At 68.3% G+C, this 113,494-nt stretch carries 109 protein-coding genes and 3 tRNA genes (2 of these 112 running past the window's edge); 42 read left to right on the top strand and 70 right to left on the bottom strand.

The features are described from left to right. Together AMYAL_RS0118130 and AMYAL_RS0118125 are read left to right on the top strand one after the other, a co-directional pair. On the top strand, positions 1-814 hold the 3' portion of the coding sequence (locus tag AMYAL_RS0118130) for an HpcH/HpaI aldolase/citrate lyase family protein (RefSeq protein WP_020632724.1). It extends 248 nt beyond the left edge of the window; the window shows 814 of its 1,062 coding nt (coding positions 249-1,062); its start codon lies beyond the left edge, outside the window; it ends in the stop codon at positions 812-814. Positions 815-952: 138 nt separating this feature from the next. Then, positions 953-1,807: an HpcH/HpaI aldolase/citrate lyase family protein gene (locus AMYAL_RS0118125; protein WP_020632723.1), complete on the top strand. Its 855-nt coding sequence runs from the start codon at positions 953-955 to the stop codon at positions 1,805-1,807. A 212-nt stretch (positions 1,808-2,019) separates the two neighbouring features. Here the strand turns inward: AMYAL_RS0118125 and AMYAL_RS0118120 are convergent, their stop codons facing one another. From AMYAL_RS0118120 to AMYAL_RS0118085, 8 genes are read right to left on the bottom strand one after another with little or no spacing between them, the layout of a single operon-like run. Further along, the gene (locus tag AMYAL_RS0118120) at positions 2,020-3,402 is read right to left on the bottom strand and encodes an amidase (RefSeq protein ID WP_020632722.1); all 1,383 of its coding nucleotides are present in this window, start codon (positions 3,400-3,402) and stop codon (positions 2,020-2,022) included. 11 nt (positions 3,403-3,413) lie between these two features. Further along, entirely contained in the window at positions 3,414-4,172 is a 759-nt protein-coding gene (locus tag AMYAL_RS0118115) for an SDR family NAD(P)-dependent oxidoreductase (RefSeq protein ID WP_020632721.1), read from the bottom strand. Next, positions 4,169-5,590: an aldehyde dehydrogenase family protein gene (locus AMYAL_RS0118110; RefSeq protein ID WP_020632720.1), complete on the bottom strand. Its 1,422-nt coding sequence runs from the start codon at positions 5,588-5,590 to the stop codon at positions 4,169-4,171. The genes AMYAL_RS0118115 and AMYAL_RS0118110 overlap by 4 nt, the downstream gene beginning before the upstream one ends. Next, complete coding sequence (locus AMYAL_RS0118105) at positions 5,583-6,353, bottom strand: ABC transporter ATP-binding protein (protein ID WP_020632719.1); 771 nt, start codon at positions 6,351-6,353, stop codon at positions 5,583-5,585. Before AMYAL_RS0118105 ends, AMYAL_RS0118110 begins: the two co-directional genes overlap by 8 nt. Beyond that, positions 6,350-7,096, bottom strand: a complete 747-nt coding sequence (locus tag AMYAL_RS0118100) for an ABC transporter ATP-binding protein (RefSeq protein WP_020632718.1) — start codon at positions 7,094-7,096, stop codon at positions 6,350-6,352. Before AMYAL_RS0118100 ends, AMYAL_RS0118105 begins: the two co-directional genes overlap by 4 nt. Then, positions 7,093-7,905, bottom strand: coding sequence for an ABC transporter permease (locus tag AMYAL_RS0118095; RefSeq protein WP_020632717.1), 813 nt, complete (start codon positions 7,903-7,905; stop codon positions 7,093-7,095). The genes AMYAL_RS0118100 and AMYAL_RS0118095 overlap by 4 nt, the downstream gene beginning before the upstream one ends. Further along, positions 7,905-8,849, bottom strand: a complete 945-nt coding sequence (locus tag AMYAL_RS0118090) for an ABC transporter permease (RefSeq protein ID WP_020632716.1) — start codon at positions 8,847-8,849, stop codon at positions 7,905-7,907. The genes AMYAL_RS0118095 and AMYAL_RS0118090 overlap by 1 nt, the downstream gene beginning before the upstream one ends. Next, positions 8,846-10,336: an ABC transporter substrate-binding protein gene (locus AMYAL_RS0118085; protein WP_020632715.1), complete on the bottom strand. Its 1,491-nt coding sequence runs from the start codon at positions 10,334-10,336 to the stop codon at positions 8,846-8,848. Before AMYAL_RS0118085 ends, AMYAL_RS0118090 begins: the two co-directional genes overlap by 4 nt. Before the next feature lie 60 nt (positions 10,337-10,396). On the opposite strand from AMYAL_RS0118085, the gene AMYAL_RS0118080 reads away from it, so the two are divergent. Next, positions 10,397-11,140 (top strand): FadR/GntR family transcriptional regulator, encoded by a 744-nt coding sequence (locus tag AMYAL_RS0118080; protein ID WP_020632714.1) that lies wholly within the window; start codon positions 10,397-10,399, stop codon positions 11,138-11,140. A 56-nt stretch (positions 11,141-11,196) separates the two neighbouring features. Then, positions 11,197-12,240, top strand: a complete 1,044-nt coding sequence (locus tag AMYAL_RS0118075) for a patatin-like phospholipase family protein (RefSeq protein ID WP_020632713.1) — start codon at positions 11,197-11,199, stop codon at positions 12,238-12,240. Positions 12,241-12,301: 61 nt separating this feature from the next. Here the strand turns inward: AMYAL_RS0118075 and AMYAL_RS0118070 are convergent, their stop codons facing one another. The 6 genes from AMYAL_RS0118070 to AMYAL_RS0118045 form a co-directional block, all read right to left on the bottom strand. Next, positions 12,302-12,901, bottom strand: coding sequence for a class F sortase (locus AMYAL_RS0118070; protein ID WP_020632712.1), 600 nt, complete (start codon positions 12,899-12,901; stop codon positions 12,302-12,304). A 4-nt stretch (positions 12,902-12,905) separates the two neighbouring features. Next, positions 12,906-13,592 (bottom strand): hypothetical protein, encoded by a 687-nt coding sequence (locus tag AMYAL_RS0118065; protein WP_026467196.1) that lies wholly within the window; start codon positions 13,590-13,592, stop codon positions 12,906-12,908. Between the two features lie 452 nt (positions 13,593-14,044). Next, complete coding sequence (locus AMYAL_RS0118060) at positions 14,045-14,377, bottom strand: hypothetical protein (RefSeq protein WP_020632709.1); 333 nt, start codon at positions 14,375-14,377, stop codon at positions 14,045-14,047. 18 nt (positions 14,378-14,395) lie between these two features. Further along, the gene (locus AMYAL_RS0118055) at positions 14,396-15,436 is read right to left on the bottom strand and encodes a trans-sulfuration enzyme family protein (RefSeq protein WP_020632708.1); all 1,041 of its coding nucleotides are present in this window, start codon (positions 15,434-15,436) and stop codon (positions 14,396-14,398) included. Between the two features lie 25 nt (positions 15,437-15,461). Continuing rightward, positions 15,462-16,052: a hypothetical protein gene (locus AMYAL_RS0118050; RefSeq protein ID WP_143267697.1), complete on the bottom strand. Its 591-nt coding sequence runs from the start codon at positions 16,050-16,052 to the stop codon at positions 15,462-15,464. 235 nt (positions 16,053-16,287) lie between these two features. Beyond that, complete coding sequence (locus AMYAL_RS0118045; protein ID WP_245192941.1) at positions 16,288-19,524, bottom strand: penicillin acylase family protein; 3,237 nt, start codon at positions 19,522-19,524, stop codon at positions 16,288-16,290. 195 nt (positions 19,525-19,719) lie between these two features. Here AMYAL_RS0118045 and AMYAL_RS0118040 point away from each other — a divergent pair, with 195 nt between their 5' ends. After that, positions 19,720-20,094: an FKBP-type peptidyl-prolyl cis-trans isomerase gene (locus AMYAL_RS0118040; protein WP_020632705.1), complete on the top strand. Its 375-nt coding sequence runs from the start codon at positions 19,720-19,722 to the stop codon at positions 20,092-20,094. 68 nt (positions 20,095-20,162) lie between these two features. Here the strand turns inward: AMYAL_RS0118040 and AMYAL_RS0118035 are convergent, their stop codons facing one another. The 3 genes from AMYAL_RS0118035 to AMYAL_RS0118025 form a co-directional block, all read right to left on the bottom strand. Then, complete coding sequence (locus AMYAL_RS0118035) at positions 20,163-21,206, bottom strand: helix-turn-helix domain-containing protein (protein WP_020632704.1); 1,044 nt, start codon at positions 21,204-21,206, stop codon at positions 20,163-20,165. After that, positions 21,203-21,799, bottom strand: coding sequence for a hypothetical protein (locus AMYAL_RS45955; RefSeq protein WP_020632703.1), 597 nt, complete (start codon positions 21,797-21,799; stop codon positions 21,203-21,205). The genes AMYAL_RS0118035 and AMYAL_RS45955 overlap by 4 nt, the downstream gene beginning before the upstream one ends. A gap of 243 nt (positions 21,800-22,042) precedes the next feature. Continuing rightward, positions 22,043-22,125, bottom strand: a tRNA-Leu gene (locus tag AMYAL_RS0118025). A gap of 129 nt (positions 22,126-22,254) precedes the next feature. Between AMYAL_RS0118025 and AMYAL_RS0118020 the strand changes: the two genes are divergently transcribed. The 7 genes from AMYAL_RS0118020 (at position 22,255) to pknB (ending at position 31,746) form a co-directional block, all read left to right on the top strand. Next, positions 22,255-23,523: an FHA domain-containing protein gene (locus AMYAL_RS0118020; RefSeq protein WP_026467195.1), complete on the top strand. Its 1,269-nt coding sequence runs from the start codon at positions 22,255-22,257 to the stop codon at positions 23,521-23,523. A gap of 160 nt (positions 23,524-23,683) precedes the next feature. Next, the gene (locus AMYAL_RS0118015; protein WP_007030429.1) at positions 23,684-24,151 is read left to right on the top strand and encodes an FHA domain-containing protein FhaB/FipA; all 468 of its coding nucleotides are present in this window, start codon (positions 23,684-23,686) and stop codon (positions 24,149-24,151) included. After that, positions 24,148-25,530 (top strand): PP2C family protein-serine/threonine phosphatase, encoded by a 1,383-nt coding sequence (locus tag AMYAL_RS0118010; protein ID WP_020632701.1) that lies wholly within the window; start codon positions 24,148-24,150, stop codon positions 25,528-25,530. Before AMYAL_RS0118015 ends, AMYAL_RS0118010 begins: the two co-directional genes overlap by 4 nt. Beyond that, positions 25,530-27,008, top strand: coding sequence for an FtsW/RodA/SpoVE family cell cycle protein (locus tag AMYAL_RS0118005; RefSeq protein WP_020632700.1), 1,479 nt, complete (start codon positions 25,530-25,532; stop codon positions 27,006-27,008). Before AMYAL_RS0118010 ends, AMYAL_RS0118005 begins: the two co-directional genes overlap by 1 nt. Next, entirely contained in the window at positions 27,005-28,468 is a 1,464-nt protein-coding gene (locus tag AMYAL_RS0118000; protein WP_020632699.1) for a peptidoglycan D,D-transpeptidase FtsI family protein, read from the top strand. The genes AMYAL_RS0118005 and AMYAL_RS0118000 overlap by 4 nt, the downstream gene beginning before the upstream one ends. Positions 28,469-28,471: 3 nt before the next feature. After that, positions 28,472-29,779: a protein kinase domain-containing protein gene (locus AMYAL_RS0117995; RefSeq protein ID WP_020632698.1), complete on the top strand. Its 1,308-nt coding sequence runs from the start codon at positions 28,472-28,474 to the stop codon at positions 29,777-29,779. Beyond that, positions 29,776-31,746: a Stk1 family PASTA domain-containing Ser/Thr kinase gene (pknB, locus tag AMYAL_RS0117990; RefSeq protein ID WP_039795563.1), complete on the top strand. Its 1,971-nt coding sequence runs from the start codon at positions 29,776-29,778 to the stop codon at positions 31,744-31,746. Before AMYAL_RS0117995 ends, pknB begins: the two co-directional genes overlap by 4 nt. A 45-nt stretch (positions 31,747-31,791) precedes the next feature. On the opposite strand, the gene AMYAL_RS0117985 is transcribed toward pknB, so the two are convergent. From AMYAL_RS0117985 to AMYAL_RS0117970, 4 genes are read right to left on the bottom strand one after another with little or no spacing between them, the layout of a single operon-like run. Continuing rightward, positions 31,792-32,331 (bottom strand): AAA family ATPase, encoded by a 540-nt coding sequence (locus tag AMYAL_RS0117985; protein ID WP_020632696.1) that lies wholly within the window; start codon positions 32,329-32,331, stop codon positions 31,792-31,794. Then, entirely contained in the window at positions 32,331-32,975 is a 645-nt protein-coding gene (locus AMYAL_RS0117980) for a hypothetical protein (protein ID WP_020632695.1), read from the bottom strand. The genes AMYAL_RS0117985 and AMYAL_RS0117980 overlap by 1 nt, the downstream gene beginning before the upstream one ends. Next, the gene (locus AMYAL_RS0117975; protein WP_020632694.1) at positions 32,963-33,775 is read right to left on the bottom strand and encodes an ABC transporter ATP-binding protein; all 813 of its coding nucleotides are present in this window, start codon (positions 33,773-33,775) and stop codon (positions 32,963-32,965) included. The genes AMYAL_RS0117980 and AMYAL_RS0117975 overlap by 13 nt, the downstream gene beginning before the upstream one ends. After that, on the bottom strand, positions 33,772-34,416 hold the full coding sequence (locus AMYAL_RS0117970; protein WP_020632693.1) for an aminodeoxychorismate/anthranilate synthase component II: 645 nt from the start codon (positions 34,414-34,416) through the stop codon (positions 33,772-33,774). The genes AMYAL_RS0117975 and AMYAL_RS0117970 overlap by 4 nt, the downstream gene beginning before the upstream one ends. Before the next feature lie 111 nt (positions 34,417-34,527). Between AMYAL_RS0117970 and AMYAL_RS0117965 the strand changes: the two genes are divergently transcribed. Beyond that, on the top strand, positions 34,528-35,847 hold the full coding sequence (locus AMYAL_RS0117965) for an FAD-dependent oxidoreductase (RefSeq protein WP_020632692.1): 1,320 nt from the start codon (positions 34,528-34,530) through the stop codon (positions 35,845-35,847). Positions 35,848-36,150: 303 nt separating this feature from the next. On the opposite strand, the gene AMYAL_RS0117960 is transcribed toward AMYAL_RS0117965, so the two are convergent. Next, entirely contained in the window at positions 36,151-36,804 is a 654-nt protein-coding gene (locus AMYAL_RS0117960; RefSeq protein WP_026467193.1) for a response regulator, read from the bottom strand. Beyond that, on the bottom strand, positions 36,744-38,576 hold the full coding sequence (locus tag AMYAL_RS0117955) for a sensor histidine kinase (RefSeq protein ID WP_020632690.1): 1,833 nt from the start codon (positions 38,574-38,576) through the stop codon (positions 36,744-36,746). Before AMYAL_RS0117955 ends, AMYAL_RS0117960 begins: the two co-directional genes overlap by 61 nt. A 132-nt stretch (positions 38,577-38,708) precedes the next feature. Here AMYAL_RS0117955 and AMYAL_RS0117950 point away from each other — a divergent pair, with 132 nt between their 5' ends. From AMYAL_RS0117950 to AMYAL_RS0117940, 3 genes are all read left to right on the top strand, one after another. Further along, positions 38,709-39,419 carry an ABC transporter ATP-binding protein gene (locus AMYAL_RS0117950; protein WP_020632689.1) on the top strand — a complete coding sequence of 237 codons (711 nt, stop codon included), beginning with the start codon at positions 38,709-38,711 and terminating at the stop codon, positions 39,417-39,419. A 15-nt stretch (positions 39,420-39,434) separates the two neighbouring features. Beyond that, the gene (locus AMYAL_RS0117945) at positions 39,435-40,169 is read left to right on the top strand and encodes an ABC transporter permease (protein WP_020632688.1); all 735 of its coding nucleotides are present in this window, start codon (positions 39,435-39,437) and stop codon (positions 40,167-40,169) included. Between the two features lie 110 nt (positions 40,170-40,279). Next, on the top strand, positions 40,280-40,672 hold the full coding sequence (locus AMYAL_RS0117940) for an SCO5389 family protein (RefSeq protein ID WP_020632687.1): 393 nt from the start codon (positions 40,280-40,282) through the stop codon (positions 40,670-40,672). A gap of 41 nt (positions 40,673-40,713) precedes the next feature. Here the strand turns inward: AMYAL_RS0117940 and AMYAL_RS0117935 are convergent, their stop codons facing one another. The 3 genes from AMYAL_RS0117935 to AMYAL_RS0117925 all read right to left on the bottom strand — a co-directional run bounded on the left by AMYAL_RS0117935 (position 40,714) and on the right by AMYAL_RS0117925 (position 43,154). Beyond that, complete coding sequence (locus tag AMYAL_RS0117935; RefSeq protein ID WP_020632686.1) at positions 40,714-41,715, bottom strand: LLM class flavin-dependent oxidoreductase; 1,002 nt, start codon at positions 41,713-41,715, stop codon at positions 40,714-40,716. 165 nt (positions 41,716-41,880) lie between these two features. Beyond that, positions 41,881-42,036, bottom strand: coding sequence for a hypothetical protein (locus AMYAL_RS49255; RefSeq protein ID WP_005161850.1), 156 nt, complete (start codon positions 42,034-42,036; stop codon positions 41,881-41,883). Then, on the bottom strand, positions 42,036-43,154 hold the full coding sequence (locus AMYAL_RS0117925) for a class E sortase (protein ID WP_084702127.1): 1,119 nt from the start codon (positions 43,152-43,154) through the stop codon (positions 42,036-42,038). The genes AMYAL_RS49255 and AMYAL_RS0117925 overlap by 1 nt, the downstream gene beginning before the upstream one ends. Before the next feature lie 193 nt (positions 43,155-43,347). Between AMYAL_RS0117925 and crgA the strand changes: the two genes are divergently transcribed. Both crgA and AMYAL_RS0117915 read left to right on the top strand, forming a co-directional pair. Continuing rightward, positions 43,348-43,614 (top strand): cell division protein CrgA, encoded by a 267-nt coding sequence (gene crgA, locus AMYAL_RS0117920; RefSeq protein WP_005161856.1) that lies wholly within the window; start codon positions 43,348-43,350, stop codon positions 43,612-43,614. Between the two features lie 118 nt (positions 43,615-43,732). Then, complete coding sequence (locus AMYAL_RS0117915; RefSeq protein WP_020632683.1) at positions 43,733-44,110, top strand: PH domain-containing protein; 378 nt, start codon at positions 43,733-43,735, stop codon at positions 44,108-44,110. Here the strand turns inward: AMYAL_RS0117915 and AMYAL_RS0117910 are convergent. The 3 genes from AMYAL_RS0117910 to AMYAL_RS0117900 form a co-directional block, all read right to left on the bottom strand. Further along, entirely contained in the window at positions 44,095-44,583 is a 489-nt protein-coding gene (locus tag AMYAL_RS0117910) for a hypothetical protein (RefSeq protein ID WP_020632682.1), read from the bottom strand. The genes AMYAL_RS0117915 and AMYAL_RS0117910 overlap by 16 nt on opposite strands. A gap of 101 nt (positions 44,584-44,684) precedes the next feature. After that, positions 44,685-45,647 carry a rhomboid family intramembrane serine protease gene (locus AMYAL_RS0117905; protein ID WP_026467191.1) on the bottom strand — a complete coding sequence of 321 codons (963 nt, stop codon included), beginning with the start codon at positions 45,645-45,647 and terminating at the stop codon, positions 44,685-44,687. A gap of 43 nt (positions 45,648-45,690) precedes the next feature. Next, positions 45,691-46,245, bottom strand: a complete 555-nt coding sequence (locus AMYAL_RS0117900; protein WP_020632680.1) for a peptidylprolyl isomerase — start codon at positions 46,243-46,245, stop codon at positions 45,691-45,693. 89 nt (positions 46,246-46,334) lie between these two features. Between AMYAL_RS0117900 and AMYAL_RS0117895 the strand changes: the two genes are divergently transcribed. Then, positions 46,335-47,048, top strand: coding sequence for a hypothetical protein (locus AMYAL_RS0117895; protein WP_020632679.1), 714 nt, complete (start codon positions 46,335-46,337; stop codon positions 47,046-47,048). Between the two features lie 66 nt (positions 47,049-47,114). On the opposite strand, the gene AMYAL_RS0117890 is transcribed toward AMYAL_RS0117895, so the two are convergent. Further along, the gene (locus AMYAL_RS0117890; RefSeq protein ID WP_020632678.1) at positions 47,115-47,327 is read right to left on the bottom strand and encodes a heavy-metal-associated domain-containing protein; all 213 of its coding nucleotides are present in this window, start codon (positions 47,325-47,327) and stop codon (positions 47,115-47,117) included. Further along, a complete protein-coding gene (locus AMYAL_RS0117885) occupies positions 47,324-47,725 on the bottom strand; it encodes a nuclear transport factor 2 family protein (RefSeq protein ID WP_020632677.1) in 402 nt (133 codons plus the stop codon). The genes AMYAL_RS0117890 and AMYAL_RS0117885 overlap by 4 nt, the downstream gene beginning before the upstream one ends. A gap of 84 nt (positions 47,726-47,809) precedes the next feature. On the opposite strand from AMYAL_RS0117885, the gene AMYAL_RS0117880 reads away from it, so the two are divergent. Continuing rightward, on the top strand, positions 47,810-48,400 hold the full coding sequence (locus tag AMYAL_RS0117880) for a TetR/AcrR family transcriptional regulator (protein WP_020632676.1): 591 nt from the start codon (positions 47,810-47,812) through the stop codon (positions 48,398-48,400). A gap of 222 nt (positions 48,401-48,622) precedes the next feature. On the opposite strand, the gene AMYAL_RS0117875 is transcribed toward AMYAL_RS0117880, so the two are convergent. Both AMYAL_RS0117875 and AMYAL_RS0117870 read right to left on the bottom strand, forming a co-directional pair. Then, positions 48,623-49,075, bottom strand: coding sequence for a DUF6918 family protein (locus AMYAL_RS0117875; protein WP_020632675.1), 453 nt, complete (start codon positions 49,073-49,075; stop codon positions 48,623-48,625). A gap of 168 nt (positions 49,076-49,243) precedes the next feature. Further along, positions 49,244-49,765, bottom strand: a complete 522-nt coding sequence (locus AMYAL_RS0117870) for a DUF2020 domain-containing protein (protein WP_020632674.1) — start codon at positions 49,763-49,765, stop codon at positions 49,244-49,246. A 99-nt stretch (positions 49,766-49,864) separates the two neighbouring features. On the opposite strand from AMYAL_RS0117870, the gene AMYAL_RS0117865 reads away from it, so the two are divergent. The 3 genes from AMYAL_RS0117865 (at position 49,865) to AMYAL_RS0117855 (ending at position 52,582) form a co-directional block, all read left to right on the top strand. Continuing rightward, the gene (locus tag AMYAL_RS0117865) at positions 49,865-50,569 is read left to right on the top strand and encodes a hypothetical protein (protein ID WP_020632673.1); all 705 of its coding nucleotides are present in this window, start codon (positions 49,865-49,867) and stop codon (positions 50,567-50,569) included. Beyond that, complete coding sequence (locus AMYAL_RS0117860) at positions 50,569-51,210, top strand: pyridoxine/pyridoxamine 5'-phosphate oxidase (RefSeq protein WP_020632672.1); 642 nt, start codon at positions 50,569-50,571, stop codon at positions 51,208-51,210. Before AMYAL_RS0117865 ends, AMYAL_RS0117860 begins: the two co-directional genes overlap by 1 nt. 94 nt (positions 51,211-51,304) lie before the next feature. Beyond that, positions 51,305-52,582 carry a M14 family metallopeptidase gene (locus tag AMYAL_RS0117855; RefSeq protein ID WP_026467189.1) on the top strand — a complete coding sequence of 426 codons (1,278 nt, stop codon included), beginning with the start codon at positions 51,305-51,307 and terminating at the stop codon, positions 52,580-52,582. Here the strand turns inward: AMYAL_RS0117855 and AMYAL_RS0117850 are convergent, their stop codons facing one another. After that, entirely contained in the window at positions 52,583-53,773 is a 1,191-nt protein-coding gene (locus AMYAL_RS0117850) for a DNA glycosylase AlkZ-like family protein (protein ID WP_020632670.1), read from the bottom strand. Between the two features lie 53 nt (positions 53,774-53,826). On the opposite strand from AMYAL_RS0117850, the gene AMYAL_RS0117845 reads away from it, so the two are divergent. Genes AMYAL_RS0117845 through AMYAL_RS0117835 form a run of 3 tightly spaced genes read left to right on the top strand, consistent with a single transcriptional unit; the run spans position 53,827 to position 56,103 of the window. After that, complete coding sequence (locus AMYAL_RS0117845) at positions 53,827-54,825, top strand: helix-turn-helix transcriptional regulator (RefSeq protein WP_026467188.1); 999 nt, start codon at positions 53,827-53,829, stop codon at positions 54,823-54,825. 10 nt (positions 54,826-54,835) lie between these two features. Continuing rightward, the gene (locus AMYAL_RS0117840; RefSeq protein WP_020632668.1) at positions 54,836-55,690 is read left to right on the top strand and encodes an ADP-ribosylglycohydrolase family protein; all 855 of its coding nucleotides are present in this window, start codon (positions 54,836-54,838) and stop codon (positions 55,688-55,690) included. A gap of 14 nt (positions 55,691-55,704) precedes the next feature. After that, entirely contained in the window at positions 55,705-56,103 is a 399-nt protein-coding gene (locus AMYAL_RS0117835) for a MerR family transcriptional regulator (protein ID WP_020632667.1), read from the top strand. Here the strand turns inward: AMYAL_RS0117835 and AMYAL_RS0117830 are convergent. From AMYAL_RS0117830 to dnaA, 17 genes are all read right to left on the bottom strand, one after another. After that, complete coding sequence (locus tag AMYAL_RS0117830; protein WP_020632666.1) at positions 56,018-57,490, bottom strand: DHA2 family efflux MFS transporter permease subunit; 1,473 nt, start codon at positions 57,488-57,490, stop codon at positions 56,018-56,020. The genes AMYAL_RS0117835 and AMYAL_RS0117830 overlap by 86 nt on opposite strands. Next, positions 57,487-57,654: a hypothetical protein gene (locus AMYAL_RS49885; RefSeq protein ID WP_020632665.1), complete on the bottom strand. Its 168-nt coding sequence runs from the start codon at positions 57,652-57,654 to the stop codon at positions 57,487-57,489. Before AMYAL_RS49885 ends, AMYAL_RS0117830 begins: the two co-directional genes overlap by 4 nt. Continuing rightward, on the bottom strand, positions 57,651-58,976 hold the full coding sequence (locus AMYAL_RS0117820; RefSeq protein WP_020632664.1) for an amidase: 1,326 nt from the start codon (positions 58,974-58,976) through the stop codon (positions 57,651-57,653). Before AMYAL_RS0117820 ends, AMYAL_RS49885 begins: the two co-directional genes overlap by 4 nt. Before the next feature lie 85 nt (positions 58,977-59,061). Beyond that, positions 59,062-59,553 (bottom strand): YbaB/EbfC family nucleoid-associated protein, encoded by a 492-nt coding sequence (locus tag AMYAL_RS0117815; protein ID WP_020632663.1) that lies wholly within the window; start codon positions 59,551-59,553, stop codon positions 59,062-59,064. After that, positions 59,550-60,599: a hypothetical protein gene (locus AMYAL_RS0117810; protein ID WP_020632662.1), complete on the bottom strand. Its 1,050-nt coding sequence runs from the start codon at positions 60,597-60,599 to the stop codon at positions 59,550-59,552. Before AMYAL_RS0117810 ends, AMYAL_RS0117815 begins: the two co-directional genes overlap by 4 nt. 7 nt (positions 60,600-60,606) lie before the next feature. After that, entirely contained in the window at positions 60,607-60,981 is a 375-nt protein-coding gene (locus AMYAL_RS0117805; RefSeq protein WP_020632661.1) for a hypothetical protein, read from the bottom strand. A gap of 166 nt (positions 60,982-61,147) precedes the next feature. Further along, a tRNA-Ala gene (locus tag AMYAL_RS0117800) sits at positions 61,148-61,220 on the bottom strand. A 37-nt stretch (positions 61,221-61,257) separates the two neighbouring features. Further along, the gene (locus tag AMYAL_RS0117795) at positions 61,258-61,446 is read right to left on the bottom strand and encodes a DLW-39 family protein (RefSeq protein ID WP_020632660.1); all 189 of its coding nucleotides are present in this window, start codon (positions 61,444-61,446) and stop codon (positions 61,258-61,260) included. 303 nt (positions 61,447-61,749) lie between these two features. Beyond that, positions 61,750-61,823: transfer RNA gene (locus tag AMYAL_RS0117790), tRNA-Ile, on the bottom strand. A gap of 47 nt (positions 61,824-61,870) precedes the next feature. Beyond that, positions 61,871-62,557 (bottom strand): DUF3566 domain-containing protein, encoded by a 687-nt coding sequence (locus tag AMYAL_RS0117785; protein ID WP_020632659.1) that lies wholly within the window; start codon positions 62,555-62,557, stop codon positions 61,871-61,873. Positions 62,558-62,593: 36 nt separating this feature from the next. Then, the gene (gyrA, locus tag AMYAL_RS0117780; RefSeq protein ID WP_020632658.1) at positions 62,594-65,116 is read right to left on the bottom strand and encodes a DNA gyrase subunit A; all 2,523 of its coding nucleotides are present in this window, start codon (positions 65,114-65,116) and stop codon (positions 62,594-62,596) included. Between the two features lie 49 nt (positions 65,117-65,165). Further along, positions 65,166-67,133, bottom strand: coding sequence for a DNA topoisomerase (ATP-hydrolyzing) subunit B (gyrB, locus tag AMYAL_RS0117775; protein WP_020632657.1), 1,968 nt, complete (start codon positions 67,131-67,133; stop codon positions 65,166-65,168). A gap of 219 nt (positions 67,134-67,352) precedes the next feature. Further along, a complete protein-coding gene (locus AMYAL_RS0117770) occupies positions 67,353-67,943 on the bottom strand; it encodes a DciA family protein (RefSeq protein ID WP_425332207.1) in 591 nt (196 codons plus the stop codon). 174 nt (positions 67,944-68,117) lie between these two features. Next, entirely contained in the window at positions 68,118-69,272 is a 1,155-nt protein-coding gene (gene recF, locus AMYAL_RS0117765; protein ID WP_020632655.1) for a DNA replication/repair protein RecF, read from the bottom strand. An 8-nt stretch (positions 69,273-69,280) separates the two neighbouring features. Next, entirely contained in the window at positions 69,281-70,171 is an 891-nt protein-coding gene (gnd, locus tag AMYAL_RS0117760) for a phosphogluconate dehydrogenase (NAD(+)-dependent, decarboxylating) (RefSeq protein WP_020632654.1), read from the bottom strand. 39 nt (positions 70,172-70,210) lie between these two features. Further along, positions 70,211-71,344 carry a DNA polymerase III subunit beta gene (gene dnaN / locus AMYAL_RS0117755; RefSeq protein ID WP_020632653.1) on the bottom strand — a complete coding sequence of 378 codons (1,134 nt, stop codon included), beginning with the start codon at positions 71,342-71,344 and terminating at the stop codon, positions 70,211-70,213. Positions 71,345-72,432: 1,088 nt separating this feature from the next. Next, positions 72,433-74,064, bottom strand: coding sequence for a chromosomal replication initiator protein DnaA (gene dnaA, locus AMYAL_RS0117750; protein ID WP_020632652.1), 1,632 nt, complete (start codon positions 74,062-74,064; stop codon positions 72,433-72,435). Positions 74,065-74,666: 602 nt separating this feature from the next. On the opposite strand from dnaA, the gene rpmH reads away from it, so the two are divergent. From rpmH to AMYAL_RS0117700, 10 genes are all read left to right on the top strand, one after another. Beyond that, entirely contained in the window at positions 74,667-74,810 is a 144-nt protein-coding gene (gene rpmH / locus AMYAL_RS0117745) for a 50S ribosomal protein L34 (RefSeq protein ID WP_005154511.1), read from the top strand. Between the two features lie 23 nt (positions 74,811-74,833). After that, positions 74,834-75,244, top strand: a complete 411-nt coding sequence (gene rnpA / locus AMYAL_RS0117740; RefSeq protein ID WP_020632651.1) for a ribonuclease P protein component — start codon at positions 74,834-74,836, stop codon at positions 75,242-75,244. A gap of 4 nt (positions 75,245-75,248) precedes the next feature. Further along, entirely contained in the window at positions 75,249-75,554 is a 306-nt protein-coding gene (yidD, locus tag AMYAL_RS0117735; RefSeq protein ID WP_020632650.1) for a membrane protein insertion efficiency factor YidD, read from the top strand. A 4-nt stretch (positions 75,555-75,558) separates the two neighbouring features. Beyond that, on the top strand, positions 75,559-76,662 hold the full coding sequence (yidC, locus tag AMYAL_RS0117730) for a membrane protein insertase YidC (protein ID WP_020632649.1): 1,104 nt from the start codon (positions 75,559-75,561) through the stop codon (positions 76,660-76,662). 30 nt (positions 76,663-76,692) lie between these two features. Beyond that, positions 76,693-77,250 (top strand): Jag family protein, encoded by a 558-nt coding sequence (locus AMYAL_RS0117725; protein WP_020632648.1) that lies wholly within the window; start codon positions 76,693-76,695, stop codon positions 77,248-77,250. 214 nt (positions 77,251-77,464) lie between these two features. Beyond that, entirely contained in the window at positions 77,465-78,145 is a 681-nt protein-coding gene (gene rsmG, locus AMYAL_RS0117720; protein WP_020632647.1) for a 16S rRNA (guanine(527)-N(7))-methyltransferase RsmG, read from the top strand. Positions 78,146-78,209: 64 nt separating this feature from the next. After that, positions 78,210-79,139 carry a ParA family protein gene (locus AMYAL_RS0117715; RefSeq protein ID WP_020632646.1) on the top strand — a complete coding sequence of 310 codons (930 nt, stop codon included), beginning with the start codon at positions 78,210-78,212 and terminating at the stop codon, positions 79,137-79,139. Continuing rightward, complete coding sequence (locus AMYAL_RS0117710; RefSeq protein WP_020632645.1) at positions 79,136-80,152, top strand: ParB/RepB/Spo0J family partition protein; 1,017 nt, start codon at positions 79,136-79,138, stop codon at positions 80,150-80,152. The genes AMYAL_RS0117715 and AMYAL_RS0117710 overlap by 4 nt, the downstream gene beginning before the upstream one ends. Positions 80,153-80,216: 64 nt before the next feature. Continuing rightward, a complete protein-coding gene (locus AMYAL_RS0117705) occupies positions 80,217-80,909 on the top strand; it encodes an HAD family hydrolase (protein WP_342364861.1) in 693 nt (230 codons plus the stop codon). After that, positions 80,906-81,280: a hypothetical protein gene (locus AMYAL_RS0117700; protein WP_020632643.1), complete on the top strand. Its 375-nt coding sequence runs from the start codon at positions 80,906-80,908 to the stop codon at positions 81,278-81,280. The genes AMYAL_RS0117705 and AMYAL_RS0117700 overlap by 4 nt, the downstream gene beginning before the upstream one ends. Before the next feature lie 6 nt (positions 81,281-81,286). Here the strand turns inward: AMYAL_RS0117700 and AMYAL_RS0117695 are convergent, their stop codons facing one another. Together AMYAL_RS0117695 and AMYAL_RS0117690 are read right to left on the bottom strand one after the other, a co-directional pair. Next, the gene (locus tag AMYAL_RS0117695; RefSeq protein ID WP_020632642.1) at positions 81,287-82,237 is read right to left on the bottom strand and encodes a D-alanine--D-alanine ligase family protein; all 951 of its coding nucleotides are present in this window, start codon (positions 82,235-82,237) and stop codon (positions 81,287-81,289) included. A 31-nt stretch (positions 82,238-82,268) separates the two neighbouring features. After that, positions 82,269-83,588: an aminotransferase-like domain-containing protein gene (locus AMYAL_RS0117690; RefSeq protein WP_026467185.1), complete on the bottom strand. Its 1,320-nt coding sequence runs from the start codon at positions 83,586-83,588 to the stop codon at positions 82,269-82,271. A 194-nt stretch (positions 83,589-83,782) separates the two neighbouring features. Between AMYAL_RS0117690 and AMYAL_RS0117685 the strand changes: the two genes are divergently transcribed. After that, positions 83,783-84,427, top strand: coding sequence for a GNAT family N-acetyltransferase (locus tag AMYAL_RS0117685; protein WP_026467184.1), 645 nt, complete (start codon positions 83,783-83,785; stop codon positions 84,425-84,427). A gap of 298 nt (positions 84,428-84,725) precedes the next feature. On the opposite strand, the gene AMYAL_RS0117680 is transcribed toward AMYAL_RS0117685, so the two are convergent. The 10 genes from AMYAL_RS0117680 to AMYAL_RS0117635 all read right to left on the bottom strand — a co-directional run bounded on the left by AMYAL_RS0117680 (position 84,726) and on the right by AMYAL_RS0117635 (position 95,880). Beyond that, the gene (locus AMYAL_RS0117680; protein WP_020632639.1) at positions 84,726-85,874 is read right to left on the bottom strand and encodes an N-acetylmuramoyl-L-alanine amidase; all 1,149 of its coding nucleotides are present in this window, start codon (positions 85,872-85,874) and stop codon (positions 84,726-84,728) included. A gap of 250 nt (positions 85,875-86,124) precedes the next feature. Next, on the bottom strand, positions 86,125-86,451 hold the full coding sequence (trxA, locus tag AMYAL_RS0117675; protein WP_020632638.1) for a thioredoxin: 327 nt from the start codon (positions 86,449-86,451) through the stop codon (positions 86,125-86,127). 40 nt (positions 86,452-86,491) lie between these two features. Continuing rightward, the gene (gene trxB, locus AMYAL_RS0117670; RefSeq protein WP_020632637.1) at positions 86,492-87,487 is read right to left on the bottom strand and encodes a thioredoxin-disulfide reductase; all 996 of its coding nucleotides are present in this window, start codon (positions 87,485-87,487) and stop codon (positions 86,492-86,494) included. 175 nt (positions 87,488-87,662) lie between these two features. Continuing rightward, positions 87,663-88,448: a hypothetical protein gene (locus AMYAL_RS0117665; protein ID WP_020632636.1), complete on the bottom strand. Its 786-nt coding sequence runs from the start codon at positions 88,446-88,448 to the stop codon at positions 87,663-87,665. Beyond that, the gene (gene sigM / locus AMYAL_RS0117660; protein ID WP_026467183.1) at positions 88,445-89,104 is read right to left on the bottom strand and encodes an RNA polymerase sigma factor SigM; all 660 of its coding nucleotides are present in this window, start codon (positions 89,102-89,104) and stop codon (positions 88,445-88,447) included. The genes AMYAL_RS0117665 and sigM overlap by 4 nt, the downstream gene beginning before the upstream one ends. A 31-nt stretch (positions 89,105-89,135) precedes the next feature. Beyond that, positions 89,136-90,695 (bottom strand): protein kinase family protein, encoded by a 1,560-nt coding sequence (locus AMYAL_RS0117655; RefSeq protein WP_020632635.1) that lies wholly within the window; start codon positions 90,693-90,695, stop codon positions 89,136-89,138. 120 nt (positions 90,696-90,815) lie between these two features. Beyond that, positions 90,816-92,903, bottom strand: a complete 2,088-nt coding sequence (gene murJ / locus AMYAL_RS0117650) for a murein biosynthesis integral membrane protein MurJ (protein ID WP_020632634.1) — start codon at positions 92,901-92,903, stop codon at positions 90,816-90,818. After that, positions 92,846-93,103, bottom strand: a complete 258-nt coding sequence (locus AMYAL_RS0117645) for a hypothetical protein (protein WP_020632633.1) — start codon at positions 93,101-93,103, stop codon at positions 92,846-92,848. Before AMYAL_RS0117645 ends, murJ begins: the two co-directional genes overlap by 58 nt. A gap of 99 nt (positions 93,104-93,202) precedes the next feature. Continuing rightward, on the bottom strand, positions 93,203-95,359 hold the full coding sequence (locus tag AMYAL_RS0117640; protein ID WP_020632632.1) for a DUF6049 family protein: 2,157 nt from the start codon (positions 95,357-95,359) through the stop codon (positions 93,203-93,205). Continuing rightward, the gene (locus tag AMYAL_RS0117635) at positions 95,356-95,880 is read right to left on the bottom strand and encodes an NUDIX hydrolase (protein ID WP_020632631.1); all 525 of its coding nucleotides are present in this window, start codon (positions 95,878-95,880) and stop codon (positions 95,356-95,358) included. Before AMYAL_RS0117635 ends, AMYAL_RS0117640 begins: the two co-directional genes overlap by 4 nt. Positions 95,881-96,028: 148 nt before the next feature. Between AMYAL_RS0117635 and AMYAL_RS0117630 the strand changes: the two genes are divergently transcribed. From AMYAL_RS0117630 to AMYAL_RS0117610, 5 genes are all read left to right on the top strand, one after another. Beyond that, positions 96,029-97,450, top strand: coding sequence for a CCA tRNA nucleotidyltransferase (locus AMYAL_RS0117630; protein WP_020632630.1), 1,422 nt, complete (start codon positions 96,029-96,031; stop codon positions 97,448-97,450). A 10-nt stretch (positions 97,451-97,460) separates the two neighbouring features. Next, positions 97,461-98,261, top strand: a complete 801-nt coding sequence (locus tag AMYAL_RS45950; RefSeq protein ID WP_020632629.1) for a DUF4241 domain-containing protein — start codon at positions 97,461-97,463, stop codon at positions 98,259-98,261. Between the two features lie 79 nt (positions 98,262-98,340). After that, complete coding sequence (locus AMYAL_RS0117620; protein ID WP_020632628.1) at positions 98,341-99,648, top strand: ATP-binding protein; 1,308 nt, start codon at positions 98,341-98,343, stop codon at positions 99,646-99,648. A 16-nt stretch (positions 99,649-99,664) separates the two neighbouring features. Beyond that, positions 99,665-100,516 (top strand): class I SAM-dependent methyltransferase, encoded by an 852-nt coding sequence (locus AMYAL_RS0117615; protein ID WP_020632627.1) that lies wholly within the window; start codon positions 99,665-99,667, stop codon positions 100,514-100,516. Between the two features lie 19 nt (positions 100,517-100,535). Beyond that, positions 100,536-101,522 (top strand): LLM class flavin-dependent oxidoreductase, encoded by a 987-nt coding sequence (locus tag AMYAL_RS0117610; protein ID WP_020632626.1) that lies wholly within the window; start codon positions 100,536-100,538, stop codon positions 101,520-101,522. Here AMYAL_RS0117610 and AMYAL_RS0117605 read toward each other — a convergent pair whose 3' ends face one another. The 7 genes in view from AMYAL_RS0117605 to AMYAL_RS0117575 are tightly spaced (at most 40 nt apart) and all read right to left on the bottom strand, a layout consistent with a single transcriptional unit that may run on beyond the window. Next, the gene (locus tag AMYAL_RS0117605) at positions 101,523-103,451 is read right to left on the bottom strand and encodes a TNT domain-containing protein (RefSeq protein WP_026467182.1); all 1,929 of its coding nucleotides are present in this window, start codon (positions 103,449-103,451) and stop codon (positions 101,523-101,525) included. It lies immediately after the preceding gene. A 40-nt stretch (positions 103,452-103,491) separates the two neighbouring features. Further along, positions 103,492-104,649, bottom strand: a complete 1,158-nt coding sequence (locus AMYAL_RS0117600) for an ADP-ribosylglycohydrolase family protein (protein ID WP_020632624.1) — start codon at positions 104,647-104,649, stop codon at positions 103,492-103,494. A gap of 4 nt (positions 104,650-104,653) precedes the next feature. Then, on the bottom strand, positions 104,654-106,720 hold the full coding sequence (locus AMYAL_RS0117595) for a YrhB domain-containing protein (RefSeq protein ID WP_026467181.1): 2,067 nt from the start codon (positions 106,718-106,720) through the stop codon (positions 104,654-104,656). 16 nt (positions 106,721-106,736) lie between these two features. Further along, on the bottom strand, positions 106,737-108,983 hold the full coding sequence (locus AMYAL_RS0117590; RefSeq protein WP_020632622.1) for an ADP-ribosylglycohydrolase family protein: 2,247 nt from the start codon (positions 108,981-108,983) through the stop codon (positions 106,737-106,739). Beyond that, positions 108,984-110,453, bottom strand: coding sequence for a TNT domain-containing protein (locus AMYAL_RS0117585; RefSeq protein WP_020632621.1), 1,470 nt, complete (start codon positions 110,451-110,453; stop codon positions 108,984-108,986). It lies immediately after the preceding gene. Positions 110,454-110,490: 37 nt separating this feature from the next. Beyond that, positions 110,491-110,958 carry a hypothetical protein gene (locus AMYAL_RS0117580; RefSeq protein ID WP_020632620.1) on the bottom strand — a complete coding sequence of 156 codons (468 nt, stop codon included), beginning with the start codon at positions 110,956-110,958 and terminating at the stop codon, positions 110,491-110,493. Next, positions 110,955-113,494, bottom strand: partial view of an NAD--arginine ADP-ribosyltransferase gene (locus tag AMYAL_RS0117575; protein ID WP_039794038.1) — the end only. 4,972 nt of this gene lie beyond the right edge of the window; 2,540 of the gene's 7,512 nt are visible here — the last part of the coding sequence; the start codon falls outside the window, past its right edge; it ends in the stop codon at positions 110,955-110,957. Before AMYAL_RS0117575 ends, AMYAL_RS0117580 begins: the two co-directional genes overlap by 4 nt.

Raw genomic sequence — 113,494 nt, 5'->3', positions numbered from 1 at the left:
CGGGAAGACGCAGCTGTGGACCCGCGTCAACAGCCTCGACTCGCCGTGGGTGCTCGACGACCTGATCACGCTGGTCACCGAGATCGGCGACAAACTCGACGTGATCATGGTGCCGAAGGTCGAAGGCGCGCAGGACATCCACTACGTCGACAGGCTGCTCGCTCAGCTCGAAGCGCGAGCGGGCCTGACGAAGCCGCTGCTGGTGCACGCGATCCTGGAGACCGCCAGCGGCGTCGCGAACGTCGAGGAGATCGCCGGCGCGAGCCCCCGGATGCAGGGCATCTCACTCGGCCCGGCCGACCTCGCCGCGAGCCGTCGCATGAAGACCACCCGTGTGGGTGGCGGGCACCCCGGTTACCTGGTGCGCACCGACCCGACCGGCGAAGACCTGAACGCGGGACGCACGACGTATCAGCAGGATCTGTGGCATTACACGGTCGCGCGGATGGTCGACGCCTGCGCGGCGAACGGGATCCTGCCGTACTACGGGCCGTTCGGCGACATCCGCGACGTCGTGGCCTGCGAAGACCAGTTCCGTAACGCGTTCCTGCTCGGCTGCGTGGGTGCCTGGAGCCTGCACCCGGTGCAGATCGACATCGCCAAGAAGGTGTTCTCGCCTTCGCCGGAAGACGTGGCTTGGGCGCGGCGCGTGATCGCCGCGATGGGCGACGGCACCGGTGCCGTGATGATCGACGGCAAGATGCAGGACGACGCCTCGGTGAAGCAGTGCCGGGTGGTCGCCGAACTCGCCGACGCCCTGGCCGCCGACGACCCCGAACTCGCCGCTGCCTACGACGCGGCCACCAGTGTTTGACATCGCGCGATCGCCAACGCGTCTACAGGCCGCGACTGATCGAGCGCTCGTCACCTGCCGCCGCATGGCGGCCCGCAGCCGCGTTGGCGAGGCCTCACGGCCAAAACGCGCGACCCGAAAAGATCAGGAGGCCTCCGCATGAACCCCCGGCGTTCCGTCCTCTACATGCCCGGCGCGAACGAAAGAGCACTGGAGAAGGCCAAGACGCTCGACGCGGACGGCCTCATCCTCGATCTCGAAGACGCCGTCGCGCCCGACGCGAAGGAAGCGGCACGTGAACGCGTTTGCGCCGCCGCGTCGTCGAAGGAGTACGGCTCGCGCGAGGTGACCATCCGCGTGAACGGCCTCGACACCGAATGGCACGACGCGGATCTGCGAGCCGCCGCGCAGGCGGGCCCGGCCGCGATCGTGGTCCCGAAGGTGAACTCCGCCGCCGAGGTGCACAACATCGAACGCGCGCTGGAACTCGGCGGCGCGCCGGACCACACGAAGATCTGGGCGATGGTCGAAACCCCGGTCGCGATGCTGCACGCCGAGGAGATCGCCTCGGCGTCCGAGCGGCTGACCGTGCTGGTCATGGGCACGAACGACCTGGCGAAGGAACTGCACGCCGAGTTCGTCCCCGGCCGCGCGCCGCTGCTGGGCGGGCTTTCACTCGCGCTGCTGGCCGCGCGGGCGACCGGCAAGGTGATCCTCGACGGCGTCTACAACGACGTGAAGGACCTCGAAGGCTTCGAGGCCGAATGCCTGCAGGGGCGCCAGTTCGGCTTCGACGGCAAGACGCTGATCCACCCGGCGCAACTGGAGCCGTGCAACCGGATCTTCGCGCCTTCCGAGGAGGAGATCGCGCGGTCGCGCAAGATCATCTCGGCGTTCGAAGAGGCGCGGGCGGCCGGGCAGGGCGTCGTGACCGTGGACGGGCGGATGATCGAGAACCTGCACGTGGACAACGCGCGGCGGATCCTGGCACTGGCCGACGCGATCGCCGGCTAGCGAGGACGTGCGGCCAACAGCCGGGTACAGGAGCTGTTGGCCGCGATGTAGGCGGCGACCTGCGGAGAGATGAGCGCGGCGAGGTCCTCGGCTAAGCTGGTCGACGAATAGCCCCGGATGGCCCCTGACCTGCTGGTCATGTCACCGGGGCTTTGATCTTTTCTGTTGCCGACCGGCAAGGCAAAGTCGCCCGAGCTGACGCGTTAATGGGGCTAGTTCGGCCAGGGGCGGGGTGTGGGGCGAAGGGTTTCGTAGGCGGCAGCGACGCGAAGGACGTCGAGGTCGGCGAAGCGGCGGCCGCTGATTTGGAGGCCGACGGGCTGGTCGTCGCTCGTGTAGCCGCAGTTGATCGAGACCGCGGGCTGGCCGGACATGTTGTACGGCACGGTGAACGCGATGTGCTCGAACGGGCGGCGCGGGTCGTTGGTCGGCGAGGGCCAGTCGGCGGGTGGGGCCGAGACCGGGCAGGTCGGCGAGAGGACGACATCGAAACGTTCGGTTTCGCGCAGGGTCGCGACGGCGATGGCGTCGATCTGCGCGAAGCCGCGATAGGCATCGATGCCGCTGACGTCGGCGCCGCCGGCGGCCCAGTCGGCGATGTAAGGCAGGACCTTCGCGCGGCGTTCCTCGGGCAGGGCCGACATGTCCGACCAGGCGCGGACGCGCCAGAAGGTGTCGAGTCCGTCGAGCATTTCGCGGCGCAGGAACGGATCCACCGATTCGACGACGGCGCCCGCGGCTTCGAAGGCGCGGGCCGCTTCGGTGACCGCGGCGAGGATGTCGGGCGAGACCGGGAGCCCGACGCCAGGGTCGAGGTGCAGCCCGATCCGCAGGCCTTTGACCTCGCCGGACACCGAAGCCCAGTCGATCGACGATGGCGGCAGCGAAAGGTGGTCGCGACCGTCCGCACCGGACAGAACGCTCATCAGCAGCGCGGTGTCGGCCACGGTCCGCGTCATCGGCCCGGCGACGCGGCCGAGGAACGGCGGATCCACTGGCACCCGGCCGAAACTCGGCTTCAGCCCGACCAGTCCGCACCAGCCGGCGGGCAGCCGGATCGAGCCGCCGATGTCGGTGCCGACGTGCAGCGGGCCGTAGCCGGCGGCCGCCGCCGAACCGGCACCCGCGCTGGAGCCGCCGGGCGTGCGCGTGGTGTCCCACGGATTCCGCGACGCGGGGTGGAAACTCGACAGCCCGGACGTCAGCATCCCGTAGTCCGGCATGGTCGTCTTGCCCAGCAGGACACCGCCGGATTCGCGCACGCGAGCGGCAGCGGGCGCGTCAACCGAAGCTGGTTCCAGCGAAGAAGCGGCTGTGCCGAGCGGGACCGGCGTGCCTCGAGTCGCGATGTTCTCCTTCAGCGTCAAGGGAACGCCGTCGATCGGGCCGAGCGGTTCCCCAGCGTGCCAGCGGGTCTCGGACGCCTTCGCGTCTTCGCGCGCGCCGCTCGGGTCGTACGCGTAGAGCGCGTGCAGTTCGGGTTCACGGGCCTCGGCACGGGCGAGGACCGCTTCGGTGACCTCGACCGGCGACAGTGTCCCGGCGCGGTACTGCGCGACCAGTTCGCCAGCGGTGAGATCAGGCAATTCCGGCACAGCGGGCCTCCTTAGGTCGCGGGCGGTTCGAAGCGGCCGTCGACCGCGGTCCAGCCGCCGTCCACCGCCAGTACGGAGCCGGTCACGAACGACGACGCGTCCGAGGCCAGGTAGACGACGGCGCCCGCGAGTTCCTCCGGACGCGCCCAACGGCCGAGCGCTCCCTTGGTCGCGTAGGCGTCGTACCAGTCCGGATTCGCTTTGATCTGCGCGGTGAGCGGGGTCTCGACGACGCCGGGCGCGATCGCGTTGACCCGCACCCCGGCCGGGCCGAACTCCGCCGCGGCCGTGCGGAACAGCTGCACCAGACCGGCTTTCGTCGCCGCGTACGGGCCTTGTCCCGGTTCGACGGTGGTGCCTCGGATCGACGAGAACCCGATGATGCTCCCCCGCCCCCGCTCGACCATCCCGGCGCCGAACGCGCGGACGACCTCGAACGTCGCGCCGAGGTTCAGCGCGATCACCCGGTCGAATTCCGCGCGCGAGTACTCCAGCAGCCGTTTGCGCACGTTGGTCGCGGCGGTCAGCACCACGACGTCGACCTCGCCGAGTTCGGCGGCGGCCCGTGCGGCGGCGCCGTCTTCGAGCAGGTCGATCTCGTACGCCTCCCCGGCGCCGGTTTCCTTGGCCGCGGCGACGTCGCGGTCCGCGACGATCACTTCGGCACCATGAGCGACCAGGGCTTTCGCCGATTCGCGGCCGATTCCGCTGCCGCCGCCGAGCACGACGGCCCGCTTGCCGTCCAGCCGGAACAGGTTCTCGTAACTCACGGTCGCAGCACCGCCATCCTCGTCACGGTCAGTTCTTCGACCGCGAACCGCGGCCCTTCCCGCCCGATCCCGGAGTCCTTCACCCCGCCGTACGGCATGGTGTCCGACCGGAAACCGGGCACCTCGTTGACCACCACGCCGCCGACGTCGAGCTCGTCGAGCGCGCGGAACGCGGTCTTCAAGGACGTGCTGAACACCGAAGCGTGCAGGCCGTAGCGCGACGCGTTGACCGCGTCGAAAGCTTCGTCCACTCCCGCCACTCGGCGGACGCAGACGACCGGGCCGAAGATCTCCTCGTCCCAGCATTCGAGGCCGTCAGGCACGGCGAGCAGCACGGCGGGCCGCCACACGGTGCCGTCGACGCCGCCGCCGACCAGCCGCGCACCGGCCGAAGTCGCTTTGCCGACCCACTCCTCGACGCGCTTGGTCGACGCCGCGTCGATCAGCGCGGAAACCCGTGTCTTCTCGTCACGCGGATCACCGACGACGACTTCGCCGAGCCGCGCCAGCACCCGTTCGGTGAACTCCTCGGCGACGGCCTCGACGACCAGGACGCGCTGCACCGAAATGCAGGCCTGCCCGGACGCGTAGAACCCGCCGCGCAGGACGGCGTCCGCGGCCGCGTCGAGGTCCGCGTCCTCCGCGACCACCAAGGCGGCGTTGGACCCCAGCTCCAGCAACGTCTTCGTAGGCGCGGCGTCGCGGGCGATCCGGTGCCCGACCAGCGCGGATCCGGTGAACGACACCGCGCCGACGCGCCGGTCCGTGACCAGCGCGGAGCCGACCGTCGCGTCCCCGGTGACCAGCTGGACCATCGCGGGCACGTCGGTCAGCTCGCGGATCAAGTGCACCAGCCACAACGTCGCCAGCGGCGTCTGCGGCGCGGGCTTGACCACCACCGGACAGCCTGCCGCGATGGCGGGTGCGATCTTGTGCGACGCCAGCAGCAGCGGATAGTTGAACCCGGCGATGCCGACGACGACGCCGATCGGCTTGCGTTTCCAGAATCCGACCAGCCCGTCACCGGAGGGCAGCAGGTCCAGCGGAACGGTCTCGCCGTGCAGCCGCGAGACCTCTTCGGCGGCGGCCTGCCAGGTGACGATCGTGCGCGCGACCTCGACCCGGCAGTCGACCAGCGGCTTTCCGGTTTCGAGGATCAGAAGCTGCTCGAATTCGGAGCGGCGCGCTTCCAGCGCGGCGGCGACGTCGTTCAGAAGCGAGCGGCGAACACGCGACGGCAGGGCCGCGACCTGCTTCAACACCGCGACGGCCTCGTCGATCGCCCGCGTGGCCAGCTCCGGGGTCCCGACCGGCGCCCGGCCGATCTCGCTACCGTCGTAGGGGAAAGTCACCGGCGCGGAGTCCACAGTGGACACCCACCCGTCGCCGATCGGCAGTCCCTCGGGATAGTCAGCCATCGTCCCCTCCCCTCAACCGTGCCAGCTCGGCCCGCAGATTCGGTGCGGCCGCCAGCAGCTCCCTGGTGTACTCGTGCTCCGGCGCGTCGTAGACCTGGTCGACGTCGCCCAGTTCGACGATCTCCCCGCGCCGCATCACCGCGACCCGGTCGCAGACGTGCCGCACCACGCCGAGGTCGTGCGAGACGAAGATCAGCGTCAGCGAGTACAGCTCGACCAGCGACGTGAGCAGATCGAGGATCTGCTTGCGCACCGAGACGTCGAGCGCGCTCACCGGTTCGTCCGCGATGAGGACGCTCGGATTCGGCGCGAGCGCCCGCGCGATCGAAATCCGTTGCCGCTGCCCGCCGGAGAACTGGTGCGGATACCGCCCCGCGGCATCCGAAGGCAGGCCGACGGCTTTTAGCAGCTCCGAAACCCGTATGGGATCCCGGCGTCCCAAGGGCTCGGAGATGATGTCGCGCACCCGCATCCGCGGATCGAGCGAGCCCATCGGATCCTGGAAGACGATCTGGAGTTCCGACCGCAGGAAGCCGAGTTTCCGCTCCGGCAAAGTGTCGACGCGCTTGCCCTGGAACGAGACGCTGCCCGCCGTCGGCTTGTCCAGCGCGGCCAGCAGTCTGACCAAAGTGGACTTTCCCGAACCCGACTCGCCGACGATCCCGAAGCGCTGACCAGCCTCGACGTCGAACGAAACGCCGCGCAGGGCGTGCACATCGCGGCGGGTGTAGCGGCGTTCGAGGTCCCGCACCGAGATCATCATCGGCTCGCCTCCAGATCCGAAGCGGCCAGCAGCTTCTTCGTGTACTCGTGCTGCGGCGCGGTGAGAACTTCCCGCGTGGTTCCGGATTCGACGATCTCGCCGTCCAGCATCACCAGCACGCGCTCGCACACCGACGCGACCACGGCGAGGTCGTGCGTGATGAACAGCAGCGCGCTCTCCCGCTCACGAACCCCGTCGAGGATCAGTTCCAGGATCTGCGCCTGCACGGTGACGTCCAAAGCGGTCGTCGGTTCGTCGCAGATCAGCAGCTTGGGGTCGTTGGCCAGCGCGATCGCGAGGACGACGCGCTGCCGCTGCCCGCCGGACAGCTGATGCGGATACGCGCGGAAGGTGCCGGGTAGCCCGACGGAATTCAGCAGCGCCTCGGCCGCGGCGCGGTGTTTCCCGCCGTTGCGGTGGATCCGCATCGGTTCGGCCACCTGCGCGCCGACCCGCATCGCCGGGTTCAGCGCGGTCATCGGCTCCTGGAACACCATCGACAGGTCGTTGCCGCGCAACCGCGACAGTTCCTTCTCCGGCGCGCCGAGCAGCTCGCGGCCGTCGAGTTTCACCGAGCCGGACGCGGCGAGCTCCTCGGGCAGCAGCCCCATGATCGACAGCGCCGTCAGCGATTTGCCGGAACCGGACTCGCCGATCAGTCCGACGCGCTCACCTCGCGCGACGTCGAACGAGACGTCGCGCACCAGGCCGTCGATCCCGAGACCGTGGACTTCGAGGGTCATAGCCGCGCCGCCAATCGCGGGTCGAGACGATCGCGCAGGCCGTCACCGAGCAGGTTGAACCCGAGGACGGCGATGGCGATCGCGACGCCGGGTACGAGCGCGAGCCGCGGGTGCAGGGTCAGGAACACCTGGGATTCCTGCAGCATCCGGCCCCAAGACGGCGTCGGCGGCCGCGTGCCGAAGCCGAGGAACGACAACGCCGCTTCCGCGAGCACGGCGATCGCGAACGAGACGGACGCCTGGACGATCAGCAGCCCGGAGATGTTCGGCAGCACGTGCCGCGCCGCGATGTTCGGCCGCGAACGACCTGCCGACCGCGCGGCCAGCACGAACTCGCTGCTCATCACCTGCAACGTTCCCGAACGCGCGATCCGCGCGAAGGACGGGATGGTCGCGATGCCGATCGCCACCATCGCGGTCAGCGTGTCGGCCCCGAACACCGCGCCGAACATGATCGCCAGCAGCAGCGCGGGGAACGCGAGCACCAGGTCGTTGACCCGCATGACGAATTCGCCGAGCCACCGCGACGACATCCCGGCGAGGATGCCCAGCGGCGTCCCGATCAGCGCGGCGATCCCGACCGCGACCACGCCGACGTACAGCGTCGTCCGCGCGCCGACCATGAGCTGACTGAGCACGTCACGGCCGAAGCTGTCGGTGCCGAGCAGGTTCGAGCCGCTGAACTCGTGCAGCCGGTTGGGCGCGTCGACACGGACCGGGTCGAACGGCGTCCACACGAACGAAAGCACCGCGGCGAGCACGATCAGCGCGACCAGCACACCGCCGATGACGAGACTGCGGTTACGCATCAGGAACCCCGCAATCTCGGGTCGAGCACCGTGTAGAGGACGTCGACCACGAAGTTCACCAGCAGCACGCCGACCACCAAGACCAGCACGATCCCCTGCACGGACAACAGATCCCGCGACGCCACCGAGTCGAGCAGCATGCTGCCGAGCCCCGGCAGCACGAACACGCGCTCGACGACCACGGCGCCGATCAGCAGCGTCGCCAGTTGCAGGCCGAGCACCGTCACCACCGGGACGGCGGCGTTGCGCAGCCCGTGGCGGAAGAGCGCTCGGAACGGCCGGAGCCCCTTGGACCGGGCCGTGCGCAGGTAGTCCTGCCCGAGTGTGTCGAGCACCGCGGACCGCACGTAGCGGGTGAGCACCGCGCCCTGGACGAGCCCCAGTGACAAAGCCGGCAGGACGAGGCCGCGCAGGAATTCGCCGGGGTCCTGCACCGGCGGCGTCCAGCCACCGGAGGGCAGCCAGCGCAGCTGCACCGCGAAGATCTGCACCAGGATGATGCCGGCGAGAAACGCGGGGATGGCGACGCCGATCTGCGACAGCCCGGAAACCGCGGTGCCGTCGGCCTTCCGGCGCCGCACCGCGGCGAACGTCCCGGCCGGGACGGCGATCAGCAGCGCCACCAGCATCCCGGCCCCGACCAGCCACAACGTCACGCCGAGCCGGTCGGTCAGCGCGGGCCCGATCTCCTCGCGGGTGACGTACGAGCGGCCGAAGTCGCCGTGCAGGACACCACCGATCCAGTCGAAGTACTGCGTGACCAGCGGCCTGTCGATACCGAATTCGGCGCGGGTCTTCGCGACCAGCTCCGGTGTCGCGTTGACGCCGAGCGCGACCTGCGCCGGATCGCCCGGCAGCACGGCCATGAACAGGAACACCACGATGGACGCGACCAGCACACTGGCCACCAGGATCGCCACCCGTCGCACGATCTTGACCGTCATCGCGGCGCCAATCCCGTGAGATCGAAGGACTCGCTGACCTGGTTGCGGACGAACCCGGTCACCTTGTTCTTCGCCACGATCACATTGGGGAACAGGAAAAGCCAGTCCGCGGCCGCGTCCTCGGACAGCCGCCGCGCGACCTGGCGCATCGCGTCGATCTGCTCCTGGGGTGTCCCGGCGTCGGCCTTCGCCAGCTCCTGCTGGACGTCCTTGCCGTCGTAACCCCAGTAGTACTTCGGCTTACCGAAGGTGACGATGTCGCGCGCCTCGACGTGCTGGATGATCGAGAGGTCGTAGTCGTGATCGGTGAAGACCTGTTTGAGCCACACCGCCGGGAAGTCCAGCGGCTCGATCGTCACGGTCACCCCGACGTCGGCCAGCTGCGACGCCACCACCTGCGCGGCCGAGACGGCGTACGGCAGGTTCGGGATACGCAGCCGCAGCGAGGGATTCGGCTGCCCTGCTTCCGCGAGCAGCGCTTTCGCCTTCGCGGGATCGAACGAGTACGCGTTCGAGAGGTCTTCGTACCAAGGATCCGTCGGCGGGACCATGCTGCCGATGAGCGTGCCGCGCCCCGCCCAGGCCGTGTCCAGCAAGGCCTTCCGGTCGATCGCGTACGACAGCGCACGCCGCACGCGCACGTCGTTCAGCGGCGGGCGGGTGTTGTTGAACGCGAGCGTGACCTCGCTGTTCGTCGTGCCTTCGACGACGGTGAACCGGTCGTCGCTCTGGAACTGCGGGATCGAATCCGGCACGGTGATCGCAGAGATGACGTCGATCCCGTTGCTGAGCAAGGCGTTGTTGAGCGCCGTCGGATCCTTGATGTACTTGAGGACGACGGTCGAGTACGCCGGTTTTGTGCCCCAGTAGTCGGGATTCCTTTTGAGCACGATGGAATCGCCGCGCCGGCGGGAGGACACCGTGTACGGTCCGGTGCCGACCGGTTTGTTCGCCAGATCCGCGACGCCGGCAGGGCTGAACATCGCGCCGAGCCTGCTGGTGAGGCTGAACAGCCAGCCGTTGCTCGGTTTCGTGAGCACGACCCGCGCGTGGTCCGGCGCGACGACGTCGACCCGGTCGACAACGTCCATTGTGGACTTGATCGACACCGTCCAGTCGGTTTTGACCCGCATCAGCGAGAACTTGACGTCCTCGGCGGTGAACGGCGCGCCGTTGCCGAACTTCGCGTTCTTGCGGAGCTTGAAGTCGTAGGTCTTGCCGTCCGGGGAAACGGTCCAGGATTCGGCCAGCAGCGGCACGATCTTCGCGTCCGCGTCGAGTTTCACCAGGCCCTCGTAGACGTTGTAGAGCAAGGCCTGCGGGATGGCGGCGCCGTCGGTGCGGGTGAAGTCGAAGTTCGCGGGTTCGGCGGTGTACCCGATGGCGAGCGTGCCGGGATCCTTGGCGACCGTGGCACTCGACCCGGCGGAGCAGGCGGACGTCACCAGCAGCAACACGAGGGCCGCCGCGTGGATCCGGGCTTTCATCCTGCCCCCTGACCGGTAGACTGGTCTGACCAGTAAACCAGACGGGACGGCAGGGTCAAGATGGAATTCGAGCCGGTCGCCCCTGTCCGCGCGTACCAGCGCGTCGTCGAACAGATCGAGGAAGCCGTGTTCAGCGGCCGGATCAAACCCGGCGACCGGCTGCCGAGCGAACGCGAGCTGATGGTGCAGTTCGACGTCGGCCGCTCGACCGTGCGCGAGGCGTTGCGGGTACTGCAGGCGGCGGAAATGATCCGCTCGCGGCCAGGCGACCCGCGCGGCCCCGAGGTCCTGGCCGCCTCGCCCGCCGCGTTGCACCGGTCCATGCAGCGGCTGGCGCGGGCCGAGAACCTCGGCCTGTCCGAACTCCTGCAGTTCCGCATGGTGCTCGACGGTTCCGCACATCTGCTCGCCGCGCAGCTCAGGACCGAAGACCATCTCGCCGAACTGGACGCGGCTCTGGCGGCGATGCGCGCGGGCGTCGCGAAGGGTTTCGCCGAGTTCTCCCACGCGGACGTCGCGTTCCACGAGGCCATCGCCCGCGCGACGGGAAATCCGCTGCTGGTGACCAGCGGCGAGGTCGTGCGCGGCGTCGTACTGGAACTCATCGAGGACAAATTGGAGCACGCCGACGACCGGACCGCGTTGATGCGCAACTGGCTCGTCCATCACGAAGAGGTGCTGGAAGCGATCCGGGATTCGGACGGCGAGCGCGCGTCGCGGCTGGCGAAACAGGCGCTGTACGACAACTACGCGGAATACGTGCCGGAGGACCAGCGCCGCCTGCTGTTACCGCTCCTGTCGTAACGGTTCGTGGCGTTCGGGCGACTCACCCCCCTAAACTCGCTCACATGGGGGATGAAATGGAGCCTTCGAACCCCCGCCAAGGCGTCGGCCTGGCGCTGTCCGGCGGTGGCTATCGCGCGATGCTGTTCCACACCGGAGCCCTGTGGCGGCTCAACGAACTCGGCTGGCTGTCGAAGATCTCGACGTTCTCCAGCGTTTCGGGCGGCTCGATCGCGGCGGGCGTGCTCGCGCACGCGTGGTCGGACCTGAAGTTCGAAAACGGTGTCGCGGACAACTTCGACGACAAGGTCGTCGCGCCGGTCCGGAACCTGGCGCGCACCCGGCTCGACATCCCGGTCACCTTGCGCGCCATGGCCATTCCGTGGCGGAGCGCCGGCGAGGAACTCGCGCGGGTGTACGCGAAACACCTGTTCGGCGACTGCTGCCTCAAGGATCTGGACCCCGACGGCCCGCAGTTCGTCTTCACCGCGACGAACCTCCAGGACGGCGCGCTGTGGTGGTTCTTCCGGCAGAACGGGGCGCACGGGAACATCCCGCTCGCGACAGCGGTGGCCGCGTCCTCGGCGTTCCCGCCGATGCTGTCGCCGGTGGTGCTCCGCGATCCGCTGTCGGAGGAGACCGGCCGCAAGATCGTGCTGAGCGACGCCGGCGTCTACGACAACCTCGGCCTGGACCCGGTCGAGGGGCACTCGACGGTGCTGGTCAGCGACGCGGGCAAGCGGATGAAGGTCACGCCGAAGGTCAAACGCGACTGGGGACGGCAGCTGCTGCGCGTCCTCGACGTCATCGACAACCAGGTCCGTGAGCTGCGGCGGGGCGCGCTGCTGAAGTCCTACGTGGAGAAGGATTTCGCGGGCGCCTATTGGGGTTCCTACGTGAACCTTTCGAACTTCGAGCTGGAGACTTCCCTGAAGGCTCCAGTCAAGCTCACACACGGGCTGGCGGAGACCCCGACGCGGCTGACGAAGCTGCCGGAAGTGCTGCAGGAGCGATTGATCAACTGGGGTTACGCGGCCTGTGACGCGGGAATGCGGAAGTGGGTCGATCCCGAGGCCGCGGCTCCGGACGGGTTCCCGTTCCCGGCCGCCGGCGTGGGCTGAGCTGACGTGAAAGGCCCCTTCATCGCGAAATCCGCGGTGAAGGGGCCTTTCGTATCAAGCGTCAGGCGACCAGGTTCGCGTAGACGATGATGTTGTCCTTGTAGCTGTGTTCTTCCTTGTCGAAGACACCGCCACAGGTGATCAGCCGCAGCTGCGCCTTGTCCGTGTTGCCGTAGACCGCGTCCTCGGGGAACTGGTCCTTGGGCACCTGGTCCTTCTTCTCGACCACGAACTTCAGGCTCTTGCCGTCGCTGCGGTCGACGAGCACCTCGTCGCCGGGGTTGACGTCCTTGAGCTTGTAGAAGATGCCCGGCTGCTTGTTGCCGTCGACGTGTCCGAGCACGATCGCCGGACCGACGTCACCGGGAACCGGCGAGAGCCGGTACCAGGCGGCCTGCATCGGGTTCTTCGCCGACGGGACGGACATCTTGCCGTCCTTGCCGACCGCGACCGTGACCAGGCTCGATTCCGCGCCGATCTTGGGGATCTTCACGTTCGTCGGGCGAGTCCCGTTGAACGGTTTGACGACCGGCGGAGCCGATTCCGCCGGTGCCTCCTGCGAGGCGGCCGGGGCGGGTTCGTCGGTGCCGCAGCCCGTCAGCGCGAGGGAAAGGACAAGGGCGGCCGCGACCAGGCGGCCGCCCTGCGTCAGGAGCTTCATCGGATCAGGCCGCGGTGGCGCCGAAACCGGTCTCGATGCCGCCCTTGGGCTTCAGCTTGACCTGCTTCTTCGGCGTCTCCGGCTTGGCGCCCGGCGCGGTCCCGCCGCCGACCGTGCCCTCGATCTCGATGTCACCCTTGCCCGGCTTGCCGTCGCAGGTCCAGGTGAAGGTGCTCGAGGTGCCCTTGAAGCCGGGCTTGGCCTCGATGATGTAGATCCACAGGTAGGCGTCGCCACCGTCCTGGAACGAGTCGACGACGGTGAAGTCCGGCGCGGTGACGCCGGTGGGCTCCGAACCGCAGAGGATGGCCAGCGCGCCCTCGTTGCCCTCGACGTATCCGGCGCCGACGTTCAGCACCGGCTTCGGCGGGGTGGTGGTGGTCGGCTTCTCCGAGGTGGAGGTCTGCGTCGGCTTGCTGGAAGTCGGCGTGCCGCTGGTCGAGGTCGGCGTGCCGGTCTCGGTCGTCTCCGGCGGAGCGGTCGTCGCCTTGCCGCCCGACCACTCGGGACCGGAGCTGGCCTTGCCACCCGACCAGGACGGCTCCGCCGGAGCGGAGGACGAGGTCTCGGTCGGCGCCGCGGGGGGCGTCGTCGTCGCTTCGTCCTGCGCCGACGCGGCAGGCGTCACGGCCAGCGAGATGACGGCGCCGGCCAGCACCGCGCCCGCGAGGCGGCCCAACGTCTTCTTCAAAGTGATCTCCCAGTGAAAAGCATCGCAACGCACGGTGACCCCCACCATGCGACCACCCGAGGGGAATACCCACGTTCGGGTGACAGCGCGATCTTGCCGGAAAAGCGCGGCTTGTCAGTAGCGAATGGACGGTGACAAGAACCACTGGGAAAACCGGTAACACCAGGGTGATCCGGCCCGATACAAGGGCCCGGAAGTCGCTCTGCGGCGGGAAGAACTCGCGGCGACGGAGGAATGTTAACACCCGAACGACCGAAGCGGTCGCGTTGCGGAAGCATTTTTTCCTCTTCCGCGGAACGTCCCGGAAATGCCGGTTTTCCTGGCCCGATCGACCTCTTTCCGTGACTCTCCGACCCTTTGTTACTCACTGGTTCACACGTTCGGAGTACCCATCGGTGAAGAATTGACCGTTCGGACACGAAAGCCGGTTCCCGGCAACCCGAAGGCCACGATCAGAACTCCAGGAACAGGGCCACCCCGAGGGAAAGCGCGCCGAGGAGTCCCGCCCCGAGCAACCAGGGCTTCGGCGACGTCCGCTTCCGTACCGCCCGGCCACCGCCCACGGCAGCGATCAGCAGCCCGAGACCGAACCCGATCGCGGGGATGAAGGTGGCCAGGGTCCGGTTCTCCGCGTCACAGGCCCAGATCTTGTCGCTCGGGCAGGGCATCGCCGCGAATTCGGCCAGTACGCCCGCCACGACGATCGCGAGGAATCCGAGCACCAGGAGCCAGAACAGGCCCCACAGCCATTGACCGAGCCGCCGAGGCGGTTTCGTCTCCTCCACGCGCTCCAGGTTAAGGCGCTAGGCGAGCGCCGTGGCCAGGTCCGTCCAGAGATCTTCCGGATCTTCGAGACCGACGCTGAACCGGACCAGTCCGGCGGGCACGTGCGCGTCGCCCGCCAGCCAAGCCCGCCGCTCGACCAGGCTCTCCACCCCGCCGAGGCTGGTGGCGGCCCGGATCAGCCGCAGCGATCCGATGACCTTGTCCGCGGTTTCCGCGTCCGGGAGTTCGAACGCGATCATCGTGCCGGAGCCGGGATAGCGGACACGGGTGATCGCGGGGTGATCGAGCAGGCGCGCCGCGAGGAGCGCGGCCGTGCGGGTCTGCTCGGCCAGACGGACCGGCAGCGTCCGCAGCCCGCGCAGGGCCAGCCACGCTTCGAGCGCTCCCGGCGTCGCCCCCATCCGGGTGCGCGCGTCGCGCAGATCCTTCGCGACGCCTTCGTCGGCCGCGATCGTCAGGCCGAGCAGCAGGTCGCTGTGCCCGCCGATGAGTTTCGTCGCGCTGTGCACGACGATGTCGGCGCCCAGCTCCAGCGGCCGTTGCCCGAGCGGGGTGGCGAACGTGTTGTCCACGGCGACCAGGCCGTTCGCGGCGGCGGCGATCGTCTCGATGTCGATGACGTCGAGCGTCGGGTTGGTCGGCGATTCGAGCCAGAGCAGGTCGGCGTCCGCGGCCGCGACCCAGGCGGCCGTGTCGTCCGGCGCGATCTCGGTCACCACCAGGCGACCGGTGCGGTGCGCGTGCGCGAGCAGGCCGCGGGACCCGGCGTAAGAGAACGTCGGGACGCAGACCTTCGCGCCGACCTGCAGGGTGTCGACGACGGCGCTCAGCGTCGCGATCCCCGAGGCGAACGCGGTGGCGTGCCCGCCTTCGAGCGCGCCGATCGCGGCTTCGAGGGCTTCCCAGGTCGGGGTGCCGTTCTCCCGTGAATACGCGCGGTCGGCGCCGGCGTCGAAGGTGCTCGCCGCGACGATCGGCACGTTCAGCGGTTCGCCGGGGCCCTCGGGGCGTCCGGCGGCGACGGCGAGGGTGCGGGGTGACCAGTCGTTCGTGTCCACCCCGCCACCGTAAACCGTGCCCTCGCTAGTGGGCCCTCGGCTCGGGGACCGGCGAGCTGGTCTCGTCGGTCCCGTAAACGCCGGGTGGCAAGGCGGGCCGTCGCGCGTCCTGCCGGTACGCGACGAAGGCCGCGGCGACCGCGAGCGCGGCGTAGCCCACCATCCACCAGGTGAAGCCCGGCGGCGACCGATGGCTGAACAACGGGTCGATCAGGCTCGCGACCGGGAAGAACACGGGCGGCAGGAAGCGGCTGTCCTGGAGGCGTAACTCATTGTCGACGGCGATGGACGCGGCGTCGTCGCCGCGAACCCGGCGGGTCACGGCCCAGATGAGGATCGCCGTGGAGCAAAGCGCCGCCCATCCGAGGAGTGCCAGCCATGTCCAGGCGAAGGTGCGTGACTCGGTGGAGAAGTACATGGTCACGGCCAGCGTCGCGCCACCGCCGAAGGCGATCAGGAACGAGGCCAGGTACCAGCCGCCGAGGACCCTGACGGCGGACGTGCGCCGGTTCCGCGCCGGAAGGTCGCCCAGCTGCCGTTCCCGGTGGAGGATCGACGCCCAATACCCGAGGGCGAGCGAGGCGATCATGAAGTAGGCATACCGGCTTTCGGGCATTTCCACGCCTCGCACACCGGGGAGCTTCTGCAGAAAGCCGAACGCCACCGTGAGCGCGAAGGCGACGAATCCGGCGCCGATCAGCCACAGGATCCTGGTCGTGGTCCCCCTCGACTGCCGCGCGGCGATCCTGACCGTAAGCGGTCTGGACGGCAGGCCGACAAGGTTGCCTCAAGCTTGGCTGTGATGGGCCCCTTCCGCACATCCGGGCAGGGACCCATCACACACCACGGAGCTAGTGGGCGTACACCTCGAACTCGTAGAGGGAGTAGCCGTACTTCGTCCCTCGCTGAACCCCGGCCATCCGGACATAGCGGCCGTCGGTGGCCTCGAAGGCGACGTTGTCCTGCCCGCCATCTCCGTCCACTATGGACGCCACGTCGCGCCAGTTCGTCCCGTCGGACGAGACCTGCACCTTGTACGCCTTCCCGTACGCGGATTCCCAGTGCAGGACGGCGCGGGAGACACGCTGCACCGAGCCGAGGTCGACGGTGATCGACTGGTTGTCGCTCCAGTCGCTCGCCCAGCGCGTCGACAGATCGACGTCGATCGCGTTGGACGGCGGCGAGTTGTACCAGCCGGTCTCGTGGCTGCTCGCGCTCACCGACCGGCCGGTGGCGAGGTTGGCGATGTTGTCGCCGCGCTTCGCCGGGAACTCCACGACCTGCTGGAAGGTCGGCCGGTTCTGGGTGCTCATCTTGTCCTGCGTGATCCCGCCGAGCGCGCGGTGGATGATCGTGTCGGCGCACCACTGGTCGCCCGCGCCGCAGTCGCCGTCACCGGGATACACGGTGTTGGCGGGCTGCGCGGCCGCCTGGGTCAGCGAGTCGAGCAGCACCTGACGGCAGGCGTCGACGTCGCCGCCACCGCAGTACTTCACGGGCAGCGGACCGGCGACGTTCTGCCCGAGGACCGACCGGATGTCCTTGTGCACATAGCCCCACCAGCCCGCCTGGTACGACGAACCCGCGTGCGGCTGGCCGACGTGCTTGCCGGGAACCTCGTTCTGCCAGCCCGAAGGCGACTCGTTGATCTTCAGCACACCCACCATTGCGGCATACGCGGCGTCGCCCATACCGGGTTTGAACTGGGCGTTGACCAGCAGCGGCCACCAGGCGTCCATGATCCGGATCGCGTCGGCGTTCGCGTAGGCCTTGCTGCCCGGCGACGTCTCCGAACGCAGGGCGCCCGCGGAGAGCCAGGTTTTCAGCTTCGTCACCGCGTCCGCGGCGGGACCGGTCACGGGCGCCTTGTCGAGCACCTTGAGCAGCTCGGGCAGCACCTTCTCCGCGCGGAGGTCGGCCAGTGCTGCTTCCTCCATGGCCTGCGTGAGGTTCACCCGCGTCACCTTGGTGCCGCTGGAGACCATCTTCTTGACCCGCGCGTCGATCAGATCGCCGCGGTGCACGGAACTCTTGTCCGCGCCGCTGGCCGCGTAGCCGTTGCTCTGCGCGTTGTTCCAGCTGATGTAGTAGTCCTGGTTGATCGACTGCGGATGCTGCGAGGACGGTGTGTAGTTCGCGAGGTTGCCGTCGGGATTCCAGCCCTGCCAGTCGAATCCGGCGTCGCCCCGCACCGGCATCGCCGGGTCGACGTTCGGATTGCGGACCGGGTTCGAGCCGGAGTTGAAGTACGCGATGTCGCGGGAGTCGGCGTAGAACCAGTTGTAGGTCTGGTTGACGTCGGCCGCCGCGACCTGGAAGTCCTTCGCCGACTTGATCGCGTCCGGATCGTTGAACTTCTGGAAGCCGATGATCGTGTCGATCTCGTGCTGGAAGGTCGACCGCAGCGACGCGTACGCGACCGGTTTGCCGCCGACCAGCGCCCGGCTCGACACCGGCCCGTACTTGGTGCGGAAGCTGCGCAGGGTGTACGAACCTTCGGCCGTCCCGTCGGCGATGGTGGGCTTCCAGGCGTTCTTGCGCTCGACGATCTCGAACGGCAGGCACTGACCGCGGAAGCGGTAGAAGTTGGAGTTCTTCGTCGGCGCGGAACCGTTCTGCTCGCACAGTTCGACGGCGTAGGTGTCGGTGATGTCCTGCGACGCCGAGGTCGCGCTCCACGAGTAGTCCTTGCCGCGGCCGAGCAGCACGTACATGCTGATGCCCGCGAAGGAGGCGCCGCGGGCACTGATGCCAGGGCCCTGGAGTTCCTGCAGCATCAGCAATTGCGGCGCGAAGTAGCCGGCCTGCGGGCCGAAGACGGCGACCGGGTGACCGCTCGCGGTCTTGGCGCCGGAGACGACCAGCGCGTTGGACATGCCGTGCTTCTCCGACAGCATGTTGCCGGGCAGGACACCGTCGTCGAAGATGCCGCGGACGGCCTTCTGGTCCTCGGGCGCGGGAACGTCCACCTTGGCGGGTGTCGCCGTCCCGGCGGATCCGGTCGGGTCGAAGACCAGCTGCTGCCCGGAGACCGTTCCCTTGTCCGGGATGGCCGCGCCCTGCGGGTTCGCGGGCGCCTTGCCGTAGTCGAAGTTCTGTCCACTGTGGAGGGTCTTGACGGTCTCGGGGTCGTCTTCGGACCGGAAGCTCTTCCAGACCTTGTCGCCCTGTTCGAGACCGTACTTCTCCTGCATCGCCATCTTCGCGATGGCGTTCTGTACCTCACCGCCACCACCGGCGCCGAACTGCGCTCCGACGACGGCCGCGAGGACGACGAGGTCGGTCAGCTTGAACGGCTCGATGGTCCCGGCGTTCGTGATCGCGTCGACGTGTCCGGTCAGGACGTACTCGCCGGGGAAGTAGCGGCCGCTGTGCGAGTCGGAGATGTACTTGTTGACGCCCTGGACGTAAGCCTCGGCGTCGGCCTTGCCCTGCGCGCCGCGCGGACCGCTGGCCACGGCGTTGTCGATCTGCTTCTGCAGTTCCTGTTCGGTGTAAGGCGCCGAAGCGAAGAAGCTCTGCTCGAGTTCGCGGTTTCCCTGTGCTCCTCCGGCGTACGACGTCAGCTGGCCGCGACCGACCCGGCGCATGATGTCCATCAGCCACAGCCGGTCCTGCCCGGCGGCGTATCCGGCGCCGTACATCGTGCCCGGCCGCGTCGTGCCGACGATCCGGGGGACGCCCGTCGCCTTGTCGCGCGTGATCGTCACGTCCGAACGCGGTTTGATCGTGCTCTCGACCTGCCCGGACTGGACGCCGTACGAGGCGTCGTTGAAGAACTGGTTGATCTTGTCCGTGGTCAGCGTCTTGTAGCCGTCGGCGAGCGAGGCGTACCGGCCGAGCTGATCGGCGGAATGCGCGGGCCGGGTGCCGAGCGCCTTGTGCGCCAGGATCTCGGCGAGGGTGGCGTTCCCCTTGGTGCCGGGCGGCAGGATGTCGCCGCATTGACCGCCGCAGTAGTCGTCGAGCGCGGCCGCCACCACTGAGCTCCGTGGGGCTTCCGCCGCGTTCGCCTGGAGTGCCGGAACGGTTCCCGCCACCAGCGTCAACCCCGCCAGCGTCGTCAAGACCCGTATGCCTCGTCGCATGAAAGACCTCCGTCGTCGGAGAGTGACGAGGCGCACACTACCCACGAGTATCCAAATTTGTGAAGACTATTCGCGTTCTTGCCTCCGTTCGGCGGAACACTCGTCCTGCGAACCCCGGACCTGCACAGGTAGCTCCTCCTTCCTCCCCACCGCCGCCCTCAGCGGAGAAGCTTCGCTTCACGTATCTTCCTCAGCATGCCTTTGGAAAAGCCCCAGATCGACCGCCCGGACGGCCCCGCGCCCACCGAGCTGGAGAAGAACGACATCTCCGTCGGCGACGGCCAGGAGGCGAAGGCCGGCGACACCGTCTCGGTGCACTACGTCGGTGTCTCGCACTCGACCGGCGACCAGTTCGACGCGTCGTGGGACCGCGGTGAGCCGCTGCGCTTCGGCCTCGGCGCGGGACAGGTCATCCCCGGCTGGGACCAGGGTGTCGCGGGCATGAAGGTGGGCGGCCGCCGCAAGCTGGTCATCCCGCCGCATCTGGCCTACGGCGAACGCGGCGCCGGCGGCGTCATCAAGCCGAACGAGACGCTGATCTTCGTGGTCGACCTGATCGGCGTGAACTGACCCATTTCCATCGCGCGATGGGCCCCCGGCGGACTCGATTCCACGGGGGCTCGTTGCGCCGTTCAGCGCTATACCGCCTGCAGTCGCCGCATCGGTCGCGTGAACGGGTTGTCCACAGCGCCGTCCGAGAAGCCCGCCAGCTCGGCGATCTCCTCGTCGGTGAGACCTTTGGCTCGCAGCGTGTCCCCGATCGCCGTGACGAGTCGCGGAGTCTCCGGAGCCAGGTGATCACCATCCGGTTCGGTCGTTTTCCAGCCGCGAGCGTTCATGGACTTGTAGAAGCTCGTACGGTCCGCCGCCGAAACCTGCCTGAGTGAGTAGGCCCGCTCGAACAGCGCTTGCATCGAGACTCCCCAAACCCGCTTCATGTCCCGTAGATGACCAAGGGTCACAGGACGCAGGTCCGGCTTGATCACGTGTGACGGCATCAAGAACTCGGCGGCGAACTCATTCGCTTCCCGCTCCGGATCTTCGGTCGCGATCCCGTTGTGGAGTACGAGATGACCGAGTTCGTGAGCCAGGGTCAGCCGTTTGCGGTCGACCGGGGCGGCCGCGTTGATCAGCAGCACCGGGTGATCGCCGATCCACTGGGAAAGCCCGTCGATCCGGGATGTGCCGAAGTCCTCTTCCAGGATCACGCAACCAGCTGATTCGAGCCATCGAGCCAGATGCCGCACCGGCCCGACCGGCAGCCGCCATTGCGCGCGCACCATCAGAGCCGCCTGCTCAGGGGTCGTATCGATCGGGTCAAACGTCGGGACGGACTGCTCCGCCCGCATCGACACCTCCTCGAACAACACGGAAACGTGCAGCCGATAGGCATTCAATCGCGCTTCCAGCTTCCGCCACGCGGAAGCTTTCGTCGTTCGCTGACGTCTCATGTGCGCATCCACGGCGAGCGCGCCCCGGACAGCGTGATCCCGAGTCAGAAAACGTGCCGATACGCCCAGTGACTCCGCGAGCCGGTTCACCACGTCGTCGTCAGGCATGCGTTGATCGTTCTCGTAACGGGACAACGCGGCCTGAGTGATCTCAGCCTTGGCACACAGGTCAGCCTGCGTCAGGCCGCGGGCGCGGCGAAGTGTTTCCAGCACATCGCCGATTCCACTCACGTCGCTTCGTCCTCCTCGTCTCGGGCCAAGGCCTCGTACAGGTCGATCTGGGGCAGCGACGGATCGACAGGTGTCCAGGTGATTTCCGTACCCGCGGCTCCGGACGCCTCAGCATCTACCTCCACGGCCCAGATCGCATCTTTGTCCAACCCGTCGCGCAGGGAGACGATGGTGCTGCCGATCACTCGCTCTTCGGGGTCCCAGCGGTAACCGAAGCCCAGGCGAACCTCCTCCAATCCTTCCAGAGCTTCGGACTGCGCCCAGAAGGCGAGGGCGGATTTCGTGGCGTACGACCTGATGCGATCCCGGACCGTGTGCCGCTTCACACGAGCGCGGTACCGGAGCCCCACTGTGACTTCGCGGGTGACGCCCTGATCCACCAGCTCGACCGAGTCGATGTCGCTGAGCCCACGGCGCAGGTGCGCCCAAAGACGGTCGTGAATCCAGTTCGAGAGCCCCCGGTCGCTGCTGTCCGCGACCCAGCTCGGGAAGGCGTCGCGATACTCAGCCAGGTCCGCCCTGGCCGCACTCGTGGCGTCGACCAGCGCGCCGACGACCTTGTCTCCGAGGTCGTGCAGCACATCCTCGGCCATGGGGTATGAAAACATGCCAGAAAATATACCGGCTGCAAACCCGCAACTACCAGCACAAACGTGTACACAAGACCCACGAAGACCCAAAATCAGGCCAGGGCCGCCAGGCCCTAGGCCGCCCCAAGACCAACCGCCGCCCTCACGCACCGTGGGGTTCCGGGGGCTCGGCCCCCGGAAACTGACGAGCGACGACTCACACGAAAGAGGCCCCCGTCGCGGAGCGACGGGGGCCTCGAACAAGAGTGGGCGAGGAGGGAGTTGAACCCTCACGTCCTTTCGGACACACGGACCTGAACCGTGCGCGTCTGCCATTCCGCCACTCGCCCGAGTGCTTCATTCTCTGACAGCTCGCAAAGCGTAGCAGGCGGTTTTGGCGGGTTTCACCGGGGGCCGTGTCCGACTGGCCGTACCCGGATAGGATCGACGGGGAAGCACACGTGTGAGGAGGTTGCCCGGTGGGCCGCGTTGAGCGCTTTGATAGGCGGCTCGAGAACCTCGTGGGCAATACCTTCGCGCGCATGTTCGGTGGCAACGTCGTCACGCAGGAAGTGGCGGTGGCGCTTGAGCGCGAGAGCGAGGAGAACGTTCGTGAGCTGGCCGGTGGTCGACAGCTCGCTCCCAACCACTACATCGTGTCGTTGGGGCAGGCTGATCACGAGCGCATGGCCGGAGACGAACGTCGGGTCACGTCGGTGTTGGCGGAGGCGGTCAAGGAACACCTCGCCGAGCACGGTTGGGACACCTATGGTGACGTCGTAGTTTCGCTCGAGCGCAACGAGGCGCTGCATACTGGACAGTTCAAGACCCGTTCGTCCGTCGATCCCGACGTCAAGCCCCACGGCGTCGAAGGTTCGCCACGGGCGGCACGACCCAGCAACGCAGGAGACCCAGCAATGAGCCAGCCCCCCGGCTACGGCCAATACGACCAGGGTGACCCGTACGGCCAGCAGCAGGGCCAGTACGGCTACGGACAGCAGGCTGGCCAGCAGCAGCCCGGGTACGACCAGGGTTACGGCGGTCAGCAGCAGGGCGGCTACGACCAGGGCTATGGCGGCGGCGCCCAGCAGCCCGGCTACGACCAGTACGGCGGCCAGCAGCAGCAAGGCGGCTACGACCAAGGCTACGGCGGCGGCGCCCAGCAGCCCGGCTACGACCAGTACGGCGGCCAGCAGCAGCAAGGCGGCTACGACCAAGGCTACGGCGGCGGCGCCCAGCAGCCCGGCTACGACCAGTACGGCGGCCAGCAGCAGCAAGGCGGCTACGACCAAGGCTACGGCGGCGGCGCCCAGCAGCCCGGCTACGACCAGTACGGCGGCCAGCAGCAACAGGGCGGCTACGACCAGTACGGCGGTGGCCAGCAGCAGTACGGGCAGCCCGCCGCGGACCCGTACGCGCAGGGTGGCGGCTACGGCGGCCAGCCCGCGGCCGGCCGTCAGCTCGCCGCGAGCCTCCAGCTGGACGACGGTTCGAACCGTTCGTACTCGCTGAAGCAGGGCGGGAACGTCGTGGGCCGTGGCCAGGACGCCGACTTCCGGCTCCCGGACACCGGTGTCTCGCGCCGTCATCTGGAGATCACCTGGGACGGCCAGAGCGCGACGCTCGCGGACATCGGTTCGACGAACGGCACCACCGTCAACGGCACCCCGGTGCAGACCTGGCAGCTGGCCGACGGCGACGTGATCCGCGTGGGCCACTCGTCTCTCGTGTTCCGTACGCAGGGCTGACCGGCGGCGTCCGGAGGGGGTATCGCAGAATTGCGGTGCGGGACCTGTGGTGGATCGGCACCGCAGGTCGTATGCGGAGAGCAAGGCTGTTCGGAGCCGACCATCCCGGACGGCACGGGCTCTCCGCGGCGTACAGGAGAAACGGGAGCGGACACAACAAGTGCCAGAGCTGGTCGTTCAACTCACCAGGGTGGGCTTTCTCGTGCTGCTCTGGCTCTTCGTGTTCGCCGCGTTGCGTGTCGTCCGTTCGGATCTGTACGCGGCCTCAGGGCTGCGAGTCGCCGTCCCGACGTTCGGACGCAAGAAGAAGGAAAACAAGAAACCGCGCGGCGGGAAGTCGCCGCAGCAGCTGCTCGTGACCCATGGTGCGCTGGCAGGCACCAGGATCGCCTTGGACGGCAGGCCGATCCTGATCGGCCGCGCCGACGACTCGACCCTGGTGCTGGACGACGACTACGCGTCGACCCGGCATGCCCGGATCGCCCTGCGCGGGGAGGATTGGTACGTGGAAGATCTGGGCTCGACGAACGGGACGTACCTGGACCGGGCTAAGGTCACGGCACCCCTCCGGGTCCCGCTCGGAGTCCCCATCCGGATCGGCAAAACGGTGATCGAGCTTCGCCCATGACTCTCGTCCTCCGCTACGCGGCTCGCAGCGACCGGGGCCTGGTGCGTTCCAGCAACCAGGACTCCGTGTACGCCGGCCCCCGCCTGCTCGCCCTCGCCGACGGCATGGGCGGTCACGCCGCGGGTGAGGTGGCCAGCAAGGTCGTCATCGCCTCCCTCGCCCCACTCGACGACGACGACCCCAGTGACGACCTGCTCGCTCAGCTGCGTGAGGCCGTCCAGAACGGCAACGCCGCCATCGCCGAGCTCGTCCAGCAGGACCCGGATCTCGACGGGATGGGCACGACCCTGACCGCCGTGCTGTTCGCCGGTTCGCGGATGGGTGTGGTGCATGTCGGTGACTCGCGCGCGTATCTGATGCGCGGCGGGCAGTTCTCGCAGATCACGCGGGACGACAGCTTCGTCAACGAACTCCTCGAACAGGGCCGGATCACGCCGGAAGAGGCCGCGGTGCACCCGCAGCGGTCCCTGCTGCTGAAGGCGCTCACCGGGCACGAGGTCGAGCCGAGTCTGACCGTGCGCGAGGCCCGCGCCGGCGACCGGTACCTGATCTGCTCGGACGGTCTGTCCGGCATGGTCAGCGACGAGACGCTGTCCGAGGCGATCCAGATCCCGGATCCGCAGGCCTGCGCCGACCGGATGATCGAGCTGGCACTCAAGGGCGGCGGCACGGACAACGTCACGGTGATCATCGCCGACGTCGTCGACGTCGACTTCGGTGAGGACGCGCCCATCGTGGGCGGCGCCGCCGGTGACGGCAGTGACGAGTTCCACCAGGGCGACTCCCCCGCCGCCCGAGCCCGCGCGCTGACCCAGCCCGCGCCGCAGCCGCGGCCCGAGGTCCAGCCCCAACAGGAGGACCCGAAGGTCAAGCGCCGGAGGCGATTTCGCTGGCTGGCGGGAGCAGTGGTCGTCCTGATCGTGCTGGCCGCGGCGGCGATCGCCACGCGGTATTTCGTGCTGAGCCAGTACTACGTCGGCGAGGGTCCCGGCGAGGAGGTCGTGGTCTACCGCGGCGTCCCCGGCAGCATCCTCGGCATCGACCTGCACGCCTACGAGCAGGGCTCGTGCCCGCCGGGCGGGCTGTGCACCGACAAGCTGCTGGTGCCCGCGTTGCAGGAGGACGCGCGTATCGCGGTGAAGAACGGCGTCAAGAAGGACAACCTCGACGACGCCCGCAAGTACATCGACGACTTCCTGCGGCCGCACAAGCAGCTGGCCGACTGCAAGCCGTCCACCGGCTCGACTTCCATTCCGCCTTCCGCGCCGTCCTCGGTGGCGGCTCCCCCTTCGACCCCCGCCTCGCCGAGTTCGGCGAACCAGCCAGCGGGGAGGGACTGCTCGACGCCGGAACCGGCAGCACCGGGAGGCGGTAACTGATGAGCACGCCGCTCGCCGATCCGGCTTCGGCCCAGTTCGCCACGAACCCTCCGCGCGAGCTGCCCAAGCGGCGCGGGACCGAGCTCGTTCTCCTGGCGTTCGCGACGTTCATCGTCACCATCGCGCTCGTGCTGGTGGAGGCGAACCAGGAGCAGGAGCTGACCAGCTCGATCATCTGGCTGGGGCTGTCCTACCTCGGGGTGCTGACGGCGGCGCATCTGGCGGTCCGCCGCTGGGCGCCGTACGCGGACCCGGTGATCCTGCCGTGTGTCGCGCTGCTGAACGGGCTCGGCCTGGTGATGATCCACCGGATCGACCTGGCGCTCGCGGAACGCGCGATCCAGCAGGGCAAGGAGTACACGCCGGACGTCACCAAACAGGTGCTGTTCACCGCGATCTCGCTGGTCCTGTTCGTGGTGGTGCTGATCATGATCAGCGACCACCGCACGCTGACCCGCTACGGCTACATCTGCGGTCTGGTCGGCATCGTGGCGCTCGCGCTGCCCGCGGTGCTGCCGTCGAGCCTTTCCGAGGTCAACGGCGCGAAGGTCTGGATCAAGCTGCCGTTCTTCTCGATCCAGCCCGGCGAGTTCGCGAAGATCCTGCTGATGATCTTCTTCGCTTCGTTCCTGGTGACGAAACGGGACCTGTTCATGGTCGCGGGCAAGAAGATCGCCGGCGTCGAGCTGCCGCGCGCCCGTGACCTCGGCCCGATCCTGATCGCGGCGGCCGCCTGCCTCGGCGTGCTGGTGTTCGAGAAGGACCTCGGGACGTCGCTGCTGTTCTTCGGCGTCACGCTGGTGATGCTGTACGTCGCCACCGAACGGATCATCTGGGTGGTGCTCGGGGTCGGTTTCTTCGCCGCGGGCGCGATCATCGCCTACAACCTGTTCACGCACGTCCAGCAGCGTGTACGGAACTGGATCGACCCGCTCGCCACCTACGACGACGCGGGCGGCGGTTACCAGGTCGCGCAGGGCCTGTTCGGGCTCGGGACCGGCGGGGTCGGCGGCACCGGCCTCGGCGCCGGACGGCCGGACATGGTCCCCGAGGCCAAGACGGACTTCATCACCACCGCGATCGGCGAGGAACTCGGCTTCATCGGCCTCGCCGCGATGCTGATGCTGTACCTGATCCTGGCGATGCGCGGGATGCGCAGCGCCCTCGCGGTCCGCGACACCTTCGGCAAACTCCTCGGCGGCGGCCTGTCGTTCGCCCTGGTCATGCAGATCTTCGTCGTCGTCGGCGGCGTCACGAACCTGATCCCGAACACCGGGATCACCGCCCCGTTCCTCTCCCGCGGTGGTTCTTCACTGCTCGCGAACTACATCCTGGTGGCCCTCCTGCTCCGAATCTCCGACGCCGCCCGCAAACCCGCCGCGCGGCCGAAGCCGCAGCAGCCGCAGGCGCCGCTCGCCGAAGCGCACACGGTGATGGTCCAGCGGCCGTCCGCGAACGGTGAGGGGAGCGCTTCGTGAACACCCCGCTCCGCAAGGTCGGCGTCGCCATGCTCGTCATGGTGGTGCTCCTGCTGGCGAACGCCACCTACATCCAGGTGGTCAAGGCCGACGACTACCGCACGGATTCGCGCAACCTCCGGGTGCTCTACGAGGAGTACTCGCGTCAGCGAGGTCTGATCGTCGCGCCCGATGGCACCGCGCTCGCGAAGGTCGACCCGTCGAACGACAAGTACAAGTTCATCCGGACCTACGCCGACGGCCCGATGTACGCGCCGGTCACCGGCTACTACTCGATCAACTACGGCTCGGGTGGCCTGGAGCGGTCCGAGGACGACGTCCTCAACGGTTCCGACCCGCGGCTGTTCGTGCGGCGCCTGTCGGACATGGTCACCGGCCGTGACCCGCGCGGCGGGAACGTGCGGCTGACGATCAACCCGGCCGTGCAGAAGGCCGCGTACGACCTGATGACGCAGAAGGGCTACACCGGTTCGGTGGTCGCGATCGAGCCGAAGACCGGGCGCATCCTGGCCATGGTCTCGACGCCGTCGTACGACCCGAACAGGCTCGCCTCGCACGTCGGCAAGGAGCAGATCGCGGCGTGGGGGCAGTGGCGCGACGACCCGAAGAAGCCGATGCTGAACCGCGCGATCTCGGAGAGCTACCCGCCGGGTTCGACGGCCAAGCTGCTGGTGACCGCGGCCGCGCTCGAGAACGGCAAGACGGCGGACATGCCCGTCGACACCGCGCCCAACGTCAAGCTCCCCGGTACGCAGACGACGCTGGAGAACTACGGCGGCGCGGCCTGCAAGGGCAATACGCTGAAGGAAGCTCTGCGGTACTCCTGCAACGTGCCCTTCGCCCAGCTCGCGGGTGAACTCGGCAAGGACAAGCTGAACGCGACCGCGAAGAACTTCGGTGTCGGCGAGGATCTGACCGTGCCGATGCGGGTCGCCGCGTCCACTCTCGGCCCGCTGGACTCGCAGGCGGCCCTGTTCCAGAGCGCGATCGGGCAGCGCGACGTGCGCCTGACCCCGATACAGGACGCCCTGCTTTCCGCGACCATCGCGAACAACGGGATGGCGATGAAGCCGCAGCTCGTGCAGTCGCTGCTGGCGCCGAACCTGTCGACCATCGAGGACTACAAACCGAGCGAACTGACCGGCGACGCCGCCATGTCCAGCGCGAACGCCGCGATCCTGCGCGACATGATGCTCGCGTCGGAGGAGAACACGAAGGGCGCCGGCAAACGCGGCGACATCCAGATCGCCTCCAAGACCGGCACCGCCGAGCACGGCACCGACCCGAAGAACACCCCGCCGCACGCCTGGTACACCGGGTTCGCGCCGGCGATGGACCCGAAGATCGCCGTCTCGGTGGTCGTCGAGTCCGGTGGCAACCGCGGGCTCGAAGCGACCGGTGGCACCGTGGCCGCGGAGATCGGCCGCGCCGCGATCAACGCCATGCTCGGGGGTGGATAGCGGATGCTGTCCTCGGGTCAGCTGCTGGCCGACCGGTACAAGCTGACGAACCGGATCGCCGTCGGCGGGATGGGCGAGGTCTGGCAGGCCAGTGACACGCGGCTGGACCGGACGGTCGCGGTCAAGATCCTCAAGGCGGAACTGTCCGGCGACGCCGAGTTCCTGCACCGCTTCCGGACCGAAGCGCGCATGACGGCGTCGCTGAACCATCCGGGCATCGCCGCCGTGCACGACTACGGCGAGACGGTCGCGGACGAGCTGTCGATCGCGTATCTGGTGATGGAACTGGTCGAAGGCGATCCGCTGGCCGCGATCATCACCCGCGAGGGGCGACTGAACGCCGAGCGCACCCTGGACATCCTCGAACAGGCCGGGAACGCGCTGCAGGCCGCGCACGAAACCGGTCTGGTGCACCGCGACGTCAAACCGGGCAACATCATGGTCACCCCGGCCGGGAGCGTGAAGATCACCGACTTCGGGGTCGCGAAGGCCGCCGACGCCGCCCCGGTGACCAGGTCCGGCATGGTCATGGGCACCGCCCACTACATCGCCCCCGAGCAGGCGCTCGGGCACAACGCCGAACCGGCGAGCGACGTCTACTCGCTGGCCGTGTGCGGCTACGAATGCCTCACCGGGCACCGGCCGTTCCTTTCGGAGAACGCGGTGACGGTCGCGATGATGCACATCCGCGATCTCCCGCCACCGCTGCCGCCGGACGTGCCGCCGGGTACCCGCGCGGTCATCGAAGCCACCCTGATCAAGGATCCGAGACAGCGGTACAACAGCGGCGGCGAATTCGCGGCCGCGGTGGCCGCGGTCCGCGCCGGTCTGCCACTCCCGACGCCGTCGGGGCTGGTCAACGTGGCCTACTCCGCAGGCCAGCCCGTACTGCCGCAGCAGATGCCGCCCGGCCCGCACTCGCCGCCGAACCCGATGGCGGCGGTCGGACCGGCGTCGCATCCGGCGATGCACCCGGTCACCGGCCCGCCTCCGATGGCGGTCCGCCGCCTGCCCGGCAGACGGCCGCACTGGGGCTGGTGGGTGCTGCTCGCGGTGATCCTGATCGCAGTACTGGTGGCAGGAGCCTTCCTCATCGTGAGACTGGTCGGTTCGGGCAACGGACAGCAGTCGGGCGGCGTGGAAATGAGTGAACAGGCACCGGCTCCGGGTAAGAAGCCTGTAGGTCCTTCGCAGACGTCCGCGTACCCCGCGGCGCCGACGGAGGGCAGCAACGAGGAGTCGGCCGGGCAGGCGAATCCAGGAATGATGAGCAGCAAACCTTGGACGGAATGGAACGGCACGCAGAGATGAGCACACCAAGACTGCTCAGCAACCGCTACGAGCTGGGCGACACGCTCGGCTACGGAGGCATGTCCGAGGTCCATCACGGCCACGACGTGCGCCTGGGCCGGGAGGTGGCGATCAAGATCCTGCGAGCCGACCTGGCGCGGGATCCCCAGTTCCAAGAACGTTTCCGTCGCGAGGCACAGAACGCGGCGGCACTGAACCACCCGGCGATCGTCGCCGTCTACGACACCGGCGAGACGAACACCGAGTTCGGCCCGCTGCCCTACATCGTCATGGAGTACGTCGAAGGACGGACTCTGCGGGACATCGTGAAGACCGAAGGCCCGATGTCGCAGAAGCGGGCGATGGAGGTCATGGCCGACGTCTGCGCGGCGCTGGACTTCTCGCACCGGCACGGCATCGTGCACCGCGACGTCAAGCCGGCGAACGTGATGATCACGAAGAACGGCGCCGTCAAGGTGATGGACTTCGGCATCGCGCGCGCCATGCACGACGGGCAGTCCGCGATGACGCAGACCGCCGCGGTGATCGGCACGGCGCAGTACCTCTCGCCGGAGCAGGCCCGCGGTGAGTCCGTCGACGCGCGTTCCGACGTCTACGCCGCGGGCTGTGTGCTGTACGAACTCATCACCGGCGAGCCGCCCTTCACTGGCGATTCCCCGGTCGCGGTGGCGTACCAGCACGTCCGGGAGGACCCGAACCCGCCGTCGTCGGTGAACCCGGCCGTGGCGCCCGAGCTCGACGCCGTCGTGCTCAAGGCGCTCGCGAAGGGCCCGGCGAACCGGTACCAGTCGTCGGCGGAGATGCGTTCGGACCTGGTCCGCACGCTGTCCGGCCAGCGGCCGTCCGCGCCGATGGTGATGTCGGAGGACGAGCGCACCCAGGTCATGGACTCCGACCGCCGGGTGCCGCAGCGCTACGACCAGTACGAAGAGGACGAGGAAGATCCGGCCGCGAAGAAGAAGCGCCGGGCCTGGCTGATCGCCGGTCTCGTGGTTTCGCTGGCGGCCATCGTGCTGCTGATCATGTGGCTGTCGAACGCCTTCAGCAGCACGGGTACCGAGAGCAAGGCGATCCCGAGCGTCCTCAACCAGAGCGAGGCCTCGGCGAAGGACACGCTCCGGGGCGCGGGGTTCAACTCGTTCGAGCCCACCAAGAAGGTGCCGTGCACCGGGGAGGCCGTCAGCGGCATGCCCGCCTGCGACGAGAACGACATCGACAAGGTCATCGCGATCAACCCGAACGTGGGTCAGGTCACGCCGACCTCGGAGAAGATCACGCTGACCGTCGGCTCCAAGCCGGGCAAGGTCAAGGCTCCGGATCTCAAGGGCAAGTCCCAGGCCGATGCCCTGACCGCGCTGACCGAAGCCGGCCTGAAGCTCGGGGCGACCACAGAGGAAGAGAACGACGACCCGAACAACGCGGGCAAGGTCCTGTCTCAGAACCCGGCCGCGCAGGCCGAGGTCGACCAGGGCTCGAAGGTCGACATCACGGTCGCCAAGTCCAAGGAACTGAAGACGGTCCAGAACTACAAGGGCAAGACGCGTGCCGAAGCGGAAGCCGGGCTGAAGGGGGCCGGGTTCACCCCGTCGGTCACCACCGCGGCTTCCGACCAGCCCAAGGACACGGTCATCGAGCAGACCCCGAACGGTGGCAAGGTCCCCGTCGGCAGTGTGGTCAAGCTGACCGTGTCGGACGGCAGCCAGGAGACCTTCGACATGCCGAACCTGAAGGGCATGACCGATGATCAGGCGGTCCAGAAGCTGCAGTCGCTGGGCTGGACCGGTGCGGTGAACACGCAGGCCGACAAGAACGGCGACCGGGATCTGGCAGGCAAGGTCAGCAAGACCAACCCGCAGGCCGGGACGAAGATCTCGAAGAGCACGCCGGTCACGCTGTTCGTCGTCGAAGGCGATGAGACGACGACATCACCGACCAAGTCGGGGATCTTCCCTGGCGGCGGACAGTAGGACAGCTCGACGAAGGGCCCCGCACGGCTACGTGCGGGGCCCTTTTTATGTCAGTTTCCCCAGAAGTCCCTGGTACGCGTCCTGGATCTTCCCGGCGTGCGTCCGGACGATTTTCGCTCTCGGCCTCGTCTCGATGAGTGCCACGAGGCGGTCGTACATCGCCGCCGGCTGTCCGCGGCCGTCCAGCATCTCGTGTGCTTCGACGTGCTCGGGCTCGGCCGCCGCGCGGGTGCGTTCGGCGAACCGCCGGAGCGCGTTGTCCTTCGTGTCGAGGAGGACGATCTCGTGAAACTCCGCGGCCGTCTCCTCGGCGAGCGCTTCGAGCCGCTCGAGGAGATCGGCGCGGCCGAGGAACTGCGGCACGATCACGCCGTGGCCCGCGAGCAGGTGGGTTCGCGCGGCGCTCATCGCGAGATCCCTGGCGAGCATGCCCGCTTTCGCGGCGTCGTCGCGCCAGGCGCCGAGCAGGCCTCGGATCCGGTCGATGTCGAGGTTCAGCGTCAGCGGATGTTCTTCGGCGTAGAGCCGGGCGAGTGTCGACTTCCCGCAGGCGGGTGGTCCGTTGAGCGCGATGAGGCGCGGCATCAGGCGTTGCGGCGGAGCAGGAATCCGACGGCCGTCGCGCTCAGGAGCAAGGCTGCGACCGCCGCCACCACGGCCACCGTGAACGGGACGGCCACCGGTTGTTGCGAGGTCAGGGCACGCAGCAGCGGGTTGGCCAGCGGCAGCCATTTCACCAGGAGCACGGCCGCGAGGGCGAAGATCGCGGCCAGCACGGACCAGCCGACGCGCGGGATCAGCAGCCGCGAGCAGGGCAGGCCGATCGCGATCCCGAACAGCGCGCACAACGCGTGCGCCGCCGAGCCCAGCGCGAAGGTGCCGATCGTGAAGCCGCCGGTGCGGAGGCCGGACCACAGCACCGTCACGAGGATCAGCGCGACCGCGCAGCCGAAGACGGCCAGCGTGGCGCCGCCGAGGATCGATCGCCAGCGCCGGGCGTGGCTGAAGGTCACCAGCCGCTGCATCGGGTCCTCGACGTCGAGCATCGCGATCGTCAGCCAGCACGAGACCACCAGGAGCGAGCCCGCGCTGATGCCGTACTGCGGCAGCAGCGGCGACTTCGGATCCGTGTAGAGCACGGTGTTGACCGCGATGTAGGCGAGGATCGCGGGGAGGTAGCGCTGGGAGTGGCCGAGCAGCGCGAGGTAGTAGCGGGTCATGGCGAGCACGGCGTCACCTCCCGGACCGAGAAGCCGCGGTTGAGCGCGCGCAGCAGGACGGCGTCCGTGTGCCCTGCCTCGACCGTCAGGGTGACTTTTCCGCCATCGGCCACGGCCTGGCTGACGCCGGGTTCCGCCGTCCAGTCGCCGCCGGGCCCGTCGAGGACGATTCTTGTCGCGTTTTCGGTTTTCGTGCTCGTCTCGACGCGGGTCAGGAGGCCGGCGTCCATCCGGTGGACGTCGTCGGCGTGGGCGTGCACGGCGGCCGCCCTGTGGTCGGTGAAGACCACGCTCGCGCCGCGTTCCCTGGTCTCGGCGACGAGTTCGCCGAGCACCGTATGGGCTTCGACGTCGAGGCCGGACCAGGGTTCGTCGAGGATCAGCAGTTCCGGCTCGGCCAGGACGGCTTGGGCGAGGCCGACCTTCTGGGCGTTGCCCTTCGACAGGGTCCGCAGGGGTGCGTCCGGGCCGCCGACCAGCGCCAACCGCTCCAGCAAAGGGTCGATGGCCGCCAAATCGACAAATCCGTCGACGCGGGCCATGTGCCGCAGGTACGCCCTGGCACTCATCCGCTGGCCCGCCGGGAAACGATCCGGCAGGTAGCCGACCCGCGGGTTGCCCACGACGGTTCCCGAGGTTTCACGGGAAAGTGCCGCGAGGATCCTGAGCAGCGTCGACTTCCCCGAGCCGTTCGAGCCGAGGATGCCGATCACACGGCCCGCCGGGACGTCGAGGTCGACGTCGACGAGCACGGGCTCGCCGCGGCCGTAGCGCTTACCGACTCCTTCGAGCCGGATCAGCGAAGTCACGCAGCAGCGGCCTTCTGCAGCGCGCGGGTCGCCTGTTCGAGTTCTTCGACCGTGGCGTCGGGGACCGGATGCCCGGCCGAGGCCATCCAGTTCGCCAGCATCCGATGCCCGCCCTGGGTGAGCACGGACTCGGGGTGGAACTGGACGCCTTCGAGCGGCAGCTCGCGGTGCCGCATGCCCATCACGACACCGGACTCGGTGCGGCCTGTGATCTCGAACACGGCGTCATCGATGGTTTCCGGCAAAACGGTCAGCGAGTGGTACCGCGTGGCGGTGAATTCGGCAGGGAGTCCGGCGAGGACCCCGTCGCCCGAATGGTGGACTTGACTGGTCTTGCCGTGCAGCAGTTCCGGGGCGCGGTCGACGGTGGCGCCGAAGACGACGCCCAGGGCCTGATGGCCGAGGCAGACGCCGAGCATCGGGATCCGCTCGTCGGCGCATTTGCGGACGACGTCCATGCTCTGACCAGCACGTTCCGGGGTTCCGGGGCCGGGAGAGACGAGTACCGCGTCGAACTCGCCGAGCTTGTCGATGTCCACCACGTCGTTGCGCCAGACGGTGCAGTCGGCGCCGAGCTGGGCCAGGTACTGGACCAGGTTGTAGACAAAACTGTCGTAGTTGTCGACGACGAGCACGCGCATGGATCCAGCTTAGCGGCTCCCACCAGGTGGACCGTACGCCAGATCACAATGATTGTTAGGGCAACCTAACTTACCGTGGTAGGGGTGAGCCGTTCTCTTCGTGTAGCCATCGTGGGTGCCGGTCCGGCCGGTATCTATGCCGCCGACATCCTCGACAAGTCCGACGCAGACGTGACGATCGACCTGTTCGAGCGCATGCCGGCGCCGTTCGGGCTGATCCGATACGGCGTCGCGCCCGACCACCCCCGGATCAAGGGCATCGTGACCGCCCTGCACAAGGTCCTCGACAAGCCGAACATCCGGCTGCTGGGCAACGTCGACTACGGGACCGACCTGAAGCTCGACGACCTGCGCCAGTTCTACGACGCGGTCATCTTCTCGACCGGCGCCATGGCCGACCGGCAACTGGACATCCCAGGGATCGACCTCGACGGCTGCTACGGCGCCGCGGACTTCGTCTCCTGGTACGACGGGCACCCGGACGTGCCGCGCACCTGGCCGCTGAACGCGACCTCGGTCGCGGTCCTCGGTGTCGGGAACGTCGCGCTCGACGTGGCCCGTGTTCTCGCGAAGACCGCGGACGAGCTGCTCAGCACCGACATCCCGGACAACGTCTACCAGGGCTTGAAGGCCAGCCCGGTCACCGACGTGCACGTGTTCGGGCGCCGCGGCCCGGCCCAGGCGAAGTTCACCCCGCTGGAACTGCGGGAGCTGGACCACTCGCCGAACGTCGAAGTCATCGTGTACCCCGAGGACATCGAGTTCGACGAAGGCAGCATCACCGCGCTGCGGGCGTCGAAGCAGATCGACATGGTCGTGAAGACGCTGCAGGAATGGGCGATCCGCGACCAGGGCGACCGGCCGAAGCGGCTGCACCTGCACTTCCTGCACTCGCCCTGCGAGGTCGTCGGCGAGGACGGCAAGGTGACCGGCCTGCGGACCGAGCGCACCGAACTGACCGGTGACGGCAACGTGCGCGGCACCGGCGAGTTCCACGACTGGGACGTCCAGGCCGTCTACCGCGCTGTCGGCTACCTGTCTTCGCACCTTCCGGAGATCCCGTTCGACCACACCACCGGGACCGTGCCGAACCAGGCAGGCCGGGTGCTGGACATCGACGAGGACCAGGTGCCGGGCGTCTACGTGACCGGCTGGATCAAACGCGGCCCGGTCGGCCTCATCGGCCACACCAAGGGCGACGCGGCCGAAACCATCGCGAGCCTGCTCGCCGACGCCGACAACCTGACCGCCCCGGCGGCGGACGACCCCGACGCGATCCTCGGATTCCTCACCGAACGCGGCGTCCCCTTCACCACCTGGGACGGCTGGGGCAAACTCGACGCCCACGAAAAATCCCTCGGCGCCCCGCACGGCCGGGAACGCGTCAAGGTCGTGGAACGCGACGAAATGACCCGCATCTCCCGCTCTTGACTCACCTACCCAGCCCCCCACCCGTCCCAGGGGGCGGCCCCGAACCCAGTCTACCGGCCAGGAGCGGGGAAAGGGCTGGTCAGCGAGGGTTGTCCACAGTCGGGAAGGGTTGTGGACAACCCGGCCGGAAGGTCACGGAGGGCCCCACGATGTGGGGTCCTTCTTGGCGTTCGGGGGATGAGAGGTGAGCTCCGCAGGCATGTCGCGAAAGCCACTTTCGGGACGTCAGGTGTCGCGAAAGTGGCTTTCGCGACACCCCCGGCCCAGCGAGCAAGCGGGCACGGAGGGGAAAGGGAGCGGAAGTCACGACCCCAGGTAGGCCAAGACCGCGAGAACGCGGCGGTTCGTGTCGTCCGAAGCGACGATGCCGAGTTTCGCGAAGATGTTCGCGGTGTGCTTCCCCACCGCCCCCTCACTGAAGTGCAGCCGCCCCGCGATGGCCGCGTTGGAACAGCCCTCGGCCATCAAACCGAGCACCTCGCGTTCGCGCGGGGTCAGCGCGGCGAGCGGGTCGGAAGCGTTGCCCGCCAACAGTTTCGCGATCACCTCGGGATCCATCGCGGTCCCGCCGCCCGCCACGCGCCGCACCGCGTCGATGAACTGATCCGCGTTGAAGACCCGGTCCTTCAACAGATATCCGATCGCGCCGGTGCCGTCGGCCAGCAGCTCCCGCGCGTAGAGCTGCTCGACATGTTGCGACAGCACGAGAATCGGCAACCCTGGGATGTCTCGCCGCACCGCCAACGAGACCTGAAGACCCTCGTCGGTGAGCGTCGGTGGCATCCGGACGTCGACGACCGAGACGTCGGGCCGATGCGTCCGCAGCGCCCGTTCCAGCTCCGGCCCGGTCCCGACCGCCTCGACGACGTCGAAACCGTGCGCGGTCAACAGATGCGTCAAGCCGTCTCGGAGGAGGTACTGGTCCTCGGCGACGACGCATCGGGGTCGAGCAGGCACGGGATCTCCATGGTCACCTTCGTCGGCCCGCCGAGCGGGCTGGTCAGAGCAAAAGTACCGTCGAACGTGGCCAGCCTGCGTTCGATCCCGCGAATCCCGCTGCCCCGCGCCGCGTTCGCGCCGCCCTTCCCGTCGTCGGTCACCTCGATCCGCAGCAGACCGTCGTCGTAACCCAGCTCGATCGACACTTTTCGTGCCTCACCGTGCTTCGCCGCGTTGCCCAGCAACTCGCTGACAGCGAAGTACGCGCACGCTTCCGCGGGCTGCTCCAGTCGCGGCAGGTCGCCGTTCACCGAAGCCCGCATCGGACTGTCCAGCGCCATCGCCCGCACGGCGTCACCGAGTCCGCGTTCGGACAACACCGGCGGGTGAATCCCGCGCACCAGCAGGCGTAGCTCGGTCAGCGTCTCGGACGACGTCTGCCGCAGCTCCGCGGCCAGCCGTTTCGCCGCGGCCGGATCGCTGTCGATCAGTGCTTCGACGGCGCCCAGCTTCATCCCCATCGCGACCAGCCGCGACTGGACCCCGTCGTGCAGGTCCCGTTCGATCCGCCGCAGCTCGGCGGCCTGCGCGACCGACGCGTCCGTCCGCGTCTGCTTCAGCCGTTCGACGCGTTGCTCCAGCCGCGAAGCCTCCGTCGGTCCCAGAAGCAGCTTCGCGAACTGAGCACCCTTAAGAGCCAGCCACGGCGCCGGGAGCAGCCCGGCAACAAAGGCCGCCACGACCACCGGGGTCATCGCGAGTGCTTGCCAGTGCGTGGTCGCCTCAGACAGTCCGGCCATCGACCACGAGGTGTCCGTCCACCGCGAGATCGGCCGCCAGACCCACAGCGCCAGGAAGCCCCAGAAACCGGAGAACACCAGCGCCGCCGTCGGCACGGCCATCAGTGCCAGCACCACCGAGTTGACCACCGCGGCCGCCATGTCGCGCCAGGTCGCGCGGTCACGGATCGCCCAGCGACAGCGACCGAGCCGCGCCGGCCACCAAGGCGTGTCGTACAGCTGCCTCCCGTACTGGTACATCCCGTCCGGCCGCGGGACGGGGAACGACGGCTCCGGCAGGTAGGGCCGGTCGATCCGGACGCCGGTCCAGTTCTTGGCCTCGCGGCGCAAGGTGTCGGTCACCGACCTGCCCGCGACGACCATCGTCGGGAACAGCGGCCCCGCGACGGGCAGTATGAGCAACGTCGGGATCGCCATCCCGAGCTGCGCGGCCGAGAGCCCGACCAGGCTCAGCTGATAGCCCAACGCCTTCAACCGCGTCTTGACCCAGCCGTCCCCGGAGCGAGCCGGGCGAGGTCCGAGCCACCAGCGCGTCCAGCGCCCGTAGACGCGCAGCGCGACAGGTCCGGTCAGCAGCACGGCGGGCACGAGCACCAAACCGGCGAAGGGGTTCCACAGCTGCCAGCCCAGGTCGCGGCCGGTCGCCGGGTCGTCGGAGATCCACTCGAACCGCTTGGTCCATTTGATGAACCAGGACCGCTTGAACAGGTTGTTCCCCTCGCGGTACCAGCCGTCGCGCTCGCGTTCCGGCTCCGGCGGAGCGGGCCGGTACGGCGGCTCGACTTCGATACCGCACCAGCTTCCGACCAGCCGCCGGGTGAGCGCGGCGCGCGGACGCGTCCCTTCCAGGGCCAGCGTGTACGCGAAGACCAGGCCGACACAGAGCAGGCAGAAACCCACCAGTTCGAGCAGGAGGTCGAGCCAGCTCACCAGGGCGAGGGCCGCGAGCACGAAGCCGCGGCGCACCGAGGTGAGGTACTTCCGAATCATGCGAGAAGTCTCGCGCACCGAACGGCCGGAACGCAGTGACCGCAGCCCCACGAAGGGGGTGGGTCCAGCCCCACCCCGGTTGGGGTTCCAGCGCCATTCTGGCCGAACCCGTTGCGTCATAACGTTTTTCGCATGCCACTCATCGAAGTCACCAACCTCCGCAAGACGTACGGGGAGCACGTCGCGGTCGACGACGTTTCGTTCCACGTGGAACAAGGCGAGATCTTCGGGATCCTCGGGACCAACGGCGCGGGCAAGACCACCACCGTCGAATGCCTCCAGGGTCTGCGCACGCCGGACTCCGGCAGCGTCTCGGTCCTCGGCCTGGACCCGAAAACGGATCACGCGGCACTCAAGCAGCGTCTCGGCTCCCAGCTCCAGGAGAGCCGCCTGCCGGAAAAGCTCAAGGTCCAGGAGGCCCTCGAGCTCTACGCCTCCTTCTACGCCAACCCCGCCGAACCCGGTGACCTGCTCGCGAAACTGGGTCTCACCGAGCAGCGGAACAAGTACTTCGGCAAGCTTTCCGGCGGCCAGAAGCAGCGCGTCTCGATCGCGCTCGCCCTGATCGGCCGCCCCGAGGTCGCCGTCCTCGACGAGCTGACCACCGGACTGGACCCGCACGCCCGCCGCGACACCTGGAAGCTCGTCGAGGGTGTGCGCGACACCGGCGTCACCGTCCTGCTGGTCACGCACTTCATGGACGAGGCCGAACGCCTCTGCGACCGCCTCGCGATCTTCGACGCCGGGCACGTGGTCGCCACCGGCAGCCCGCTCGAACTTCGCGATCGCACCGGAAAGACCTCTTTGGACGACGCCTTCGTGACCCTGACCGGCCGCGACTGAAACGGGAGACAGACCGTGAACACCCTCGCCAAGATCACCTTCACCGAAACGAAACTCGCGCTGCGCTCGCCGACCTGGGTCATCTCGGGGCTGGTGCTGCCGACCGGGTTGCTGCTCGGCCTCGGCGCCATCCCGGCCCTGCGGACGGAGAGCGAGAACACCCCCGGCATGCGGTTCATCGACGCCTGGGTGCCGTCGCTGGTGGTGCTCGCCATCGCGATGATGGGCCTCCAGGCGATCCCCGCCGTGATCGCGGCCTACCGCGAACAAGGAATCCTCCGCCGCTTCGCCACCACACCGGTGCATCCGGCGAAACTGCTGGTGGCACAGCTGATCATCAACGTCACCGTCACGATTGCCGGTGTCGGCCTGCTGATCGTGCTCGGCTCCGCCGTCTTCGACATCCCCGGACCACGGCATCCGCTCGGCTTCCTGCTCGCGTTCGTGCTCGGCACGACGGCGATCTTCGGTTTCGGGCTGATCGCCGCGTCGGTCGCCAAGACCGGCCGCGCGGCGGGCGGGATCGCGATGATCGCCTACCTCCCGATCATGTTCCTCGGCGGCGTCTACCTGCCGCGCCCGTTGCTGCCGTCCGCCATCCAGGACATCGGCGCGTACGTCCCGCCGGGCGTGAAGGCCATGGAAGACGCCTGGACCGGCGCCGGCGCCCAGCCACTGCAACTCGCCGTTCTGGCGGCTTTCGCGGCGGGCAGTTGTGTCGTGGCGGCGAAGCTTTTTCGCTGGGAGTGACGACCGCTTCCGCCAAAGTGGTGATGATGATCGTTTTCTCTTGTGGGCCGAGCCGCGGGTGAGTAGTCAGGAAGACGGCCCACGTTCACTGCGTCTCTCTCGGAGGTCCGATGTCTCTGGATGTATCGCCCGCGCTGCTGGAGAAGGCCGAGCGCGGGGAGGTCTCCGACGCCGAATTCGTCGCCTGTGTCCGGGAATCCCTGCCCTATGCCTGGACCGTGATCACCGGTGTCATCGCGGAGGCCGAGGGCGCATCCGACGGGTTCGCCGACAACGAAACACCGCCGCCGAGCGAAGCCGAACGCGGTCAGCTGCTGCGGGCGCTGGCCTCGGACGCCATCCGCGGCGGGCTCGAACGGCACTTCGGCGTGAAGCTGGCGTTCCAGAACTGTCACCGCGTCGCCGTGTTCAAACGGTCCCAAGTGGACAGTGACCGCTACCGCGCCTTCGTTTCGGTGCGCGGCCAGCTGCTGAACCAGAGCCCGGAACTCCGCGACTGCTAGCCGTTCCGCAGCCCGAAGCACGCTTTCCCGCTGAGGGCTCATCAGCGCAGCGCGGGTAGTACCTCTTCCCCGATCCGCGCGATGTTCTCGAGCGTTCCCTCCGGCGTACCGGACGCTTCCACCATCATGATCACGTGGGAGACCCCGGTGCGCCGGAGGCTTGTTCCCAGCCTGTCGACGCAGTACTGCACGCCGCCGATCGGATGCATCTCGCAGAGCCGATCGGTGTAGGACACCGGATCTTTTTCGAGCCCGCGCCTGCCGTCGAGGTACACGTGCCCGGCGAACCCTTCCTTGAGGGAGCCCGGCAACGCGGACCGCACGACGTCCAGCGCGTCGTCTCCCACCTGGCACATCACCGTCGAGACATGTCCAGCGGCGGAATCCCCGTACGCGGCAAGGGTTTCGATCTTGCCGTCGTCGTCGGTGTGCAGGCCGAGCAGCATCGGCAGCCCGCGCTCGGCGGCGAGCCGGACCGAACTCGATCCGGCGTCCCCGCAGGCCACGACCAGGCGCGGGGCGCGTTCCGGCCGCGGCACCATCGGCACTTCACGGAACGCGAAGTGGGCACCGTCGGCCGAGACGGTCTCCGACGTCATCGCCGCGAGCAACAGATCGAGACTCTCCTCGAACCCCGTCCCGTAGCGGGCCGCCCCGGTGCCGAACACCTCGAGGTCCTGCCATGGCCCGCCGCGGCCGACGCCGATCCGCAGCCGTCCGCCGGAAACCGCGTCGAGCAGCGCCCACTGCTCGGCGAGCGCCACCGGATGCGCGACCGACAGCACGCTCACCGCCGTGCCGACCGTGATCCGCTCGGTGCGGCCGAGCACGTGCGCGGCGAGGGTGATCGCGGACGGGCAGACGCCATAGGGCATGAAGTGGTGCTCGGCGAACCAGACGTCGTCGAATCCGGCCCGTTCGGCGGCGATCGCGGCGTCGACCGACCGGCGCAGGACATCGGCGTCCTCCTGGCCGGGAAACCGCCCGGAGACCAGGAAGACGCCGAACCGCGGGATTACTGGGCGCAACTCGAACTCAGCCACAAGGTCTCCCAAAGGGCGCTCAGCGCCCGACGGAGACTTCACCGTCGAGCGCCCTCTTTCGGCCGAAGGCCACGGAAACTCGATGAAGGGGCGTCTCCGCGCGCAACGCGAGTTGCAAGCGACCCGGCGCCCCTTCGGCGAGTTTCCGTCAGCGCTCGACAGACATCACTGGACGCTCACTTCGTTGAACCACAGCCGCGGCTCCAGCCACGGGAAGACGACGAACATCAGCAGGGCGACGATCCCGAGCGCCAGCACGACCGCCGTCGCCAGCTTCACCGCGAAGGGGCCTGGCAGCTTGCGCCAGATCCAGCCGTACATCAGCGTGCCTCCGAGATCTTGGGCAGCAGTTCGGCGTAGGAGCCGACCTGGTTCTTCGGCACCTGCTGGGTCAGCACCGAGTGGATGATGAGCCGTTCCTTCGCCGAGAACTGCGGGTGACAAGTGGTCAGCGTGAGCAGCGAGACCTGCTCGGCCTTGGGGAGGATCTCCGGATCCTTGTACGGCACCGGGTTCACCGTGTCGCCCTTGGTCGGGAACACGATGCGGCGGCCGTTGGTCTCCCCGTAGGCGCCACCGTCGGCGGCGTTCGGGTCGCGCAGTGTCCCGACGTTCTTGCACTTCGGCTCGGCGCCCTTGCCGGTGGCCCAGCCCTCGACCTCGTCCTTGTACGGCAGCACCTTGTAGATGTAGAAGTCGGTCTGCGTCTCGATGACGATCTGGTCGCAGGAGGCGAGGTTGTCCAGGTCGTTGAACGGCGCGCCCTTGCCGACGCGGTGACCGGCGACCGCGAAGTTGCCCGGTTCGCCCGGCAGCGCGGTGCCCTTGTAGTGGCCGGGGCCGACTTCGAGGGCGGCCTCGGTGGTGCCTTCCTGGATGGTGAAGTTGAAGTCGGCGCCGAACACCGGGATGTGGATCCTGGCGAACGCCTTCCCGTCGACCAGTTCCGGATGCAGCGTCCGGTCCTTGCCCCATTCGCCGTCCAGCTCGGTGCTGGCCTCGGACTGCTTGCCCGCGGAGAAGAGGTCGGTCACGTAGACCTCGTAGACCATGAACAGCAGCACCACCAGGCCGGCGGTGATGAGCAGTTCGCCGACGGTCCGGATGGCGGCGCCGCCCTTGCCCAGCTCCCGAGGCGGCGGGCGTTCCTCGGTCGCGACGTCAGCGGCGACCGGCTCGAAGATGACGGTCTCCTCGGTCGACCCCGGCGGCGCGGGACGACGACGAGGCGGGGGCGCATCGCTCCGGCGGCGCGGTGGCGGACCGTCGAACGACCTGCCCTCCGGCGGCCTCCGGCGAGGCGTCGGCGCCTCTCCGGGTGCGCGACGTGGCACGGCCGCGTCCTCTTGCGGCCTCCGGCGCTGCGCCGGACGGCCCTCACCGGGTGGGCGTCCGGAGTACCGGCGTCGGTCCCCACCCGGCTCTTCCCGCTCAGCCACGCAAAGCTCCTCTATCTCGAACCAAGCCACTGCCGAACCGTGTGTGACACCATTGTCACAGTGCGGGAAATCGACCGGTCCCGGACGGTGCCCAGCGGCGCTCGTTTACGTTAACGTGTGCACGTGGCGCTGGTTGCGCACCCGAAAGCGGGTCATCGCCACCAGGGAAGCCGAACAGTACGCGAGGAACACGATGCCGAAGTCCAAGGTCCGCAAGAAGACGGCGTACACCCCGCCGACCGATCGGCGCACGCCGGTCAAGGTCAAGGCGGCAGGTCCGTCGAACCTTTTCTACAAGATCGTGATGTTCGGCCTCATGTTGATCGGCCTGTTGTGGCTGGTCGTGAACTACATCGCGGGCGACAAGATCCCCTTCATGGCGGATCTGGGCAACACGAACTTCGCCATCGGCTTCGTGCTGATGATCGCCGGGCTGCTCATGACGATGCGCTGGCGGTGAGTATTACTCCGGATGGCGGCTTGACGCCGAATTACACCGGTGTGACTCATCCCCAGTGTGGATAACCCCTGTGGATAACTACCCCACCTCCTGGGCGCCGCAGCAGAACGTTGTGGTAGTGGCCTGGGCGATCACCCTGTTCTTGCTGGCGGGAGTGGCGTGGCTGGCCATCGGCGGCGACGTCGGCGGCACGGTCCTGACGGGGGTCGCGATGGTCTCCGTCGGCGCGCTCGCGCTGCACGGCACCCTGCTCCGTCCCCGGCTGGCCGCCGGTCCAGACGGAATCCAGGCCAGGACCGTGGGCGGCGCGCACCGCTACTCCTGGTCCGAGGCCCGGCTCCGGCTGCGCACGACGCGACGGCTCGGCCGGGACAGCGTGACCCTCGAGGTCGAATCCGGCGACCACCTGCTGGTGTTCGGCCGGATCGACCTCGGCGAGGACCCCAGGGACGTCCTGGACGTCCTCACCGCCCTCAAGGGTCAGGCGTTGTCGTAGTAGTGGACGTCGCCGTTCGGGCCGTGTGACCAGCCCGGAACGGCCGGGCCGACCGCCGGCGGCGCGTACTCCCCGAAGATCTCGTACGGCGAGGCCGGCGAGCAGATCGGGTTGATCTTGACGACGCAGGTCCGCAGCGATCCGCTGAACTTCGCCTTGACGTGCCGGGGCCGCTGGTCCTGGACCACCGCCTGGCCTGCCGTGATCTCCCAGCCGGTGGCCGCGCCCGGCCCCGTCGTGCCGACGGTCTGCGTCGCCACCGAGGAAGTGACGCCGGGATCCCCGAAGCAGATTTTCAACGCCGCATCGACGTAGGCGACACGCAGCGTGATCGCGCTTCCCGAGCCGAGGAAATAGCGTTTGGTGTAGGTCTGGCAGGTTTCCGCGGCCTCGCTGGCCTGCGCGACCGAAGGTGCCAGTGCCGCGGCCATCGCGGCGACGGCCGTGAGCAGGACTGCCTCGCGAATCTTCATCGTGAACCCCCACGTTGTCGATGTTGCCGATCAACATGGAAGTACCCAGCCGTGTTGCTTCCCCACCGGGTCTTCGTATGACCCACTCGGGGGAAGCGGAACTACTCCGGGTAGCAGACGTAGCTGGGCACGCCACGGCTGGTGGTGAGCTCACAGGACGCGGAAATCGTCTGTGAGTCCTTCCAGGCGATGAGCCCGATCATCGCCACGACGACGATCGCGATCCCGCCGATCTGCCATTTGAGCCTGTTCTTTTCCGGCGCGTACAGCAGCGCGAAGGTCGCCAGGAGCCCGGCGACGAAACCGCCCGCGTGCCCGAGGATGGAGATGCCGGGCACCTGGAACGTGATGAAGACGTTCAGGCCCAGGATCACCAGCAGCCAGGTCGGATTGAGCCTCAGCTTGATGACGATGACCGTGTACGCGCCGATGAGCCCGAAGATGGCGCCGGACGCGCCGACCACCGGGACGGCGTCGAGGCCGCTGAACACCAGGTTCGCGGCCGAGCCGCCGATCATCGAAACGAAGTAGAGCACCGTGAACGGGACGCGGCCGAGCGCGGTCTCCAGCGGGCGGCCGACGAACCACAGCGAGAAGGCGTTGCTCGCGATGTGCAGCAAGCCGAACTGCAGGAAGCCCGAGGTGAAGATCCGCCACCACTCGTTGCCTGCCAGCGTCGCCGGGTTCCACAGTTCACCGAACTGGAAGAGGTCCGAGAAGTTGTTGTTCGAGATGCTGCCGGACTGGGCGACCGTGATGAAGAAGATGACGACGTTGAGCGCCAGGAGGACCGGCGTCACGACAGCCGTCCGGGGCGGCTGGGCGCCGGCGAGGGTGCGCGCGCCGTAACCGGCGTCGCGATACTGCTTCTGCTGGGCGCGGTCCTGCTGGCGGCCCATCTGGACGCAGTCGGTGCACTGGAAGCCCACGGCTGCTTCACGCAGGCAATCCGGGCAGGCCGGACGCTCGCAGCGCGAACAGCTCAGCCCTGTCTGCCGGTTCGGGTGCCACCAGCAGCCGGGCATGGCGGCCTGCTGGTACTGGGGATTCGGTGGTTGGCTCACGATGCCACCAACCTACCGAAATCCCCCGTAACCGGCTTCGTGATCAGCGGGTGATGCTGACCTTCTCGATGACGACGTCCTGCAGCGGGCGGTCGGCCGGACCGGTCGCGGTGCGGCCGATCGCGTCGACGACGTCGCGGGAAGGCTGGTCCGCGACCTCTCCGAAGATGGTGTGCTTGAAGTTCAGGTGCGTCGTCGGCGCGACGGTGATGAAGAACTGCGAGCCGTTGGTGCCGGGTCCGGCGTTGGCCATGGCCAGCAGGTACGGCTTGGAGAACTGGAGCTCCGGGTGGAACTCGTCGCCGAATTTGTAGCCGGGTCCGCCGCGACCGGTGCCCGTCGGGTCGCCGCCCTGGAGCATGAAGCCGTCGATGACGCGGTGGAAGATCGACCCGTTGTAGAACGGGCCCGAGTTCTCGCCCTGCGCGTTGGGCTGCGTGTACTCCTTGCTGCCCTCGGCGAGCCCGACGAAGTTCGCGACCGTCTTCGGCGCGTGATCGGGGAACAGGTTCAGGTTGATGTCACCCTGGTTGGTGTGCAGAGTGGCCTTCAGCGCGCCACCAATGAGGGATCCCTTGCTTTCAGTCACGAGCTTCATCGTGCCATCTGCGGCAAGATCTGGGGAAAAGGGGCACGATAGGTTACAAGCAACGAAGCAGAATCAAAACGATTGATGAGGTGAAGGCCATGACCCGGGCCGCAGATTCGGTGAGCGAGTCGGCGAAGGCCGGCGCGCTCGGCCTGCGCAAACGTGCTGTCGAGGCGGGTAAGGAAGCCACCGCCCACGCCGTAGAGGTAGCCGAGCAGAAGCTCTCCGAGAGCGCCGGTGAGATCGCTAAGACCAGCCGTCGTGCGCGCAAGAAGCTCGCGAAGAAGACGGAACTGACCCGCAAGGAGCTCAAGCGCAGCTCGAAGGCGGCTCGCAAGGAGGCGCTGGCCAGGCTTTCCGAGATGCGGAAGCCGGGCAGGAAGGCACGCAAGGCCGCCATCCTGGCCGCGAAGTCCGCCGGTGAGTCCAAGCGCCGGGGCAAGAAGGACTTCAAGGCGGCGAAGAAGGACTTCCGGGCCGCGCTCGTGGAGGCGAAGACCGCTGCCAAGGGGACGCGCAAGCGTCGTCGCTGGCCGTGGGTCATCGGTATCGCGGTCATCGGTGCCGGTGCCGCCTACACGCTGCGTTCGAAGCAGGAGCCGCCGGTCGCGCCCGCGCCGCCGAAGGCTCCGCCCGCTCCTCCGGCCAAGCCCGCCGCTCCGGCCGCGGCCGCTCCGAAGCCCGCCGCCGCGAAGCCCGCCGCTTCCGGTCCGGCTGGGGGTTCGGGTGAAGCCAAGCCCGCGACCCCGAAGCCCGCCGCCCCCAAGAACGGGCACCAGGCCTCGACCAGCTCCGCCGACAAGAAGAACTGACGCCGGATCCTCTTCTGCTTGTCGCCAGGGCCGTCCAGTGACCCACAAGGTCGCTGGACGGCCCTTTCACGCTCCGGACGTCAGTTCGTAGCCCGCTTCTTCGACGGCGGCACGGATGTCATCGATGTCGAGGGCCTTGTCGCCGGTCACCGTGACCGTGCCCTGCTCGACGTCCACCGCCACGGCGGTGACTCCCGCGATGTGCTCGATCTCTTCGGTGACGAAGCCCGCGCAGTGCCCGCAGACCATTCCGCTCACGCCATAGGTGGTCGTGCTCATGCCGTCACCGTTTCGGCGGGGACGGTGCGGGTGAGGGTGTGTCCTCGCCGCATCCGGCCGTCGGGCGTGAACTCCCCGAAGAAGTACACCTCCATGGTGAGGTCCCGCTTGCGATTGGTCACGTACAGAGTGCTCCGGGCGGCGATCCGGTCCCCGTTCACCACTGCTTCGTGCACCTCCATCCGCCCGGTCGGCCGGTTCTTGCGTACCGGGCGGGTGTGCGCGATGAGCTTGTCCCGGTCCATCCGGTGCCCGTCGGCGAACTGCACGATGTCCGGCGTGTGGTAGCGGTCGACGATCACGCCCGCGTCTTCGTCGCTGTTCACCAGTTCGTCGTGGAAGGACCGGTGGAAATCCGCGATGAACGTCTTCGGGTCGGCGTCGGTGAAGGGCTTCATGGTGCTCCTGCTCCAAGCCATGCGAAAGATCTCTTACACGATGTAAGATATCCACGACCCGTCAACTTTGACAAGGTGTAAGAGATGACTCGATCCCGTCGTTCGGACGCCCAGCGCAGCAGGACCTCGATCCTGGATGCCGCGCTCAAGAAGCTCGGCACTGATCCCGACGCCGGCGTCGAAGCCATCGCCACGGCCGCAGGCGTGACCCGGCAAACGGTCTACGCCCACTTCCCTTCGCGCGGGGAACTGCTGTCGGCGGTGCTCGACCGGATCACCGAGGAGGCTGTCGCCGCGATGGACGCCGCGGACCTCGATGACGGCCCCGCCGCGGACGCGCTGGTGCGTTTGCTCGAAGCCGCCCGCAGGACGTCCGGGCGTTATCCCGCGCTACTCGGGAAGATCAATTCCCTGCCCGCGCCCCCACCCGACGACCGGCGACGCCACGAACCGGTCGCCGACCGGCTGGCGCGCATCATCGAGCGAGGCAAGGCGACGGGCGAATTCGACGCCCGGCTGCCGACCGGCTGGCTGGTGGCAGTCATCGTCAAACTCGGTCATGCCGCCGCCGAAGAAACCGACTCCGGCCGCATCCCCCACACCGAAGCCACCGACGCCCTGCACACCACCCTCCACCGAATCCTCACCGCCACGAAGATCCCGACGACCAACTAAGTACCGAGGTCGTTCGTTGCCGAAGATCAACGCGCCCAACAACAGCACCGGCGGACTGTCTCGCCGAAAGCGCGCCAGCGCGACGGCGAGACTTCACCGATCGCGCCCTCTTTTGGGCCGAAGGCCCACGTAAACGCGATGAAGGGGCGCCTCCCCGCCCACGTGAGTGGAAAGCGGGTCGACGCCCCTTCGGCGCGCTTTACGTCAGCGCGATCAAAAAAATCAGACAGACGCAGCGTGCTTGTCGATCAGCTGGCCGAGGCGGGGAAGGGCCTCCTCGACGTTCTTCTTGCCGTTCGGGCGCAGCTTGCCGTAGACCTTCTTGATGCTGTCGCGGCTGCTCTTGTCGGCGCGCGCGTCGGTGACCGACAGGAGCGCGTCGGCGGCCTCGTCGCCGCGGCCGACCAGGTAGGCGCCGAAGTCGTTGCCGCCCTTGGCCTTGTAGTCGCCGTAGAACGGCTCGAGGGCACCGGTGAAGTCGTCGAGCAGGGCGTCGACGGCGGAGGGGATGATGCCCGGCTTGATCTTCTTGACGGCGGCGAAGCCGGTCTTCACGACGGCACCCGAAACGCCGCCCTTGTCGGAGACCTCGGCGTCGACGAGACCTTCGAAGTCGCTCACGACCGCCGGGCGACGGCTGGAGTCGAGCAAGATTTCCTTGAGGGTGTCAGCCACGAAACCTGTCCTTTTGTCTTATGGGGAGAAATGATCTTTTGTGCCGCCGAGCCACACCGCGAGGCGGCCGCCGCCGGATCTGGCGTTGCGCTGGTCCCCGCGAACCGTCGCGCGTGCGGCACAGGGTAGTACAAGATCAACTTCACTCTGACGTGTGGATACCACTACCTAGAGCTGCAGCTCACCGATAGCCTCCTTAGCCACCGTACGTGCTTTGATGCTTTGCTTCTGGTTGGTGGTCACGACTACCGCGTTCCCGCCCTTCGAAACGGCGTAAACGGCGCCTTCTCCGGAGGGTTGGTAGCCGCCCTTCCAGCCCGCCGGTTCGTCGGCCGGGTTGGAGGTGTCGATGGGTGCCGCTTGATCGACCAGTGCCTTGGCCACGGCGGGTTCTCCGTTGTACACGCGCACTGTGAGCTGCAGTTTCCCGCTGAGCGCGTAGAAGAAGCAGGTCGGATGCGGCTGGTCGGCGGAGGTCTTGACCTTGGAGACCTTCTGCCCGTTGGCGTCCGAGACGAACTCGGTGCTCAGGTACGGGCACGGGCCTTTGCCGGTGGGTTCCGGCGCGGGCGGGATGTTGGGCGCCGCGGTCTTCGACGGCGCGGGTGAGCTCGCCGCTGGCGGCTGTTCCGTCGGCCCGCAGGCCGCCAGGAGCGGCACGACGAGCGGCAAGATCAGAAGACGTCGCATAGTGGGGCCCAGTGAAGCAGATCGGATATCCGCGTCGGTGCGACCGTCCGCCCTGTTCATGCGACGATGGCGGTGCGTAGCGGTCTTCAGGAGGCATCAGTGCTCACCAAGGAGCAGTACCTGGGTGCGGTGGCGGAACGTATCCAGCGCAGCGGGGGCAGGCTGAACACCGTTCAGATCGGTCCGAGCGCGGCCGTCGTGGGCCTGTTCACCGAATCCGTGATGCTGTCGACGATGAACTACTGCGTGGTCGCGGCGGCGATCCCGGAGGTGACCGCGCCGGCGTTGTACGACTTCACCGGGCTGGCGACGCAGCACGCGCGCGCGAACGTGATGGGCACTGTCGGCTGGACGGCGGCTTCGGTGGTGATCGCCGGGTTGATCGGTGACCGGGTGTATCCGGATGCCGCGCAGGCCGCGTCGGCGAAGTCCGGCAACCAGTTCGGCGGCGAGACGCGCATGGTGGCGGTCGATGTCTCGGCGGCGCAGATGTACGCGTTCGTCGGCGGGAAGTTGTGGGGCGCGGCGGTCCAGGGTTCGGTCAACGCGAAGCTGACGTTCTGTTTCCCGCAGCCGGCCGAGGTCTATCAGCAGGTGCAGTGGCAGCAGTCGCAGGGCCAGCCGCCGCCGATGCCGCCCGGTCAGCCGATGCCGCCTCCCGGCTGGCAGCCGCAGCAGCCTCCGCCGCCGCAGTACCCGGTCGGCCCGCCGCCCGCGCAGGGTCCGCCGCCGGGTCAGCATCCGCCGCACTATCCGCCGCCCGCGCCCGGCTATCCGCCACATCAGCGTCCGCCGGGGTACTGATGGGTCGCACGTTGCGCGGCTGGCCGTCGTTTCCCGCGGAACTTCCGGAGTTCGACACCGAGTCCTCGCCTGCCTCTCCTCGCGAGCTGTTCCTGAAATGGCTCGACGAGGCGGGCGAACACGTCCTCGCGCCGCACGCCGTCACACTGTCCACAGTGGACTCCGATGGGGTGCCGGACGCGCGGGTCGTGATCCTCAAGGACGTCGACGGCGACACCTGGGCGGTCGCGACGAGTTCCGAAAGCCCGAAAGGTGTTCAGCTGGCGAAGAATCCCTACGCCGCGCTGACGTTCTTCTGGCCGGGGCGGGGCCGCCAGGTCCGGTTGCGCGGCCCGGTGGCACTCGCCGCACCCGAGGTGTCCGCGGCCGATTTCACCGCGCGTCCGCCCGCGTCGCAGGTGGAGGCGTTCATCGGCAGGCAGTCCCAGGTGCTCGAAGATCCGGCCGATCTCGACAGCGCGGCCGAGGAAGCACGCCGCTGGGTCGAAGAGAATCCGGGCGTGGCGCCGGAAACCTGGACCCGCTATCTGGTGACGCCGTCCGAAGTGGAGTTCTGGCAGGCGAGCCACGACCGGCGGCACAAGCGGCTCCGCTATCGGCGCGAGAACGGGACCTGGCGCAAAGAGCGTCTCTGGCCGTAAACGGTAACTGGGAACGACGATCGTCGGGTTGTCGTGGATGATTCACTTCCGCGACGGTGAACGCCCACCTTGTCCCAGATCGTTCGGAGGCGAAATGTCCACACGCCGTCGCATTTGGGGCGCTTTGGCCGCCACAGGGCTCGCCCTGCTGGCCGTCACGACGCCCGTCGCGAACGCTCAGACCGGTGACCCGGCGAGAGGGCTGTATTCGGTCGAGGGCGCGAACGACTCCGCGAAACGCACCGCCGTCGCCCGTACCGGTGTCGACGTCGCGGGCTCCCGCGGTGGCGCGCTGACCGTCGTCGCCACGCCCGATCAGGCCGCGAGCCTGCGCGCGAACGGGTTCAGCCTGAAGTCGCTCGGCGACTTCGACAGCATGCTCAAGCAGCGCAGTGTCCGGGCGGGCACCTCGGCCGTCGCCGGTGACTTCCCGCCGGGCGACGAGGCGTACCACACGTACGCCGAAACGACCGCTGAGCTGCAGAAAGCCGCGAAGGACCACGGTGACATCGCGACGCTGTCCAGCGTCGGGAAGTCCTACGAGGGTCGCGAGCTGAACGTGCTGAAGATCAGTGACAACGCGGCCAAGGACGAGGACGAGCCCGAGGTCCTGTTCACCTGCAACCAGCACGCGCGCGAGCACCTCACCACCGAGATGTGCCTGCGGATCGTGGACCGGTTCACCACCGGGTACGCGACCGACCCCGCCATCAAGAAGATGGTCGACGAGCACGAGATCTACGTGATCCCGAACGTCAATCCGGACGGCTCCGAGTACGACATCACCGGCGGCGAGTACCAGGGCTGGCGCAAGACGCGGAAGCCCGTGCCGGGCAGCAGCGCGGTCGGCACCGACCCGAACCGCAACTGGGACTACAAGTGGAACTGCTGCGGCGGGTCGAGCAACAGCCCGTCCGCCGAGGACTACCACGGTCCGTCGGCGTTCTCCGAGCCCGAGACCAAGGCTGTCGCGGAGTTCATGAACTCCCGCGTGGTCGGTGGCGCGCAGCAGATCAAGGCGCACATCGACTTCCACACCTTCTCGGAACTGGTGCTCTGGCCGTACGGCTACACGAAGGAAGCGACCGACACGGGCCTGAACGAGGAGGAAGCGAAGCGCTTCGCCGACGTCGGCAAGCAGATGGCGGGCACCAACGGCTACACGCCTGAGCAGTCCAGCGATCTGTACACCACCGACGGCGACATCAACGACTGGGCGTGGGGCAAGCACAAGATCCTCAGCTACACCTTCGAGATGTACCCGAAGGACGGCGGGCTCGACGGCTTCTACCCGCCCGCTTCGGTGATCCCGGAGCAGACCGCCCGCAACGACAAGGCCGTCGACATCCTGATCAACGAGGCGAAAGCCTGATCACGGTCCGTTCCTGAGATCGGCCACCCGCGACGCCCGGCTCTTCGGCGAATCCAAGCTGAAGCTCCGGGCGTCGCCCAGTTGGTCACGGACGAATTCCAGGGTCTCCGCGACCGTCTCGCGCAGCGCGGCGTCCTCGTCCCCGAAGAACCGGTAGACGATCTTGTTCGTCTCGGTGTCGAACTCCCACAGGCCGGCGAAACGGCCTCGGTCGACGATCAGATGGCTCGGCGGATCCGCCTGCCCGCCCAGCGTCTCCCCCGCGCGGCCGCCCGGTATGGGGCGTTCGACGTCGGCGTCGTCGAGCAGCCGCGACATCTCGCGGTGCAGAAGGTGGATGCCGTCGACCCCGGCGAGCAGCGCGTACGACGGCTTCGACGGCGCCGCGAATCCGGCGAACTCGTCCGCGAGTTCCTTGGGCATCAGCAGCTCGGTGCCTTCGAGCGGAACGAGATCCAGCGGTGCCACGGCCTTCTTGGCGTTCGCCGCGGTGAACCCGGAGAACCAGCGGAAATGCTTGAGCGACGCCGGGGCCGCCCACGAGAAGTACCGCCTGGCGAGTTCGGTCTGCGCGGTGTCCATATCGGACAGACCGCCGCGCGGGGACGGCGTCCAGCGCACGTAGCCGTACCGCTGCTGGTCCAGCCGTCCGTTGACCGGGACCCGGCGGATGTCGCCGCGGACCTGGAGCAGGCCGAGCGCGAGCGGCAACGTCGTGGTGGTGCCGCGTTTGCGGCCCGCCTCCCCGAGGTTGCGCACCGCGGTCCCGGCGGCGTCCTTGATCGCGGCCGGGTCGAGCGGTTCGGTGGAAGCGTCGAGCAGGTCGGCGACGGTGACGCACAACTGCTCGATCTCGGCCTGCGTGACACCGAGGTATTTCTCCGCGGCCGCGAGTTCACCGGCGGGCGCTCCGGCGCCGACGGTCAGGCCGAGTTCGAAATCCGCCGACGGCAGGACGTAGGTGCAGCCGCGGGCCGAAGGCAGTTCGTGGATGGCGAGCCGGGCGACGTCCGCGTCGACCGTCTCGCGATCGAGGCGGGCTCTGGCGAACAGCCCGAGATAAGGCGCCGAACCGCCGATCGAACGCATCCAGCCGGTTCGCTCCAGTACGTCGGCCGCCGACGCCCCGTGCAGCGATCCGTCGAGACCTTGCCGATGTGCCCACCACGCGCGCAGCTTGTCGGTCGCCATGACTCCACGGTATTGGCATTCGGTGACACCCCGCAGCCTGGCAGGATCGACAGGTGCGCAGAAGGTTCTCGGAAGGGTCCCCGATCGCGTCGACGGTGGTCACCGGCGACGACTTCGACGAGCTCGAGCACACTTTCCAGGCGTTTCTCGCGCCGGACACGGTCAAGCTGCACACCCCCGCGCCCACCGGTTCCTTCGACATCTCCCAGCTCAGCGGCCTCCGGATCCCTGGGATCGACCCCAACGGCCTCTCGGTCTACGAGCTGACGCTGGACTCCGATGTCATCCTGCAGGGCGAAGAGACGCCGGACGCGTACACCGTGGTCGTGACCCTCAACGGTCACAGCCAGGCCAAGATCGACGGCGAGATCGTCCCGTCACGCCATGTCGTGACCGGTCCGGACACGCGCTTCCAGACCAGGTACGACCATCCCGACATCCTGCTGCTCCGCATGGGCAGGCAGCTGGTGGCGGACACGATGCGCGAACGGCTCGGCGAGGCGCCGACGTCGCCCCTGCGGTTCGATCCGCTGATCACTTCGGGCATGGACCAGTGGATAACCCTGCTGCAGACCTTCAGCGACACGGCCGTGTCCGGCCTGTTCGACCGGTCGCCGCTGGCCGCCTCGCATTTCGAGAAGCTGCTGCTGCACGGGCTGCTCGACACCCAGCCCCATTCGCTGTCCGGTGAACTCGCCGAGGATCGGCCGAGGTCGAGATCGGCGGCGGTGCGCCGCGCGATGACCTATTGCGAGGAGCACGCCGCCGAACCGGTGTCGATCGGTGAGCTGGCGATGGCCACCCGGATCAGCGTGCGCGCGCTGCAGCTGGCGTTCCGGACCGAACTCGGGCTGACGCCGCTGGAGTACCTGCGCCGGATCCGGCTCGACCACGTGCACCAGGACCTGCTCGCGATCGCCCGAGGGCGAGCCGAAGGCACCGTCACCGACGTCGCGCTGCGATGGGGCTTCACGCATCTCGGCCGGTTTTCCGGTCTTTACCGCAGCACGTACGGCAAACTCCCTTCGGAAACGGCACGACTCACCGCCTGAAGGGGACCGGATGCTGGTCGAACTGGCCATCGGCGACGCGTACGGAGGCTCCTTCGAGCACGCGTACCCGAGCTTCGTCGCCGAACACAACACGCTGGCGGGTTACGTGCCGCATCCCGGCTATCTCGGCGTACCGGCCGGTCGCTACACCGACGACACGCAGATGACGATCGCGATCGCCGAACTGCTCGTGTCCGGCCGCCGGTGGACGCCGCTGCTGCTCGCCGAACAGTTCGTCCGGGGGTATCACCGCGATCCGCACGACGGCTACGCGCCGCGTTTCCATCAGCTGCTGAGCGAGGTCCGGGACGGTGAAGAGCTGCTGCGACGGCTTCAGCCGCAAAGCGACAAGAGCGGGGCGGCCATGCGCGCCGGGCCGATCGGGCTCCTGCCGACCGTCGACGACGTCCTGTACCACGCGAAACTGCAGGCCAGGATCACGCACGACACCCCGGCCGGGATCGCCGCAGCACAGGCGGCCGCGCTCGCCGTCCACTACTTCCACCACCGGCTCGGTCCGGCGGCCGACGTCGCGCGATGGATCGAAGGGATCCTTCCCGAGGACGTCGGGCACGGCGGCTGGGCGCGGCCGTGGTCGGGCAAGATCGGCCCGCAGGGCTGGATGAGCGTCCGCGCCGCGCTGACCGTGCTCACCGATGGCGGCGGGCTCGCCAGGATGCTCCACACCTGCGTCGCGTTCACCGGCGACGTCGACACCGCGGCGACCATCGCGCTGGCCGCCGCGTCACGCTCGCCCGAGGTGGCGCAGGATCTGCCGCCGGTGCTGTGGCGCGATCTGGAGAACGGCGAGTTCGGCCGCGACTACCTGGCAGGGCTCGACGAGCAGCTTCTTAGGGTTACCTAACCTAGACTGAGCACATGACTTCCTTGACGCCGGTTCGCGAGGCCGCCGACCATTTCGGGCTGGCGATCTCGACCCTGCACTACTGGGAACGCCGCGGGCTGATCACCGCCACCCGCCGCTCGGGACAGCGGTACTACGACGACGACCAGCTGTATCGCATCGCGCTGATCAAGCACTGGCGGCGGATCGGCGGGCTCGGCCTGTCCAAGATCACCGAACTGCTCGCCGAACAGCACCGCTGGCGTGAAGTGGTGGCCGGTCAGCTCGCCGAGATCGAACGGGAGCGTGCGCGGCTCGACACCGCGCACGACTACCTGGTCGAACTCCTCACCTGTCGCCGGGAGGGGAGCCTTGAAGACTGCCAGTGGTTCCGGGACCGGGTCGACCTGCCCGCGCACGCGGCGGCGAGCTGAGCCCCGGCATCGTCACCGCCGCGACCACAGCAGCGGCCGCGAGACAGACGGCGGAGGCGAGGAACGCGGCGGTGTAGCCGTGCACCTGCGCTTCTCCCGTCGGACCGCCGGTCTGCCAGGTCGCGGTCACCGCCGCCGCGAGCGCGGTCAACGCGGCCAGGCCGATCGCGCCGCTGGTCTGCCGGACCGTGTTCAGCACACCGGCGGCCAGGCCGTTCTGCCGTTCCGGCACCCCGCTGGTGGCGGCCACGGTGATCGGGGTGAAGGCCGCGGCGGTCCCGAATCCGAAGACCATCCCCGGCAGCAGCACGGAACCGACGTACGAGGCGTGCGGACCGGTCAGCGCGGCGAGGACGGCGAGACCCACCGCGCCGATCGCGCAGCACAGCGCCGTCGCGCGCCGGGGTCCCAGCCGCACCGACAACCCGCCAGCCAGCCGCGCGCCGGCGAACATCGCCACGCCCACCGGCAAGTACGCCAGCCCGGCCCGCAGCGGCGAATACCCGTGGACGTCCTGCAAGTACAGCGAGAGCAGGATCGGGCTGGCGAGGAAACCCAGCCCCAGCAGGAAGATCACCACGTTGCCACTGAGCACCGACCGCAGCCGGAAGATCCCGAGCGCGACCAGCGGTTCCTCCGCCCACCGATGCTGGTGCACCAGGAAGACACCGAGCAGGACGAGCCCGCCGAGCAGCGGCAGCAGGACGGACCCGCTTCCCCAGCCGTCGGCCGGGGAACGCATCACCGCGTAGACCACTCCGACGAGTCCCGCCGTCGACAGCACCGCGCCGAGCACGTCCAGCCTGCCGCGAGGACGGCTTCGATCCCTCGGCGGCAGCACCGTGGCCGCGAGGACGGCCGCCACCCCGATCGGGACACTGACGAAGAACACCCAGCGCCAGCCCGCCCACTGGGTCAGCAGCCCGCCGATCACCGGCCCCGCCGCGGCACCGGCCGCGCCCACCGCGCTCCAGCTGCCCAGGGCCCGCGCGCGGCGGGCGGGTTCGGTGAACGTCGTGGTCAGCAGGGACAACGTCACCGGCATCAGCAACGCGCCACCGAACCCTTGCACCGTCCGGGCGACCAGCAGCGTTTCCGGCGAGGCGGCCAGCCCGGCGGCGAGCCGCGCGACGGTGAACAGGCTCATCCCGAGCACGAACATCCGCCGTACCTCGAATTCGTCGCACAACCGGCCGCCCAGCAACAGGAACCCGGCGAACGCGAGCGTGTACGCGTTCACCACCCAGGTCAGCGCGCCGGACGAGAAGCCGAGGCCGAACCGGATCGCGGGCAGGGCGACGGAAACGATCGTCGCGTCGAGGATGACCACGAACGATCCCGCGCAGGCCAGCGCGAGCACGGCGCCTTCACCGGGACGGCGCGTCACGCCGGTTCCCCGTTCGGCACCGGTGCGACACCGCGGTCCATCGGCACCGCGTACAGGGATTCCACTGTGGACAGCCAGCGCAAGCGCGCCAACGCTCGCTTGTCGGACTCGTCGGCCGGGAGTTTCGCCTTGGCCAGCAAGAGATCGATCAGTTCCGGAGTCATCGCGCCCCCTGGAGTGCGTCGCCGACACGAAGGACGGTCGCCTCGTCGAAGAGGCGGCCCGCCAGCTGCAGTGACAGCGGCAAACCGTCGCCGGTCTGCCCCATCGGCACGGCGAGGACCGGATTCCCGACGCCGTTCCAGTACGGCGTCGTGACCTTCTCGAAGACTTCCGCGTTCTGCTGCCCGGCTTCGTCGGCGACGTCGTCGAGCAGTGGAGCGCCGATCGACGCGACGGGACTCGCGATCACGTCGACGCCGTCGAACAGGCGCGCCAGTTCCTGCCGCACCACCTGTCGTACCCGTTGTGCCTGCACGTAATCCGCGCCGGACACCAGCGCCCCGGCCGCGAAGATCCCCCGCGTCGAGACACCGAAGTCCGGCCACCTCGTGACCAGATCGGCTCGATGGTGGGCAAGGGCTTCGCAGCTCGCGGTGAGCAGTACCGCGGTGGTCAGCTCGCTCCAGTACGGCAGCGAAGTCTCGACAAGCGTGGCCCCCAGGTCTTCCGCGAGGGACAGCGTTTCGTCGAAAACACGCTCCAGCGCGGGATCGGCGTCTTCGGGGAAGTGGTGCTCGCGGACGACACCGATCCGCAGACCCGTGAGATCACCGGTGAACTCCGGTGCCACGAAAGGAACTTCGGCGATGACCTCCAGCAAGGTCGCGCAGTCTCGCGCGGTGCGGGCGAGCGGGCCGATGCGGTCGAGGGTGTGGGCCAGCGGCACACAACCCGCTCCCGAAACCCGCCCGTAGGTCGGCATCAGCCCGGTGACACCGCAGAACGCGGCAGGCATCCGGATACTGCCGGCGGTGTCCGAGCCGAGCCCGGCGAAGAACATCCCGGCGGCGATCCCGCTCGCCGTCCCCGAACTGGATCCGCCCGCCCAACGCTCGGTGTCCCAAGGATTTCGCGGGATCGGGAACGGCTTGGCGCGATCCGGGACCCCGCAGCCGAACTCCATCGTCGAGGTCTTCCCGACGATGACCCCGCCCGCTTCCTTCACCCGCGTCGTCACCGCCGCGTCGATGCCCGACCCCCAGCCGAGCACGACACTCTGCGCGGTCGTCGCCCCCTCCGCGACGGCGATGAGATCCTTGACGCCCAGCGGGATTCCCTGCAACGGCCCGCGATCCACCCCGGCCGCGAACTCACGGTCCGCCCGCCGCGCCGACGCCAGCGCGTGCTCGGGGAACCGGGTGACGTACACGCCGAGTTCGTCGGCGACGGACAGCGCGCGTTCCGCCAATTCGACGCTGGTCACTTCCCCGCGACGCAACGCCTGCCCGGCTTCGAGCACCGAGCCCTCGTGTTCTCTCCGCACCGCAACCCTTCCGGTCCCGGCCGCGCCGGAGTGGCGCCGCCGGAACCAGGGTGCAAACTGAAGCGCGGTTGAGCGCAAGGCCGTATTACCAGGACGGGTTGTACCGCAGGCCTTGCTCGTAGTACTGGTCGTCGGATTCCGCCGGCGCGGGCTGCTCGTCCTGGTCCGGACCGGCGGGTTCTTCCGAGCGGTCCTTGAGCACGACGTTCTCCGTGTCCGCCGGTGTCCGGGGCGACACGGGGGAAGGTTTTTCGCCCGTGTCCTGGTACGACGGCGTGAACCCGAGCCGCCAGCGGAGCCTGTCGGTGATGTACCCGGCGTTGCCGAGCGGCGCCATCAGTTCCGCGCTGCGTTTCGCGGATCCTTGCTGCGCTTCCTGGTAGGTCCGCATGACGGCGTCCGCGATCTCGGCGGGCGACATCCGCGACGCGGAGTCACTGACTCTGAGCCGCGTCATCACGCCGTCGGTGTTGACCGAAACGGAAACGGCACCGTCCGGTGACGTCGCCTCGATCGACAACGCCGCGAGCGCCTCGACCATCGCCTGCCGGTCCGCCGGTGGTTTCGGCTGACTCATTCGAGCGGGGAGAGTTCCCGTGGCGGTTCCTGGAACTCACCCTCTTCCGAGATGTCGATGTTCCTGTCCCTGACCCGCTTCTCGGTCCCCTTGTCCGTCTTGTCGGTCTCGAAGTTCTCCGGGTCGAAGGTCTCGCCGGGGCTGACGTCCGGCGGTTCGGGGATGACCGGGAGATCGTTGATCTCGGTCCGGATCCTCGACACGAGCGTGTCAGCCGTGCGGAACATGCCTTCCCTGATGAGATCCACGTTGTCCATGAAGCTCTTGTAGATCGAACGAGGGTTGTCGCCGGTGAGTTGCCCCTGCCCCTCGATGCCCACGGCGAGCGCCGCACCCGCGGTCTGCCCGGCGATGAGCGCGCCTTGCGCGGCCGTCCACACCGCCGCGCCCGCCGGTGCCGCGATACCCGCGGTGGCCACCGCGAGCAGACCGGTGACCGCGGCGGCGAACCCGGCCGCGAGGACCTTGTAGAAGAGGGCCTCGTTCAGGTTTTCCTTTTCCCTCAGATACTTCTCCGTGGCGACCTTGAATTCGAAGGAGAGTTTCGTCAGGTCGAACCGTGCGGTCGCGACAGCCTCCCTCGCCGCGACCAGGTCGCTTTCCAGCACCGTGAGCTTCGTGCCGACACGGCCGTAGACGTTCACGAGTTCGGTGATGTAGGTCTTCGCGGCCTCAGCCCCTTCACCTCGCCACAGACGCAGGAGGAGGAGCGAACGATCCAGCGGTACCTTCGACTTGTCCGCGAAGTCGTGCCAGATTTTTTCGTAGCCCTCGATCATCCGCTGCAGACTGGAGTTCGAGTTGTAGTCGATGTCGGCGTCGGCGAATTCACGGAACAGGCCGGCGACTTCCTTCTTCGCGCTTTCGCCGTCGTAGTCCGCCCCGATCCCGATGCCCAGCTGCGACATCTGCAGCATCTCGACCGCGTCGAGCGCGTTGTTGGCTCCCTTGCGGAGGTCGTTGGAGATTCCTTCGAGAAGTTCTTCTCGGCCTTCCCCGAAAGCAAAGGTGCTCTGGGTGTTCAGTGCGCCGAAGTACTCGTCCATGTTCGCGCTACCCCTGAGTCCCGTGCGCGGCGCGGTTGACGCGCTGCCTGTTGTCCTCGTCGACCGATTCGTACAGCTCGGCGACGCGCTCCAGCGCACGGCTGGCCTGCTGGGTGCTCTCGTGGAGCTTCGCGAGCATCTTTTGCACGGCCGCACGGTGTTCTTCGTATGCGTTCGCGACTTCCCGCATCCCCAAGGTCCCGCCGAAAGGGGTGTCCGGCTGGAACATGCCTGGCAGGAGCCTGCCGACGGGCGAGGTGTCCGAGACCGCCACGTCCTGTTTGCTCACGGCCGCATGGGCGGCACCTGCCCCATCGGCGGCCTTCTGAAGTTCCTGACTCGACGCCCTGAGATCGTCGAGGTCGGTTTCGAAACCGATCATGATTCCACCTCGCTGTCCGGAATTCCACCCCCATGTAAGCAGCGTTGACTTGGCTGAGAGTCCGACTTGGTGATCCGCATCCGGTGACGAACGTCACCGGGCCGTCGCGCGAACACGAAAGAGCCCTGCTCGCGTTTCACCCGAGCAGGGCTCTTTCGATGACGAGTGGAGCTGAGGGGAATCGAACCCCTGACCCCCGCCTTGCAAAGGCGGTGCTCTACCAATTGAGCTACAGCCCCCGGTCGCAGGCGATCATGATAACCGCCCGCGCCGAAATCAGTTGTTGCGGGACGCGTCCGCGGCCTTGGTCGGGGCGCTTCCGTTGGTGGAAACGGAGCCGAGCGGGCGCTCGGTCGGCGCGGTGGCCTCACGCCAGAGGTCGGCCTCGGCCTTGGCGGCCTTGTTGCGCTTGATCACGAACAGCACGCCGCCCGCGATGACCGCGAGTGCCAACAGCTTCTTCATCAGAAGCCCCCTCTTCCTGCCGAGTTGCTCCGCTTACCCACCGATGCTACTGCACGAGGTTCCACGTGGAACCAAAGACCCTGCCGGGAAGAGAAGTCCGGCAGGGCCCTACTCCACAACACCCCCACCCCCAACTCTCTTCCCAAGCAACACCCACACACCCACAACGGCCACGCGCCCAACGCCTGGGGGGTCCAGGGGGGCGAAGCCCTCCCTGGCGGGGGTCTGGGGGTTCGACCCCCAGAAACGAAAAACACCCGATCGAGGTTTGCGTTGTCCGCAAACACGACCGGGCGAATCGGGTGGGCCCACCAGGACTTGAACCTGGGACCTCTTCGTTATCAGCGAAGCGCTCTAACCGCCTGAGCTATGGGCCCGAACGAGGAGAAGATTACAGGACGCCTTTCGGCGTCCTGTAACCGGGTCACTCTCGTTCGGAAAGGGTCACTTCCAGGCCTCCGGCGAGGTCGGCGGAGACGTTGTAGATGAACGCGCTGACGGTGGCGAGGGCCGAGATCAGCACGATGTTGATGGCGCCGAGGATGGCCGCGATCCCGAAGACGCGACCGGCGCTGATCAACGGGTCGGCCGGCGCGTCGGCCCCTTCTCCGCCGACGAGCGACGAGTAGGTCCCGTTGAGTTTGTCCCAGACGCCCATGCCGTCGAGGACGGTGTACAGGACGCCGACCGCGACGAGCCACACGAAGAACAGCGCGACACCGAGGACGAGGGACAGTTTCAGCACCGACCAGGGGTCGAAGCGTTTGATCTGCAGGCTGGCGCGACGTGGTCCGCGGCCGGGGCGCCGGAGCGCGGTGGGGGTGGCACGGGTGCGGGAGGCCGACGGGATGGCGGAGGAGGCGGGTTCGCCTTCTCCGCTGTCGCCGAAGAGCCTCTTCGCGGCGGTACCACTTACCCCGTGGTAGTCGGTCACAGTTGTCGCATCCTGCTTCGGTTCCGAGTGGGCCACGTCTTCGGTGGCGACCGAAGACACCGAGACCGTCTGCTCACTGGAGCCTTCGGGTTCCCCGGCACCGCTGTCACGCTGCCAGGGCGGGCTCGACGAACCCGCTTGCGCGCCGCCTGCTTCGGGCTTCTCGGATGGTGTCACGAGGTGTCAGTCCTTACCCAGTACGTGGGGCGTCGCCTACTGCTCCGACGCCGGGGTTTCTTCTCCTTCAGTACTACCTGCAGTGGCGACGTCTGAGGGCTCGTCCGCGTTGCGTGCGACAGCGAGAAGAGTGGTTCCTTCGTCGAGATTCATCAGTCGCACCCCCTTCGTCTGCCTTCCTGCCTTGCGCACCTGTCCGGCCGAAGTCCGGATCACCCCGCCGCTGGAGGTGATCGCGTAGAGCTCGTCTTCGGCGTCGACGATGACCGCGCCCACCAGCCTGCCACGTTTCTGGTCGTACTGAATGGTGAGCACACCCTTGCCGCCGCGGCCCTGGACCGGGTAGTCCTCGGTCGGGGTGCGCTTGGCGTAGCCGCCGCCGGTGGCGACGAGCAGGAATTTGTCCGGCTGGACGACGTTGACGCCGAGCAGTTCGTCGCCGTCGTTGAACCGCATGCCGAGCACACCGGACGTCGCGCGGCCCATCGGGCGCAGTGCCTCGTCGGTGGCGTGGAAGCGGATGGACTGGCCTTCCGCGGACACCAGCAGCAGGTCGTCTTCGGCGGCCGCGAGGACGGCGCCGACCAGTTCGTCGCCTTCGCGCAGGTTGACGGCGATGAGGCCGCCGGCGCGGTTGGAGTCGAAGTCGGTGAGCTTGGTCTTCTTCACCAGGCCGCGGCGGGTCGCGAGCACGAGGTACGGGGCGACCTCGTAGTTCGGGATCTCGATGACCTGGGCGATCTTCTCGTCCGGCTGGAACGCGAGCAGGTTCGCGACGTGCTGGCCGCGCGCGTTGCGGTTGGCCTCGGGCAGGTCGTAGGCCTTGGCCCGGTAGACGCGGCCCTTGTTCGTGAAGAACAGGATCCAGTCGTGCGTCGAGCAGACGAAGAAGTGCTGGACGATGTCGTCCTGTTTGAGGGTCGCGCCCTGGACGCCCTTGCCGCCGCGCTTCTGCGAGCGGTACAGATCGGTTTTCGTTCGCTTGGCGTAACCCGTGCGGGTGATGGTGACGACGACGTCCTCGACCGCGATGAGGTCTTCGACCGAGACCTCGCCGTCGAACGGGATGATCTTGGTGCGCCGGTCGTCGCCGTACTTGTCGACGATCTCCTGCAGTTCCTCGGCGATGATCGAGCGCTGCCGCTCGGGCTTCTCGAGGATGTCCTTGAGGTCGGCGATCTCGAGTTCGATCTCGGCCAGGGTGTCGATGATCCGCTGCCGCTCCAGTGCCGCGAGGCGGCGGAGCTGCATGTCGAGGATCGCCGTCGCCTGGATCTCGTCGACGTCGAGCAGGCTCATCAGGGCGGGCCGGGCCTCTTCGGCCGAGGGCGACCGCCGGATCAGGGCGATGACCTCGTCGAGCATGTCCAGCGCCTTGACTAGACCGCGCAGGATGTGGGCGCGTTCCTCGGCCTTGCGCAGCCGGAAGCGGGTCCGGCGGACGATGACCTCGATCTGGTGCTTCACGTAGTGCCGGATCATCTGGTCGAGGCGCAGCGTGCGGGGCACGCCGTCGACCAGGGCCAGCATGTTGACACCGAAGTTCTGCTGCAGCTGGGTGTGCTTGAACAGGTTGTTCAGCACGACCTTCGCGACGGCGTCGCGTTTGATCGTGACGACGATCCGCATGCCGCTGCGGCTGTTGGACTCGTCGGCGATGTCGGAGATGCCGGTGAGCTTGCCGTCGCGGACGAGGTTCGCGATGTTCTCGACCAGGTTGTCCGGGTTGACCTGGAACGGCAGCTCGGACACGACCAGGATCGTGCGGCCCTTGGCGTCCTCTTCGACCTCGACGACCGCGCGCATGCGCACGGAACCGCGGCCGGTGCGGTACGCGTCCTCGATCCCGGAGGTGCCGAGGATCATCGCCTTCGTCGGGAAGTCCGGGCCCTTGACCCGGACCAGCAGCGCGGCGAGCAGTTCGTCGTCGGTCGCGTCGTAGTTCTCCAGCGCCCACTTGACGCCTTCGGCGACCTCGCGCAGGTTGTGCGGCGGGATGTTGGTCGCCATCCCGACCGCGATCCCGGAACCGCCGTTGACCAGCAGGTTCGGGAACCGCGACGGCAGGACGTCGGGCTCCTGGGTGCGGCCGTCGTAGTTGTCGGAGAAGTCGACGGTGTCTTCTTCGATGTCCTGCAGCATGTGCATCGCGAGATGCGCGAGCCGGGATTCCGTGTACCGCATGGCCGCGGCGGGGTCGTTGCCCGGCGAGCCGAAGTTGCCCTGGCCGTCGATCAGCGGGTACCGCAGCGACCACGGCTGCGCGAGCCGCACCAGCGCGTCGTAGATCGCGGAGTCACCGTGCGGGTGGTAGTTGCCCATCACGTCGCCGACGACGCGGGAGCACTTGTTGTACCCGCGGTCGGGACGGAAGCCGGAGTCGAACATCGAGTACAGCACGCGGCGGTGCACCGGCTTGAGGCCGTCCCGCACGTCCGGCAGCGCCCGCGACACGATGACGCTCATCGCGTAGTCGATGTAGGAGCGCTGCATCTCCTGCTGGATGTCGACCGGTTCGATCCGGTCGTGGTCCGGAGCAGGCGGCAAGGTTTCCGTCATGAGGTCCTTCTCGTGGGAGCAGTCCTAAGGGGACAAAGAACGGGGACGCTTACACGTCCAGGAAGCGCACGTCCTTGGCGTTACGCGTGATGAAGGAACGGCGCGCTTCGACGTCCTCGCCCATCAGCACGGAGAACAGGTCGTCGGCCTGCGCGGCGTCGTCCAGGGTGACCTGGCCGAGCAGCCGGTTCGCCGGGTCCATCGTGGTCTCCCACAGCTCTTCGGCGTTCATCTCGCCGAGACCCTTGTAGCGCTGGATCGCGTCGTCCTTGGGAAGGCGCTTGCCCGCCTCGACACCGGCCTGGATGACGGCGTCGCGTTCCCGGTCGGAGTAGGCGTACTCCGGGTCCTGCCGCGGCCACTTGATCTTGTACAGCGGCGGCCGTGAGAGGAACACGTGCCCGTGCTCGATGAGCGGGGTCATGAAACGGAACAGCAGGGTGAGCAGCAGCGTGGTGATGTGCTGGCCGTCGACGTCGGCGTCGGCCATCAGCACGATCTTGTGGTAGCGCAGCTTCTCGAGGTCGAACTCGTCGTGGATACCGGTGCCGAGCGCGGTGATCAGCGACTGGACCTCGGTGTTCTTGAGGACGCGGTCGATGCGGGCCTTCTCGACGTTGATGATCTTGCCGCGAATCGGCAGGATCGCCTGGTACATCGAGTCGCGGCCTTCCTTGGCCGAACCGCCTGCCGAGTCACCCTCGACGATGTAGAGCTCGCATTCCGACGGGTTGGTCGACCGGCAGTCCTTGAGCTTGCCGGGCAACCCGCCGATCTCCAGCGCGCCCTTGCGGCGGACCAGGTCGCGCGCCTTGCGGGCGGCCATCCGCGCGTGCGCCGAGGAGATCGACTTGTTGATGATCGTCTTCGACTCGGTGGGGTTGCGCTCGAACCAGTCGGCCAGCCATTCGTTCGACGTCTGCTGCACGAACGTCTTGGCCTCGCTGTTGCCCAGCTTGGTCTTGGTCTGGCCTTCGAACTGCGGCTCGGACAGCTTGATCGAGACGATCGCGGCGAGACCCTCGCGCACGTCGTCACCGGTCAGGTTGGCGTCCTTCTCCTTGAGCAGCTTCTTCTCGCGCGCGTACGCGTTGACGACGCGGGTGAGCGCGGCGCGGAAGCCCTCTTCGTGCGTGCCGCCCTCGTGCGTGTTGATCGTGTTGGCGAAGGTGTACACCGACGGCGTGAAGCCGTTGTTCCACTGCATGGCGACCTCGACCTCGAGGCCGGTGCCCTTGGCCTCGAAGGAGATCACGTTGGGGTGGATCGGGTCCTTGCTGCCGTTGATGTGCTTGACGAAGTCTTCGAGACCGCCTGGGTAGCAGTAGGTCTTCTCCTTGACCCGTGCCGCCTGGCCGGAAGCGTCTTCTTCGGTCTCTTCGTCGGCGACGCGCTCGTCGCGCAGCGAAAGGGTCAGGCCCTTGTTGAGGAAGGCCATTTCCTGGAGACGACGGGAGATCGTCTCGAAGTTGTACGTCGTGGTCTCGAAGATGCCGCCGTCGGCCCAAAAGGTGATGACGGTGCCGGTGTCCTCGGCCGGGCCGAGGTCCTGCAGCTCACCGGGGATCTGGTCGATGTACTCCTGGCGCCAGCTGTGCCCGCCGCGTTTGACCTCGGCGATCAGCTTGGTCGAGAGCGCGTTCACCACGGAGACACCGACGCCGTGCAGACCGCCGGAGACCGCGTACGAGTCGCTGTCGAACTTGCCGCCCGCGTGGAGCACGGTGAGCACGACCTCCAGGGTCGGCTTCTGCTCCTTGGGGTGGATGTCGACCGGGATGCCGCGGCCGTCGTCGACGACGCGCACCCCGCCATCGGAGAGCAGGGTAACCTCGACCTTGGTGGCGAAGCCTGCCATCGCCTCGTCGACGGAGTTGTCGACCACCTCTTGAACGAGGTGGTGGAGGCCGCGTTCACCGGTGGAACCGATGTACATACCGGGACGCTTGCGGACGGCTTCGAGACCTTCGAGCACCGTGATCGACGACGCGTTGTACTCGCTCTTGTTCTCGGTCACAGGCGTTGATTCTCCTCGTCTACCCCGAGCGGAAGCTCGCTCGTCTCCAGTGTACTTGGCCGCGTCCGCTGACATGCGGCAAGGACACCCCTGATTTGCTCACAGGCGCGCTAATTCGTTCGAAGAAGAGTCTTGACGTTCGCGAAGCACTCTGAGCGGCTTCTCGGGGCTTTGGCGGCACGGTCTTCGAAGCACAGACGCGGCGAAGCGCAAGTCGGGTCAGCCGTACGTGTCACGCGGACCACGTCCTGGGACGTGCCGCGGCCCTTTCCGCCAGCTCGGCGCCGTCGGCCCCTGGATCCGCATCTTCTTCACCACGCCGTGCCCGACGCCTTTCGCGATCTTCGCCAGCAGCTGGCTCTGAAGCAGGCGAAGCTGCGTCGCCCACGCCGTCGAGCTGGCGCGCACTGTCAGCTCGCCGTCTTTCAGGGCGACGGGCTGAGCGTGCTCGGCGACCTCTTCACCCACAAGCCGGGCCCAGTGGCCGAAGACCTGACCGTTGGCCAGCCGCGTGTTCCAGCCGCGGTCGACCGCGATCCGGGAGGCGAGCCTGCCGAGCGGTTGCGGGTCACGGATATCGGCACCCGGCCCTGACCAGCGACGACGTCGCGAGCTCTGGCCGTTCGCCCCGGACCCTCCACCGGTGATACGGCCGCGACGGACGCCTGGTTCAACTCCGCGAGCCTTCGCTTTGGCCTTCGCGGCGTCCAGGGCGGCGCGCGCGAGGTCACGACCGGTAGTCGGCTCATTGCCTTCAGTACCGGTTGGGCCGTTCGATACCGGCGCTCGTTCACTCTGCGTGTCGAACAAGGCTCCCTCACTCGGGTTACCGCCCGAGCGGGGGGTGTCAAGCCGCTTATCAGGCCCTTTGGTCACGCGGGGCGATAACGCGTTCACGGTGTTATCCACACTGTCCACAGGTTTGTCCCCAGATCGGTGGGCAACTGCTGTGGCGCCGATCACCCGTGGTGTCCGCCGCGCGGATCACCCACGGTTGATCTCACCATCTGCCACGAGGAATCGGTGCCCGGCCAGCTCGGCGGGTACGTCCTCGTCCACGGCGGCGGTCACCAGTACCTGCTCGGCACCGGCCGCCACCTCCGCCAGCCGGGCCCGGCGACGCCGGTCCAGCTCGGCGAACACATCATCCAGCAGAAGCACCGGTTCCCCGGCCTCGCCACGCAGGAGCTCGTAGCTTCCCAGACGCAGTGCGAGGGCGAACGACCAGGACTCCCCATGGCTCGCGTAGCCCTTCGCCGGTGCTTCGCCGAGGATGAGATCGAGTTCGTCCCGGTGCGGGCCGACCATGCTCACCCCGCGCTCCAGCTCCAGGTTCCGGGACCGTTTCAGCGCCTCGACCAGCACTTCCTTGAGGACGGCTTCGTCAGCGCGAGTACCGTCCGGAACGCCGTATCCCTCCGGCATCGCTTCGCCGAGGCTCGACTTGTACGCGATCTTCGCCGGTCTCGAGTCGGGAGCGACCCCCATGTACGCGGCCGCCGCGTACGGCGCGAGATCCGCGATCAGGTTGAGCCGGGCGGCCAGCAACGCGGCACCCGCCACGGCCAGATGGTCGTCCCACACGTCGAGCGTCGACAACGCGTACGGGTCTTCGCGCCCCGTACGCCGCTTACCGGCTGTCTTGAGGAGGGCGTTCCGCTGCTTCAGCACCTTCTCGTAGTCGGCACGGACCCCGGCGTACCGGGGCGCGCGCAGCACGAGGAGTTCGTCCATGAACCGGCGGCGCTCCCCCGGATCCCCGCGCACGAGTGCCAGATCCTCCGGGGAGAACAGCACCGTGCGCAGGATCCCGAGCACGTCACGCGGCTTGCCGACCGAGCCGCGGTTGATCCGCGCCCGGTTCGCCTTGCCGGGGGTGATCTCCAGCTCGACCGTCAGTTCGCGGTCGTCGTTGACCACCGCGACCCTGATCAGCGCGCGTTCGCACCCGTGCCGCACCAACGGCGCGTCGGTCGCGACGCGATGCGAACCCAGGGTCGCGATGTAGCCGATCGCCTCGAGGAGGTTCGTCTTGCCGCGGCCGTTCTGTCCGACGAGGACGGTCGGGCCGGGTTCGAGCGCGAGATCGGCTTGTGGCCAGGACCGGAAGTCGGTGACCTGGAGATGTCTGAGATGCAATCCGCTACCTAGCCGCCGACCTTCTTCACGGAATGGCCGCCGAACTGGTTGCGCAGCGCGGCGACGGCCCGCATGGCGGCGGAGTCCTCCTGGCGCGAGGCGAACCGCGCGAACAGCGCGGCCGAGATGACCGGCGCCGGGACCGCGTTGTTGATCGCCTCTTCGAGGGTCCACCGGCCTTCGCCGGAATCCTCGACATAGCCTTCGAGGTCGTCCAGCTCCGGGTCCTCGTCGAGCGCGCGGACGAGCAGGTCGAGCAGCCACGAGCGGACGACCGTCCCGCGCTGCCAGCCCTTGATCACCGCGGGCACGTTCTCGACGACCTTCGCGGCTTCGAGCAGCTCGAACCCTTCGGCGAAGGCCTGCATCATGCCGTACTCGATGCCGTTGTGGATCATCTTCGCGTAGTGACCGGAGCCGACGGCGCCGGCGTGCGAGAAACCCTCTTCACGCGGCCCCTCGGGGCGAAGCGCGTCGAAGATCGGCATGGCCTTTTCGACGTCCGAAGCCGCGCCGCCGACCATCAGGCCGTAGCCGTTGTCCTTGCCCCACACGCCACCGGAAACCCCGCAGTCGAGGTAGCCGACGTTCTTCGCCGCGAGGAGATCACCGTTGATCTTGTCGTCGGTGTACTTCGAGTTGCCGCCGTCGATCACGAGATCGCCGTCGGACAACAGGTTCCCGAGTTCGGCGACGGTCTGCCGGGTGGGTTCACCGGCGGGCACCATGATCCAGACGATCCGGGGACCGTCCAGTTTGGACACCATGTCCTCGAGTGAGGTGGAGTCGGTGACGTCGGGGTTGCGGTCGTAACCGATCACCTCGTGACCGGCCGCACGCAGCCGCTCACGCATGTTGAACCCCATTTTGCCGAGGCCGATGAGTCCCAGCTGAGCCATGAAGATCCCCTTTGGTGCGTAAAGAAAACTAAAGACCGGTCAGCCCGGCAGGCGAACCGGCATCAGCAGGTACAGGTAGCCGGGGACGACGTTGCCCTCTTCGTCGGCGGGCTTGATCAGCGCCGGCCGGTTCGGAGTGGTGAACGTCAGTTCCGCGCGGTTCGCGTTCAGCGCGCCGAGCCCGTCGACGAGGTAGCCGGGGTTGAACGCGATGGTCACCGGCTCACCCTCGTAGTCGACCTGAAGTTCTTCTTCGGCCGAACCCTCGTCGTCGCCACCGGCGGAGAGCCGCAGCGAACCGTCGTTGAACTCCAGCCGAACCTGGGTGCCACGCTCGGCGACCAGCGAAACACGCTTGATCGATTCGGCGAGCGCGGAGACCTCGATGACCGCGCGCGACGTGTGCTGCGCGGGCAGCAGCTGCCGGTACGGCGGGAACTCCGCGTCGAGAAGCCGGGTCGTGGTGTAGCGACCGGAACCGGAGAGCCCCAGGAGCCCTTCGCCGCTGGCGAGCGCGAGGCGGATCTTGGCGCCGCTGGCACCGAGCGTCTTCGCGGCTTCGGCGAGCGTGCGCGCCGGGACGAGCACGGCGGCGTCGGACAGACCCTCGGCCGGCTCCCAGGTGAACTCGCGCATCGCGAGCCGGAAGCGGTCGGTGGCGACCAGGGTCAGCGAGGAGCCGGAGATCTCCAGCCGCATGCCGGTCAGCATCGGGAGGGTGTCGTCCTTGCCCGCGGCGACGACGACCTGGGTGACGGCCTGGCCGAACGCGTCGCCGGTGAGTTCGCCGGCGAAGGCGGGCTGGGACGGGAGCTGCGGGTAGTCCTCGACCGGCATGGTCGGCAAGGAGAAGCGCGCGGAGCCGCAGGTGATGGTCGCGCGGGCACCGTCGACGGAGATCTCGACCGGCTGCGCGGGCAGCGACTTGGTGATGTCGGCCAGCAGACGTCCGGAGACCAGGAGGCGGCCGCCGTCGGCGATGGTGGCCGGGACCCCGACCGTCGCGGAGACCTCGTAGTCGAATCCGGAGACGGTGAGGGCGTCACTCGTCCCGTCGGATCCCGCATCGAGCAGGACACCGCCCAGAACCGGGACCGGAGGCCGCGACGGGAGGCTTCTCGCCACCCACGCGACGGCGTCGGCCAGCCCGTCACGCTCGACGCGGATCTTCATGCGCGCTTCCTTTCGACAGCCGAGCCCCTGACGGCTCGAAAGCTCAACGGGTCACCTCGGCCGGAGAGCGCGATGGCCAGGTGCCTCGCAGGTTCGTTCGGTCCGTGCGAGGACGCGAACGCACGTCGACACGCAGACCAGGTGCAGGGACCCACGTTAGGCCGTCCCCGGGGTCCGCGTCACCTCGGCCTCCCCTTGCTTTTGTCGACAAGACGACACGGCTCGACGGCTGTCCCCAGATTCGTCCTCCGCCTGTTTTTGTTTTATTCCCTTCTTAAGAAGAACTAAGAACAGCAGTAGTAATAGGCGTTGTGGATTGTGTGGACAAGCCTCGTTCGCGCAGGTCCGGACGGCTCGGAGGCTGTGGACCCAGGGTGTGTACGGACGGTGGACAGCTCGGGCCGTCCGTGGATGGTTTCGGGCGACCCTCGATTTGTCCACAGTCATCCACAGTTGTCCCCACAGTTATCCCCAGTCTTGAGCCGGTTTGTACCCAGGGGCTGTGGGCCCGGTTCGTGACCGGAATCGCTCGGGAGAGTGATCCGAGCTGCTTGGGTCACCCTTGTGCACAACATGTGGGCAACCTGGGGACAGCATGTGGATCATGGTGTGGAAATGCTGTGGATTGCCTGTGAGTGCGATGTGGACGGAAACCGGATCGCCGCTGGTCTCCCGCCTGGCCGAGTTGTGCACAAGATACCCACAGCATGTGGATTCCCTTTGTACACAAGGAAAAGCGCGAAGGCCGCTTACACGTACTTCGCTTCCTTCGCGCCCTTCGCTGCTTCTCCCCAGGTACCCAGTCCTCCGCGGCCCTACCGACGCTTCGGACCTATGTAGACACGACGAAGGGCTCCCACCTGGACGGTGAGAGCCCCTGAAACCCTTGCGCGCCAAAGGATTGATGCCTGGTGACCCCAGGGTCTCCCCAAGGGCGCTCCGCGCCCGACGGAGACTTCACCGTCGAGCGCCCTCTTTCGGGCCGAAGGCCCACGGAAACGTGATGAAGGGGCGCCCTCCGCTCCCAACCCGAGTTGAAAGCGGAACGACGCCCCTTCGGCACGTTTCCGTCAGCGCGAGATAAGAAACTACTGCCTGGCTCGCTGTTTGATGCGTGAGGTCAGTTCCTGAACCTGGTCGTAGATGCGCCTTCGTTCGGCCATCTCCTTGCGGATCTTCTTGTCCGCGTGCATGACCGTCGTGTGGTCGCGGCCGCCGAAGGTCTGCCCGATCTTCGGCAGTGACATGTCGGTCAGTTCGCGGCAGAGGTACATCGCGATCTGACGTGCGGTCGCGAGCGCTTTCGTCTTACCGGGCCCGCAGAGGTCGTCGAGGGTCACGTCGAAGAACTCGGACGTGACGCCCATGATGGTCGGCGCGGTGATCTCCGGAGCGTGCGAATCCGGGATGAGGTCCCGAAGCACGATCTCGGCGAGAGCGACGTCGACCGGTTGCTGGTTCAGCGACGCGAAGGCGGTGACGCGGATGAGCGCGCCTTCGAGTTCCCGGATGTTCGCTTCGACGCGCGAAGCGATGAACTCCAGCACCTCGTTCGGCACCGCGAGCCTGTCCTGTGCCGCCTTCTTGCGGAGGATCGCGATCCGCGTTTCGAGCTCGGGCGGCTGGATGTCGGTGATGAGGCCCCACTCGAACCGGGTCCGCAGCCGGTCTTCCAGCGTTTCGAGGCGCTTCGGCGGGCGGTCGGAGGAGACGACGATCTGCTTGTTCGCGTTGTGGAGGGTGTTGAAGGTGTGGAAGAACTCTTCCTGCGTACCTTCTTTGCCTTCCAGGAACTGGATGTCGTCGACGAGCAGGATGTCGATGTCGCGGTAGCGGCGCTGGAACGCGACCTTGCGGTCGTCCCGCAGCGAGTTGATGAAGTCGTTGGTGAACTCTTCGGTCGACACGTACCGCACGCGCATGCCGGGGAACAGCCGCTGGGCGTAGTGCCCGACGGCGTGCAGCAGGTGGGTCTTCCCGAGTCCGGACTCTCCCCAGATGAACAGCGGGTTGTACGCGCGCGCCGGTGCTTCGGCGACGGCGACCGCGGCCGCGTGCGCGAAGCGGTTCGACGCACCGATGACGAAGGTGTCGAACGTGTACTTCTCGTTGAGCTTCGTCTTCGACGTCTGCGGCTGAGCCGGCGCCGTGTAGGGCTGGCCCGCGATCGGCTGGCCGGAGAACGTGGGCCAGATCTCGGTCACCGCGGCGAGAGCCTCGCCCTCTTCGTCGACTTCTTCGTCACTGTCATCGCCGTCGTTCAGGCTGTTGTCCACCGGCTGCTGCCGCGGCGGCCTCGGCTTCGGAGGCTCGGGCCGGGGCCTGGTCGGGGACAGCATGCCGTCACCGTCGGGCAGCGGAGGAGTACCCGGCACCGGGCCGGAACCGTTTTCCACCCGACCGGGTGACGAGTCATAGCGAGGACCCGGCACGGGAGGCGGCATCGAGGTGTGCGTCTCGGTGCTGTCGACCTTCACCGCGAGGGAGACCGCGCGGCCGAGCCGGCGCGAAAGGGCTTCGGTGATCGCGCCGCGGAGTGCGCGTTCGATCGCTTCCTTGGCGAAGTCGCTGGGAGCGGCGAGAAGAGCGGTGCCATCGAGCAGGCCGATCGGCCGGGTCACCCGCATCCAGGCGCGCTGCTGCGGGGAGAGGGTGCCATCGGACAGCTCGCGCACGACCTGTTCCCAGATGACGCCAAGATTGTGCTGGTGATCGGACACCTGCCTGACTCCCCTCCCCTCGTTCGGTGCGTGCGGTGAGATCACTCAGCGGCCGAAACGCCGGGTCGAGCGTCATCATGGCCAGATCGGCTCGTGCGCACAGCGAATATCCACATAGTTGTCCACAGCTGTGCACTAATGTACGGCGGCCCGCGATGACGCCACCTGCGGGATCGACGTATGCCGACGGGACGCCTCTACATCCCCAAGGACACCCGTGCGCCTGCACCGTTCCACCTCGGCGAAAACGCGGGAGGGGCAGGCTAACAAGCCCCGCTCGCTGCCACAAGGCGTCCTCGCGCGCAAGCATTTCACGGTGTACGGCGCGTTGCCATTCGATGCCCTCGCGTCGTCGGTGATCACTCTCCCCGTACCGTCGCGGTACGTGGCCGAGGGGGTGCCTGCCGGGTCCGAGCGGTGGGTGCGTACCCTCGTAAGGTCTCCCGTATACAGCGGGGGCGTTTCGCGTGCCCACGTTGTCGTCGCTCGACGTGACGAGGCCACACGTTGGTAGGAGACACCAGAGACTGCCGTGCGTCAGCACGACACGCCAGGAACGGGTCGAACCGTTCCCGGCGGCCGAGAAACAGGAGAAGTTAGTCGTGAGCAAGGGTAAGCGCACCTTCCAGCCGAACAACCGCCGACGCGCCCGGGTCCACGGGTTCCGGCTGCGGATGCGGACCCGCGCCGGCCGGGCGATCCTGGCGGCTCGCCGTCGCAAGGGCCGCGGCGCGCTGTCCGCCTGATCCGGTCGCCGTCGAGGGACGTCGTGCTGCCGGCCGCCGCGAGGTTGCGGCGCAGTGAGGATTTCCGTGCCGTGATGCGGCGTGGGGCCAAGGCAGGCAGGCGCCGCCTCGTCGTCCATGCGTTGACCACGGACCCGCCCGATGCCGCCGAAGCGGCGCGGGCGGGTTTTGTGGTGAGCAAGGCCGTGGGGAACTCGGTGGTCCGCCACCGGGTCTCCCGCCGGTTGAGGCATCTCATTTCCGCCAGGATCGGAACACTGCCGCCGGGGAGCTCGTTGGTGATACGGGCACTACCTCCGGCCGCGGACGCGTCCAGCGCGGAACTCGGCTCGGACCTCGACGCGTCGTTGCGGCGCCTCGGGCTGTCCGGGCCTTCCGCCGTCACCGGGAAGCCCCGTCAGGCGCGACCCCCCGACAACGGATCAGCGGTGTAACGGCATGCGAGCCACCGAGAACGAGACCACCGAAGACGCCCGGCCCGGCCCGGTGGCATGGGTGCTGCTCCTGCCCGTCAAGCTGTACCGCAAGGCGATCTCCCCCTTCCTTCCTCCGGCGTGCCGGTTCTACCCGAGCTGTAGCGCGTACGCCGTCGAGGCACTGACCCGGCACGGCGCCGGCCGCGGCAGCTATCTCGCGGTCCGGCGTTTGCTGCGCTGTGGCCCGTGGACCATGCCCGGCCGCGACCCGGTACCCGAGACGTTCTCGTGGCGCCACCGCCGACCTGAAACACCGATCGAGGAGTAGCTCAGTGCTCGACTTCATCTACTACCCCGTGTCCTTCATCTTGTGGTGTTGGCACAAGGTCTTCGGGTTCGTGCTCGGCGAGTCGAACGCGGTCTCCTGGATCCTCGCGATCATCTTCTTGACGTTCACGGTCCGCGGCATCATGTTCAAGCCGTTCGTGAACCAGGTCCGGTCGATGAAGAAGATGCAGGACTTCGCGCCGGAGATGAAGAAGCTCCAGAAGAAGTACGCGAACGACCGGCAGCGCCAGGCGATGGAGATGCAGAAGCTCCAGAAGGAGCACGGCGTCAACCCGCTGGGCAGCTGCCTGCCGATGCTGCTGCAGATCCCGGTCTTCATCGGTCTGAACCACGTCCTGCGGATGTTCACGATCAACCCGTACGGCGGCCCGAAGACCGAGAACTACTTCTTCACCCAGGCCGGCGTCGATTCGTACGTCCACGCCAAGATCTTCGGCGTCACCCTCGGCGACGCGATCTACACCGGTGTCGGCGTGGTCAGCGGTGGCAACACGGTCGCCGGTTTCCACTGGGGCGTCGCCCCGGTCGCGATCCCGCTGATGATCGTCGCGAGCATCGCCACGCACCTGACCGCGCGTCACTCGGTCGCCCGCCAGAACCCCGAGTCGGCCACCCCGCAGACCGCGATGATGAACAAGCTGACGATGTACATCTTCCCGCTCGGTGTCCTCGTCTTCGGTGCGCTGTTCCCGGTCGGCCTCCTCTTCTACTGGCTCGCCAACAACGGCTGGACCCTGATGCAGCAGCGTCTCGTCTACACGCGGATCGACAAGGAAGAAGAGGCCCGCAAGGAAGCCGAGAAGGAGAAGCGCGCGAACCTCGGCCCGAAGCCGGGCCAGAAGCCGACCGCGCCGCGCCCCGGCCAGAAGCCGGTCCAGCAGAAGAAGAACAAGCCGTCCTCCGGTGGTCAGGTCAAGAAGGCGGGCTCGCCCCACGGCTTCGCCCAGACCGGTTCCGCCACCACGGAGAAGAAGGACGCCACGAACGCATCACCCGAGCCGACGACGAACGGCTCGAAGGAGAACGGCGCGGACACGCCCGGTCTCATCTCGGACTCGACTAAGAAATCGGGCCGGAAGCGTCGCTGACGCCGATCCGGGCCGGAGAGGAGACCAACAATGGCGGACACGATCGACACGATCGACGCCGAGGAGAACAGCGCGGCCGAGGTCGAAGGCGCCGCTGAAGAGACCAGCCGCAAGGGAGGTGTCGACGACGACGTCCTCGTGAAGGAGGGCGACATCGCCGGTGACTACCTCGAGCGGCTGCTCGATCTTTTGGACTACGACGGCGACATCGACCTCGATGTCGAAGCCGGCCGCGCGATCGTGAGCATCGACGGTGGCGAGGATCTGGAGAAGCTGGTCGGCCCGCGCGGCACCGTCCTCGAGGCGCTGCAGGAGCTGACCCGGCTGGCGGTCCAGCAGGAGACCGGTTCACGTAGCCGTCTGATGCTGGACATCGCGGGCTGGCGCGCGGACCGTCGCGAGGAGCTTCGCGAGCTCGGCCGCTCGACCGCGGAGACCGTGGTCTCCTCCGGCGAGCGCGTCCGGCTCCAGCCGATGAGCCCGTTCGAGCGGAAGGTCGTGCACGACGCGGTCGCCGCCGTCGACGGGGTCAAGAGCGAGAGCGAAGGAGAGGACCCGAAGCGCCGGGTCGTCATCTTCCCCGCCTGACGATTTTCTTCTCAGCGAAGCGGCCCGCCGGTCATCCGGCGGGCCGCTTCTTTGTTGCCAGGGTGAATTACACGCGTGGCGTTTCACGTGAAACGCGGTGCGACGAGTGGAGTTGTCCACAACTTCGGTCTGTCTCCCCGCTTTGCGGTCGACGTCATGGACAATCAGTCGGAGCGCGTTTCACGTGAAACGGCGTCGAGGTTGAGGAGCGAGAGTGGGCTTGGACGGGGTCGCCGCATCGGTACGGAGTGCGGCGTCGGAAGTATTCGGGGACCGCGTCGAGCAAGCCAGCGGCTATGTCGAACTCCTGGAACGCCACGGGGTCGAGCGCGGACTGATCGGGCCGCGTGAGGTCGACCGGCTCTGGGAGCGACACGTCCTGAACTCCGCCGTGATCGGCGAGCGGATCCCTGACGGCGCCCGCGTGGTCGACGTCGGGTCGGGTGCGGGGCTTCCGGGTGTACCGCTCGCGATCAGTCGGCCGGACCTCGATATCGTTCTGCTCGAACCGATGGCCCGCCGGATCGACTGGCTGACCGAGGTTGCCGAGAAGCTGGAACTCCCTATCACCGTTGTCCGCGGGCGCGCGGAGGAGCGGCAGGTACGTGAAGAGCTCGGTGGCGCGGATGTCGTCACCGCACGGGCGGTCGCTCCGTTGGCCCGGCTCGCGAACTGGTGTCTTCCCCTGGTGCGTCCCCAAGGTGCTCTGGTCGCCCTCAAAGGAGCGAGCGCCGGAGAAGAAATCGAGCGCGATCGCGTCGCTGTCCGGAAGGCCGGCGGTGGCGAGCCGGAGGTCTTCGAGTGCGGCACGAAGGTGCTCGAAGTCCCCAGCACGGTCGTCGTGATCCACCGTCTGCCTCCGAAATCGTCCCGACCGCGGGGCAGGCGCAGCTAGTCCAGTTCCACGTGAAACAACGCAGAACGACTCCAACGTCTAATACAGAGGAGGCTCGAGACCGGTGACTCCCCCACCGTCCGACCCTGCGAGCACCGGCCACGAACTCGGCTGGACGCCCATCGCCGAAGAAGCCGTCCGTGCCGCCAGCGTGCTGCACCCCAAAAAGGGCGCGCTCCCCCGCCCGACCCGTCGGCGCGTGCTGACGGTCGCCAATCAGAAGGGCGGCGTCGGCAAGACCACGAGTACGGTGAACCTCGCCGCCGCCCTGGCCGTCCACGGGCTGAAGACGCTCGTGATCGACCTCGACCCTCAGGGCAACGCGAGCACGGCGCTCGACATCGACCACCGGTCCGGCACGCCGTCGATCTACGAGGTGCTGATCGGTGAGGTGTCGCTCGCGGAGGCGGCGGCGCAGAGCGAGCAGTCGGAGAACCTCTACTGCGTTCCCGCGACCATCGACCTCGCCGGCGCCGAGATTGAACTCGTGTCCATGGCGTCCCGTGAGATGCGGCTCAAGGAGGCGCTCTCGTCCGAGATCCTCGACGAGATCGGCGTCGACTACGTCTTCATCGACTGCCCGCCGTCGCTCGGTCTGCTGACCGTCAACGCGATGGTCGCCGCGCAGGAGGTGCTGATCCCGATCCAGTGCGAGTACTACGCGCTCGAAGGTCTGGGGCAGCTGCTGAGCAACATCGAACTCGTCCAGGCGCACCTGAACCGCGAACTCAGCGTCTCCACGATTCTGCTCACCATGTACGACGGCCGGACCAAGCTGGCCGATCAGGTGACGAACGAGGTCCGGAATCACTTCGGGGACACTGTCCTCAAGACGGTGATTCCGCGCAGCGTGAAGGTCTCCGAAGCGCCCGGATACGGGCAGACGGTCCTCGCGTACGACCCCGGTTCTCGGGGCGCGATGAGCTACGTGGACGCGGCGAAGGAGATCGCCCAGCGCGGAGCGGAGATGAAGGAAAGGAGCGGTACGGCATGAGCGAGCGCAGAGGGGGGCTCGGGCGCGGGCTCGCCGCCCTGATCCCCACGGGCCCGCCACCGGGCTCCGCGGCACCGGCCGAGAACGGTGCGGCCGTGGCCCCCGCTTCCCCGGCCGGTCCGTCGGGACCGGAGGACAAGGGTTGGTTCGCGGCCAACGGCGCGGCCGGTGCACAGGGCGGTGCGGTCGCGGGCGCGGTCTACCGCGAGGTGCCGGTCAGCCAGATCAAGCCGAACCCGAAGCAGCCGCGGCACGTCTTCGACGAAGACGCGCTCAACGAGCTGGAGCACTCGATTCGCGAGTTCGGGCTCATGCAGCCCATCGTGGTCCGGGAGCTCGGCGCCGACGAGTACGAACTCGTCATGGGCGAGCGGCGGCTGCGCGCGTCTCAGCTGGCGGAGCTGGAGGCGATCCCGGCGATCGTCCGGCAGACCGCCGACGAGGCGATGCTGCGCGACGCGCTGCTCGAGAACATCCACCGCGTTCAGCTCAACCCGCTCGAAGAAGCGGCCGCGTATCAGCAGCTGCTCGACGAATTCGCGGTCACCCACGAGGAGCTGGCAAGCCGGATCGGGCGCAGCCGCCCGGTCATCACGAACACGATCCGCTTGCTCAAACTCCCCCTCGCGGTCCAGCGACGGGTCGCGGCCGGGGTGCTTTCGGCGGGCCACGCGCGGGCGCTGCTCTCTCTCGAAGACGCCGACAGTCAGGAAGAGCTGGCCGCGCGGATCGTCGCGGAAGGCATGTCGGTCCGCGCGACCGAGGAAGCCGTCACGCTCAAAAAGAGCGAAAAGCCGGCGAAGCCGAAGCCCGCTCCCCGCAAACCGATCCAGGCTCCTGGTCTGCAAGAACTGGCGAACCGGCTTTCGGACCGCTTCGACACTCGCGTGAAGGTCGACTTGGGTCGCCGCAAAGGGCGGATCACGCTCGAATTCGGCTCGGTGGACGATCTTGAACGCATCGTGGCACTGATGGACAAAAATCAGGCAAATCAGACACTCGAAACCGATTAGGGATCACACCGGGTCGTTTTGTCACGGTGACGATAGCTCAGTGCTGATGACGAAGTAACACTGAGTGCTTGAACTGGGGGCAAGTGTGAAGGGGCTTTTCGACGGCCGAAATCCGCGCGCGGTGGTCTTCGACTGCGACGGATTGCTCATGGACACCGAGCCGTGTTGGTCGGTGGCCGAGACCGAGTTGTTCTCGCGGCGGGGTCTGCCGTTCGGTCCGGACGAGAAGGCGTTGGTGATCGGCAAGTCGCTGCCGGCCGCCGCCGACGCGATGGCGGAGGCGTTCGGCGAACCGGGCGGCGGCGCCGAGATCGCGGACGAGTTGCTGAGGTTGGTGACCGAGGTCGTCACCGCGAAGGCGGAGGCGATGCCCGGCGCGCGTGAGTTGGTCGAACTGACTGCCGCCGCCGTTCCGGTCGCCGTCGCGAGCAACTCGCCCCGAGCCCTCCTGGAGGCCGCGCTCGCTCGCGGCGGACTCGCGGAAATGTTTCCCGTGAAACTGGCCGCCGATGAGGTGGCCGCGCCGAAGCCGGATCCGGAGATGTACCTGACCGCTTGTGCTCTCTTGTCCGTCGAGCCCGCCGACGCGCTGGCGTTCGAGGACTCGATGACCGGCCTCCGGTCGGCACGGGCGGCGGGGGTGCCTGTCATCGGGGTGCCCACGCTGAAGCATCAAGACTTCCCCGCCGATGTCGTGGTCGACTCCCTGCGCGATGAGGAGTTGCTGGCGTGGGTGCGCGGATGGTCTCAGCGATGACCTTCGTTCGCTTTCAGAGCCCGATCCGCAACGAGCGAGGAACCTTCACCGGGGTCTTCGGGCTCGTCAACAACCTCGCGCGGGCAGGTCGCCTCACCGTCGAACAAGAGGCGTTTCGCCGGGCCAGCAACGACTGGTACGACGCGAACTTCATCAACCCGGCGCACACGGATCCGAGCGTCTACGACGCCGAGGTGAATCCCGGAGCCGCGGCGTGGTTCAAGACGACCGCCCAGGTCTTCATCGAGCGGGTCGACGGCTACCTGGCGATTCTGAAGACCCTTGACGTCCCGTGCGAGACCGTCCGGTCGGCGAGCCCAGGGCGGGTCATCTACGAGGACGAATATCAGGTGGTCGTCGTCCGGGACTGAAGAACCTCAGCTCTTGCGGGAAATCGCCCGTCCGACGAGGTCGGCGAAGACCGAACCGAGGGTGGCGCCTGCGGCTTCCATCGCCACGGGCACGAGCGAGGTCTCGGTGAGTCCCGGCGACAGGTTGACCGCGAGGAAGTAGACCTTGCCGTCCTCGGCGACCACGGCGTCGGTGCGCGAGATGTCGCGCAGCCCGAGCTGCCGGTGCACGGCGACGGCCAGCTCGCTGACCGCCTTGGCGGCGTCGTCGCTGATCCGCGCGGGAGTGAAGAAGTCGGTCAGCCCGGCGGTGTAGCGGGCCTTGTAGTCGTACACGCCGCCCTCCGGCACGATCTCGACCGCGGGCAGGGCCTCGGGCCCGTTTTCGCCCTCGATGACCGTCACGGCCACCTCGACGCCCGATACGAACTTCTCGGCGAGAACGGTGTCGCCGTAAGCGAAGCAGCCGACCATCGCGCCCGGCATCTCCGAGGCTTCCTTGACCACCTGCGCGCCCAGCGCCGAACCGCCCTGGTCGGGCTTGAGGATCAGGGGCAGGCCCAGCGTCTCGACCATCGCGTCCAGCACGGCCTGCGCGCCGAGCTCGCGGAAAGTGCTGTGCGGCAGCACGACCCAGTCCGGCGTGGTGAAGCCCGCGTCTGCGACGAGCGCCTTGGCCGTCGGCTTGTCCCACGCGCGGCGGCAGCCCGCCGAACTGGTGCCGACGTAAGGCACGTCGAGCATCTCCAGCACCGTCTGCACCGCGCCGTTCTCCCCCTCGCCACCGTGCAAGGCGACGATGGCCGCGTCGGGACGCTGGGTGCGAAGACGTTCGAGCAGACCCGCGTCGGTGTCCCACTCCTCGACGATGAGACCTTCTGCCCGCAACGCGACCGAAAGCCGTCGCCCGGAGCGGAGTGAGACATCGCGTTCGTGGGAAAGTCCGCCTGCGAGTACGGCAACGGTGCGGTCGGCCACCGAGGACTCCTTCTTGCTTGGGGACGGTCGGTCAGACCGTGTCCGGAGAGGGGTTCTGTGGCCCCGAGATCGAGCGTGGGCTCACGTTACCGAAGGTACGCGCGAGGTCCATTTCGGACTCGAGCACGGCGGCGAGCCGCCGGACGCCTTCGCGGATCCGCTCCGGCGTCGGGTAACAGTAGGAGAGCCGCAACTGTCTGCTGCCAAAACCATCTGCGTAGAAGCCAGTTCCGGAGGCGTACGCGACCCTGGCCGTGACGGCCCTCGGCAGCATCGCCTTCGTGTCCACGCCTTCGGGGACGGTCATCCAGACGTAGAACCCGCCGTCGGGTTTGGTCCAGCTGCAGCCGGCGGGCATGTGCTGATCGAGCGCGGACAGGATCGCGTCCCGGCGCTCCCGGTAGTTCTCGCGGAAGGTCTTGATCTGACCCATCCAGTCGTGAGTCGCGAGGTATCGCGACACGATCAACTGGTTAAGCGTCGGCGGACAAAGGGTCGCGGACTCGGCCGCGAGGACCAGTTTCTCCCGGACGGCGTGCGGCGCGAGGACCCAGCCGACCCGCAGGCCGGAAGCGAAGGTCTTCGAGAAAGAGCCCAGGTACACGACGTTGTCGGGGTCGATCGAACGGAGCGCCGGGTACGTCTGCCCGCTGAAACCGAGCAGGCCGTACGGGTTGTCCTCGACGATGAGGATGTCGTTCTCCCGGCAGATCTCCACGATCTCCGCGCGCCGCTCGACGGCCAGCGTGACGCCGCCGGGATTGTGGAAGTTGGGGATCGTGTAGAGGAACTTGACCCGGCGGCCCGCTTTCCGCGTTTCCGCGAGCGCGGCACGCAGTCCTTCGGGGACCAGGCCGTGGTCGTCCATCGCGACGTGGACGACGTCCGCCTGGTACGCGGCGAACGAGCCGAGCGCGCCGACGTAAGACGGACCTTCGGCGATGATGACGTCGCCGGGGTCGCAGAACAGCCGGGTGACCATGTCGAGGCCCATCTGCGAGCCGACCGTCACGACGACGTCGTCCGGGTGGGCCTTGATGCCCTCGAGAGCCATGATTTCGCAGATCTGCTCGCGCAGCGCCGGGACGCCGTGCGCCGAGCCGTACTGGAGCGCGACCAGGCCTTCTTCGGCGATGAGCTCGCCGACCTGCGCGGACAACGTGTCCAACGGGAGCGCGGCGAGGTTCGGCATCCCGCCGGCGAGCGAGACCACCTCGGGACGACTGGCTACCGCGAACAATGCCCTGATCTCGGAAGCAGTCATTCCGGCCGTACGCGCGGCGTAGCGGTCGAGATGAGGGTCGAGGTTGTGACGGCCGGGCTCCGGCCGGACAGGGCGATTCTCGGTCATCAGGCGCTTCACCCGTGCTTCGAAGTGGACATAGTCGCTACCGACTGGTAGTTCCATCGAGTGTAACCACCCTCGCTTGAGGGGCCCTGGCCTTCCGGTGTTCATCACATCCGCCTATTCTCGGTCAGGACCCCTTCAGCGAGCCCTGCTCGGGACAGTGCTGCGTCGGGTGTCGTCGTTCAGGGAGGTCGTCGGTGTCGCGTCGCGTCGTGGGCGTAACCCTGGACAATCTCGAACATCTGCCCAAGAGCTGCCGTCGCTGCGTGTACTGGGAGCTGGCGCCGCATCTGAAGGCGCAGGCCGAGGAATACGGCGCGACAGAGGTCGAGAAGGAAGCCTGGGTCTCCAGCGTCCTGCTGGAATGGGGCTCCTGCGGCCGGATCGTGTACAGCGACACCTTGCCTGTCGGCTTCGTGCTCTACGCGCCGCCGAACGCCGTGCCGCGCTCGCTGGCCTTCCCGACTTCGCCGCCCGGTCCGGACGCGGTGCTGCTGACCGCCTTCCAGGTCCTCCCCGAGTTCCAGGGTGGCGGGCTCGGCCGGATGCTGGTGCAGGCCGTCGCGAAGGATCTGACCAAACGCGGGGTCCGCGCGATCGAGGCCTTCGGGGACGCCAAGCCCGACGAGACCGATCCGGACGGCGGGCACAGCTGCGTGCTGCCCGCCGCGTTCCTGCAGAGCGTCGGGTTCAAGACCGTGCGGCCGCATCCGCGGTGGCCGCGGCTGCGACTGGAACTGCGGTCGGCGATCTCGTGGAAGGAAGACGTGGAGGCGGCCCTCGAACGGCTGCTCGGCCAGGTCTCCATCACCACCGCCGAGCCGAGCCTCGGCCGCGCCTGACCCACCTTTCATCGCGCCTGGGTGAGGCGCTTTAGCAGACTTTTCAGGCGCGCGCAGAGGCCATCCCCCGCTTGGGGACAGCTGTGGGTAACCCGCCGAGTTATCCACAGATCGCTGATAGGAGCGGTGGAAAATCTGTGGATGGGTAGGCTGGACCTGGGGACGCCCCCCTGGGAAGGGCGGGGGCTGCGCGCCGGGTGATCTAGGGGTGGCGTGGTTTGGCGAGGGGGCACACAACCGGTTGTGCCGAGGGGTTCGGCAGGGGGATGTGCGCCCGCGTGCGGGTGTGGAGGACTGGCTACTCCGCTTTGGCGAGTTCGTGGGCCAGGACGTCCGCGAAGGTGAACGTGCCGGTCGGCTGGTCGCCTTCGCCGAGGAGGTACAGGCGCTTCACGGCGACCAGGATGCCTTCGGCGACGATGTCGCGGAAGGCCGGGTCGGCCAGTTTGGCGCTGTCTTCCGGGTTGGTCAGGTAGCCGATCTCGATCCGCACCGCGGGGCAGCGGGTGCGGGTGAAGATCTCCCAGGTCTTGTAGTGCGTGCGGCAGTCGAGCATGCCGGTGCGGGCGGCCAGCTCACGCTGGATGAAGCCCGCCAGCAGTTCGCCGACGGTCGACGTGGTGCCGTTGCCGGTGCCGAAGTGGAAGCTCGCGACACCCTGCGCCTTCGGCGAGGGGTTCTTGTCGTTGTGCAGCGACAGGAACAGGTCGGCGCCCGCCTCGTTCGCGAACTTGGCGCGTTCACCCTCGCTCGGGCTCTGGTTCGGGCCGCGCGAGATCAGCGCCTCCATGCCCGTGGCCTGCATCCGGCCTTCCAACCGCCGCGCCAGATCCCAGGCGAGGTCCGCTTCACGCAGGTCACCCGCGACGACGCCGAGGTCCTCGCCGCCGTGGCCGGGGTCGATCACGATGCGCTTGCCGCGCAGCCGGGGACCCGCCTGGCGCACCTGCTCCTGCTCGCGCAGGAAAACCGGGCGGCCGCCGCGGGTACGCGGCGACGACAGCCGGTGCAGCTCGCGGATCGTGGCCGGACCGCACATACCGTCGGCGACCAGGCGCATGTCGCGCTGGAAGGTCTTGAGCGCCCGTTCGGTCTGGGCGCCGAAGTGCCCGTCCGGGCGGCCTGCGTCGAAACCGAGCTCGGTCAGCCGCTCCTGGAGCGCGAAGACGTCGTCACCCTGCATGGGCGCGGAGAACATGTAGGTCAGCGGGCGGCTGCCCAGGTGGAAGCCCGCACCGCGAAGCGCCTGGTAGGTCGCCGGACCCACCAGACCGTCAGTGATGAGCCCACGGCCCTGCTGGAACGCGCGCACGGCATGTTCCATCGCCGTGTCGAAGACCTCGTACTCCCCGGATTCGGTCACCGGCGGGAGCAGCTCCATCGCCGCCAGCGTGGACCTGATCTCGGCGACGTCCGGTCCGGCGTCACCGCGGCGGAGTACCCGCATGCACTCCTCGCTCTTCCTTTTGGGCACCGAATCGAGCTCGATGCACGACTTGAAAAACCTGCGGGGCGAACCCCGGTGCTCTATTGTGCCCTGTGAACTCTCGGTGAGCGCGGAGGCCCGGTCGGTGCGTCAAGTCCCCGTTCGTGGAACCCGTCCAGGCGTTGCCGTAACAGTGAGCTGTACCCGTTCCGCCGAACGACGAAACCCGGAGCCTGGGCAGGCTCCGGGTTTCGGCAGGTGAAACGCGAGATCAGAGGACGTCGGCGAGATCCGACAGCAGCGCGGCCTTGGGCTTGGCGCCGACGATCTGCTTCACCGGCTTGCCGCCCTGGAACAGGATCAGCGTCGGGATCGACATCACCTGGTAGTCACGCGCAGTGTTCGGGTTCGCGTCGATGTCGAGCTTCGCGACGGTCAGCTTCTCGCCGTTCTCCGCCGCGATCTCCTCGAGCACCGGGGCGACCATCTTGCACGGACCGCACCAGGTCGCCCAGAAGTCGACCAGCACGGGCTTGTCGCTCGTGAGCACGTCGTCGACGAACGTCTTGTCGGTCACCGTCACGGTGTTGTTGGCCATGGTGTCTCCTTCTGGGTGGTGAACTCCGGTGCGGGAAAGATCAGTTGGCGGTGGCGCCGTAGCCGCCGCCGACCAGCTCAGGGGTCCCCTGGGCGGTCTCGACGCCGGCGTGCTCCGCCAACCATCGTTCCGCGTCGATCGCCGCGGCGCAGCCCGAGCCCGCGGCGGTGATCGCCTGCCGGTACGTGCGGTCGACCAGGTCGCCTGCCGCGAAAACACCGGGAAGGTTCGTGTACGAGGTCCGGCCCTTGGTGAGCACGTAGCCGTCCTCGTCGAGGTCGACCTGACCGCGCACGAGTTCGCTGCGCGGGTCGTGACCGATCGCGACGAAGAACCCGGTCACGTCCAGCTGCGATTCCTCGCCGGTCACCGTGTCCTTGAGCTTCAGGCCCTCGACCTTGCCCTCGCCCGCGACGCCCGTGACCTGCTTGTTTAGCGCCCACTTGATCTTCTCGTTCTCGCGGGCGCGCTCCAGCATGATCCTGGAAGCGCGGAACTCCTCGCGACGGTGGACGATCGTGACGGACTTGGCGAACTTCGTCAGGAAGGTCGCCTCCTCCATCGCGGAGTCACCGCCACCGGCGACCACGATGTCGTGGTCGCGGAAGAAGAAACCGTCGCAGGTGGCACAGGCCGAAACACCGCGGCCGAGCAGTTCCTGCTCGCCGGGCACGTTCAGATAGCGGGCCGCGGCGCCCATCGAGAGCACGACCGCGCGGGCCGCGTAGCGCTTGCCGTTCGCGACGACGTACTTGACGTCACCGATCAGCTCGACGGACTCGACGTCCTCCTGGCGCAGATCCGCGCCGAAACGCTTGGCCTGCTCGCGCATCTCTTCCATGAGGTCGGGACCCTGGATGCCTTCGCGGAAGCCGGGGAAGTTCTCGACCTCCGTCGTCGTCATCAGCGCACCGCCGAACTGAGTGCCCTCGAACACCAGTGGTTCGAGCTGCGCTCGTGCCGCGTAGACAGCGGCGGTGTATCCCGCAGGACCCGATCCCACAATGATCAGGTTCCTGATCTCCTCGGCAGCCACCCGTGACCTCCGCTCGTAGTGACCTGTTCACCAGGCTCAACACGATCGTAAGGGCCGGTGTTCCCGTGGTGACCGGCGCTACTTCTCCTGCCTTGCGACGGCGATAGCAAAGGTCCCCTGCTCCCCATCTCGGGAGCAGGGGACCTTTGCTACCGCTGCTATCGCCGTCTACCGCCTACTTCTGGCCGATGATCTTGTCGAAGAGGATCGACGGTTTGCCAGGGCCGCAGTCGGCCCCGAAGGCGACGATGCGGAACTGGGCGAGCTTGCCTGTGGTGTAGATCACCATCACGCCGTCCTTGCCCGCGACGTTCACCGGCCGGATGCCCTCCGGCCGCACGTCGGGGTCCAGGCCGGCGGCCTCGACACAGGCGTCGAGCTTCTCTTCGGTCTTCAGTGAGCCGAAGTCGCGTACGCCGATCGCCTTGCCGACGAGAGCTTCGGCGCCGTGGCCGTCTCCGCCGACCGAAGGGCCGGTGGGGGCGGGCGGGGGCTGCGCGACGCCGCCCGGTGTCGACTGCTGGGTGGTGGGTACGACGATCGCGACGGCGGCGATGGCCGCCGCGGCCACGGTCGCTATCCCCGCGCCCCAGCCGATCCGCTTGTTCCGCCGCCGTCGTGCGGCCGCGAGGTCCACCACCGGGGCGACCTGCGCCTGCTGCCCTTCAGGTGCGCCTTGAAAGGCAGGCGACGTCCGCATCTCCGCGGCCAGCGCCGCGTCGATCCGGGCCGCGTACTCCGCCGGCATCGGTGCGACCGGCTCGTTCGCGAGTCCCGCGAGATCGGCCGTGGTCGACCTCAGTGCTTCGATGATCGCCAGTGCTTCGGGGTCGGCGTTCACCAGCGGCCACAGTTCGGCCGCCTCTCGCTCGTCCAGCACGCCTGCGTGCAGGTCGGCGAGCACGTCGACAGACCACGGCGGACCGACGGTCCCGCCGATCCCCCTGCTCTCGTCTGTCATCTTCCCTCCCCGTCACCCGGCGTGCCCTGAGGACGCCTGGCACCCCGTTCCGGGGTAGCGCGCTCTCGTTTGCTTTCGTGAGTTGGGACGTTCGCAATCGCATCGGGGTTCCGTAGATGTCCGAGAACCTTCGCGAGCTTTCCGCGGCCTCGAGCACACCTGCTCTTGACCGTGCCCTCGGCGATACCGAGCATTTTCGCCGTCTCGGCGACGGAGTATCCCTCGACGTCGACCAACACGATCGGGGCACGTTGCTCTTCGGGAAGCTGATCGAGGGCTTCCTTGACGACGAGACTCGTCTCGCGCTCGGACATCGAGTCGCGCGGCGAGGCGGGCTCGTTGAACTGCCCGGTCTCGGGCAGCGGAACGGTCGGTCTGGCCTTGCCCCGCCGGATGCGGTCGAGGCACGCGTTCACGACGATGCGGTGCAACCACGTCGTGACCTGCGATTCGGCTCGAAAATTGCCCGCTGCTCGGAACGCGGAGATGAACGCGTCCTGTAGGGCGTCCGCGGCTTCTTCCGGATCCCGCACGGTGCGCAGGGCCACCGCCCACATGCGGTCTCGATGTCGCTGGACCAGTTCACTGAACGCGTGCGGGTCACCGGCGGCATGCGCCGCTATGAGATCCGCGTCCGTTGGAGCTGCAGCTGTCACCCGTGAGAGCCTACTGACCCCTTGATTTACGTCACCCCGCAGGCAGGAAGGTCAGCTCCTTGAGTTCGGTGACGAACTTGCCATCGCCATCTTCACCCAGCTGAGTGATCCAGATGATGAAGTACTGACCCTGCTGCGGCTGCTGCAACGCGATGGTCGATTCACCCGCCGCGAGGTCCCCGCCGCCGACGACCTTCGTCTCGTCGAGCTTCGGGTTCTTCTTGTCGGCGGAGCGGATCTCGACCTTCGAGCCGGCGCTTCCCGCGTCGATCTTGATCTGGCTGAGATTGATCGGGTCCTTGAAGGTCGCGATCAGCCCGACACCGTTCTTCAGGACCGGGAACTGCTCGTCGTACTCGTCGGTCTTCCACGCGGTGCCGGCGTCGCCGTCGGTCGTGTTTCTGGCTTTGCCGGGGCTGTCGCCCTTGCTGCCGGGGTTGAACACGGCGACGGCGGACGGCTTCACCGCGGCACCCACGGTGGGCGCCGGCGGCTGCTGACTGGGCGGCGGCTGCTGGCCTGGTGGCGGCGGAGCCACCGAAGCCGACGACGCGGCGACGTTCATGTTCGGGCCGCTGGACTTCGATTCGCCCTGGAACAGGTTGATCAGCATCATCCCGCCCCAGGCGAGGATGACCACGGTCGCGACGACCAGCACGGTCACGCCGAACGCCAGCTTCTTGCGCCGCGCGACGTCCTTGACCGGTTTCTTCGTCGTCCAGACCGTGCCGTCCGGTTCGGCCACGGCTTCTTCCTCGCCGACGGCCTTGATCAGCTGGGTGCGCTCCTCGGCTTCGGCGGCCTGGTCCAGCACGCGCAGGATGGCCGCGCTGGTGCGGATACCGCCGTGGCCGCCGTCCTCGATGGTGCGGACGGCGAGCGAAGAGAGCTCGACCGGCACCGTCGGGACCAGTGAACGCGGCGGGATGACCCGTCCGGTCGGCGCGTGCGGCGCCGCCGGGATCGCGGCCGGGCCGCCGGGCAGGGCCCAGCGGCCGGTCAGCAGCAGGTACAGGACCGCGCCGAGCGCCTTGACGTCGTCGCGAAGGGTCGCTTCGGGCAAGGGGCCGGGGAAGGCGAGCTTCAGCGCGCCGTCCGGGGTGAGCCGCAGGCGCTGCGGATGGTCGAGGCCGAGGACGAGACCGTTCTGATGGGCGTGGTCGACGGCTTCCGCCAGCGCCTGCACCATCCTGGCCGCCGCGGCGGGCGCCACCGGGCGCTGCGCCACCAGGTCGACCAGGTCGCTGCCCTTGGTCCATTCGGCGACGACGACACCGAGCAGACCTTCGCTCGAGGTGACGCCGCTGCCGAGGCTCAGCACGTCGAGGACGCGCGCGACCCCGCCGTGGCCGAACTTCGAGGCGTGCGCGGCACGCTCCAGCGTCCGGCGCGCGAGCCTCGCGGCCTCCGCGTCCGCCGGGTCGCCGACCAGCAGCGTCAGCGCCACGTCCCGCTTCAGCTGCCCGTCGCGGGCGCGCCAAAGATGCGCCGCCGCCCGTTCGTCCACCCCGAACTGTGCGAGCAGGCGATACCGGCCGTCACCGACGACCCGGCCAGGGGCCAGCGACCCGCCTTGGGCACGAACGCCCACCTGGCTCGCCTCCCCTGCCTGTTCGCTCCGTCTCGTATCCACCGCACTCTCCCGCGTAGCTCCCGCCCCGAGGGTACCCAGAATACGACCCGTGAACGCGCGCCATCCGTGCGTGAATCGTTATCGCCGCTTGATCAACCGGGTGATCCTCGCCGTGGCGGGCTTCAATTCCTCGACCTTCAGGGCCATGAGCACGCCGAACGACACCACGATCCCGACGATCGTCTGCAGCAGAAGTTTCACCCAGGCATGGAAAGTAGGCCCGAACGAGTCGGGAACGATCTGCCCGGCGAGCCACGCCGCGCCGACCCCGAGCACACTCGCGACGACCGTGAAGAGGATCACTCCGAGAACCCGCTTGCTCCGGAGGTTGCCGAGGGTCACCCACAGCCAGACCTGGCCGAGGATCGCGCCGACGACGAACGTGAGGCCGTTGACCATCATCACGCCGAGCACGATGTTGTTCGGCGACAGCAGCGCGGGGCACAGGTACAGCAGCGGCACCTTGACCACGGTCATCACGATCATGATCAGCACCGGTGTCCGCGCGTCCTTCATCGCGTAGAACACCCGCATCTGCAGCATGACCAGCGCGTACGGCAGCAGCGCGAACGCGGAGATGGCCAGTGCCTCGCCCAGCCGCGTCGCGTCCTCGATCTTGCCCTTGCCCAAGGTGAACAGGGCGATACCGACCGAACCGCCCACAACGGTCATCACCGCGGAGATCGGCAGGAGCGTCACCGTCGAGATCCGGGAGGCGTAGGAGAGGTCGCCGATCAGCTTCTTGTGGTCCCCGTCCGCGGCCGCGCGGCTCATCCTCGGCATGATCGCGGTCAGCAGCGACACACCGATGACGCCGTACGGCAGCTGGAACAGCAGCCACGCGTTGCTGTACGCGGTCACGCCGCCTTCCGAACCGCTGGTCAGGACGCGGGTCGTGATCGTGTAGCCGACCTGGCTGACCGCGACGTAGCCGACGGTCCACAGCGCGAGCCCGCCGAACTCCTTCATGCGCTTGTCGATGCCCCAGCGCCACTTGGGCTTGAAGCCCGACCGCAGCAGCGGCGGGATCAGCAGGATCGACTGCGCCACGATGCCCGCTGTCACGCCGAGGCCCAGCGTCAGCACCTTCGGGTCGGTGATCGACACCGGATTGGTCGAGATGTCGCCCGGCATGATCCACACCACGAGGATCGTGAAGATGACGACCAGGTTGTTGATCACCGGCGCCCAGGCCGTCGGGCCGAAGATGTGCTTCGCGTTCAGGATCGCCGAGAGCAGCGCGAACACGCCGTAGAAGAAGATCTGCGGCAGCAGCAGGTACGCGAACGCGGTGACCAGGTCGGGGTTCGCCTGCCCCTTGTCGTCGACGTAGAGCTTGGTGATCAGCGGCGCGGCGAAAACCGCGATCGCCGTCCCGATGACGAGCAGCGTGCCCGCCACCGTGACCAGCCGCTGGGTGTAGGCCTCGCCGCCGTCCTTGTCGTCCTGTGACCGCACGAGCAGCGGGACCACGAGGCTGGACAGCACGCCGCCCATCAGCAGTTCGAAGATGATGTTCGGCATCGTGTTGGCGACGTTGAACGAGTCGTTCTCGACCTTGGCGCCGATGGCCGCGACGAGCAGCAGCTTCCACGCGAAACCGGTGATGCGGCTGATCAGCGAGGCGATCGCCATCCGGCCGCTGGACTTCGCGATGGACGGCGCCTGCGCCGGGGCGGCGACGTCTTGTTCGCCGGTCTCCCCCGGCCGCGGCATGACCAGCGGCGCGTCCTTGATCGCAGGCATGACCTGCGTGGCGAGCTGGTCGTACGGGCGGAGGACGTCGGGGTCGGCGACCGGCCAGCGCGATCCCATCGGGACGCCGGGGGTGCGCGGGATGAACCGCGTCGCGTCGGGTTCGTCGCGCCGGTCGACCTGCCACGGGCGGACCGGCGGCGGCTGACGGCGCCCGCGATGCGGCGGGGGCGGCGTCTGGTTGAGCGCCTGCGGCGCCGTCGGACGGCGTGGCGGCGCGTTCGGCGGCGGATTCTGGGACGGCTGCGGCAGCTGCTGCCCCGGCGACGGCGGAACCTGCTGGCGCCGGGTCGGCGGAGGCGGCGTCTGGGCCTGCCGGGTCGGCGGCGGGTTCTGTGGGTTCTGGGGTGGCCTCAGCCGCCGTGTCTCGTCGTCGGGGCGGCCCGCCGCTCGCTGGCGGCGACCGTCCACCGGCTGCTGAGGCGGCGGTGGCGCCGCACGCCGCGGGCGCTCACCGCGTTCGGGCGGGAGCTGCTGCGGTGGCGGCTGACGGCGTTCAGCGCGTTCAGGGCGTCCTGAACGTTCCGGACGGCGTGCCGGGCCATCGGTGCGACGGGGCGGTGGCGGAGTACCTTCGCGCCGGGGACGGCCTGCACGCTCGGGCGGTACACCCGGCTCTCTTTCCAACGTGCGCCCAATCCTCGGTGCTCGACTACGTGATGCCCGGCGGCATCGTTCGACCCAGGGTAATCGGCAACGCCCGGAAACACTTAAACCTGTGCGTCCTCGGTCACACGTGGGGTGCTTTCGTTCGTCCGATCGGCCCGCGAGTCCTTGATCCTCCGGTAGATCCGGCGGGACGAGAGCAGCAGCAACGCGCCCGCCGCGGTGACGGTGATGATGATGGTGATCGCGCCGTATTCCGTGGAGGTCAGCTCGAACCGCGCGGCGGAGCCGAGCGGGGTCCCGTCGGGCGTGGTCAGCGCCACGTCGACGCTGAACCGGCCCGCCCGCAGCGCCTCGACCGGGAGCAGCCGGTTGCGGGCGCTGTTGGCCGGGACCATCTGCGCCTGCAGCTGGGTTTCGTCGGTCGGTCGTAGGCCGACGTTGTTCTTCAGGGCGACCTGGACGGAGACGCCGACCGGCAGGCTGTTGGTGATGAACACCGGCAGCGGCGAAGCGCCGGAAGCCAGCGCGATCGTCTGCTTCGGCCGCTCCACGGTCACCTGGCTGCGGATCGCGTCGAGATCACCGCGGGCGTTCCCGGTGGCGACGTTCGCGTCCGCGCCGCGCCAGGTGGTCGAAGCCGCCCGGATGAGGGCGAGCCGGACCGGGGCGATCACGTCGGCCGGATTCACTCGTTTGGTGGAGTCCATCGTCATCGCCGACGACAGGCCCAGCGTCTCGTTGTCGATCTGGGACATCTTCGCGGTGACGTCGCCGCTGGTCGCGGCCGTCAGATCCTGCGGGTTGTAGTTGACCGACGCCGTCCCGGACGGGCCTTCGCCGAGCAGATCGGAAAGCGATGTCGACTTGACGAGACCGGCGGCGTAGAAGTCGCCCATCCGCTCCAGGAACGTGGTGAGTTCGGGGCCCGTCGCGGTCCAGTGCCGCGGTGGCGCGATCAGCAGCCGCGAGCGCTCCTGACCTTCGGGCTGCCCGCCGAGGCCCGCCCGGAAGGCGATCGCGCCGAGCCCGTTCTGGGTGCCTCCCGAGCCGTTCAGCGCGGACGAGATCAGCGTGTCGATCGGCTGCGCGCGGAGACCCGTTCCTTCGATCGTGACCCCGCTCGAAAGCGGCGAATCGGACTGGAGCCTGCCCGAATCGGTCAGCACGGTCTTGACGCCCGCCTTGCTGATCGCTTCGGCGGTCTGCGAGTCGAGGACGCCACCGGGCCAGAGCACCCCGTCCTGCGGCTGGATGCCGAGCAGGTTCTTGATCGTCGCCGCGCCGCCGATCGCGCTCGACAGGAGCGCGGTGTCGGTGGCGTCACCTGCGCGGACCTTCGTCAGCGCGGTGAGGTCGGCGTCGGCGAACGGGAGGGTGACCACGCACCGGCCCGCGACCAGCGCCTTCAGCTGGCCGAGCCAGTTCTTCGCGGTGTCGACACCCTTGCCGGGGGCGGGTCCGCCGCCGGTGACGACCTGGTAGCCGCGGGACATCCCGTCCACGGTTGCGACCAGGTCGGGGTCGATGGCCAGGCACAACGACGACGAGACCTTCGTGTCGGCCTCGGCCGCGCGCGCCGCCGCGACCAGTGAGTCCAGCCGCCCGCCGGGGGACAGCTCGTCCGCCAGCCGCTCGTCGGACAGGGTCAGCGGGCCGCCGAGCGGGGACGAGACGACGTGCACGGTGCTGTTCGCGATCGGCCACAGCAGGCTCGCCGACGGCGGCGCCGACGGCCGTGTCGCGGGGGTCTTGCCTGGCAGGCCGAGCACCGGCATCAGCAGGCTGACCGCCGCGAGCCGTTCCGGGCCGCCGAACTCCGGGGTGCCGTTGACGTTGACCAGCAGCGGGTACACGCCGGGCTTCGAGAACTGAAGCTTCGAAGACTGGCCGAGCGGGACGACCAGGTTCAACGCCGCGCTCTGCCCGGCTTCCAGCGCGTCCGGCGCGAGGTCGACGAACTCGGTCGCCGACTGGTCCTTGAACTTGCCGCCGGCGAGGACGTCGCCGATCTGCTGCTCGTTCTGCAGCCGGGTGCCCTGCTGCAGCCGGAGGCTCAGCTTCCTGATCGGCCGGTCGCCGATGTTGGTGACCCGGCCGGTGACGGTGAGCGTGGTCGAGGTCGTGGTGATCACGCGGGGGTTCAGCAGGTCGAGGTCCACGCGCAGCCGGGGCTGCTCCTGCGCCTGCGCGACCGCGCCGAACAACGCGGGGAGGGCGAGGAACAGGATCGACAGGACAGTGGCGGCAAGCCGCTTCACTCAGGTGCTCCCTCGGCGGTGTGCTGTTGCTGCGCGAAGAGTTCTTTGGCCTTCCGGACCAGCTTGCGCTCGTCGGAGTAGGCGAGGGTGGTCTCCAGATCGGCCAGCGGTACCCAGGCGACCTCGGTCACCTCGACATCTTCGTCCGAAAGCTCGCCGCCGGTGGATTCCAGGATGAAATGGTGCACCGTCTTGTGCACCCGTCGCCGTTCGGCCACGAACCAGTAGTCGATGGTGCCGAGGGGCTGCAGGACCTGCGCGGAGATGCCGGTCTCTTCCTTCACCTCGCGCATCGCGGTCTGCTCCACCGTCTCACCGTCCTCGATGTGGCCCTTCGGCAGCGACCACAGCAGTCTGCCGTGCCGGTCGAGCCGCCCGATCAGCGCGGCGTGCGCCCGTTCCGGGTCGACGACGAGACCACCGGCCGAGGTTTCGTCGACGGTGGTCAGCCGCCTTCCCCGCCTGCGCCTCCGCCGGCGGCCCGGCTTCGAAGCGCCGGAGCGGCCGGCTGATCCAGACATGCTGCGATGCTAGAGCAAACGGCGGTACGGGTACGCTGGCTCACCGTGCCCGTGTTGGGCCGGGTCGTAGTAAGTACATCCAAATCGTGGTGGGATTGTCGTGAACAAGGTGGTCGCCGGGCAGGCGATTGCGGGGAAGAGCACTGCGATGCAGAACGCTGTGACGGAGCTGATGCGCATCTCCCCGCTCGCGGACGAGCTCGCGAAGCTCTTCGCGAAGGCGGGATACCGGCTGTACCTGGTCGGCGGCAGCGTCCGGGACATGATGCTCGACAGGCTGTCGAGCGACCTCGACTTCACCACCGACGCCCGGCCGGACCAGGTGCTCAAGATCGTCAGCGCCTGGGGCGACGCGGTGTGGGACGTCGGCATCGCGTTCGGCACGGTCGGCGTGACGAAGCAGGGCATGACCCTGGAGATCACCACGTTCCGCGCCGACAGCTACGACCGCGTCGGCCGCAACCCCGAGGTCACCTTCGGCGACAGCATCGAAGGCGATCTGCTCCGCCGCGACTTCACCGTCAACGCGATGGCCATCGACCTCGCGAACCAGACTTTCGTCGACCCGTACGACGGGCTCCAGGCGCTGCAGGACCAGGTGCTCGACACGCCCGCGACCCCGCAGGAGTCCTTCGCCGACGACCCGCTGCGCATGCTGCGGGCCGCGCGGTTCTCCGCGCAGCTCGGGTTCACCGCCGCGCCGCGGGTGATCGACGCGATGACGTCGATGGCCGAGGAGATCGACCGGATCACCGCCGAGCGCGTCCAGGCCGAGCTGTCGAAGCTGCTGCTGGCTGCCGACCCCCGGCCCGGTATCGAGCTGCTGGTCGACACCCGCCTCGCCGACCGGGTGCTGCCCGAGGTGCCCGGCATGCGGCTGGCGATCGACGAGCACCACCAGCACAAGGACGTCTACCAGCACTCGCTGACCGTGCTCGCGCAGGCGATCGACCTGGAGTCCTCGCACGAACCGACCTCCGAGCCGGATCTGATCCTGCGGCTCGCGGCGCTGCTGCACGACGTCGGCAAGCCCGCGACGCGCGAGTTCCAGTCCGGTGGCGGGGTGAGCTTCCACCACCACGAGGTGGTCGGCGCGAAGATGGCACGCAAGCGTTTGCGTGCCCTGAAGTTCTCGAAGGAGATCGTCCAGGACGTCAGCCAGCTCGTGTTCCTGCACCTGCGGTTCCACGGGTACGGCAAGGGCGAATGGACGGATTCGGCGGTGCGGCGTTACGTCACCGACGCCGGTGACCTGCTGCCCCGGCTGCACAAACTGGTGCGCGCCGACTGCACCACGCGCAACCGCAAGAAGGCGGCCGCGCTGCAGGCGACCTACGACGACCTCGAGCGGCGGATCGAGACGATCCAGGCGCAGGAGGACCTCGACCGGGTGCGGCCAGACCTCAACGGCGAGGAGATCATGCGGATCCTCGGGCTCAAGCCGGGGCCGGACGTCGGCAAGGCGTGGAAGTACCTCAAGGAGCTGCGGCTCGACCGCGGTCCGCTGGAGCACGACGACGCGGTGGCCGAGTTGAAGAAGTGGGCCGCCGAGAACGGCATCGGCGGCTAGCGTTCCGCTCATGGGGGCAAGAGCGAAGATCGCCATCGCACTGGTGGTGGCGGCCCTGGTCGCGACCTGTGCCGGGATCGCCGTGTTCTCCGGCCGTCCGGTCGCCGCGCCGGCGCCGTCGAAGGCCTCGTGCGACGCGCCGCCGATCCGGCAGGCCGCCTTCGCGCAGCCGTCCGAGCCCGCGCCGCCGCTGAGGCGCGACGGATTCGACGAACTCTTCCGGACGGGTCGAGAGGTCAAGGCAGGCGGGGAAGCCGCGGTCGTGGAGGTCGTCGAGCTCGGTGCCCTCGACCTGCCGACCGGACGGCTGCTCGGCGGCGATCCGACCACCGTCAACGACGTCACCGAGCCGCCGGTGCCCTTCCTCGTCCGGGTGCCGCCGGGTGAGTACCCGGTTTCCGTGGCGGAGGTCCGGTTCGCGGGTTCCGGGCATCGACGGGTCGCCGCGGCCCGGCTGACGATCCGGCAGGAGCCTGCTGTCCGGTGGGAACTCGCGCTGGTCAAAGGCGAAGATCCGGCGAAACTGGGGCCGAACGAGTTCTACGGGTACGGCGTCGATGCCGGGCTCGGCGCCTTCGTCGACGCGGACGCGGTCCCGGCGTTGTGCCGTCTGGTCGGCGAGGATCTGGAAGGCCCGTTGATGAAGGCGCTCGACGGTCCGGAGGCGGCGCTCGTCCGCGACCCGGTCAGCGGCCTGAACGTGGCCGCTTTCAGTTCCGGCTGGGGTGACGGCAGCTACCCGACCTGGATCGGCTACGCGGCGAACGGGCAAGTCGCCCGTTTCGTCACGGATTTCCACGTCATCAGCTGAGATAAACCCCGTTGGTCTCTGGATCCATGTGGCGTAACCCGAGATACTCCAGCCGGTGCTCCGAGCAGGGGGAAATTCCATGGCGAAGCGGCCGTCCAGTTTTCTGGTGACGCTGCTGCGTCGTGGCGCGCCCGCGCTGGCCACGGCGACGAGCGAGCTGTCCGACGAGGTCGGCGATCCGACACCGATGCGGGCGCTCCGGCGGATCCAGCAGATGTCCGGTCCGGTCGACACGGCCTATCGTGACAACCTCCTGCTCCGGGCCGCCCGTTACGTCGCTCTCGTCCCGTTGGTGTACCGGCTCTTCGCGGTGCCGGGCACCTTCGGCGTCTACGTCTCCACCCACGGCATGGTCGGGATCGGCCCGGTCGGGCTGGTGACTCTCGGGTCTGTCGCGCTCTCGCTGTACGGGATCCGGTGGATGCTGCGCTCGGCGCCGTTCCGCCCGCAGCACGCCGTCCGGTTGCTGGCCATCGACCTCGCGTTCACGCTGCTCGCGCCGCTGGCCGTCGGCGCGCTGGTGCCCGCTTCGGTGTTCACCGAGGCGATGGCGGTACCGGGGAAACACCTGCTCGGTGAGGTCGCGCTGCTGGCACTGGCGCTGGGCATGCCCGCCGCCGCTGCGCTGGCCCTCGTCAGCTTCCCGGTGCGGATGCTCGCGTCCCTGTTCGGCACCGGCCACGCCGCGCCCGGCGACGCGATGGCCACCTTCCCGGCGATCCTCGGCGTCCTGTTCACCGCGAGCGGTGCCCTCGTCCTGATCGGCCTCGGCACCCGGCTCGCCCTCGCGTACGGCATCCGCAACGGCCGGATCGCCGAACGCGCCCGCCAGCACCGGATGCTGCACGACTCCGTGCTGCAGACCCTCGAAGCGATCGCGCTGGCCCCCAAAGGCGACCCCGCCGAGCGGCTCGCCGAGGTGCAGCGGCTGGCGCGGGCGCAGTCGATGGAACTGCGGCGGACGATCGAGAACGAGGCTTCGGAACGGTCCGAGGCCGGGTCCCGGCCGCTGGGCGAGAAGCTCGCGTCGCTGGCGACGGAGATGGCGCGCGATGGTCTGCGCGCCCAGCTCGTGATCGCCGAACTCGACGACGACACCCTCTCCGAGGTCCGGCAGATCGCCATCCGCGACGCCGTCCGCGAGTCCCTGCGCAACACGCTCAAGCACGCCGGGACGGACAAGGTCGTCGTGCGCGTCGAGGAGCAGGAAGGCGGCGTCGCGGTGATCACCCGCGATCACGGCGCCGGGTTCAGCCTCGACTCCCGGCCTGCCGGTTTCGGGATCAGCGAGTCCATCACCGCCCGGCTGAACGAGGTCGGCGGGACGGCCAGGGTGGAGTCGGCTCCGGGCAATGGCACCAGAGTCACCCTCTGGGTGCCCTTCTGACGGTAAACAGGAGAACATGAAGAAAACGGACGTCCTGGTCAAAGCGCTCACCGCGTACCGCGACGGTGACCAGGCCAAGGCAGCGGACCTCGCCGAACGTGCCGGATCCACGCTCGGCCTCGAACTGCATCGATACCTGACCGAAGGCGGCGGCGGAGGTGTCTACGACCAGCCCGCCGCGTTCACCGCGTTCATCCGCGGCGGCGGGAACGTGAAGCTCTACCGGCAGCTCAGCGCGATGCTCGCCCGCCGGTACGGCAGCGTCGGTTCCCTGCTCGACCTCGGCTGTGGCGACGGGCTCGCCGTCGTCCCCGCCCTCGAACAGGCGGACCGGCAGCCGGGCCGGATCGACCTGGTCGAGCCGTCGAGCGCGCTGCTCGCGGAAACACGCAAACACCTCGACGGCACCCATGGTCTGCACACCTGGCAGGCCACCGCGCAGGAGTTCCTCGCCCGCGAAGACGACAAGCAGTGGCAGCTGACGCAGTCGACCTTCGCGCTCCAGTCGATCCCGACCGCCGAGCGCACCGAGGTCCTGCGGGCGCTCCGGCCCCGCACGTCCTGCCTGGTGCTCGCCGAATTCGACGTGCCCGAATACGACGAAGACTCCGTCGAGTACGTGCACTCGCTGGTCACACGCTACGAACGCGGTATCTCGGAGTACGGCAAGGAGGCGTCGCTGGTCGCTCAGGGGTTCCTGCTGCCGATCCTGCTCGGCCTGGTCAAACCGGGGGCGGACCGGACGAACTGGGAGCAGCCCGCCACCGATTGGGCCTCGCAGCTCAAGGAAGCGGGTTTCACCGGCATCCGGATCGAGCCGCTGGCGGACTACTGGTGGTCTCCCGCAGTGCTCATCACCGCCTCCTGAGTTTGGCTACGTTGGGGTCATGGGGATCTTGCTTTCCGCGCTCGAACTCGCCGTCGTAGAGGACGGGCGCGCGGCCACCGAAGTACTCGCGTCGACGGTCGTCGTCGCCGGGAAACTGGAGGAACTGGGGTACCACCGCGTCTGGATCGCGGAGCATCACGGCTCGCCCGCCATCGCGACGTCTTCGCCGCCGGTGCTGGCCGCGCATCTGGCCGCGGTGACGTCGTCGATCCGGATCGGCTCGGGCGGGGTGATGGCGCCGAACCACGCCCCGCTCGCGATCGCCGAGCAGTTCGCGACGCTTTCGGCGCTGCATCCCGGCCGGATCGACCTCGGCGTCGGGCGAGGTCCAGGGACCTTCGACGAGAAGATCGTCCGCGCGCTGCGACGCGGCGCGGACCCGGCGACGGACGCCGAGTACGGCGCCGACGTCGCCGAGTTGCTGCGGCATCTGGCAGGCGAGACCGGCATCCGGGTGCTGCCCGGCGAGGTGCCGACGCCGGAGCCGTGGCTGCTGTGTTCGAGCGCGGCCGGTGCCCGGCTCGCCGCCGGGCTCGGCTTGCCGATCGCGGTCGCGCACCACATCCGGCCGCAGTGCACGGCCGAGGTGCTGGACGCTTACCGCGAGGACTTCAAGCCGTCACGGTGGCGCGAAGAGCCGTACGTGATCCTCTGCGTCGAGACCATCTGCGCGGACACCGACGCCGAAGCCGCGTACATCGCCGGGCCGTGCGCGGTGATCAAGTCGTACCTGCTCAAGGGCGAGGGCGGCGACCTCGCCTTCCCGACCATGGAGGCGGCGGCCGCGCACGAGTTCACCCCGGAGTCGACGGAGCCGATCGCGCAGTTCACCGCCGCGCAGGCGCACGGCGGGCCGGAAAAGGCGGTCACGTCGCTTCGGAACCTCGCCGCGGCCACCGGCGCCGACGAGCTGATGCTGACGGCACCGGTGTACGACGCCGCGGCGCGGGCCCGGTCCTACGAACTGGTCGCGAAGTCCTTCTGACTACTGGACGCGCGACAGAGCGCCGGTTTCGAGATGCTGGGCGATCGGCCGGGGCAGCACGTAGGCCACGGCCCCGCCCGGTGTCCCGTTCCACGGCGCGGTGATGCCGGTGACCACGCGCAGCGGCCGCAGGACGCGGTACAGGCGGTGTTCCCGTTCGCGGTCCGCGGCCAGCGACGTCTCGACGAACCGTGCCGGTTCGGCGTGCACGAGGTTGCCGGTCTCGTTCCCGAACCGCTGCACCGTGGTGCCCGCCGGCAGGACGACGATCCGCTTGCGGCGGAAGAAGTTCAGCGGCGGCTCGCCCCGGAGCGGCAGGATCGGCCAGTCGGCCGGGTTGTCGGCCTCCTCGCTCGCGCCCACCGCGGCCCGTGCCGGGTACAGCAGCAGGGTGCCGAGGAAGAACCGCGCCGCCTCTTCGAGTTTCGCGAACGCCACCGGCTCGTCCGTCGGCGGACGCGACACCTCCCAGCCGTTCTCGGCGCGGCGCAGCGTCCAGAGTCCCGGCTCCGGTACCGCGTTCGCGCCGATCCGGTAGGACGTCGGCGCGACGCCGTGTTCGGCCAGCCGCTGGTACAGGACGTCCAGTACCTCGACGGCCCGGATGTCGCGGCCCGGTTCGCCGTCGCGTTCGACGCGGGTGCGGACGCTTTCGTCCGGCAGGTCGGCGGCGGTCTGCGGCGGCCGCGGTTTGCCGACGATCTCCGCTTCGGCGGTCGCCCGCACCAGCTCACCGACCAGCGGCGGCCGGAATCCGGCGGCCCGGATGTGCTCGACCAGCTCCGGTTCCGGCGGCACCCCGTACTTCCGCAGGTAGTGCGGGACGGCCGCGGGCCAGATCCAGACGCCGTCGGTGTGGAAGGCGTTCGGCACGTCCGGCGGGCCGTTCGGGGTGAAGATGTCGGGCTGCGGACCCTGCCGGGACAACGCCACCGGCGAGCGGAAGAGGTAGTCCAGTACGCCGCGGACCTGGTCCGGCGGCACCGGCGGCCGGTTGACGACCGGTCGTTCGCCCTCGTTGTGCGCGTCGGCGGCCTTCGCGTGCCGGAACACCACGTCCAGCGGCAGCCCGGCCTTGGCCGAGAGCCAGGCCGGGATGTGCTCCTTGCCGCGAGGGAAGATCGCGAGTTCGGTCGCGTACGCGCGCGGCGACGGCTTCCCGCCCTCGTTCGGCGCGAGCCGCCAGGTCGGTTCCTGGTCGGCGTCGAAGTCGAAGTCGAAATGCGATTCCGCGTCCAGCGTGAAGGTGCCCTGGAACCAGGTGCCTGTCTCGGGCTGGTGCATCGCCGCGCGCAGCCGCGCGAACAGCGTGCTGAGCTCCGGAGGGGCCGCGAGGGACACCGACACCGGGCCGTTGCCCTCGTCGCCGACCGAACGGACCTCGAGTTCGGCGTAGTCGCCGACCTGCCGGAACTGGGCGCCGACCCGCTGCCAGCCCGGCGGCAGCACCCGCAGCAGGGTCCGGCCGATGGCGCGGAGCAGCGGAGGCTGATCGCCCGCGCCGAGCTCGGGCCGGGCTTCCGGCGTCTCGACGAAGTCGTGCCTGGTCTGCCACAACGCCGTCAGCCGCGACGGCGCGGCCGTGGTCGAGAAATCCGTGAGGCCCAGTTCGGCTGCACGGGCCGCGTCCTCGCCCGCCCAGCGCAAGGTCAGGTCGCCGCCGCCGGTATGCGGCGCGATCTGGAAATGCTCGTCGTCGAACCGGCCGTGCGACTGCAGGCTGAAGGTCGCACCGACCTCGCCGTTCAGCACCACGCGGGCGGGCCGCCCGTTCCAGTCGCGGTCGAACCCCTCGGGCGCCGCTTCCCCCGGCGGCGCGATGAGCAGCAACGTGCCGTCTTCGGTCGACCGCTGGGCCGCGAAGACGGTTTCCCCCCACATGGCGTACAGGCCATCCGGCCGCTCCGCCGCTTGAACCCGATAGCGCACTTCGTGTCCCCTCCCCAAGATCCCCAAACCGGAGGTCAATCTAGTGGGCCGGATAGCGGACGTACCACCGGTCGTCATCCGGGGCGCTCCCGCCGAACTCCGCGAGCGCGTCGTCCGCCAGCCCCCCGATGACCTCGGACAGTTCCAGCTTCACGAGCCAGTCCGTGTCGAGCTCTTCCTCGCCGTACATGGCGCCGACGAGGTTTCCGCAGACCGATCCCGTCGAGTCGCTGTCACCGCTGTGGTTCACCGAGGCGAGCAGCGCGGTGTTCGGGTCGCTGGTGGCCAGCGCGACGTAGACCGACATGGAGAGCGCGGTTTCGCCGACGTTCCCCTGTCCGAGGGTTTCGAGCTTTTCCGGCGTCGGCGTGCCCTCCCGCGCCAAGGCGAGTGCCTGGTCGAGTGCGACGCTCTGCTCCTCGTGCCCCTGGTACTTCTCGAGTTCGACACGGGCCGTCGCGACGGCGTCGAGCAGCGGTTGCCCGGTCAGCAGCTCACGCACGATCACCGCGAACGCACCCGACGAGAGATACCCGCTCGGGTGACCGTGGGTCAGCGCCGCGCTCTCGGCGCCGAGCCGGAACACTTCGGCGAGGTCGTCCGACCACAGCGCGACCGGTGCCGCGCGCATGACCCCGCCGCAGCCCTTCGAGTTGTTCACCGGCTTGTCCATGCCAGCGCGCACCCCTGTCTTGCCGTACGCCTCCAGCTCGCTGAAGCAGGTGAGGCCGGGCGCGCGACGGCTGAACAGCTCGCGGTTCGTGATCAGCCAGCCGTCCGGTTCCGTGCTCGTGTCCTGCGGGCCGCGTGCCCGCTCCCACGAGACGCCCTGGGTGTGCAGCCACCGCTGGTACGCCAGCTGGAGCGACTGTTCAGCGGTAGCAGCGGTAGCAAAGGTCCCCTGCTGCCTTCGGCCGGTAGTACCGGTAGTAAAGGTCCCTTGCTCCCGCCTGGCGGCGGCATGGGCCCTGATCAGGCCTTCCAGGGTGAACAGCGTCATCTGGGTGTCGTCGGTGATCCGCCCGACCCCGCCGTACGCGGGGATGAGGTCGGTGATCCCGGCGGGTCCGGCGATCTCCCGGATGCGGTCGATCGAGTCGAACTCGGTCTTCGCGCCGAGCGCGTCGCCGATCGCTCCGGCGAACAGGCTGCCGCGCAGCCGCGACCTGGTCGCCGGATGCTGAAGCCACTCACGCATTTCTCTACTGATCTCCTCGTGGATACCGGTTCGCGTCCCAGCGTCGCGACTCCTCGGGTTCGCGGGTCACCCCGAACCTGGTGAAGTAGTAGTAGGCGTCGCCCGCCATGGCGTCGACGACACCGAGGTCGGAATACGCGGCCAGCCAGGACTCCGGCAGACCGGGCACGGTGAGCCTCGCCCCGACCATCGCCCCGGTCAGCGCCGCTGTCACCTGGCCGCCGCGGGCCGCCAGCGTCAGCGCGGCCTCGGCGTCGTGGCCTCGTTTGGCGGCGGCGAACAGCGCCCTGCCCAGTACCGAAAGCGGTGTCCGGCCGTCCCCGATGCTGTCGAACTGTTCGACGTCGTCGCCGTCGATGTCGTTCCGGAGGTCGAGCACGGTTTTGACCAGGTCGCCGACCTCGCCGCTGTACTCGTCGAAGTCCGCGAGGAACTTCGCGACCGCCGGTTGGCCGTTCCGGGCGGCCAGTTGCGAGCGGAACAGGTTCACCAGCAGCTCGGCGCCGTGGACGACCTCGTGGCCCGCCGCGGAACCGACCAGCTCGCGGACCACCTTCATCGCGTAGAAGGTGCTGTCGGCAAGACCGTCCGCCCCGCCGGTCACCGTCGCGGCGAGCGCGGTCGCCAGCATGGCCGAGAACTCCGCGGGGGGCGGCCCGGCGGACGCGGTGGCCTTGGCGACCCAGCCGTCCGGCCTGCCGCCGGCGGGCAGCGATGCCGGGATCTCGGGTTTGTCCGGAGACGACTCCAGGCCGCGGATCACCGACTCGGTGTGGAACAGCAGCTGCCGGGTCAGCCCGCCCAGCGGCAGGCCGTCGGCGGGATCCGCGCCCGAGCCGAGCGCGTCTCCGAGCGCGAAGCCGACGTACGCGCCGAGAAGCCGCGGGTACGCGAAGCTTCCGACGGGGAGCGTCGGGTTGTAGAACTTCCCGAACGTCCAGGCGGCCGGGCGCGGCTCGCCGTCGTCGTAGAAGTGCGTCACCAGGCCGGCGGCGAAGAGGTCTTCGGGCAGCTCCGGCAGCGGACGGCCGTCGTACTTCGCGCGGGAACGCTTGAACGACAGCGTCGCGCCACGGGTGTAGCGGACGAGTTCGCCGGTGCTCAAGGTGTAGCCGTTGTCCCTGGCCTGGCCGACGAGATCCGCCAGGTTCGCGACGGCCGAGCCGAGATCCTGGCCGTACTCCTCCTGAAGGGGTTTGAGGGCGTCTCCGTATTCCTCGCTGAAATACGCGGGGCGCCCGACGGACTCCGGGCGTTCGGTACCCGCGGGGAGGCCGAGATCGGCGACCTGCCGCAGCGTCTCCGGGTAGATGTGGAAGGTCTCCGCACGGCCGGGGTTGACCAGCAGGCCGACACCGGGGGTGTCGTTGGCGCGCCGCAGGAGGACGCGGGGCTGGGTCCGCTGCCACAGCGTGTACTCCGACGGGATCTTCGCCTCGGAGGTGTAGACGACGTATCGCAAGCCCGCGTCACCGAAGTCGCGGACCTGCAGGTGGCCGTCCTTCGCCGGGGCCAGCACGTCGAGATCCAGCATCCAGTGGACGAACTCCTCCGGCGTGATCCACTCGACGCGGAGGTAGCCCAGCAGCGTCTCGACGTCGCTTTCCGGTGCCGCGCGGCCGGAGAACCGCGGTCCGGGCCGGTGATCCGGGTTCGCGCGGACCGCGCCGGTCGGCTCGCCGAAGAGCGTGTACTGCTCCCAGCGCAGGATCGCCGCCTTCGGCACGGGCAGTCCGGGGACCGCGGCCGGATCGAATTCGGGATCGACGACCTCGGCCCACCGGGTGAACGTGTCGTCGGCGGCACTGTCGCCACCCGCCGCGGAGACCGCCATCAGTTCCAGGTCGAGCCGGATCTCGCCGCCGTCGTCCGGGACGAAGGCGACCGGGCTGGGGAACAGGCCGGCGCCGGGGTCGGTCCCGTCGATCCAGCCGACGGTGTTGTACGTGACGTTCCAGCCGTCGGTCGCGCGCGAGACGTACTCGCGGCGGATCCGCAGCGCGCCGGTCCCCTCACCGCCCCTGCCCGTCAGCCACTCTTCGACGCGGCTGACGGCTTCCTCTTCGTTCATCGTCCCCATTTCAGATTCACCAGCGCGGATATCGCCGGTCCCAGCCGTCGACCTCGTGCAGCGCCGAATGGCGGTCGAAATGCCAGAACGCGTCCGTGGCGATGTTCTCCACCAGGTAGCGCAGTTCCAGCTGGTCGACCCACTTCTGCGGCAGACCGGGGATGCCGGTGCGGGCACCGAGCAGCGCACCGGCGATGGCGCCGGTGATCGCGCTGCGGCCCGAGTGGTTGACCGCCCGCAGCAGCGCCTGCTCCGGGTAGTTCTCGAAGCCGGACAGCGCCGCGAACGCACGGCCCAGCACCGAAAGCGTGCCCTTGCCGTCGCCGATCAGCTCCGGGACGCGCAGATCCGGCAGGCCGTGCTTGCCGAAGAACGGCACCGATTCCGCGACCATGGCCTTGAGATCCGCCCAGACCGGTCCCCGCTGGTGCGGGTTCTGGTCGCTGAAGATCTCGCGGGAGATGTTCCAGACCGGGTAGCTGAACGCCTCCGACGTCAGCGCGGGCTCGAACAGCCAGGTCAGATACGTCGCCGCTTCGACGTCGACCTCGCCGGGATGGGTGACCGAGACGAGGTCGCGCGCCGCCTGGCGGACGCCGCCGCTCATCGCGCTCCCCGGTCCAGCCGCGGTCATCGCCGCCGGCAGGGCCGCGACCAGCGCGTCCGGCCCGCTCATCGGCATCGCTGTCGGCGAGACGGTCGCCAGCGCGTGGTAGGCGTTCAGTTCGGCGTCGTCCGGGGTGCGGCGGACGCGGAGCTCCGGCACCTTCACGAGCCAGCCGTCGGCGTTGTCCAGCGGCGCGCCCTGGGTGTGCAGCCAGCGCATCAGCGAGTTGCGGGCGACCGTCCCGAGCGCCTGTTCGGCGTCGCGGTTTTCCGGCTGCTCGCGATGCGGGCTGCGGATCACGGCCTCGGTGTAGAACAGCAGCCGCTGGGTGAGCGGCCCGATCCGGCCGGGCAGGTCGAACGCGACCGGCAGGTCGGTGACGCCGTCCGGGCCGAAGGTGTTGTGGATCTCGTCGAGCCGCATCCGGTCGACGGCCGCGCCGAGCGCCTCGCCAAGCGCGAAGCCCACGAAGGCGCCGGAGACGCGCTGCCAGCCGTAGCGCGAGCTGGAGCGGTCTCGGTCGAAGTACTTGCCGAAGGTGTCCAGACGGGGCTCGATCTGCCCCTCGTTGTCGTAAGCAGGCGCCAGGCCGTTCGCCCGCAGGTCGTTCGGACGGCCGCGCGGCGGCTCCGGCCGCTTGAGCCGGGCCAGCCACGACTGGCCGAGAACGGTCTTCTGGCATTCCTCGGCGGTCAGTTCGAAGCCGCGGCGGCGGGCCCGTTCGGCGGCGGCCAGCGGCGGCTTCACCGGTTCGGGCAGGCCCATCTTCGCGGCCGTGTCGGCGGCGAGGGTCTCCAGCTCGGGATCCGCTTCCGGGCAGCGCTCGTTGACGTCGACGGACGTGTCCCGGCGGGGGAACCGCTGGGCGGTCTCGGCGAGTTCGGCGCCGCTGACGTCCTCGAACGTCGCGGGCCCGCCGTTGATCACGAGGTTCGGCGGGCTCTCGTACCCGGCGAGGGTGGCGATGTCGACCTTCCAGTACCCGTGTTCGCGGGACGGGAGGTTCCTGGTCGAGCTGAACACCCGCAGCTCGGCGCGTTCCTCGTTGAAGTAGAACCGCTCCGTCTTGCCGGAGGCCAGGTCCAGCGGGACGTAGACCTCGCAGCGCAGCAGCCCGATGAGCAGCTGTTCCCTGGTCAGCCAGCCGACACTGGCGAACGACAGCAGCGTTTCGAGTTTGTTCTCCGGCTTCGGATAGCCCCGGCGGACGGGACCGGCCCGGTACTCGGGGTTCTCCCGCTCTTCCCCGGTCTGCACGCCTTCCGCGTTGACCTTGACCCAGCCCGCGACGACCGGCGGCGGGACACCGAGGTCACCGAGCCCTGCCTTCGCGTACTCGGGGTCGACGACCTCGCGCCAGGCCTCCTGGCCGGGGAACGCGACCGGGACACTGAGCCCGCCGGGCTGCGGATGCGCCTGGCGCAGCTCGCCGTCCGGTTCGCGGACGATGACCGACGGCGGCGGGAAGATCTCCTTCTCGGCATGACCCTCGTCGAGGAAGGCGATCGTGTTGTAGGGGACCGACCAGCCCTCGGGGATGCGCAGGACCTTTTCGAGGTTCACGCGCAGGCCGGCGCCGCCCGGTTCGGACACGTCCGGACCGTGGACCGCGCGCAGCCACTCTTCGACCTTGGCTACCGCTTCCGCCGATTCCACCTACTCGATCCTCTCCAGGCTGCCGTCGGACACGTGCTCGGCGATGGTCCTCGGGAGCACGTAGGCCACCGCCCCGCCGGGCATGTTCGCCCAAGGGACGGTGACACCGATGATCACGTGGAGCGGGCGTCGCAGCCGGTAGGTCCCACCGACACGCTCCCGTTCCAGCGGCAGGGACGTCGTGGCGAACCGTACCCCTCCGTGGTGAACCAGATTGCCGGTTTCCTCGCCGAACCGCAGTACGACCGTACCGGCGACCATCCGGCTGACGCGCTTGTTGCGGAGCAAGGTGAGGGGAGGCTCACCCGGTGCGGCGCGCAGCGGCCAGTCGGCGAGTTCCTTCGCGGTCTCCAGCGGCGTCTCGTGCCCGGCGGTCATCCTCGCCGGATGCAGCAGGACAGCGCCGAGAAGCTGATGCGCGGCGTCTTCGAGCTTCTCGAAGTACTTCGGCGACACCGGGGCGCCGTCCGAGTAGGCCGCGACCTCCCAGCCCTTCTCGGTGAAGTTGAGGCACCAGGAGCCGTCCGAGCGGTCCCCGATGCGGTACGCCTCCGGCCAGACGGCGTGCTCGCCGAGCCTGCTGACCAGTACGACCAGGAGTTCTTCGTCGGTCAACGACGGATTCGGCGACGTCTCCAGCTCCGCGGCGATGTCGCCTTCGGTCTTCTTGACGTCGGAGCGGCCCGGTTTCGGTCTCGGCTTGCCGAGCAGATCGGCTTCCGCCGTCCGCCGCACGAGATGCTCGACGTACGGCGGCTGGAACCGCTGGCCGCGGATGTGCTCGACGAGCTCCGGCTCCGGCGGGATCCCGTACTTCCGCAGGTAGTGCGGGACGGACGCGTGCCAGATCCAGGTGCCGTCGGTGTGATAGCTCTCCGGGACGTCGCCGTCGGCCTCCGGCTCGAAGATGTCCTTGCCGAGACCACTGCCGGAGAGGATCGCCGGTTCACGCTCCAGGTACTGCGCGACCAGCGGCGCTTCGGACTCGTCGAGCTCCGGTCTGTCCACCACGGGCGGCTCGCCCTCGGTGTACGCGTCGACGATCCGGGCGTGCCGGAACTCGACGCGCAACGGCAGCTGCGCGCGCAGCCGCCACCAGTCCGGGATGTGCTCGTCCTCGCGCGGGAACGCGGCGAGCTCGTCCGGGTACGCCGACGCCGACGGCGCCGCGGTCCACGCCGGTTCGTCGTCGAGGGTGAAGTCGAAATCGAAGGTGCCATCGGGCTTCAGGGTGAACCGCGACTGCAACCAGGTGCCCCGGCCGATGACGTACATGCCGGTGCGAAGCCTGCCGAAGAGATCGTTCAGCTCGGCGGCGGGCGTGACGTTGTGACCCTCGAGTTCGGTGTGCTCCCCGGCCTGCCGGAAATCGGCGGCCGCGGCGTGGGCGGGGTCGGTGATCCCCGCCAGGATGAGCCTGCCGATCTGGACCAGCAGCCCGCGCTGTTGTTCGGAAGTGAGTTGTTCCACGTGAATCATCGCGCCCGGTTCGACCGGCTGAGCAGGCTCATTCCGAGGCCCCTTCCTCCGGAGGTTCGTACTTCGGGAAGCGCGGCTCCGCCCGGAACGACGGCTGCTCGCCGGCGGCGCGGCGGGCCAGCTCGTCCTCCCACATCTTGAAGGTGCGCTTGCGCAGCGACTGGATCAACGCCGACTCCTGCGGTTCCAGACCGCGGTCTTCCCGGTCGGCCTGGTCGTACAGACCGTCGATGGTGTCGTAGAGCGCGAAGACCGCACCCTCGCCCTTGAGGTAGCGCGCGCGGGCGAATTCGGTCTCCTGCACGAACTTCTGCTCGGTCACCGGGCTGATGTCCGAACTCGCCATCGCCCGGAGGACCTCGCGGACATGGCTCGGGTCTTCTTCGAATTCGCCGGTGCGCAGGTTGAGGAGATACCCGGTGAGGCCGCCGTCCGGTGTCGCGTCGACCCGGTAGGTCTGCGCGTAATAGGTGTAGTAGGCCGGTGTCTCGATCACGCGTTCTCCTCAGGGGGCTTCGGCAGCCCCAGCCGCAGGCCTTCCATGAACTTCACCCGTACCTGGTTGATCAGAGCGGCTTCCAGTTGCGCCTGTTCCCTCGTCAGCCTGCCCTGGCTCTTCGCGTCTTCGCCCGCCGATTCCGGGATCTGTTCGTCCAGCTCGCGGTTGTAGGTCGGGAAGTCACGCCGGACCTCGTACAGCGCGTGTTCGTAGACGGCGACCTCGTCGATGCTCTCCAGATGCAGCCGGAGTTCGGCGACGTGCCCGTTCGGCAGCCGGACGTTCATCTGCAGGTCGCGATATCCACTCGCCTGGGGATTCGCGAACCTGTCGTCGAAGCTGACGATCTTGAGATCCGGATGCGCCATCACCGCGTTCAACGCGTTGTAGGCGTCGGCGACGGTCTTGAACTGGATCTTCGCGCCGACCAGGTCGACGAGCCGGGACGCGTCACCGCCGTACTTGGCGATCTTCGCCAGCGCCCGGCTTTCCGTCTTGGGTTCGGTCCGGGCGCCCGCCGTGCCGTCGTTGTTCCCCGCGATCTCGTCGACGATGCGGTTCAAGTGCCCCTGGTTCTCCGCCCAGGCGGCTTCCTCCCTGGCCAGGAACTCCTTGATCTTGGGGATGTCCCCGACGTGCTCGCGCGGGAACCCGGCGTGGACCCGTTCGCTCAGCTTCGAGTCGGCGGCCACTCGCGCCGCTTCCTGGGCGAGATCCCGCTGGTCCTGGGTCAGCGGAGTCTCGCCAGGGCCCGCCTGTTCGACGTCGTCGATCAGCCGGTGCTCGTTCGAGTGCGCCTCGTGAAGAGCGTCCGCGAGCATCGGGATGGCTTCCGGATGCTGCAGGAGACTGGCGATGGTCTTCGGGTTGTTCAGCAGGGAGTCGTTGAGGTACCGGTTTTCCGGGTTCAGCATCAGCTCGACGAGCTGGGGCTGCCCCGGCAGCTGGTCGCGGATGAAGTCACGGAGCGGGCCGAGGTCGTGCTGGACCCCGTCGTCCGTGGTGATCTTGACCCGGTCCTTCTGGTCGTCGAGCGTGGCCAGCGCGGACTCGAACTCCGGGGTGGCGAGCAGCCGGTCAGTGTCCGCGCGGACCTGCGGATCTACGTGCGCGGGAGGTTCCGGCAGCGCCTGGGAGGCCATACCGTAGCCCGCGTCGCGCGGCGGCGTCACGATCGGACGGCCGTCCGGGCCGATCCGCGACGGCGACACGTCGGGCGTGTCTTCCCTGGCGAAAGCGATGCGCGGATCCACCGGCTGATCCGGCCGGGCGAACGCGATCCGCGGGTCGACGGGTCGCGTCGAAGCCGCTTCCGTCTGCGTGGTGTGCCCGTCGGTGTGGTGCGCGGCAGGGCCCTCCGGGACGCCGACGTGCATCAGCTTCACGCCCAGCGGCGGATGCGGCAGGTTCATCAGCGCGCCCGACTGCGGGTCGATGAACGCGACGCCGTCCCGCGTGTTCGCCACCATGGCGACGTGGCCGCGTTCGACGCCGTTCTCGTCGAGGTACTTCACCGCCACGACCGCGTGGTGATCGGTCGGCATGTCCCGCATCTCGCGGATGACGGCGTCGTAGTCGGCGTGGTCGGAGAACTGGCCGCCGAACCGCTCCTCGACATGCTCCAGCGTGCCCCGGCTGTCCATCTCGTGCAGGTGCAGCGGGTCGGCCGTCGAGTCGATGCCGTTCATCCGGTCCATGTACGCGCCAGGGGTGCGGGTGCAGTTGGACCGGTAGCCGTTCGCCAGCGCGTCGGGGTCGTTGAAGTGCGGGTTGACCTCGCCGAGCCTCGGGTGCCTGTCGGCGAGATACGCGGCCTGCTGCGCGGGGCTCGCCGAACCGGCGTGGATGGCCGGTTCGCTCGGCGGGTTCGTCGCGACCGCCATCGACGAGTAGTCGCGTTCGGGGACCGGCAGTTCCGCCGTGTCGTCGGTGGCGAAGTGGTCCTGAGCGGGCTGCTCGCCGTACTCGGGTCCCTTGTCGGCGTCCGCGACCCCGTGGTCCGCCGGGTTCTCGGTGGTGATGGGCGGGGTCTGCGGCTCGTCGAAGCCACCGAGACGCGCCATCGAGCGTTCCTGGGCGAGACGGGCGAGTTCGGGTGCCTCGGCGGCGTGCCTGGCCCGCCGCTCGTCCATCTTCTGCTTGGCGGTCTCGGGGTCGAGGTAGCGCGGGTCGCCGGGAGTGACCTCTTCGGCGTGGATGACCCACTTCGGCCGGTCGACCAGCGGCGGAGTCTTGAACTCCTTGCTGTGCACGTAAAGCTGGGTCTTCGGCTTGTTGATCGCTTCGTGCTCGCCGGGGTTCTCGGCGAGCGACGAAACGTCCTTGCCCGTCTTCGAGACGATGTGGATCTCGACGTCTTGGCCGAACTTCGACTTCGTGTCCGGCGACGTCTTGATGGTGGAGCTGGTCATCGTCGGTTCGGGGACGGTCTGGCCGGGTTCGTAGTGCGCGGCCATCATCCCGGCGGCGCGCATGTCGCCCTTGGTGTCGATACCGCGGATGGCCTCGCCGTGGAAGTCCGGCAGCTCGTTCA

Origin of the sequence: Amycolatopsis alba DSM 44262, assembly GCF_000384215.1 — a bacterium.
In the GTDB taxonomy this organism is placed as follows: Bacteria; Actinomycetota; Actinomycetes; order Mycobacteriales; family Pseudonocardiaceae; genus Amycolatopsis; species Amycolatopsis alba.
Note: the sequence above shows the minus strand (reverse complement) of the source record. Positions and strands in the feature narration are given on the sequence as shown.

Excerpts from the sequence above, each read along its gene's own strand:
- AMYAL_RS0117805 (WP_020632661.1), bottom strand. The coding sequence starts at position 60,981 with ATGATCGGTTTCGAAACCGACCTCGACGATCTCAGGGCGTCGAGTCAG.
- trxA (WP_020632638.1), bottom strand. The coding sequence starts at position 86,451 with ATGGCCAACAACACCGTGACGGTGACCGACAAGACGTTCGTCGACGAC.
- AMYAL_RS0117615 (WP_020632627.1), top strand. The coding sequence starts at position 99,665 with ATGAAGAAAACGGACGTCCTGGTCAAAGCGCTCACCGCGTACCGCGAC.
- AMYAL_RS0117690 (WP_026467185.1), bottom strand. The coding sequence starts at position 83,588 with ATGACCGAGAATCGCCCTGTCCGGCCGGAGCCCGGCCGTCACAACCTC.
- AMYAL_RS0117895 (WP_020632679.1), top strand. The coding sequence starts at position 46,335 with ATGACCCGGGCCGCAGATTCGGTGAGCGAGTCGGCGAAGGCCGGCGCG.
- gyrA (WP_020632658.1), bottom strand. The coding sequence starts at position 65,116 with ATGACGGAAACCTTGCCGCCTGCTCCGGACCACGACCGGATCGAACCG.
- AMYAL_RS0117880 (WP_020632676.1), top strand. The coding sequence starts at position 47,810 with ATGACTCGATCCCGTCGTTCGGACGCCCAGCGCAGCAGGACCTCGATC.
- AMYAL_RS0118095 (WP_020632717.1), bottom strand. The coding sequence starts at position 7,905 with ATGCGTAACCGCAGTCTCGTCATCGGCGGTGTGCTGGTCGCGCTGATC.
- AMYAL_RS0118085 (WP_020632715.1), bottom strand. The coding sequence starts at position 10,336 with ATGAAAGCCCGGATCCACGCGGCGGCCCTCGTGTTGCTGCTGGTGACG.
- gnd (WP_020632654.1), bottom strand. The coding sequence starts at position 70,171 with ATGGCTCAGCTGGGACTCATCGGCCTCGGCAAAATGGGGTTCAACATG.
- AMYAL_RS0117835 (WP_020632667.1), top strand. The coding sequence starts at position 55,705 with ATGACTTCCTTGACGCCGGTTCGCGAGGCCGCCGACCATTTCGGGCTG.
- AMYAL_RS49255 (WP_005161850.1), bottom strand. The coding sequence starts at position 42,036 with ATGTACGGCTGGATCTGGCGCAAGCTGCCAGGCCCCTTCGCGGTGAAG.
- AMYAL_RS0117710 (WP_020632645.1), top strand. The coding sequence starts at position 79,136 with ATGAGCGAGCGCAGAGGGGGGCTCGGGCGCGGGCTCGCCGCCCTGATC.
- AMYAL_RS0117840 (WP_020632668.1), top strand. The coding sequence starts at position 54,836 with ATGCTGGTCGAACTGGCCATCGGCGACGCGTACGGAGGCTCCTTCGAG.
- AMYAL_RS0118090 (WP_020632716.1), bottom strand. The coding sequence starts at position 8,849 with ATGACGGTCAAGATCGTGCGACGGGTGGCGATCCTGGTGGCCAGTGTG.
- AMYAL_RS0117600 (WP_020632624.1), bottom strand. The coding sequence starts at position 104,649 with ATGCGTGAGTGGCTTCAGCATCCGGCGACCAGGTCGCGGCTGCGCGGC.
- AMYAL_RS0117910 (WP_020632682.1), bottom strand. The coding sequence starts at position 44,583 with ATGAAGATTCGCGAGGCAGTCCTGCTCACGGCCGTCGCCGCGATGGCC.
- AMYAL_RS0117970 (WP_020632693.1), bottom strand. The coding sequence starts at position 34,416 with ATGCGCGTGCTCGTCGTCGACAACTACGACAGTTTTGTCTACAACCTG.
- AMYAL_RS0117700 (WP_020632643.1), top strand. The coding sequence starts at position 80,906 with ATGACCTTCGTTCGCTTTCAGAGCCCGATCCGCAACGAGCGAGGAACC.
- AMYAL_RS0117725 (WP_020632648.1), top strand. The coding sequence starts at position 76,693 with ATGGCGGACACGATCGACACGATCGACGCCGAGGAGAACAGCGCGGCC.
- AMYAL_RS0118040 (WP_020632705.1), top strand. The coding sequence starts at position 19,720 with ATGCCTTTGGAAAAGCCCCAGATCGACCGCCCGGACGGCCCCGCGCCC.
- AMYAL_RS0117795 (WP_020632660.1), bottom strand. The coding sequence starts at position 61,446 with ATGAAGAAGCTGTTGGCACTCGCGGTCATCGCGGGCGGCGTGCTGTTC.
- AMYAL_RS0117885 (WP_020632677.1), bottom strand. The coding sequence starts at position 47,725 with ATGAAGCCCTTCACCGACGCCGACCCGAAGACGTTCATCGCGGATTTC.
- AMYAL_RS0117620 (WP_020632628.1), top strand. The coding sequence starts at position 98,341 with ATGGCGAAGCGGCCGTCCAGTTTTCTGGTGACGCTGCTGCGTCGTGGC.
- AMYAL_RS0117610 (WP_020632626.1), top strand. The coding sequence starts at position 100,536 with ATGGGGATCTTGCTTTCCGCGCTCGAACTCGCCGTCGTAGAGGACGGG.
- AMYAL_RS0118070 (WP_020632712.1), bottom strand. The coding sequence starts at position 12,901 with ATGAAGCTCCTGACGCAGGGCGGCCGCCTGGTCGCGGCCGCCCTTGTC.
- AMYAL_RS0118045 (WP_245192941.1), bottom strand. The coding sequence starts at position 19,524 with ATGCGACGAGGCATACGGGTCTTGACGACGCTGGCGGGGTTGACGCTG.
- AMYAL_RS0117940 (WP_020632687.1), top strand. The coding sequence starts at position 40,280 with ATGTCTCTGGATGTATCGCCCGCGCTGCTGGAGAAGGCCGAGCGCGGG.
- AMYAL_RS0118010 (WP_020632701.1), top strand. The coding sequence starts at position 24,148 with ATGACTCTCGTCCTCCGCTACGCGGCTCGCAGCGACCGGGGCCTGGTG.
- AMYAL_RS0117630 (WP_020632630.1), top strand. The coding sequence starts at position 96,029 with ATGCAGAACGCTGTGACGGAGCTGATGCGCATCTCCCCGCTCGCGGAC.
- AMYAL_RS45955 (WP_020632703.1), bottom strand. The coding sequence starts at position 21,799 with ATGGCCGAGGATGTGCTGCACGACCTCGGAGACAAGGTCGTCGGCGCG.
- AMYAL_RS0117985 (WP_020632696.1), bottom strand. The coding sequence starts at position 32,331 with ATGCCGCGCCTCATCGCGCTCAACGGACCACCCGCCTGCGGGAAGTCG.
- AMYAL_RS45950 (WP_020632629.1), top strand. The coding sequence starts at position 97,461 with ATGGGGGCAAGAGCGAAGATCGCCATCGCACTGGTGGTGGCGGCCCTG.
- AMYAL_RS0117855 (WP_026467189.1), top strand. The coding sequence starts at position 51,305 with ATGTCCACACGCCGTCGCATTTGGGGCGCTTTGGCCGCCACAGGGCTC.
- AMYAL_RS49885 (WP_020632665.1), bottom strand. The coding sequence starts at position 57,654 with ATGACTCCGGAACTGATCGATCTCTTGCTGGCCAAGGCGAAACTCCCG.
- yidD (WP_020632650.1), top strand. The coding sequence starts at position 75,249 with ATGCGAGCCACCGAGAACGAGACCACCGAAGACGCCCGGCCCGGCCCG.
- AMYAL_RS0117955 (WP_020632690.1), bottom strand. The coding sequence starts at position 38,576 with ATGATTCGGAAGTACCTCACCTCGGTGCGCCGCGGCTTCGTGCTCGCG.
- pknB (WP_039795563.1), top strand. The coding sequence starts at position 29,776 with ATGAGCACACCAAGACTGCTCAGCAACCGCTACGAGCTGGGCGACACG.
- dnaN (WP_020632653.1), bottom strand. The coding sequence starts at position 71,344 with ATGAAGATCCGCGTCGAGCGTGACGGGCTGGCCGACGCCGTCGCGTGG.
- AMYAL_RS0117665 (WP_020632636.1), bottom strand. The coding sequence starts at position 88,448 with ATGACAGACGAGAGCAGGGGGATCGGCGGGACCGTCGGTCCGCCGTGG.
- AMYAL_RS0117815 (WP_020632663.1), bottom strand. The coding sequence starts at position 59,553 with ATGAGTCAGCCGAAACCACCGGCGGACCGGCAGGCGATGGTCGAGGCG.
- AMYAL_RS0118005 (WP_020632700.1), top strand. The coding sequence starts at position 25,530 with ATGAGCACGCCGCTCGCCGATCCGGCTTCGGCCCAGTTCGCCACGAAC.
- AMYAL_RS0117900 (WP_020632680.1), bottom strand. The coding sequence starts at position 46,245 with ATGAAGCTCGTGACTGAAAGCAAGGGATCCCTCATTGGTGGCGCGCTG.
- AMYAL_RS0118100 (WP_020632718.1), bottom strand. The coding sequence starts at position 7,096 with ATGACCCTCGAAGTCCACGGTCTCGGGATCGACGGCCTGGTGCGCGAC.
- AMYAL_RS0117635 (WP_020632631.1), bottom strand. The coding sequence starts at position 95,880 with ATGTCTGGATCAGCCGGCCGCTCCGGCGCTTCGAAGCCGGGCCGCCGG.
- crgA (WP_005161856.1), top strand. The coding sequence starts at position 43,348 with ATGCCGAAGTCCAAGGTCCGCAAGAAGACGGCGTACACCCCGCCGACC.
- AMYAL_RS0118110 (WP_020632720.1), bottom strand. The coding sequence starts at position 5,590 with ATGGCTGACTATCCCGAGGGACTGCCGATCGGCGACGGGTGGGTGTCC.
- AMYAL_RS0117850 (WP_020632670.1), bottom strand. The coding sequence starts at position 53,773 with ATGGCGACCGACAAGCTGCGCGCGTGGTGGGCACATCGGCAAGGTCTC.
- AMYAL_RS0118105 (WP_020632719.1), bottom strand. The coding sequence starts at position 6,353 with ATGATGATCTCGGTGCGGGACCTCGAACGCCGCTACACCCGCCGCGAT.
- AMYAL_RS0117870 (WP_020632674.1), bottom strand. The coding sequence starts at position 49,765 with ATGCGACGTCTTCTGATCTTGCCGCTCGTCGTGCCGCTCCTGGCGGCC.
- AMYAL_RS0117890 (WP_020632678.1), bottom strand. The coding sequence starts at position 47,327 with ATGAGCACGACCACCTATGGCGTGAGCGGAATGGTCTGCGGGCACTGC.
- AMYAL_RS0117995 (WP_020632698.1), top strand. The coding sequence starts at position 28,472 with ATGCTGTCCTCGGGTCAGCTGCTGGCCGACCGGTACAAGCTGACGAAC.
- AMYAL_RS0118080 (WP_020632714.1), top strand. The coding sequence starts at position 10,397 with ATGGAATTCGAGCCGGTCGCCCCTGTCCGCGCGTACCAGCGCGTCGTC.
- AMYAL_RS0118050 (WP_143267697.1), bottom strand. The coding sequence starts at position 16,052 with ATGCCCGAAAGCCGGTATGCCTACTTCATGATCGCCTCGCTCGCCCTC.
- AMYAL_RS0117860 (WP_020632672.1), top strand. The coding sequence starts at position 50,569 with ATGGGTCGCACGTTGCGCGGCTGGCCGTCGTTTCCCGCGGAACTTCCG.
- AMYAL_RS0117680 (WP_020632639.1), bottom strand. The coding sequence starts at position 85,874 with ATGCGGGTACTCCGCCGCGGTGACGCCGGACCGGACGTCGCCGAGATC.
- AMYAL_RS0117950 (WP_020632689.1), top strand. The coding sequence starts at position 38,709 with ATGCCACTCATCGAAGTCACCAACCTCCGCAAGACGTACGGGGAGCAC.
- AMYAL_RS0118125 (WP_020632723.1), top strand. The coding sequence starts at position 953 with ATGAACCCCCGGCGTTCCGTCCTCTACATGCCCGGCGCGAACGAAAGA.
- AMYAL_RS0117595 (WP_026467181.1), bottom strand. The coding sequence starts at position 106,720 with ATGAACGAAGAGGAAGCCGTCAGCCGCGTCGAAGAGTGGCTGACGGGC.
- AMYAL_RS0117810 (WP_020632662.1), bottom strand. The coding sequence starts at position 60,599 with ATGGACGAGTACTTCGGCGCACTGAACACCCAGAGCACCTTTGCTTTC.
- AMYAL_RS0118075 (WP_020632713.1), top strand. The coding sequence starts at position 11,197 with ATGGAGCCTTCGAACCCCCGCCAAGGCGTCGGCCTGGCGCTGTCCGGC.